This window comes from Gemmatimonadaceae bacterium, assembly GCA_016720905.1.
Classification (GTDB): domain Bacteria; phylum Gemmatimonadota; class Gemmatimonadetes; order Gemmatimonadales; family Gemmatimonadaceae; genus Gemmatimonas.
On record JADKJT010000001.1, the window covers coordinates 1 to 115343 of the forward strand.

Here is a 115343-nt window from a genome sequence, read left to right on the forward strand (position 1 = left end):
GCCGACGGTCGACTGTTGGCACTGCTTGCGGATGGGATGGGCGGATATCGCGGGGGTGCCTACGCCAGTCGCCGAACCACGGAAGTGGTCTCCCAACGACTGGCGGCCGGCGATTCCGTTGAATCAGCGATTCGCGCGGCGAATGACGCCATTGTGGAAGAAGCGCGCGTTCCGGAACGCGCCGGAATGGGGGACAACGTTGGTTGGCGTGATCGTCGATCGCGAGAGCTACCGTGTTCAACGTTGGCGACTCGCGAGCCTACCATATCACAGTGGACGGCGCCGAACAGGTTACCGAAGATCACTCGTTTGTCGCGGAAGCGGCGAAGCACGGACAAGCAGACGGCGTCGAGGCGGCTCGATCACGATGGAAGAATGCGCTGACACGCTCAGTAGGTAACGAAGGTCCACTGGAAGTTGACGTGTTTGGCCCTTTCACGACAGAAGAACCGCATGTCGTCGTACTCTGCAGTGATGGGGTGTACAAAGGCACACCGGATCACGTGATCTCGAGCGTGGTGCGGGCCGTTCCTGATGTGACCACTGCGGCACAAACGCTCATCGATGTGGCATTTCGACGCGGCAGCGACGACAATATGTCGGCCGTGCTGCTGGAGTTTGGCAGTCTGCCGAGGTCGACCGAGATCACGTTGCCCGTGCCGTTGATGGACGGAGGTGAGCAGATAGACGAGGACTTGTCCACGGTTCCTTCCATGCCATCTGTGGACACAAAAACGTTGAGTACCACCACGGTGACGCGCGACTGGCCCGCGAGTGCTACGCGAAAGAAACCTCAGTCTTCCAGACAACTGATTGCCATCGCAGTGTGCGCAGTTGGGTTGGCCGCGATGGCTGCCAGTTGGTGGTTCGGCCGGGATACCGACTACCAACCGCCGAACGCAAGCGCGATTGTGAAGAAGAAAGGATTGGATGCGGACACATCGCGGGATACGACGAAGTCGATGAACGGGGAGAATCAGGATACGGCGTCTCGGGATACCGCGACTCCGGATACAGCGACGTCGGGCTCGGCAGCGACTGTGCCGATGGCGGGCAACAGTCTTTCTCCGTCGCGCGGGTCGCAGACAAGAATGGATACAAAGGCTGCGGTTGAAACGCCGAAGCCACCAGCTGGAAAAGCCCCGCCTCTCAAAAAGTGAATCGCATCAGCGCATCGCAGTTCCTTCCATTTCCCCAGTGATGCACAGCACGCATGGATAACTAAACTCGTACGTGTAGCACTTGCGGACAGTCCATTCCTGAGGGCACGGCGGCATGCCAGACATGCGCGGCGTCTCAGACCGCAACCCTCGCGCCGCTGGCTTGGCCAGGCGAGGGCTCACGCAACCTTGTGTTCCCAGGCGAACCTGCGGCAGCGCCACCGCCTGCCGAGTCTCCGACGGTTCTGACTTGGGGTCAGGATCGCACACCGGTAGTCACGACTGGTGAATTCGAGTGGCACATTGAGCTGGCCTTCTTCGCGCAACCAGCCGTCGCCTCCAGTCCCGCGCGTCGAACCTATTGTCATTCCCCCGCCAAGACAAACGCCGCCGCCAAGACAAACGCCGCCGCCAATTCCACCGTCGCCACCTCCAACGCCACGCGTAGAATTCGATCGTGAAACTCGGGTGGTCGCCCCTGATCCGGTCGTTCAACAACCCAAACGTCCGCCCCCAATTCCGAACCCGCCACCCATTGACCGACCGGCGGCGCCACCCAATCGTCCTCGTTCGGTCCCGCCACCACTTCCGCGCGATCGCCAATTGCCGCGCGATCGACCGCCGTCCCTCCCCGCCACCGCAATCACGCGCAGCGATGGAGCGCTCGGCCGATTATCATCGTCCGTACGGAAGTGTCGGGCGCGGCCTCTCCTGGATGATTGGGCTTACAATGCTGCTTTTTTGGATGCCATTGCTTGGCCCGTTCCTCGCCGGCATTGTTGGAGGTCGCAAGTCAGGCGGGGTAATGAACGCCATCATGGCGGCAATGCTTCCGTCTATGCTGCTCGCACTTTTGTTGGTGAACATGGCCGGTCTGCTTTCTGGTATCCCTCTCCTTGGGTCGTTTGCCACGGCTCACCGCACTGGTCGTCGCCTTCGCTGGTTTTACGCCGCTTATTGTCGGTGCGATTCTTGGCGGCGTTCTCGCCGCCGGGAGAAGAGACGTCTGGCGTTGCTATGGTTGTCGTCCTTGGACTCAGCGCATTGATCGGGTTTCGCATCTTTACCCAGATCTCGGGCGACGCGAACACCGTCGCGCGGTGGCTATCCTAGCAATCCCACGCGAGTGAGCGATCCGAATGCAGACGCGGTTGGTGAACATGACCGACCGATAGAACGTGACGCGCCGCTGTCATTTACATTCTTCGGTGCGACCGTCCTACGCCGAGGTAGTGCGAATGATCCGCAGAAGCCGATATTTACGGCGGGCAAGCCTCTGGCTCTCCTTGCCTTTCTCGCCTGCTCGCCCGGCAATGGCGCGAGCCGTGAACAACTGATCGACCTGCTCTGGTCGGATGTAGAACCAGAGGCGGCGCGTCATACACTTCGACAAACGCTGTGGTATGTCCGTCGGAAACTGGGAGTGATCCATTCTCAGGCACGGGTGATTTGGTTCGCCTGACCGCGCGAATCCCTTCGGACCTCATCGCGTTCCTTCGCGCTCTCGACGATGACCAACCCGAAGCCGCTCTACAACACTATGCGGGGGACTTCTTTCCCGACTTTGCTTCCCCGGGCGGCGCAGCGTTCAAGCATTGGGCTGACATGGAGCGTTCACGACTCCGTGCGATGTTTGTGGGCGCGGCAACACGTGTGGTACGCGATCGCCTGGGGAAGGGTCGCGCGCGCGATGCGATCCTTGTTGCTCGGAGAGCGCACGAGCTTGCCCCTCGCCATCAAGCGGCGTGGCGGTTGCTCCTCGAGTCGCATGTAGCTGCAAGCGACGCGGTGGGTGCGGCGATCGAACTGGAACGGCTTGAACGGTGGTTGGCCGATGAGGAGCTGGAGCCCGATCCGGCGACTACGCAGGTCATCAAGTCGGTTCGTGCCGGGCGATCGATTCCGGCGAGCCTCCTTCTCTTGGCGAAGTGGAGTCCGGCAGCCCCTACGCCGAACTCGTCGGCCGCGAAGCAGAGTTCGCCGACCTGCTCACCGCCTTCGACGCCACCAAACGCGGCCAATCGCGCCACGTCCACATCGCCGCGCCCGCCGGCCTCGGAAAAACGCGACTCCTCGACGGCTTCGCCGCACGTCTGCGCTCAACGCGCGTGCGCGTCATCACGGTGCGCGCCACACCCGCCGAACGCTCGCTCCCATACGCCTTCGCCGCGCAGTTGGTCTCGGCGATGGTGCAGTTGCGCGGCGCGTCCGCGGTGTCTCCCGACACCGCGCGTACGCTCGTGGCCCTTGCCCCGACTTCGTCCAGCTATCTGAACGCGGAACCCGACCGCAGCACGGGCGACGAGGCGTTGCGCCGGCGATCGTTGGCCATCACGGAACTGGTCACCACCATCGCGCACGACGCACCGTTAGTGCTGTTGGTGGACGACGTACACTGGATGGACATGCAGTCGCGCACCCTGCTGGCGTCGCTCGCCACGCGCTTAGGCACCTCACCGGTGCTGCTGGTGACCACAGGCCGTTCGGCCGACCGGTTCAGCGAGAGCACCCCCGCTGCCCATCGGCTCTCGCTCAACCCGCTCACCGTGGAAGACGTGGGCGGACTGGTCATGAGCCTGGGCCAACTGCCTGCTGAACCATGGAGTGAAGCGTTTGTCAGCGGCCTCCATGAGACCAGCGCAGGCTCGCCACTGCTGGTGCTGGAAACACTGCAACTGGTGATGGAACTCGATCAGTTGCGCTTGAGCGATCACCTGTGGTCCACCCCCGACGCCGGCGCGCTCAGCGCGACACTGGGCGCGGGCCGCGCCATGCAGCGACGGCTGACGGCGTTGCCGCCGGCCGCGCGCGACGCCTTGCTGAGGCTGGCCGTGGCAGGCACCGCCGTCGATGAGCAGACACTCCCACAGCTGCTGTCACAAGATGGACGTGAGTCGTTGATTCTCCTGGAAACTCGCGGACTGGTAACCCGGGTTGACGATGTGGTGCGGGTGGCGCACGATGAAATCGCTGCACTCGCCATTGATATGGCCAGCGATTCGGACCGCATGCGCGCCAATGAAGTCATGGCGTCGCACCTCGAACGGATTGCGCGCAACGACGTATCGCTGTTGTTGCGCGCCGCCTGGCACCGGGCACGGTGCGCCGATACGACGGCACTGGACAACACGTTTGCGCGTGCGGTGCGAAGCGCACATCTGAGTGGCGAACACGCGGCCATTCGGGCGCTTGGACAGGAAGTGCTTGGCACCGACGCCGTAGCCCACGATGTGGATCGACTCGTGCGTCGCCTGCCGTGGCGCATGAGAACTCGGCGACGCTGGATGACCGGTGCGGTGCTGACGGCCGCCATCGGCGTGATGGCGTTTTCCCTGTGGCGCACCGTGGCCGTTCCAGGCGACGATATCACGGCGGTGATGATCGCCACCGATGCCGACGGGTCGGCGTTCTACACCCTGACGATTCCTCGCGGAGACCTGTCCAAGAGTGACCCCATTGAATTGACAGCCACGGGCGAGGCCTTCCCGATTTCCGTCCTCGATTCCGTCTCGATCATGGGCAAACTGCCCAGCGGCGCGTTTGTGGGTTCGTCCATGCTGGACAACGACCAACGAGACGCCCTCGACCTGGTTCAGGTCTCAATCGCCGGTAAAGTGGAACGGTTGCTGGCGTTGCGTAACGATCAGGACTCGCCGATACCATCACCGGATGGACGCCTGGTGGCGTTCACCAGCGGCCATTGGCATCCTGATCAGCGCTCGGATATCGGGGTTTATGAACCGTCAACCGCGCTCATCCGCAATCTCACCGACTCTTCTGATGCCAGCGAGTACAGTCCAGTCTGGAGCGCGAATGGGTCCCGCATTGCGTTCGTGCGCAGTCACGCCAGCGAACGGGCGGCGCAAGTGTGCTGGGTGGCGATTGACAAGTCGAGTGCCCCGTGCCGGGAGCTTGGCGGCGGCTACAACCCTATTCGCATCATCGCCTGGCGCTCAGACAGGTCGGTGCTGGTGGTTGCCGAACGACGACCCGGCAATACGCCGATGCTGCTGGACGTCGACATGGAGGGTGGCGCGCCGAAGGCCATCGATTCATCGGCTACGCGGTACGTCGCCGATCCGACGGGTCGGGTGGTTCACTGCCTGTGCAGCGTGGAAGGCCTGAGTGGCAAGGTGTTGGCGGTGTTCAGCCCGAACACCCCGGCCATCAAGCGTGTGGTGCGTCGGAACGGTCGACCAATTCGCTCGTACTATGCACCGTACGTACACTGGCAGAAGCCCAGCCGCGACCTGGCGTCAATTGCCATCGTCGGTCCGTCGCAGTCGTTTGTGGGCCAACGTATCCAGCTTGGCATCAGCGGGATCGATTCCACGGGGAACGAACGCGAGGTATCGTCGCCCGTATGGAAGTCGCTTGATACATCTACGGCCGTCATCGATGGGCTGGGCGTCGCGTCCATTCGCACCTTGGGCGTGGCGATGTTTCAGGCGTCAGCAGGCCGCATCATGTCGCCCGTGTTCTCAACCACCGCGCGTGCGCCTGAATTGCATGCGGAGTTTACCGAACACTGGACATCCCCGCTGAACGCACATTGGATCGACTATGGCACGCCGCCTCCGCGCGTCATCGCTCAGGGGGCACGCCGGTCGCTCTTCCTGAATGGTGATGGATATCTCACCAGCGGCGTAATCAGTCAGCGCACGATTGACGCATCCACCGGCGCCGGGGTTCGCGTGTGGTTTCGCGCGCCGATCAGGATTGCGCAGTGGCAGGCGCTTACCCTAACGCTCGATGCCGTCGCGTCGAACTCGGCGCTGGCCGAGTGGCGCGAGCGCAGCCGCATCGATGGGGCCCTGCCGTCATCGTGGAATGCATTCAGCGCCAATCGAGGATGCTGCGCTTCGCGCCCCACGTGCAGAGTTTGGCGAGAATCTTTCGCTGCTGAAATTGAACGCCTCTGCCGAGGACGTGCCGATTTCGGTCACGCCCCCACGCATCACCGACGGGCTTCCACACTCCATCGTGCTGCAGATACTGGGCGACGGGCGCTGTGGACTCGCCATCGACGACCAGGTCGTCGCGATTTCACCGAACGCCCTCAAAACTGATCGACCGCTTCGCGTGCAGCTCGACGGTCAGTCGGTGGGCACCGCCATTCTGGTGGACTCGCTGGAAGCGTGGAGTGGCATTCGCACATCTATCGATTGGAGCGGAGCGGCCTCGGCGGCAGGCCCAGTCAAGGGTGGGGTACCCCGCCGTTGAGAGCATTTGATCACGTCACGTGACGCAACTGTCGGCACCATTGTCTGATATACCAAATTGACACTTTCGTTTATCATGATAAACGAAAGCAATGACGCATCTGATCGGCGAGAATCGACTGCTCGTCTCAACAGCATTGCCTCATAATGGAAATGTGATTACTTTATATTTCTAAAGTGTACAACTACAAAGCGCATCCTCACCAGTGGGAGGGCCTGTGGCGGTTACGAACGAGAACCCGTTTCGCATCAGCGGCACCGTTCACGGACAGTTTTTCACGGATCGGGACGCCGAGCTGGCGAGAATCCGTGCCGCCTTGCTCGAACCGAGCCACAAGCTGTTGCTGTACGGACCTCGCCGAATCGGGAAGACGTCGACGCTCGCCAATGCCGTGGCCGCGATAAACAAGGGCAAAGGGTTCGCCTTCATGGCTGACTTGTCCACGGTCACGACGATAACAGACATGGCCAATAAGGTGATGACGGGGGCCTCCGTCATACTCGGCCGATCGGCGACCCGCTGGATTCGAGATCTCGCCGGGAAGCTGCAATTCGCCATCAAGATGACGCCCGATCCGATAACCGGCGCCATGGTGCCGAGCTTGGACGTGACGGCGCGTGACGCGGCGCGAGAGGACCAGCAGCGAGCCCTTGAGGGCGTGCTGGACAGCCTCGATGGTCTTGCCGCGCAACGAGGCGTCACGCTGGGCCTCGTCTTCGATGAGTTTCAGGAGATTGGACGACTCGGTGGAGAAAACGTCGAGTGGCATCTGCGGGGTGTCATGCAACGCCATCAGCATCTCAGCTATGTCGCGGCCGGATCAAAGCCAAGCCTGCTCAAGGCGATGGTTGGCAAGGGTCGGGCGTTCTACCAGCTTTTCACGCCGCTGCACTTTCGTCCGATAGAACGCCATCATTTGTCGGACTGGATTGACTCGCGAATGGACAGTTGTGGATTGGTTCCCATGGGAGCGGGGGCGACCTGTGTTGCCTGGGCTGGTCCGCGAACGCGGGACATCGTGCGCCTGGCGCGAAAATGCGTAGACCGCGCGCCAACCGGTAGCCACGTAGGAACAGATTCGGTCTTGGCCGCCTTTCTCGAAATTATTGATGAAGATGCAGATTTCTTTCAAACCAGTTGGGCGTCCCTCACCTCGCAGCAACAAAACCTGCTACGGGCAGTCGCCGGCGCCGAACAGGGACTCACCACGAAGGACGTGCGCGGGCGATTCGGCCTCGACGCCAGCGGGACCGTCACGAATGCGTTAACCGCGTTTGTCGGCCAGGATCGACTGGTGCGCACGGCATACGGCTCGACGTACGCGTTTGACAATCCGTATGAACGCGGGTGGGTGATCACGCGAACCTTGGCGGACATCGGCATGGTGCAGACGCCGACATTCATTGCGTCGCCAACCAGTGAATACGACGAGCCGTAGGGATGATGGCGCGAGTGTCGCGCACGCAGGGTACTCACGTCGAAAGCTGCTCGAACGCATGATTGCCGCGCAGTCGAACGGTCCGCGTAAGCGTGGAGCGGGATTCGCACGTCAATCGATTGGGGCGAGGCGGCATCTGCGGCAGGCCCAATCAAGGCTGGGGTACCATGCCGTTGAGTGCTGGGGAACCGAGATGGGTCACGCGGTGATTCCTCCACCGGTTCACCGCTACCGCCGCAACGCCACGGCCTCCACCACCCGCATCACGTCGCCCACCCGCGGATGCCGCCCGCACCACACGATGCGCTCGCCGCCCACATCGTTGAGCGCACTGGCCGCGTCGCCCACGGCCAACGCCTTTGCCACCACCAGCACCAACGGCACATCACCTGCCGCGCGCACTTTTGCGACCTTGGCCGTGAGGTACTCCGGCGTCCAGAATCCCACCAGTTCCACGGCGGCTTCCCGCCCGTCATCGTGTCGCAGCGTGAAGTCCGGTAGAAACACCGCACCACCCGCCGAGAGCGGCGAACGCTCACGCGACAACGTCCATCCAGACGACGTCGCCCACGACGACGCACGAAAGTCGCGGACGAAACGTCGCTCCCACGCCGAGTCGTAGCGCTCGCGGCGCGGTTCCCCGCCAACCGGTGCCGCGTGCGCGCCCGCTCGTGCGCGCCCCCGCAATTGCAGCGTGCACGGGTGTCCATCGCGCAACACGTTGGCGTCCACCCGCCAGCCGGGAGAACGGGCCAGCACCGGCAACACGCGCGCGAAGCGCACACCGTACCGCGCGGGGCGCACGAGAAATGCCGCGGCCGGTCCGGTGAGCACCAGTCGATAGCGCTTCCCCTCCCGGACGAGTTCGTGCATCAACCCCGCGGCCTTCACTGCGCGAAACACATCCCGCCATCCACCGCGAGTGTGCAGGACAACGCGCGTCGCGTCGCGCAGGACACCGCGTGCGAGCTCAAGATTGTAGCGCGCCAACAGGGCGCGACCGTCACCTTCCGGCACGCGACGCAAGCGTCGCGCGCCCGGTCGATCGTCGTACAGTGTACGCTGCAACGTGTCGGGGGCGATACCCAAGTTGGCCGCAGCGTCGGCATACGGAACCAGCGTGTCACCCGACACCGGCGGCCACAGCGCGCCGCGCGCCGCGAAGACCTGCCGACGGGCGTCTTCAAGCTGCGCGGCTCCTGGTGGCGCATCAAAATCACACCACTCAATCAGTGCCCGCGAAATCCCGGCCAACCGCGAGGCATCGCGCACACGTCGCTCCTGACGTCGGAGCGCCTCCGTCACCGTCTCAAGTGATCGCCCCTCCAGTCGCCGCACCAGCCGCAGCATGCGATCGAGAAACGGCACAATCCGCCCCCGCGGATCGGCGAGATAGTGTACGCGCAGCACGTCCCCATTCGCCTGCACGAATGGATCCACCTGCGCGCGGGTCAGCACGGCGGTGTCACAGTCCGAACCCAAGCTGCGAGTCGGCCACCTTGCGCACGGCGGCACCCCGCTTCTGCGATGCAAAGAACTCCCACGTGCCGGCGGCAACGAGTTCGAACAACGAGGCAACCTGATCGCCCTGTCGGCGCAACAACCGCCCGAGTCGTTGGGTATGCTGGCGGGCCCCGCCGCGCGTCGAATCGCCCAGTACAATGCCAAGCTTGGCGTTGGGCACATCCCAGCCCTCGTCAAGCACCTTCACCGAGGCTACGGCGCGCAGCGTGCCCTCGCGCATGGCGCCGAGGATGGCATGACGCTCGGAGGCCGGCGTGGAGGCACTGATGAGTGGGATCGCGAGCCGTCGCGACAGTTCCATGGCCACGTCGGTCCCCCCGCAGAACAGCACCGCCTGTTCATTGGGGAACAGGCGCAGCACGCGGGCACTCTCGTCGAACTTGGACTCGGCCATGCGCACAATGCGTTCGCGTTCACGAAAGGCACGCAGGGCGCGACGCGCATCCGGCGATCGACGCGCGCTGGCAGCGAACAGCTTCCAGGCGTCCTCCGGCAACTCGGCTCGTGCTCGCCATTGGGAACGCTCTGCATATCCCTCGAACCGCTCGGATTCGGCGTCATACCGGGCGCGTTCAGATGGCGTGAGATCGACATACCGGCGCTCGATGGCAAATCGGGCGAGTTCGGCGTCGGTCATCTCGCCAATCGTACGACGATAGACCACCGGCCCGAGTGCGCGCACCAGCCAACTGTCGTGACCGTCGGGATAGGTCGCGGTCAGGCCAAGCCGATGCGGCGCGGGCGCGATGATCAACGCGTCCAGTCGCGTGCGTGCCTCGCCCGTGGCACGGTCGGCCAGATGGTGCACCTCATCACACACCAGCAGCGCAAATCGCGCCCCATGACGCTCGAGGAGGGTGAAGGCGGAGTTGTACGTCGTGACCGTGAGTGCGCGCACTTCCTTCTCATCACCGTAAAACGCGCCCACGTGCTCGGCGCCAAACGCATCGGCCAGTTGGGTGAACCATTGCGACACAAGCGCCCGCGTGGGGACGATGATGCAGGCGTTCATGCCCGTACGGTGGATCGCCAGCAGCGCCACAAGCGTCTTGCCGGCGCCGGTGGGCAACACCACCGTGCCTCGTTGACCAGCCGCCATCCAACGCGACACCGCCTCCTGTTGGGCCTCGCGCGGTGTCCGTGGGTCGAGCAGCGGAGCCTCGAACACGCCAGACGCCGCCGACGCCTCGCGGATGTCGCGCGCCATCGCCCACTCGCGCAGTTCCGGATACCGGGCCCCAGCCGCCACCAGCGCGTCGAGTCGCGGGTCCTGCTGCATCCAGTCCGGCGCTTCGGCGGCAGGGACACCGCGAAGGATTGCGAGGCCGGCGCGAAAGGCGATGGAAGGCGGGACATGGGGCGGGAGCATGGTGAGAGTTACCCGGCGAGCCTCCCGGCGGCCACTGTCTCCGACTGGGATCATGCCCGCGGCTTCATGCCCAGCGCGACTCGTTGGATTCCCAGATCGCGTCGAGTCCACCAGCCAGCACTGGGTCGAGAAATGACCTCGCGGCCTGTTCCACCGCCTCAAGGGTTGGCCACGCGAGCCGGTCGTCACGCGCCATCGCTGCGTACGGAATCGCCCACGACACGGGAGGCTCCGGAAGCCTCGAGGGGAATGGATGCGTGTTTCGGAAGGCAAACGTCAACTCCAGTGCTGCGCGAAGACGTTGCGCCTCGAGACGCTGTATCGTGCCAAGAAGCGCGATATCCGGCAAATCCTTCACGCGCGAATTCGTGCGTGAACGTGGCATGGTGTACGCGTGGAGTTTTTCCGCGATATGTGTTTCGATCGGGTACAGACGAAGGGTTGGGGGCGCGATGCCAGCGAATGCCAGCGTGTCGTCGGCTTCCACGGTGTCCGGCTCGCCAAAGATCGGATCGCCAAACGCGACGTCAACGCCGAAACGCTGGCCATACAGTTTTCCCGCGATCTGGCACTCGACACGAAATCGCACGCCTTCGTATGGCATGCCCTCGTTCTGAATGAGATCGGCACCTTCGTCTGCGGCGACCTCGAAACGCATAAAGTCCCGCAGATCTCGGCGCCCGGCCTTCTGCAGCGCGGTCAGCACGCCACTCGCGGGCCCGGTCATTCTGAAATCAACGTCTTTCGTGGTGCGGGCGCGCTGCAACCTGAGTTCCAGCGCCAGCCCACCCTTGAGTATCGCGGCGTCACCAAACTCTTCCACCACGCGGCCCCCACAGCCGCTCAGGCGCTGCTTGAATGCCTCAGGTGATGCGTACGCGCGAACACTCATGTCGCCAACCCTCCGAACGGCGCAAGTGCCACATCAACGTCAGCCAACTCGGCTTTCGTCACGATGCCGCGCCGCAGCGCCTGCCGCGCCGCGTCACGCAACACGTCCGGCGACGTGCCCGCGCGCGCGCATTCGTTCATGGCACGGGCCGCACCGCTGATCGGTACCGCTCCGTACCACGTGCGCTCTTCCGCCACCAGATCCGCGAAGTGCAGCACGATACCCTGTGGCACTCTCAATCGCCGAGCGCGCCACGCCACGGGCAACGTGAGGTGCACAACGGCAGGCAGGATATCGGAGAGCCCGTGAAGCGCGAGTGCGGTCTGATGTGAAACGACACCGGCACGTTCGGACCAGAGCCATGCCCGCACCAGACTTTCATTGTCGCCCGCAGGGAAATGGACGAGACGATACAGGCCACGCCGAAGGCGGATAATGCGTCCCGCCCCGAGATGGTGGGCCAGGAGTTGGGGCGAATACCCCGCCGCCGCTGCCTGTGCCGTGGTGAAATTCCCCTCCTGCGCCGCTGCAATTTCAAAGAGGCGATCCCAGTTGGGCTGCGGCTCGTCGTGTTCGTCCATACACGAACATTAAGTATTCCTTTAGTTTCGCGCAATCCGAAACTCTCTGAATTCGCGGAGGGGAGCGCGGCTCCCCTGCCCGCGTCACCGCGCAGGCCGTGCCAGGGCAATCGGTGCACTGATCGGTACGTCCACCCCCGCCACCCACTCCTGTTCGTCACGCGCAAGCTCCTTGCATCCATCAGGAACCGGCACCTGCGCGGGTGCGACGACGCGCCCACCCGCGCGCACCACCCGCGGTGCGTCCGCCAGCAATGCCGCGTGCGCAAAATCGACCGCCAGACCATCTAGCGATGCGTTGGCGAGCGGCAGCGACGAGACATTGCCGATGACGAGCTGATCGAACCGCGTGTCCGCACCAACGACACTCGGCGCATTCACGACGATGCATTGTGCGCCGGTGGCGTCTTCGATGGCGCCGGCCGCCGCACCGTATGTCCCGCACAGTAGTGCACGCGCGCCGGGATCGCCAAGCGCAAGCAATGCGGCAACGCGCACGGGGTCGACGGATGCCGCTTGCGCGACCGGCAGAGCCGCGCCGCCCTCACCGGTCAGCCACGCCACACCATCCCGCACCGCATACTCGGCCCCGCACACCGAGCATCCCAATGTCGCCTCAATCAGCCGGTCACCGTCACGACGAATAGCCACAGTGACCAGCGGAGATGATGCGTGCGCCGCCGGACAGCGGAGCAGCGCAATCGTCTCAATGCGCACGCGCCTACGCCCCGGAGGTCACACCGCGAAGCAGTAGAACAGCCCCGCCCCGCCACTGCCCCGCAGGTTCTCCTGGCTGCACCCGCGCGACGGATGCGCGTTGTTCCACGACGTGGGGTTGGTGCCACCACCCTGACGATCATGATGGCCCAATGACGCCGCGCCGGCCGCGTTACTGGTCCAGTTGCGGCAGGTGCTGTCGGTGGTATCCGACGACACGCGGCCATCGAGCCCCGCACCCGTCATGATGTCGTGCGTGTTGGGCGTGTCGCCGCGACCGTTCACCACCGCGCCCTTCTCGGTGAGACTGTTCTCTTTCGACAACTTGTTGTTGTCGCTGTGCAGGTCGTCCACGCTGGTGGCCACCACCACGCCCTTCGCATTCACCCATGGACCCTTGCCAATGCGGTCACGCGCGTTGACCGCCTTGAGTGGACCCACAGCCTGCTGGCTCAAGTACGCGTGCCACGTCTTGCCGGTTACACCCGCCGCTTCAGCGAGGCGTTTGCAGTGCGCGTCAGCTCCGGCCAGTCCACCAAGATTGGCGCCATCACCGATGCCGACGCTGGTGATGAAGAAGCTCAGAGTGGCGGGCTGGTTTGCAGGGGACGCGGCCAGTGATGACAATGCGGTGACAAGGATCAGGCGGAACATGGAGCCTCCAGGGAATGGGTTGCTGTAGTCTAAGACGGGAGACTGGAGACGGGAGACGGGAGACGTCCAGTCGGCGGGATGTCTCCCGTCTGCCGTCTCCAGTCTCCCGTCTTCACCACTACGACCTCGAAATCCTCACCTCATCCACATTCACATGTGCCGGACGCGTGACCGCCCAGACCACCGCGTCCGCCACATCGGAGGGGCGCAGCATGTTCGCGCGCTTCGGAAATCCGGGGCTGTTGTCAGGATCGATCGCGTCCCAGATGGGCGTATCGGTTGCCGTTGGCGACACCAAGGTGCTGCGCACACCGGTGCCCGTGAGTTCCTGGCGCAGCACCTCCTGCATGGCGCGCTGGCCGTGCTTGCTGGCGGCATAGGCGCCGTTGCCGGCGAACACGGTGCGATCGGCCACCGAGCCGATGGTGACCACATGCCCAGTGCCATGGGCTTTCATGTCAGGCAGCAGCGCGCGCAACAAGTAGAACGGTGCCACCAGGTTTACACGCACCGCATGCTCGAACTCGGCAGGGTTCATCACGTCCAACGCCGCCAACGGGAACAGCCCCGCATTGTTCACCAGAATGTCTGGTGCCGCACCGGCGGCACGCAGCGCATCGCACACGGCCGCTACGGCGTTCGCGTCCGTGACATCGCACGGCACCACCTGCGCGCGCTCACCGATGGCCGCCGCGACTTCACGCAGCGTGTCGGCACCGCGCGCCACCAGCGTGACCTGGGCCCCCGCGCCCGCCAACGCTTCGGCGATGGCGCGCCCAATGCCGCGCGAGGCGCCTGTCACCAACGCGTGGCGACCGGCCAGCACGCTCAGAACGCCTCCGACCGGCTGTGCGCGAGCCCCAGAAACTCGCTGCGCGTTTTTGCGTCGTCGCGGAACAGCCCGCGCAACGACGACGTGATGGTGCGCGAGCTCTGCTTCTCCACGCCGCGCATCATCATGCACAAATGCACGGCATCGATGACCACGCCCACTCCCTTGGGCTGCAACACCTCTTCCAGCGCGTTGGCAATCTGCTCGCCCAGCCGTTCCTGCACCTGCAGCCGGCGCGCGAACACTTCCACCACCCGCGGCAACTTGGACAGCCCGACAATCCTGCCGTTGGGGATATAGGCAATGTGCACGCGTCCGAAAAACGGCAGCATGTGATGCTCGCACATCGAGTACATCTCGATATCGCGCACCATCACCATGTTTTCGTGCGACTCCTCGAACAGCGCGTCCCCAATCACTTCCCTGGGATCGAGCTCGTAGCCGCGCGTAAGCCAGCTCAGTGACTTCGCCACACGGCTGGGGGTCTTGAGCAGCCCGTCACGCGTGGGATCCTCACCAATCAGTTCGATCTGACGACGGATGATGTCCTCGAACTCGGTCATCCGCGCATCGTTGATGACGAGGTCGTCGGAGTCGACCGTGGACAGCGCTGCCGACCCGACGCCGGCGGGAATGGCACGCATCGAACGTTTCACGGGCGTATTAATCGCCTTCATATTCGGCATAGTTCTGATCGGTTTCCCAGAGACGCAAGCGCACGAGTTGCGCTGGCGCCACCGCAGGGGCTATCACCCGCCACATGGCGACCACAATATTCTCGGTGGTCGGAATGATCCCGTGCGTGTACTCAACGTCGATATTGAAATTGCGGTGATCGGTTTTCTCAATCACTTCCCGATCGACGATATCGCGCAAATACCCCAGGTCGATGACGTAACCGGTGCGCTCGTCAATCGATCCCTTGACCGCCACTTCCAACCGGTAATTGTGACCGTGCCAATTGGGATTGTTGCACTTGCCGAAGAGGCGGGCGTTCTCCTCGTCGGACAGCGCTGGATTGTGCACGCGGTGCGCGGCGTTGAAGCGCAGGACGCGGGTGACGGTGACGAGAGGCATAGGGAAGGATAGAACCGGTTTGGCGGACGGTTGGTTCCCTTTAAGACTGGAGACGGGAGAGGGAAGACGGGAGAGGGTCGGGGGGACGGGCTCCCGGAAGACTCGGGACTTGGGGCGCCGACTCGGGGCTGGGCGTTGGAACCGACGGCGAAGGGCGTACAGCATCCAGGTGAACTCCCGGAGTTCGGAGTGCCACCTCACAATCGACGTGGCAGGCAAGATCCCGACGCCGCGCAGAAACGCCAGATGGCTCTTGGACTCGGCCACCGAGGCCAGCGCATGGCCGATGTACCGAACGAATTGCGGGTCACTATTCTCTCCCGAGCCCTCGGCGATATTCGCGGGAATGGAGGCAATCGATCGCTCCAACTGCTCCAGCGTGGAAACCCGATCGCGAAACGGAACGCGCCGCACCGCGCGGTGACCTTGGCGCGTCGGCTAAGCGCTGTGGTTGTGTCCGGTCTTATCCACAAAGCCCGCCCTCACCCCCCCGCCCAAACATTCCCGTCCCAGTCCAGTCTCCCGTCTTATTAATGCAAAACCCCGCTTTCGCGGAGGCTCAGCATGTCGGAACGAAGAGGCGATCTTGAAGCCCAAAGAATACTGATGAAGCCCTCACCGCGCTTTCGCCTTCCCCGCACTGGGGCATGACGTTCACACAGTCTGTTGGACCTCTTCTAAGGACTTATCGGCTCAAGAAGTAATTCTCTCCGCCCCGAACACCAACCACACGATTATCTTACTCTTCGTGTAACACCAGACGCAATTGGTACTTTACCCTTCGTACCGAGATCCCGATATGGATCGCTACATCATTGCCGCACTTGTCATGCTCATCGTCTGGGCCGGTGTGACGTTCACCACCGAAGCACCGGGCGCGATTCATCTGCTGTTGACGGGCGGAGTCTTTCTGCTTATTTGGCGGATCGTCGCGCGCGGCACCCCAGCAAGCGGAACTAGTGGGAAAACGACGTGCCAGTAACCGACTAGACGGTAGACACCCAGCAAGCGGGACGTCTCCCGTCTCCATTCTCCCGTCTCCCGTCTTTCTTTTCAGATCTCCCAGTTCGACAACACCATCCCACTCCCCGGCGCCACTTCGCTCCAGCCGTACGCGCTCATCCGCAAATCCGTCCACCGCACGCGCGCGCCGAGTCCCACCAGCATGCGGTAGGCGTCGGGATAGTCGCCCTGCAATCGTATGGCGATGCGACGCGTGCCCACGCGACGGGCAAGGTCGGCCAGCGTTCCCACCAGCTTGGGCAAGTCGGTGCGACGTTCCAGCACCAGCTTGAGCACGCGCAGTTCGTCGCGCGTGCGCCCTTCCACCAGCGGCACCGTGTGGTACACGGCAAATCCCGTTGGCGCGGTGGCCGTTCCCAGCAGCACCGTGTCGCCCAGCGACATGCGGTCGGTCAGTTCCAGTTCTCGGGTGAAGTCGTAGCCCGGCATTACGCGTGAGGTGAGCAGTCGACACTGTTCAAGCGCGGTTTCCTTCTCCAGTCCGGCAAGGCGCGACAGTAGCAACGGCGTGTGATCGCCCAGTGCCGCGTCAAGCGTCAGCGTGACCGTCAGATGCGACGGCAGGAATCCCAACGCCGAGTAGAAGCCGATGTTGTCCATCGTGCGCGGCATCGTTTCCAACCCGATGACTTTGGCGCCTTCGCGACGCAGCAGGCTCATCCCGCTTTCCACGATGATCTTGCCCAGCCCCATCCCCTGCTGGTCGGGGCGCACGCACAGCGGCCCCATCCAACCTTCGGTTCCCGAGCGATGCACAATGTTGAAGGCCGCAATCTTGCCGCGTTCATCGCGCCAGCAGAGTGCGCCGTCACCGGCGTCGACGATGGCGTACCGCCAGATGGATGGATGGAGCGCCGGTACCCGTACGCCGGTCAGGCCATCGCGCCGATAGCGCTCCGTGAACGCTTCGGTGAACACCTCGTTCAGTCCGTCGATGTCATCAACGGTCGCCACCAAGGGGCAATCCATCGGGCGGGCGTTGCGGAACGATCGCGTCGTCAGCGTCGAGATCGAGCACCGCGTCAGCTGGTGTCGCCGTCCGCTAGTGACCGTCGCACCGGGCGTGACCGTACTGGCGCCGCGCTCCTCGTCGAAGCGCACCACCAGCACGCGATCCAGTCCTTCGCGGACCTGCTCGATATGCGTGATCACAATGACCTGTTCGAAACGATCGTTCAACCGACGCAGCATCTCGATGACGTTGCCCCGACGCGTGTCATCCAGCGACCCGAACACTTCATCGAGAATCAACAACGAGAACGCCTGCCCCGCCCGTTCCGCAATCATCTGCGAGATGGCCAGTCGCAACACGAGATTGCACAAATCCTCTTCGCCACCGGAAATAACCGGCTTGGGCAGTCCGTCCTCGAGCACAACGAGGGTGTAGTCCTCGTCGAACTCCAGTGCATTGTAGCGCCCGTCGGTGAGATCGGCGAGAAATCGGCTGGCAATGTCAGACAGCTCGGGGCGCAACTGGAAGTTGAGATCGGTTCGCAGGTCGGTCAGCGCGCGGTCCAGCTCGTCATGCATCCGCTTTTCGCGCTCCAGTTCCTCAAGTTTCTCCTGCAATCGCGCCAACTCACGACGGCCACGTTCGGCCGCTTCCATCTCGGCCCGCGCCCGATCGGCGTCGGCCAGCGCCGCCACCGACTCCAACTCGGCGCGGCGCGCTTCCACAGCCGCCCTCTCGTGTGCATCGCGCACGGCCGCGAATTCGGCGTCCGAGTGTCCGCGCTTCCTCGTTGCGCATCGAGCGCAACCACTCGCTGGCGCGCGACTTCCAGCGCGGACCCCACCCGCAGCCGCTCCGCTCGCGTGGCGCTTTCGCGCTCCACCAGCCCGCCCAGCCGCGCCGCGCGCGTCTCGACATCGGCCAGACGCGCCACCGAGGCGCGCAACACGCCATGCTGCCCGGCATCGTAACCCATGGGCAGCGACGCGAGCGCCAGACGTGTCTCCTCCAGTCGCGCCGACAACGCCGTGCGCTGCTCACGCAACGCGGCCAGCTCGGTGATCGCCGAGTGGATGCGAGTCAACCGGCGCTCACCGGCCGCCACTTCCAGCTGCGCCGCGCGGCGTTGTTCATCCAGCGCATCGATCGCCTCGGGGGCCTTGCTCAGCTGATCGACGCGCTGTCGATAGTAGTTACCGTCAATGCGCACCGTCTCGACCTGCTCCGACAGCAGGTCGAGCACCGTGCGGTAGGACGCGCCCAGTGGACGTCCACAGGTTGGGCACGGGCTTTCCTCGCCCAACCCTTCCAGGGTTTCGCGTTGCTGCACCAGCTCGCTGTACTGGGCGCGCAACGCCTCCAGCCGAGTCTCTGCTTCCTGCTTGTCGCGCACCCAGATGGTGCGTTCGTGCTCAAGCGTCTGTTCTGCTGTCAGCAACGTCGCGCGTGCCGCACTCAGTTGCTGGCTTGTTTCCACTTCCAGCGCCGGCGCCGACTCCAGCTTGCCGCCCCGTTCGTTGAGGCGTGCTTCTTCCTCCGCCGACCCTCTTAACCGCTCTAACAGCGCCTGTCGTCGCGCTTCGGCCGCGGCCAGTCCGTCCTGCACGGCCAACTGCGCGCGCAAATCAGCCATCGGCTGCATCTCGGCCACCAACGGCGCCAATTCACTCTGCGCCGTCGCAATCGCCGCCATGTCGCGATCCAACCGCTCGACATCTCGGGCCAACGCCAGCGCCTCGTTCTCGGCGACGCGCATTTCCCCCAGCATCTGTTGCGCGCGCTCACGTTCGGCCTGCGCACCGGCCCACTGCGGAGCGACCGCGGTCAGCCGTTCGGCGGTTGCCGCCCGCGCCACTTCCGATTCTGCCGCCCGCGTGCGCGCGACTGCCACACGCGCCTCCGCCTCCGCCAGCATGCGCCACACCGCGTCAGCATCGGGCATGCCCTGCTTGAGCCCATTCGTTTCGGCCAACAGCGCACGGCGACGTTCGCGCACCAACTCCTGTGCGCCGCTCAGGCGATCATACCCGAGTACGCGCGACAGAAAGCGGGCACGATCGGACGGGCCGAGTGTGGCCATGACATCCAGTTCTTTCTGACCCGTGAAATAGGTGTGAAAGAACTCCGACCGCGTCATGCCCAACCGGCGCTGCAGCAGTTCGGTGACGCCAGTGATCGTGCTCGCAATGGGCGAGTCGCCCCCATCCAGAAAACACTCGGCGGTGGTCAGTCCGCGCAGCACGCGATAGCGATGACCCGCCAGCGAGAAGTCCAGTTCCACGCGCACGGGCGCGCGCGAATCCGCTCGCGAATTCCGAATGCCGTCGCGCGTACCGCGGGCGGCCGAATTGCCGTACAACGCCCAGGCAATCGCTTCCAGGAGTGTCGACTTTCCCGATCCGTTTGGCCCGATAATCCCGGTAAGCCCGTCATCAAACGTGATGGTGGTGTCGACGTGTTGCCGGAAATTCTGCAGTCGCAGGGAGTGCAGGCGCATCAGTTGTCCGCGATGGGCAGCGCCGCAGTGGCCGCGTCTTCAGCCTGCTGCAGATAGCGAAGCCCAAGCGTCACCAGTGGTTCGCGCTCGATGCCGGGAGGCAGCACACGCTCCTGCAACCGCTCGGCGAGAATTTCGGGGAGCGTGGCGCGGCGTCCGGGCGCCCCTTCACCCGTGCGACGCCGGACCAGCGGTTCGGGGCGACGGGTATCGAGATGGAAATTCATGGCGCGCCTGCGGTATTCACGGAGCGACACATGATCGAGCTCGCGCACGACGTGACGCGGCACGTTGCGGATGCTGGCCCGTACCACGCGCTCATCGATGCCACCGGGCGCCGAGTCGACGCGTATGCGCAGCGCGGCATCCACTTCGGCGGCGCCCATCCCCGAGGCGTCGATGGGCTCAAGGTCCAGCAGCGGACGTGACGGCGTCACGGGGTGAAAGCGGTGCGCGCCGTTGACGAGGTTGTGCTCGATGAATCCCTTGCCGGGAACGCCCTGCTCGCGTTCCTCGCGCAATTCTCCCCACGGATTCGTACTGGTGTAGTCGATCGAGCCGCTGTAGTACGCGCGTGGCGCGACTTCGCGGTACACATGGTAGTGGCCGAGGGCGACGTAGCTCCAGGCGTCAGCGTGCAGCTCAGTCACGGGGATCTCGATCGCCGCACGATCCACCGGCGCGGCCGACGCCGGCAGCATGCCGGCGATTTCGCCGTGCATCACGAGGACACTGTGCTTGAATCCCTCGGGCGGTGTCAGCGGCGGACGATCGATTCCCGGCACGTCCGGCACGGCGAGGACAGCCAGGGCGCGCGAGGGAAACGTGAACAGTTCGGCCTTCGCGTCGGCCACATGGACGCCGATTTCGCGAAACAGCCGCAGGATGCACCCCGTTTCCGTGGTGCGCGGCGCGTCGTGATTGCCGGCCACCATGACGATGGGTGTTTCCGGCAAGGCGTCACGCAACGCCGAAAACGCGCGGAACGCGTGGAGAATGGCGGGATTGGAAGGCCGCACCGAGTGGAAGACATCGCCGCCCACCACAATGAGCTCTGGTGCCAGGGCGATAATCTGCGCCACGGCACGCTGCACGGTTCCCGCGACGTCCGCCTCGCGCTGATTGATCCCCGAGGGGGTCAGTCGCTGATACTGGCGGAACCCGAGATGGAGGTCGGAGAGGTGCACAAGGCGCATAGGGGGAATGGGGGCCCCGTCCCCGTCTTAAAGCACGTCCTGCCGCTGCACCGGCGCACTCACCCTGACCCGTTGCCGAATCCTCAGGTCCAGCATCACCGGCGCGGCGGCCGAGCCGGGGCCCGACGACACCTCTGACTGCACGTCCATCACCGTGCGCGCGTCGACAATCCAGGCCCGTTGCCGGTCGACCACCAACACGCCGTGCATGGTCCCCGCCGTGATCACGCGGGTGCCGGCCGGCAAGTCGCGCGACGTGCCATCGCGATGGAGAGAGCCTTCCATGGAAATCCATGCGTCGCGCCCGCCGCGCGTGAGCGAATCGAAGCGGAACCGCGCGCGCACGATACCGTCGGCACGGTAGCCGCTGACGGGGAGTGACGGCAGCACGATATCGCGTTCCCACCGATCACCGACACGAACCGTTTCCGCTGGCAGCATCCCCGGCATGGCGGCCAAAGTGGCACCCAGCTCCATCGCGCCCGGCGGCGGATCATTGACGCGCATCGCGCCATCGGGCGTCACGCGCACGCGCACCTGACGTCCGTCCATCGGCAGCGGCAGCAACTGCGGTTGTCGCGTGGCCGATGGCGTGCCAGCGCCCATGGCCATGGAGTCCGTGGTGGCCAATAGTGTGGTGACCGACAGGTCACTGGCTTCCACCAAGGAGTGTGCGTACAGCAACAAGCGCGTGATGCGCGTGCTGGCGCGCGCGCGGCGCGGTCCGTAGTCCGGCAACGGGGTGCGTGTTGGACGACTGGACACCTCGATGGTCTGCTCCATCTGCAACCACAGGGTGTCGCCAACCCGCGGGCGGACAATCAGCGACACACCGGCAGGCACGGATTCCGAGCGCCCCGCCGCAGTCTGGGCGTGCGCGTTGGAAAACGCCGACACCGCCAGCGTGCCGACGACCACGACCGCCCGCGTGCCGCGCGAACCCTTCACTGCCACGATGTACCTCGCTGCCCTCTATCCACCGTATTCATCCGGAGCGAATCCGCGCAATGTCCGTGGCTTCGGCGCGATGGCTTCCGCGTCGATGGCGCCGGGACGGGCGCGTCGCTGCAACTCGCGTGTAAATGTTGACTTGACGTCATCAGGACGCCGGCGCAGCACCGCGTTGCGCGCTGCCAGCACCTCGGGCTCTTCATACAGCAGAATCGCCTGCTGCACCCATCCCAGATCGATACCACGGTCGAGGCGCCGAAGATCCCGCGCCACGGCCGATGCCAACGACGGCTCGGGGGCCTGCGGAAAACGTTCCACGCCTTCCCGCCCCGTCATCACGGCCGGACGGGGAAAGCGCACAAACACCGGTTGGGCAAAGTGCGGATGTCGCACCATCAACTGACCCTTGTCGAGCGTGGCCAGACGCGCCTTCACAGCGGGAGAGAGGACCTGATACCCGGGAGTGGCCAATTCGTCCGCGTCCATTCGACCGTACATCGTGGTCCCCGCATTGCCCACCACCCGCCGGTGCACCTGCGAGCGGAATTGCTGTGCCCCAAACAGCACCAGACCCAGGTAGCGACCGCGTTCGGAGATGTCGAGCAGCATCTTCCGCACATAGGTGTCGGGCCCATCGCTCGGCGCGTACTTGTTGAGCTCGTCCACGAACACAATCACGTGGTCGACGCCCAGATCCCGTCGTTCCAGGTGCTCGCGCAGTTTCGAGACGACGCGCGCAAACACAAGGTCCTGCGCGTCTTCCTCGACGTTGGCAACATCGACCACGTACACGGCCCGATCATCAAAGGTCCCGAATGGCAGGTCGGACACGGCGCCATCATCGGTCACCAGTCCGGCGCAGCGCGTCGACAGGTTGGACAGGCGATTGCGCACTTTGCGGATCGTGGCCGCGTGATGCGTGCGCCACGTGTCGCCATTGGAATCCTCCACCTTGCGCAACACCTCCCGGAACCAGGCATCCAAATCGGCGAACGACTGCACGCGATGCGTGCGCGCAAAACCGGGCTCCTCGAAATCGCGACCGACGACCCGTTCCCGGATGAAGTCGATCAAGGCGTCCGCTTTCGCATCGACGTCGTCCTTGTTGAGCAACACCTCGGCGAATTGCAGCACTTCGCCAAGCCCCCAGGTGAGCGGATGCACGTCGTCGGCCAGCGACGGATGTGATCGCAGCGTGTTGAGCGCGAAGCCGCGCGCCGTATACGGGGCATAGTAGCGCACATCTTTGAACGGTTCGGCCGGCACCTGTAACAGGTCGTACAATTCGCGGTCGGCGTCGTCCAGTTTGCCGGGTTGATCGAGAAAGCAGAGATCGGGCCCCTTCACGTTGAAGCACACGGCCGCCACGCTGCCGCGCTGCGCGGGGAAATGCGCAAAGATGCTCTGCAGCAAAAACTCGATGGCGCTGGTCTTGGTGGCCAGACCGGAGACACCGCTGATGTTCAGATGCGCGGCTTCCGGACCCACCAGAAAGTCGGCATCCACGTAGATGGGCGAGAGCATGCCGCCGGCGCGATACACGCCGACGGGGATGGCCGTGCGCGACTCGGCACGCAGATAGCCATCCATGCGCAACGCCACGGCAACATCGGCATCCTCGGCAAGAAACACCTCACCCAGCGGAACCGGTTGCAGCGGCTCTTCGGGGATATGGCGCAGCACGTGCGCCGTATACAGGCGAATCTCCGTGCGCTCGGTGGCGGCCCGCAGACCGCCGGACGGCGATCCATCGTGGCCCAGCACATCGTGCAACGGCGACTGCAAATCGGAGTAGCTGAAGCCCTCCATCACCACGCCATACACGCGCGGCACATGCGCGCCCACGGTTACCGGGCTTTCCACGCGCACAATCGTCCCGATGCCAATAGGCGCGTCGACCGCCGTCCAGAAATGAAATTCGTGCGGCGTGTTCGGCTTGCGCTCCGTCGCCACCACGCGACCAATCACGTCGCCGCGCGGCGACTCCTGTCCATCGTCAACGGTCATGTTGGTCGGTCGCCTGCAAGAGAAGTCGTCATCAGCCAATCAGGGCCTTCAGGTACTGCTCGCACCCATACACGCCATACGTGAGAGTGTCCCAACGCGGATCGGGGAGTGCGATCGGCCCGCGCTCGGCGAGGATCCATCCGCTCACTTCGTCCGCACGCCGGGTGAGTATGCGTACGGCCGCCGGTTCCGGATGATCGCGTGCCACATCGGCCGCATGAAAGAGGGAAAGGGGCGGCGCGAGTTCCACCCGAACCAACCCGTGCAGCGGATCGCCGTCGTCCGAGGCGTGGACGCGCAGGTACCAACTGGCCACGCCGCGGCGACCGCGATGCTGGACCAGAAACAGTGGACTGCGTTCGCCAACGGCGAGACCGAGCGTTGCCCGCACGGCCGCCACGTCCCCGTACAGCGTGTTGTGCGACTTCACGACACCAAATGCCGGGGACGCGGCATCAACGGCGAGGTTGCCGGAGATCCCGCCATCAATCCACAGCCATCGCTGCTCGGTGCGGCACCATTCTGCCGCCAGCCGGCGCTCCAGTGTTTCTCGTTCCTGGGCCACGACGTCAAGCGCGCGCGCCCGAACGGCCAGCGGATGCAATGGCAGTTCGTCACGCCCGGATTCGGACACATCAATCGGATCGACGTTCGTTGCCAGCAGGGCGGCCCAGTGCGATTCGCCCAGATGCGTCCGCGAGGCCAGGACCAGATGACGCACGCGGGGCACGTCCCACGTGACCATGCGCCGGTCGATTCGCTGGCGAATGACCGCCGCGACGGTTGCGAAGAGGATAGGCGAGCCATCGAGATGCCCCAGAATCCGGCTCCGTTGGATGCCGTCCAGAAATGCGTCCACCCCAACAGCCGCCGCCACGTTGGCAACCCGCGCGCCGAATTCCTCCAGCATCGCGCAACTGGCCACTGCCGGTGGATCCCCGGCCATGGCAAATCGCTCCAGCGGCGCGGCGGAGCCCGCCGAGTCAATGGCCCGACTGCCCACCAACGGACGCAAGGCCCGCAACGCGGCACGAAGGCCGCCGTCAGGCCATATTCCGCCTGTGGCGCGGGCCTCCAGACTCGGACCAGAGTCGGCAAGGGAAATTCGACCCTGAACCGGAGAAGCGACTCGTTCGTCTTGCACGGAGCGGACGCTAGCGCCCCAGCCCCGCCGGGACAACGTGGGTATGCGGATCGGGCATCGTGCCTGACTTCCTCGTCTTCACGCTCCGGCCGACCATCGAAACTGTTGACGTGCCATCACGATTCATGATTCCGATCCGCCCGCGCGTCGCGACCAGGCAGTGCGGTGCCTGGCGGCTGCTCCTCATGACGCTGGTGCTGACCACCGGTTGCGATCGCCTCAAGAACGCAACCAGCGGGGGCGCATCGTCACTCAGTGCCGATCCGACATGGCTGGCAGACAGTGCGTTACTGGCCGGAAAGCCCCGTATCCTGTTCCGCACGTACGTGCATGAACAGGGTCGCGGCATCGCGCCAATCGCTACCATCGGGGCCATCGGATTTCGTCAGGTGATGATGGGCGGGCGAGGCTGGAAGGCCTTCGACGTCAACTACCTCCGGGACGGTAAGACGCTCACCGCCCTTCGCGATGGACGCGCCATCGGCGTGGCGAAAAGCAGCCGCGGTATGTGGGAGTCGAGCGGACAACTCGACAGCATTCCGCGCTGCAATCTGATTCCCACTGGTCTCACCGACGCCCCACCGTCCGTCACGTTGGCGTTGTCCGGTTCACCCCTGCCCGTCAAGCCAGTCACGCCGTTGTCCGACGGCGAATTACAGGATGCCCTCGCCAAGGTGCCGACGCTGATTGCGCCGTCGGCCGGGATCCCCATCAGTCTGCTCGCGCGCTACAAGCGCGAGGTGCACGTGATGTCCACCGGCGTCAGTTCGCGACCCTCGATCCTGCTGATCTTCAACGATCCGGAACAGGTTCCGGATACGTTGCAGCCCACCGCGCAACGACCCCGGCAGTTGGTCGTGGTGCTCGACAAGGGCGTGTACGGCTACCGACCCTCGTATCGTTATGCGACGCTGGGCAACGCACTTTCCACGCCCCGCCTCACGTTTCTCGACATCCTGGACGTCGACGGCGACGGTCACGCCGAAATATTTTTCGGTTCCAAGTACCGGCACATCGACCGGATGCTGGATGCGACACACGCCATGCGTTTCGAGAACGACGCATGGCGTGAGATCTTCAAGGAGTCGATGCGCTGTCCGTAAGCGCTCGCTCGGTCACTCGATCCCGATGTCCCACGCCTGTTCAAGATCGTTCCGACTGTAGGCACGAAACGCCGTGAGTGTCTGCGTGCGCACAATGCCCGGGACCTTGGCGAATTCCTCCGTCACCACGGTCGCAATGCGTTCCAGGTCCTCCACCCGCACTATCGCCACCAGATCCCAGGCACCGGACACCGAGTACACCTCGCTCACCCCGTCGATGCCAGCCAGCGCGGTGGCGCATTGCGGAATGCACTTGGGTTCGGCCTGGACGAGTACGATGGTGGTGATCATGGGGGAGTTGAGACGGGAGACGGGAGACGGGAGACGGGAGACTCCCGAGTGAACACTGCACTGTGAAAATGGTCCTCGGAAGACCGGACGGTCACCGCCGTTCAAGCGTCTCCCGTCTCCCGTCTCCTGTCTTCCGTCTCACCCCCCCACCGTCCGCGCAATGCGCGTGATCCCCTCCACCGCCAGCGCCTCGGTGGTCGCGTAGCTCATGCGAATCCAATCCGGCGTCAGGAACGCGCTGCCCGGCACAATGGCCACGTTTTCGCGCTCGAGCACGCGCTCGGCAAAGGTCGCCCCGGGGTCGGCGGCGCCCTCGAATCCCTCGACGTTCACGTACAGGTAGAACGCGCCCGCCGGATGCACATAGCGCACCTTCGGAAACGCTTTGAGCGCCTTCAGCACCGCGTCACGGCGGCGATGGAATTCCTGCACCATGTGCGAGACGGCGGCGTCCGCTTCATCCACACGCGAGAGCGCTGCCAGTGCGGCATGCTGCGAAACCGCGGCGGCATTGGACGTGGTGTGCGACTGGAACGCCGTCATCGCTTTCGTCACCGCCACCGGCGCAATCGACCAGCCGATGCGCCAGCCGGTCATCGCATACGCCTTCGCCACCCCGTTGATCACGATCAGATTGTCGCGCGTCGGGGCAATCGACAGCACCGATGCGGCGGGCCCGTCATACGCGATGCGCATGTAGATCTCGTCGGCAATCACCCACCAGCCCCGCTCGGCGGCCAGCGTCAGGATGGCCGATAGCTCCTCGCGCGAGTAGACGGCGCCCGTTGGATTGCTGGGCGAATTGAGCATCAGCCCCTTCGTCCGCGGCGTCGCCGATGCCGCCAACTGCTCCCGTGTCACCTTCAGCGCATTCGACGGGTCGCCAAACACCGGCACCGCCGTGGCACGCGCCAATTCGACCATCTCGTAGTAGCTCGTCCACGATGGCGTCGGCACCAAAACCTCGTCGCCCGGCCCAAAGCAGCAGACGCAGGCGTTGTACAGCGACTGCTTGGAGCCGTTCGAAACGACCACCTCGTTCGCGACCACGGCGGGCAATCCGTGCACGTACCGGTTGGCATCGTTCGCGATGGCCTCGCGCAGCGGAAGAATTCCCTCGGTGGCGGTGTAGCGGGTGGCCCCCTCCGCGAGGGCCTTGACGGCCGCCTCCCGAATGAAGGCCGGCGTGTCGAAGTCGGGTTCGCCGGCGCCGAGGTCGATAATCGACCGCCCCGCCGCCTTGAGCGCCCGCGCCTTGGCCGCCACGGCGAGCGTGGCCGACTCCTTCATTCGAGCGATGTTCGGGGACGGCTGGAAGACGAGAGACATGTCACGGGCGGCTGACGGTGGAGATCCCCCGCTGTTTCGACTACCTTGGAGGGACGGACGCTGGGCGTCCGCAAACTAAGCGCGCCCGCGAGTGGCGCGCCACGCGCCTGCCGTTTCAACCAAGGGCGCGTGATTCACTGGCCGTTGGGCGGCCAGGCTGACCGACAACTGACGGGGGTGGGACGTGGGCGAAGAAGAACGGGAAGGCGCGGCGCGCAGCCAGAATGTGGTGCTGCAGGGACCGGCCGATGCGCGGACCATGGCAGCCGCCATGCGTCCAGGGGTGGAACGCAGTCGCGACGTGGAGGGAAGCGCAGCACCGGCCTGCCTCGTTATCACACCCACCATCGAGCAGGCACTCACCGCCGCCGAACAAGCGCGCGTGCTGTTTGCCGACGACACCTCCCGAGTGGTCCCGGTCAGTCAGGTGGCCCGCGCACGGCGCGTGCTCGCCTCGGGGCCGGTGGCGCTGGTGACGGGCACCGCGTCCGATCTGCTCGCCCTGCGTCGCGAGTCGGCATTACGGGTCGACGCGCTGCGTGCCGCGATCATCATCGGGCTTGACGAGGTGCTTGCCGACGGAGAAGCCGAGGCCCTGCAAGCACTGCTCGGTGACATTCCGCCTGAAACGATGCGCGTCGCCACCATCGATAGCGAAACACCCGCCGTCGAAGCGTTCCTGGAAGCCCAGTTGCATCGCGCCCGGCGCATTGCACCACCGCCGGCCGGTGAAGCACCCTTGGCCGTGACGCCTTCGTATGTGTTGACCTCACGGGCCGGTCGGGCCGATGCGCTTCGCGCGGTGCTCGACGCCGTCGATCCGCCGTCGCTGGTCATCGTCGCCGCCAACGATCCTTCGGCCGACGACGCCCGCCGCGCGCTGGCCCGACTGGGACTCGTGGTGGACGGACTGCTGGTGCAAGTGGTCCGGCAGCCCACGTCACAGCACGTGAATCTGGTGGTGCTCTGGGATGCCCCGGCCTCCGCCGAGTCGCTGACCGAAGCGTTGGCAACCAAGCCGGTCGACGCCGTGGCGCTGCTGACGCCGGAGGAATTGCCGGCGTTTCGTCGCCTCACGCATGGATCGGCAGCCGCGTGGACGCCGCCGACACGCAAGTCGTCGGTCAGTTCGCGCGTCCAACGTCTGCGGGCTGCGGTGCGCAGCACCCTGCAGCATGGCGGTGGCGCGTCGGCCAGCGAACTGGCTCTGCTCACCCCATTGCTCGACACCTTCGACGCCGTGGAAATCGCCTCCGCCGCATTGCGTCTCTATGAATCGACGCTGCGCGACCTGGCGGCGCTGAAAGCGGAAGCCACGCAGCTTGCCGCGCGTCCAGCGGTCAGCGATGCGCGTGGCGATGCCCGGGGCGCGCGCGGCCTGTCCGTCATGCAGGGTGGTTCCACCGGCAGCAAGCAGCGCGTGTTCCTCGCGGTTGGCAAGCGCGACCAGGTGCGCGTTGGCGACATTGTCGGCGCGGTGGCCAACGAGGCGGGAATCGATGGGACGCGGATTGGCTCCGTGGAGATGTTCGAGTCGCATACCACGGTGGAACTGTCGGCTGAGGACGCGGCGCGCGCAGTGGCGGCGCTGGCCGATGTCTCATTGAAGGGCCGTCGCCTCAGTGCGAGAATCGACGAGCGCAGCAGCACCGAGCGCGGTGGTGAACGCGCCGAACGGCGTCCACCGCGGACGTTCGGCCCGCCGCGCACCGACCGGAACGAACGGCCCGAGCGTGGGGCACCGCGCGGTGGCCCCCGCCCCGACTCCCGCGGTCCCCGCAGTGAAGGTCGCAGTGATTCGCGTGGTGATTCGCGTGGCGATTCGCGTGGCGGTGGATCGCGCGGCGGCGCATCCGGGGCCAATTTCGGGACGTCCGGTGCGCGACGTGAATTTGGCGATCGTCCGGCGCGCGAGCGCACCGAGGGGACCAGCGAATGGTCGCAGCGCGGCGAACGCATGAAGCACGCCAAGCGGCCACCGACCGAAAGCGCCGAGTAACGCGACGAGGTTGATGCGATGAATGACGGATTTCAGGTGGCCGGTGGATGGATCGAAGTGGTGGCGGGCGTGATGTTCAGCGGCAAGTCGGAGGAGTTGATGCGCCGCGTGCGTCGCGCCACCATCGCCAGAAAACGGGTGCAGGTGTTCAAGTCGCACCTCGACGATCGCTACGCCGGCTTGCTGGCCATCTCCAGTCATGATCGTCGGACCGTCGAAGCGGTGCCGGTGGATTCGTCGGCGCAGATCATGCTGCGCCTCGATCCGATGGCGCAGGTCATTGCGATCGACGAGGCGCAGTTCCTTGATGCGGGCATCGTGCAGGTCGCGTCCGTGCTGGCCGATCGCGGTCGGCGCGTCATCCTCGCCGGCACGGATACCGATTTCCGGGGCGAACCGTTCGGGGCCATGCCGCAGCTGATGGCGGTGGCGGAAGTGGTCGACAAGCTGCACGCGATCTGCGTGATGTGCGGCTCGCCGGCCAGTCGCAATCAGCGACTGATCGAGGGCAAGCCGGCGTCGTACGATTCTCCGACCATCATGGTCGGTGCGGCGGACAGCTACGAAGCGCGGTGTCGGGCGTGTCACATCGTCCCCCGAAAGGATGAGGGGCAGCAGCAGCTGCTATGACAGGGCCAGCGCTCGCTTCAAGGCAAGCGCGATACCGTTGGCGTCAAATGGCTTGCCGAGGAAGGTCACCTGCCGCGCATCCAGCTCGCGTCGGGCAAACTCGTCCATCGAGAATCCGCTGATGGCCACGATCGGCAGCTGTGGGTAACGCTGCTGCACGGCCGCAATCAGTTCCATGCCGCCCATCCCCGGCATCGTCAAGTCGGTGACCAGGATCGAAAGGGCGTCGGCACTCGACTCGAGCAGCGCCAGGGCGTCGGAACCGGACGCCGCAGCCAGCACGCGGTGCCCCTGACGGTCGAGCATACGACGCGCGGATTCACGCAGCATCGCATCGTCATCGACCAGCAGAATGCTCAACGCGCCCTGCACCTCCGTACCGCGTGACGGCGTGGCGATCACCTCGGGTGCCGCGGCGAGCGGGAAACACAGTCGCATCGTGGTCCCCCGTCCAGGCATCGATTCGCACTCAATGAAGCCGTGACACTGCGTGACCATGCCATGCACGGACGCGAGTCCCATGCCCGCATTCGTACCGAAGGGTTGGGTCGAGAAGAAAGGCTCAAACAAACGGTTGCGCACGTCTTCGCTCATGCCGATGCCGGTGTCCGCCACTTCGAGCACCGCAAACGGTTGAGGCGACGGATGGTCAGCACCGGTCGGCGGTCGATCGATCCGGCGCACGGTCGTGGTCAGGGTGAGCGTTCCGCCATCGGGCATCGCGGCGCGCGCATTGTCGACGAGGGTGCGCACGGCATCCAGCGCCTGCTGACGATCAATGCGAACCAGCACAGGTTCGTCCCGCAACGACAGGCTGACACGAATGGTCGACGGCAACTCGTCGCGAATCGTGGCAAACCGGTTCTGAATCAGGGCGCTCAGATCGACCTCCTCCGTGCGGAGCCATTGCCGACGGCCAACCGCCAGCAGTTGGTTGGTCAGCGCCTCGGCGCGCGCCGTCGCGCCTTCAATGGCGCGCACGTCCACCAGGGACGGCGAGGCCTCGTCCAGCGATTCGTGCAGGAACCCCGTCGCGCCGCGAATGACCGTCAGAATATTGTTGAGGTCGTGGGCAATGCCGCCCGCCAGCTGTCCGATGGCTTCGAGCTTCTGCGCCTGCCGTAGCCGTTCCTCGGTCTGCCGCTGCGCGGTGACGTCGGAGAAGACCGCCACCGCGGCGTAGGGCAGTTGCTCGCCAGTACGAATGAGCGGATCGGCGGTCACCTGCAACCAGACATGGGCCGCGTCGCCACGACGAATCTCCATCAAAGTCCGCGGTTGCCGACGGCCCGATCGCAACGCGCGCATCGCGGGATGATCGGTGGGCAACCACACGGTTCCGTCCTCGTGCACGGCCTGCCAATCGTGCGCCACCGGCTGCAAGCCCACCAATTGCGCGCCGGTCAGCCCGAGAATGCGTTCCGCTTCCGGGTTGAACACGCGAATCGCGCCGGAGGCATCGTGCACCACGACGCCTTCGCTCATGTCGTTGATCACGGCGCGGAATCGGGCTTCCGACTCGCGCAGCTGTACTTCAGCCTGAATGCGGTCGGTGATGTCGTGCACGATCAGGTGACGCGCGTGGCGGCCGTCTATGACCACCGGACTCGCGGCGATCTCAACATCACGTCGCTCGCCGGTGGCAATGCGATGTCGGCAGATCGCCGGACGCTCCGAACGGCCGCGCGCATCGGAACCGTCGACGATCCAGTCCTCCAGTGATGTGCCATTGAAATCCATGATGCGCATGGTGCGCATGCTCTCGCGCGGCCAGCCATAGAACGCCTCCGCCGCCGGATTGACGTCAATCAACGACCCCGAATCAACGTCGACGATCATTTGGATCGCTGCGCTGGCCTCGAAGAGCTGCCGATGGCGCGCCTCGCTCGCCTCCAACGCCTCATGCTCGCGCTGCTGGGTCGTCACGTCGCGTGATGAGATGGCCACACCATCGCCCAGCGGAACGATCTGACGCTGCACCCAACGTCCCGGCATCTCCGGAACCGGGGCCGCTTGCGACATCGCGAACGGGACGCGCGAATGCACCACCTCGACGCACTGCTCCCACAGGCGGGTCGTCTTGCTGAGCGGAAATGCCTCCAGCAAGGGGCGCCCGACCAGCGCCGACACCGGCAATCCCACCAGTGCCGCCGCCCGGATGCTGGCGTCGACCACCAGAAAGTCGACCAGTTCACCCGCGCCATCACGCACCGCGTTGGCGATGACAAAGGCGTCCGATCCCGCGTCCAACGCCGCGCGAAACCTCGCCTCGGACTCACGCAGGGCGGCGAGCGTCTGGGTGTGGTCGGTCATGTCCGTGCCGACGACGTCGGCCGATTCTTTTCGATGGTGGGGATCCGGATCTATCACAAGGCTGGCACGAAGTGACACAGTGGTGGACATCGTCGTCCGCTGAATACTATCGGCTCCCTCGAACTGTGTCAGTGCAGTCACGGCGGGCAGCCCCAGCGGGTTGGCCGGGACTGTGACGCTTTCCCGGGACCCGGCGTCTACTGGCTGATGCTGGCTAAATGCTTCCCCCTATCTGAGCGGATCGTCGCATGGGTGTAATCGCGACGCTCCTCGCCCATGAGCCCCGGCTCGCGCGCCTTCGCAGTGCGGCGCGTGACCGGTATCGCTTCGTGCCGTGCGAGGACTGGACTTCGTTGACCCGTGCGTGCGAGCGCGGGCCAATCAACGTGGTGGTCTTCGACCTGTACGTTGACGGACGCGCCGATTTCGAGCGCGTGCGTCAGCTGCGGGTGCGCGTGCCGCGCGCGGCGCTCGTCGCCTACGTCGACGTCACACGGGAACGGGCGAAGGACATGTTTGATGCCGGCCGATGTGGCATCGATGTGCTGGTGGTGGCCGAAGAGACGGACACCCCTGCCGCGCTCGCCGCGCTGCTCGATCAGGCGGAAGCACGCAGCGTGTCCAGTCTGCTCAAGCCGCATCTCGCCGGCCTGCGCAGTGTCGTGCGTGACGCCGTGATGCTATCGGTGACCCGTGCCCACGAACGCCTCACGCCGGACAGCCTGGCCCGGCTCATCGCCGTCTCCCGTCGTCTGTTGTCCAAGCGACTCGAAGGCGCGCAGCTTCCGCCCCCGCATCAGATGCTCACCTGGGGCCGGCTGATCGTCGCCGCCAGCATGCTCGAGGACGGATCGCGGAGTGCCGACGGTGTGGCCAGCGCACTCGACTTTCCGTCGGGCAGCGCGTTCCGAAACACCTGCCAGCGCTACCTGGGCTGCACGCCGCATCAGATTCGACTGCGCGGCGGCGCCGGCTGGGTCATTCAGGAATTGCTCGTCAACCGCGAAAAGCGGCGCGAGATCGGCGCGCACGAAGACGACCTGTCGGAGAGCGCCGCCGCGTAGCGGGCAGTTGCTGTTCGAAGGTCGTCGGGGTTGTTTCCCAAAATGCCCGCGCCCCTGCACATCGGCCTGACCGGCAACATCGCCAGCGGCAAGAGCACCGTGGCGCGCCAACTGGCGGCCTGTGGCGCCACCATCATCGACGCGGATATCCTGGCGCGGGAAGCCGTGGCCGTCGGCACCCCGGGATTCAAGGCCGTGGTGGCGCACTTCGGCCCCGACGTCCTCACGGCCACCGGATCGCTCAATCGCGCCGCGCTGCGCACCAGAGTCTTTGGCGACGCGACCGCGCGGAACACCCTGAATGCCATCGTGCACCCGGCCGTGCAACAGCTACGCGACGCCCGCCTGCGCTCGGCCGCCGACCGCGGCGACCCCGTGGTGATTTCGGACATTCCACTGTTGTTCGAGGTGGGACTCGAACGTGGTTTCGATGGCATCGTGCTGGTGGATGCTCCGGCTGACATGCGCCGGGATCGGCTGGTGCGGGACCGTGGGCTGACAGCGGACGAGGCGCAAGCCATGATCGCGGCCCAATGGCCGAGCGACCGGAAACGCGCCAAGGCGACCTGGGTCATCGACAACGACGGTACACCAGAGCAACTTCAAGCACGTGTGGCCGAAGTTTGGCGCATCATTCTCGAATTGGCCGACCGGCGGCGCACGACGACGCCGGCTTCCTGACGTCCCGATTTCTCTTCGGAGTACACCGTGTCGAATATCCCAGGCGATCTGCGCTACACGAAGGAACATGAGTATGTCCGTTCAACCGACGACGCTGGCGTCGTGGCGATCGGCATCACCGATTTTGCGCAGGGCGAACTGGGCGACATCGTCTATGTGGAACTGCCCAAGGTCGGCACCGCCTATGGCTCACACGATGTCTTCGGCACGGTCGAAGCCGTGAAGGCGGTGTCCGAACTGTACATGCCGGTGGCTGGCGAAGTCGTGGAAGTGAACGGACGACTGGACGGCGAGCCGGCCCTGATCAACACCGATCCGTATGGCGATGGGTGGATGATCAAGGTGCGCGTGAGCGCCGGCGGAGACGCGGGGCTGATGACGGCGGCGGAGTACACGACGCAACTGGGCGAGTAGCCGACTGCCGCAACGCGAAGGCCTCGGACCCGCCAACGGGTCCGAGGCCTTCGCGTACCGGGCCACTACGCGGTCAATGCGCGGCCGCGTATTCCTCGATGGGCGGACACGCGCACACCAGGTTGCGATCCCCGAACGCACTCTCAATCCGGGCGACCGTTGGCCAGAACTTTCGCTCCCGCGTCCAGGCGGTCGGATACGCCGCCTGCTCCCGCGAGTACGGCCGGTCCCACGCATCGCTGGTCACATGCGCCGCAGTGTGCGGCGCGCGCTTGAGCACGTTGTTCTCCCGATCCGCCTCGCCGCGCTCGATCGCCGCGATCTCGTGGCGGATGCCGATCATCGCTTCAATGAACCGATCCAGCTCGGCCTTGGATTCGCTTTCAGTCGGCTCGACCATCATGGTGCCCGCGACCGGGAAGGACATGGTCGGCGCATGGAAGCCGTAGTCCATCAGTCGCTTTGCCATGTCTTCCACTTCGACGCCGGCGGCGCCCTTGACGGTGCGCGTATCGAGAATGCACTCGTGTGCCACCAGCCCGTTCTGGCCGCGATACAGCACCGGATAGTGCGCCTTGAGCTTCTTCGCGATGTAGTTGGCGTTGAGAATGGCCAGCTTCGTCGCGTGGGCCAATCCGTCGCCACCCATCAAGCGGATGTACACGAACGAGATCGGCAGAATGCTGGCGCTGCCCCACGGCGCCGCGGACACCGGTCCAATGGGTGAACTGCCTCCGGTCGAAATCACCGGGTGCGTGGGGAGGAACGGCACCAGTTGCGGCGCGACGCCGATCGGACCCATGCCCGGACCGCCCCCGCCGTGGGGAATGCAGAACGTCTTGTGCAGGTTGAGATGGCACACATCCGCACCCAGATCGCCCGGGCGCGAAATGCCCACCATCGCATTCATATTGGCGCCATCCATGTACACCTGGCCGCCATGCTGATGCACGATGGCCGTGATCTCCTTGATGCGCGCTTCAAACACGCCATGCGTGGACGGATACGTGACCATCAGCGCGCCCAGATTGGCGGCGTGCTGCTCGGCCTTGGCCTGCAGATCGCCGACATCGATGTTGCCGTCGGCATCCGTCTTCACCACCACCACGGAGAATCCGGCCATCACCGCGCTGGCCGGGTTGGTGCCGTGCGCCGACTGCGGGATGAGGCACACGGTCCGATGCTGGTCACCACGCGCGTGATGATACGCCCGAATGACCAGCAGACCCGCATACTCGCCCTGCGATCCGGCGTTGGGCTGCAACGACACACCCGCGAATCCCGTCACCTCGGCCAGGTCCTGCTCCAGTTCGCGGAACATCGCCGCATACCCTTCCGTCTGCGACGCAGGCGCGAACGGATGCAACTGGCCGAACTCCGGCCAGGTCACCGGAATCATCTCGGCGGTCGCGTTCAACTTCATGGTGCATGAACCCAGCGGAATCATGCCGTGCACCAGCGAGAAGTCCTTGGCCTGCAACGCGTAGAGATATCGCAGCATCTCCGTCTCACTCCGGTAGCGATGGAAGACCGGATGCGTGAGGTATGACGAGACCCGGCGGAAGCGTTCGTCAAATCGCGGATCGGTATCGCTCGCCACATCGTTGAACGCAAAATCCGGGACGTCACCGCCGTTGAACACCGTCCACAAATCCACGATATCGGCCGGCGTCGTGGTCTCGTCGAGCGCCACCGTCAGCGCGCCGGGAGCCAGCACGCGCAGGTTCATGTGATGGGCCTCGGCGGCGGTCAGGATGTCTTCCTGCCCGTGCGCTCCCACCTCGACGCGAATCGTGTCGAAGTAGTTCTCGTGCGTGATCGAGAACCCCAGCTTCTCGAGTCCGGACGCCAGGGCAACCGCGAGGCCGTGCGTACGCAGCGCGATGCGCGCCAGTCCTTCCGGTCCATGATACACGGCGTACATGCCCGCCATGACGGCCAACAACACCTGCGCGGTGCAGACGTTGCTGGTGGCCTTCTCGCGACGGATGTGTTGCTCACGCGTTTGCAGCGCCATGCGCAGCGCCGGATTGCCGTCGGCATCGCGCGAAACGCCGATGATGCGACCCGGCAACAGCCGCTTGAATTCATCCCGTGTGGCAAAGAACGCCGCGTGCGGTCCGCCAAATCCCATGGGCACGCCGAATCGCTGCGCACTACCCACCGCAATATCCGCCCCCCACTCACCGGGCGGCGACAACAGGCAAAGCGAGAGCAGATCGGTCGCCGCGATCACCATGGCGCCCTCGGCGTGTGCCTGCTCGCACAGTCCGCGATAGTCCACGATCGCGCCATCCGTCCCCGGATACTGCAACAGCACGCCGAACACCGTCTCATCGACGGTCAGCGTCGCAGCGTCGGCGACCACCACATGCACGCCGCGCGCTTCGGCGCGGGCGCGAACCACCTCGATGGTCTGCGGATGGCAGTCGGACGCGACCACAAACGTATTCCGTGCACCGTTGCCTTTTGAGGCCATCGCCAGCGCCATTGCTTCGGCCGCCGCCGTACCCTCGTCCAGCAGGGAGGCGTTGGCAATCTCCAGGCCCGTGAGATCGATGACCATCGTCTGGTAGTTGAGCAGCGCTTCCAGTCGTCCCTGGGCGATCTCGGCCTGATAGGGCGTATACGCCGTGTACCACGCCGGATTCTCCATCACATTGCGCAGGATCACGCCGGGGGTATGCGTCCCGTAGTACCCCATGCCCAGGTGCGAGCGATATACCTTGTTGCGTGACGCCATGCGCTTGAGCGCCGCCAGCACCTCGGGCTCGCTTCGCGCCGGACCGGTCGCCAACGTGCCACGAAACCGGATCGACTCCGGAACCACGGCGTCGATGAAGGCATCCAGTGAATCGTAGCCGAGTGACGCCAACATCTCCCGCTGCTCGGGATTATTGGGACCGATGTGGCGCGGGATGAATGAATCAGCCGCAAAGGACGACGACGATGCAGTACGCGTTGCCATGACCTTCCTCGAGAAACGAGCCGAAGCTCGGGGGCGCCGGAATCTGGAGATGAACACGGTAAACTTATCGCCATGGGCAACGAATCGTTGAACCGCGCGCCGTGGGGTACCGACCTGCCGGCCGAGTGGCGAACCGTCCGCAGCATGCCGGCGGGCGGTGCGCACAATATGGCGGTCGATACCGCCTTGCTGGCGTCGGCGCGAGACCGCGCATTCGCCGTGTGGCGTACGTATTCGTGGGAGCGTCCCACCATTTCGTTTGGACGCCATGAGGCCGTGCGTGATCGATTCGACCCGGATACACTGTCGGCGGCCGGACTGGATGCCGTGCGTCGGCCCACCGGAGGCCGCGCCCTGCTGCACGCCTCGGAGGTCACCTACAGCGTGACGCTGCCCCTGGCTGACCACGTGGCATGGACGACCGCGTACGCGGCGATCAACATCGTGCTGCTGCGTGCCCTCCGCCAACTCGGTGTTTCCGTCGAGTTGGCGTCGCGACCTGATGCGCCGCTGTTGCGTCCCGAGGGCCCGGTGTGCTTCGACCAGCCGGCACCAGGCGAATTGGTGGTGAACGGTGCGAAGCTGGTGGGAAGCGCCGTGTGGCGGGAACGTGGCGCATATCTGCAGCACGGCAGCATTCTGCTCACCGACTGCCAGTCCCTCCTGCAGTCGGCCATGCGCTCCCCGCAACCCGCGACCGCTCCGGCCGCATCCCTTGGTGCGTGCCTGTCAGACACGCCCACATGGGAACGCGTCACTGACGCACTCGAGGACGCGTTGCGCGAATGCCTGTCGACCCGTCACGGGGGTGGTGTCACATCGGCGTCCGTCTTGCTCAATGAAGCCGACGTGGCCCGTCACGAAGTGCGCTATCGTGACCCGACATGGCTCTGGCGCCGATAGCCGCCGTTCCGCATCCTACCGCACAGCGATTCTTCCCCCATCAGAACCCTCTCGCGATGCCCATCGTTCTCCGGCCCTCTCGTCAGCCACGAATCGCCACTCCGGTTGTTTCGCGTCGGCGTGCCCGGTCACTGCTGGCCGCCGCTGCGGGGCTGCTGACGGCGTGCTCGGGAGGTGACCCCGTCGTGACCGGCGAGACCGGTGGGACGATGGTGATTGTTCAGGCCGCCGAGCCGCAGACGCTGTTCCCACCGCGCGCAAACGGCACGCAGGAGATGGCCGTCGTCGCGTCCGTATTCGATCGCCTCGCGGAAATTGGCCCGGAGCTTGGCACCGTCGGCGACGTCGGGTTCGTTCCAAGACTGGCCAGCAGCTGGCATTGGGCACCCGATTCGCTCTCGATCGACTTCTCCCTCGATCCGCGAGCGCGCTGGCACGATGGCGCGCCAGTCCGCGCAGAAGACGTGAAATACACATTCCATGCATACACGTCCGACGCGGTCCTCAGCGAAGCCCGTTCATTGCTTGGCAACATCGACTCCGTATCCGTGCGGGACTCACTGACCGCGGTGGTATGGTTCAAGCGTCGCACGCCGCAACAGTTCATGGATGCGACATACAGCATGTTCATCCTTCCGTCACACCTGTTGGCGTCACTGCCCGATTCCGCGTTGCTCAACGCGCCCTTCGGTCGCCAGCCCGTGGGGACCGGCCGCTTCCGTTTCGCAAAGTGGGACGCGGGCACCCGGCTGGAGATTGTCGCCGACACGGCAAACCTGCGGGGCCGAGCGAAGCTTGACCGTGTCATCTGGACGTTCGTGTCGGACATGGGCGCTGCCACCGTGAAACTGCTGGCCGGCGAAGCCGATTTCCTGGAGAAAATCAAACCCGAGAATATTCCACAGGTTGCCAGCTCGCCCTCGCTCCGACTCGAAGACAACCGGCCGCTGGGATACGGGTTTCTCGGATTCAACCTGCAAGCGCGGCGGTCGGTGGCCAACGGTGCTCCGTTACCCCATCCGGTCTTCGGTGATCTGCGTGTACGCCGCGCACTGGCGATGGCGCTTGACCGATCCCGCATGATCCGGTCTGCACTTGACTCGCTCGGCATGGTGGGCTTGGCGCCGGCACCGCGTGTTCTGATTCCGGATACCTCGGCGCTGCGGGCGATTCCCTACGATATGGCTGCCGCGCGAGGGATGCTCGATAGTGCCGGATGGATGGACACCAACGGCGACGGGGTGCGCGAGCATGAGGGCCAGGCACTCGCCTTCGAGCTGCTTGTTCCGTCGTCCAGTCCAACACGCATGAAGCTCTCGGAACTCATACAAGCGGCGCTCAAGGAAGTCGGGGCGAAGGTGACGCTGCAACCACTCGACGGACCAACCGCACTTGGACCACGCCTTGAGGCGCGCGACTTCGACGCGTGGATGGGTGGATGGGCCCCGAATCCGGGCCTCCAGGGCATGCGTCAGACGTGGGCGTCACGAGGCGACGGGAACTATCAGAGTTACGTCAGTCCCGCGTTCGACGCGCTGATGGACAGTGCGCTCACGACCTTCGATGCCTCGCGCAGCCGTGGCTATTGGACCCGCGCCTTTCAGCAGGCCATCGACGATGTGCCGTCGGTGTGGTTGTACGAGGAACGCACATTCGTCGTGTTGCACCGGCGCATTCGCATTGCGCCGCTCCGCGCTGACGCCTGGTACGCCAACCTCGCCGACTGGTCGGTCGATCCCGCGCAACGCATCGATCGCGACCGGATCGGTGTCGGGACCGCGCGCTGAACTCCGCCGCCACGAGTGACGCGCGCGGCACACTGGCGCGACTGACTGGTCGCGCCCTCCAAAGCGTGCTGGTCGTGGTCGTCGCGGCCAGCGCCGCATTCGGGTTGCTGCATCTCGCGCCCGGCGATCCCGTCTCCGGCATCGCCGACATGAGCAACGTCTCGGCGGAGTTGCGGGCACAGTGGCGGGCACAAGGCGGCTATGACCAGCCCATCGCCGTGCAGTACGCTCGATGGATGGCCGACGTCGCGCGCGGACGTCTCGGCCGCTCCACTTCACAACAACGACCCGTCATCGACGTGATTGGCGATCGCCTACCCAATACACTGCTGCTGATGAGCCTCGCATTGGCCGCGAGTGTGTTGCTGGGTACGGCGCTCGGCGCATGGCAGGGCGCACGCGCTGGCTCCCGTCGCGACCGGGCGCTGACCTTTGCGTCCCTGCTGCTGTATTCCATTCCCGAGTTCTGGCTCGCGCTGGCGCTGCTGTACGTGTTTGCCTTCCGTGCCCACGTGCTGCCAGCCACCGGCATGATCGATGCCGCCATGTACGACAGCATGACACCATGGCAGCAGATGGTCGATCGCGCTCGTCACCTCGTACTGCCCTGGCTGTCGCTCACCCTGATCGGGACCGCCATCTTCGCGCGGTATCAACGCAGCACCATGCGCGATGTGCTTCGCGAGTCGTTCGTGCGCACCGCGCGCGCGAAAGGTCTCTCGGAATCGGCCGTGCGACGTCAGGCGAGGCGGGCCGCGATACTTCCCGTAGTCACCTTGTCTGGCCTGTTCTTCCCTGCGCTGCTCACCGGCGCGGTGTTTGTCGAACGAGTGTACGGATGGCCCGGCATGGGATCGGCTCTGCTGAAAGCGGTTGGCGACCGCGACTATGCGTTGGTCAGCGCCTGCGTGATCGTGGGCAGTGCCATGACCGCTCTGGGGAGCCTGCTGGCAGACGTCGTTCGCGTGATCCTCGATCCACGGTTGCGTGGCTCGTGATGCACGCCGACAACGCACCCGCGACCGTCAGTCGTGCGGTACCATGGCGGCTGCCATTGGCGTTCGTGTTGATGTTGGTCGCCATCGCGGTGTGCGCGCCGCTCATTGCGCCATTGCCGCCGGGAATTCCAGCCAATTACGATGCGCTCAAGTACTGGCCGCCATCCGGCGCGCATCCGTTCGGCACCGATGGCTTCGGACGTGATGTCTTGAGTCGCGTCATCCACGGCTCGCGTATCTCGTTGACCTTGGCCTTTGCGGCGGTATCGCTGGCGTTGGTCCTTGGTACCTGCTACGGCGCCGTGGCCGGACTGCTTGGCGGTGCGGTCGACCGATGGCTCATGCGCCTGCTCGATGTCGCCTTGTCCATTCCGCGGCTTTTGATGCTGTTGGCCGTGACCGCCTTCTGGGGCGCACTGCCCCTCCCGGCGCTGATCGTACTGTTGGGCACCACAGGCTGGTTCGACGTGGCCCGACTCGTCCGAGGCGAGGTGCAGGCGCTCGTTCAGCGGGACTTCATCCTGGCGGCGCACGCCAGCGGCGTACCACGCCTTCGCGTCCTTGGCCGGCACGTGCTGCCCCATCTTGTCCCCCTCCTCGTGGTCAGTGCCACGCTCAATGTCGCCAGCACCATCGCACTTGAGGCGGGACTGAGTTATCTCGGACTTGGCGTCCCGCCCGGCACCCCGAGCTGGGGCAACATCATCAACGAGGGCGCGGGCGTGATCGGCTCACAATGGTGGCTCACCCTGTTCCCGGGCCTGGCCATCGTCACCGCCGTTCTCGCCTGCCACGCGCTCGGCGACGCCTTGCGCGATCTCTTCGCCATGGATCAGGTTCCCGCGTGACCGATCCCGTAACCCTTCGCCCATCCGACACCGACCACCCCGGGAACCCGCCCAGCGGCAACGCGCTACTGAGCGTGCAGTCGCTGCGGGTCACCTTCCCCGGCGAGGACGGTCCGGCGCGAGCCGTCGATGGCGTCTCGTTCACGATTGCCGCCGGCGAGACGGTGTGTGTGGTCGGTGAATCCGGCTGCGGCAAATCGCTCACCGCGCTCTCGCTGCTCCGACTGGTCCCGCAACCCGGGCGCATTGAACCAGGCAGCGCGATCCGCTTTGACGGCGACGATGTCCTGACGCTCAGTGACGAGAAGCTGCGGGCCATTCGCGGTCGTCGGATGAGCATGATCTTTCAGGAGCCGATGACGGCGCTCAATCCCGTGCTCACCGTGGGCGATCAGATTGCCGAAGTGGTGCGGGTACACACCACGGCGTCTCGACGCGAGGCCTGGGACCGCGCGGTCGCGATGCTGCGCGAGGTCGGCATCGCCGACCCGGCCGAACGCGCCAAACAATATCCGCACGAACTCTCGGGCGGCATGCGGCAACGCGTGATGATCGCCATGGCCCTGGTCCTTGAGCCGCGTCTCGTCATTGCGGATGAACCCACCACCGCACTCGATGTCACCATTCAGGCGCAGATCCTCGATCTGTTGCGGGCACAGCGCGATCGCACGGGACTGGCCTTGCTGCTCATCACGCACGACCTTGGCATTGTGGCGGAGATGGCATCGCGCGTGCTGGTGATGTATGCCGGACAAGTAGTGGAGGAAGCACCGGTCGAGGCAATTTTCTCGAACGCCACGCATCCATATACCGAAGGGTTGCTCGCGGCCGTGCCGCGACTCGATCAGATCGGCGGCCGGCTGCGCACCATTCCCGGCACCGTGCCGGCACCGACGGCCTGGCCCACTGGTTGCCGCTTTCGGGAACGGTGCGCACACGCCTTCGACCGTTGCGCCACCGAATCGCCGGCACTCGTGCAGGTTGGCGCCGCGCACCGCGCGCGCTGTCATCTCGTACAGGAACCGGCACGTCGACGTGTGGAGCAACTGACGTGACCACCCCCTTGCTCCGCGTTCGCGGGCTGACCAAGCACTTCCCCATTCGCGGCGGCCTGCTGCAACGCACCACGGGCGCGGTGAAAGCGGTTGACGGGGTGTCATTCGATATCGCTCCCGGCGAAACACTGGCCCTGGTCGGCGAATCCGGTTGCGGCAAGACCACCACCGGTCGCGCGGTCCTCCGCCTGATCGAACCGTCGGCCGGCGAGATTCTCTTCGATGGCATCGATGTCCGGGCGCTGCGCGGCGAGGCGCTGCGCCGCCTGCGTCGACGCATGCAGATCGTGTTCCAGGATCCGTACGGCTCCCTCAATCCGCGCATGACCGTCGGCGCCGCGATCAAGGAAGGACTGATCGTGCACGACCTGGCGCACGGAGCGGACGCTGATCGACGCGTCGCGACCTTGCTCGATGAAGTCGGATTGCGTCCGGAATTTGCCGCGCGTTATCCGCACGAATTCTCCGGTGGCCAGCGTCAACGCATCGGGATCGCGCGTGCGCTGGCCGTGGAACCGTCATTCATTGTCTGCGACGAACCGGTCTCGGCGCTGGATGTGAGTGTGCAGGCGCAGGTCGTCAACCTGCTGCGCGATCTGCAGAAAGAACGCGGCCTCGCCTACCTGTTCATCGCGCACGATCTCGCGGTCGTCGCACACATGGCCGATCGGGTGGCGGTGATGTACCTCGGCCACATCGTCGAACTGGCGCCGCGCGCAACGTTGTTTGCGACGCCGCGCATGCCCTACACCAAGGCGTTACTCTCGGCCGTCCCGGTGCCTGACCCCGCGGCCTCGCGCCAGCGGCAGCTCCTGCCCGGAGAGCCGCCGTCACCGGCGCATCCGCCCGGTGGCTGCGTGTTTCATCCGCGGTGCCCGCATCCTGCCAAGGACGCCTCCTGCACACACATGGTACCGCCGCTTCAGGAAGTGGCGCCCGGTCATTTCGTTGCCTGTCTCAAAGAGTCGCCTTCCCACCCCTTGCCCACCGCCTCGTGACACCCACACAGAATCCCGCCGTCGGCGAGGATAGCGCCTTCTTCGGCCATCCCCGCGGGCTCGGCCTGTTGTTCCTGACCGAGATGTGGGAACGATTCTCGTACTACGGCATGCGCGCCCTGCTCGTGCTGTATCTGGTGAACAAACTGGAGTGGGACACGGCACGGGCCGCCGGTCTGTATGGCACCTACACGATGCTGGTGTATCTCACGCCAATGATCGGCGGATATCTCGCCGATCGGTTCATCGGGACACATCGCTCGCTGGTCATTGGCGGTTTCGTCATTGCCAGCGGCCATTTCGTGCTCGCGTTTCCGGGAATGACGGCGTTCTACACAGGCCTCGGACTGGTGATCATCGGCACCGGCTTCTTCAAGGCGAATGTGTCCACCATGGTGGGCCAACTGTACCACGAGGGCGACACGCGTCGCGACTCGGGCTTCACCTTGTTCTACATGGGCATCAACACGGGCGCGTTTCTCGGACCGCTCGTGTGCGGGTATCTCGCGCAGAGTGATCGGTTCGGCTGGCACTATGGTTTCGCGGCCGCTGGCGTGGGCATGGTGCTCGGGCTCATCGGATACATGCTCCTCAAGCGCAAGTACCTCGGCACGATCGGTGATGCACCACGTGGTGCGTCAAAAGCGGGCGCGGGCGTCCTCACCGACGACAGCCAGGACGTATCGACACGAAACGGCGTGATCGGAATTATCGGCGGCGGCGCGCTCGCGTGGCTCGTGTCCGGAAGTATCCTGGGCGTCCTGATGGGCTGTGTCATTGGCGCCGCGCTCAGCATCAGCGTGCTGGGAACCCACGGCGAGGAACGCAAGCGGGTGGTCGCCCTGTTCATCGTCGCATTCTTCGTGGTGTTTTTCTGGGCCGCGTACGAACAGGCCGGGTCCTCCATGAACCTCTTCGCCGACCGAAACACCAACCTGCAGGCCGGAAGCTTCACCATTCCGTCAACGTGGTTTCAATCGGTGAACGCGTTCTTCATCATCATCTTTGCACCGGTGTTTGCCGCGTTCTGGCTGGCGATGGGTCGTCGCGGCACGGAACCGAGCACCGCGCTCAAGATGTCCATCGGGCTGGCACTGGTCGGCGCGGGATTCCTGCTCCTCGCCATTGGCGGTGGCCGGGCCGACGCCGGCATCAAGGTGTCGCCCATGTGGCTGATCGGCGCCTACCTGCTCCATACGTTCGGTGAGTTGTGCCTTTCGCCGGTCGGCTTGTCGTACGTGACGAAGGTGGCACCAGTGAAGTTCGCGTCACTGCTCATGGGCGTCTGGTTCCTCGCCAACGCCGCGGCCAACAAGGTTGCCGGATTTGTCGCGGGCTACACTCCGCTGCCAGGTCAGGCGCCGTCGTCGCCGCAAACCGGAATCGGCGGCTACATCCAGCAGCTCAGCGGCACCAACAAAGGCTTCTTCACCATCTTTGTCATCAGCTCGTTCGCTGCCGCCATCGCCATGTTCCTCTGCGTGCCGTTGCTGAAGCGTTTGACGAAGTCCGTGAAGGCGTGAGCTGAGAACAGAGTACCGAGTACCAAGTACTAAGTACTCGGTACTCGGTACTCGGTACTCCGTACTACTTCACGGCCACGTAAACAAGCTGGCAGGTACCGTTCGCTCCCGTGCCGCCGCGACATCGCTCGGCTCGCGCCAGAACGTGCGCGTGCGATCTTCGTTCGTCACCCGCAGCTCGAACCGCTTGCGCGGATCGCTGCCCACGGGCAACGCGAAATCAAAACGCCACAAACGCCGCGATCTCGGCGGCACTGCCGCGAGGAGTGAGATGCCCACCGATCCGCGAACGGGGGTGGTGCTCGAATACGGCACGCTGTGCTCTCCCCACAGGCGGCCGGCTTCCGCGAAGCCGGCGACGCCGATGTCGGCCACGTTCAGACGCGACGGGATGACAAGACGCTGCTCCGCACGCAGCACCAGGCGCTGCGCGCCCGCGCTCCGTGAGTCGTGGTGGCCCAGCAGACCGCCAAGCCGATCGCCAAACGAGAGTTGGAACGGCGTGCGCATGTCGCGACCCATGCTCCATTCGGCCGAGACCACCGTTAGCTGACGAATCGCCGGTCGGAAATACCAGGCCATGCGACCGCTGACAATGTGGTTGTCCCACGAGCGCGTCCCCTGATCGTTGCGGGCCTCACCCAGCAGTTGCGTGCCAAGAAACGACTTCGCACCCCCCACACCCGCATAGAGTCCTGCCGCCATGAACCGGTCGCGATCGCGCGCCGCACCGATGGGGATGCCTTGACCGTAGACGGTGCCAAGTTGCAAGCCAATTCGCAGATCCTGGGTGCCCGTAAGCGCATCGAACCCTTGGGCAGGCGCAAATCGCAGCAGTCGAACGCCGTACAGCGCGTTGGCGCGCGCGACGTTCTGACGACGGAATGAAACCCCAAGGGGCGCCCCGATGTCGGGCTGGAACCCGGCCTTCTCGATCACGACGGTCGCCGAATCAATGGCTTCACGCGAGTGCGTGAGCGAGAATCCGGCCAGTTGGAGTCGGCGGATGGACCCGATGCGCTTGATGCCGCCCACCACCGCGCTCTGCCGCGTCACGTTCACGGAATTCCCGGGCCCGGTGGGCCGCCGGAAGTTGGCGTAGTCGCGATGACCGTCGACTGACGCCAAAAATGCGAAACGTTGCAGGTCGGTGTAGTACGGGCGGACAAAATCCACGCGCATCTCCTGACCACGCGGATGGCGAATGCCGTACGCCCGCAACTCGTTGCGACCGCCGCCGAACTGATAGTCGGTGAATCGGACGCCAAGCACATCGTGATAGGCCAGCCCGTCACGCCACTCCAGCGACATCAGTCGAGCCGTGCCGGCGATGTTGGATTCCCCCAGACGTACCGCGCGCAACACCGGGGCGACAGTGGTGAGGGCGGGCTCGAAAATCAGGCTGAATTCATCGCGCGTCTCGACCTCCAGTCGGACACCTCCATTCTCGTCATCAAATACGAGAATGCGGGCGTCCACCAGGAACGGTTGCGCGCGCAGAATGCGCTCCGATTCGGCGCGGCGGATCTGATTGCAGACGTCGCCCGGACGCAGCAGCAGGTAGCCGCGTACCACGTCGTCCCGTGTGTTGGAATGCACCGCACGGGCGGTCTTCCGCAGGAATTCCAGACGCTCAGGCAACCGCTCCGCATACGGCGGTTGCGTGATGATCACGACATCGCTGATACGTTGTCCGGCGCATCCAGTGACCGGCAGTCGGCCACGACTGGACACCGGTAAGCGGCGGGTGCTGTCGGGACGGGCGCTTTGCGCTGCCAGCGTGCAAACGGGCACGGCGAGGGCCGCCACCGCCGCCAGGCGCCAGCGCATCACTTGCCCATGCGGCGCTTGAGGTCCGCGAGACGGGATTCCGCGTTCGCTTCCTTTTCCGCCCGTGACCGACGCGGCGGCGGGGCGGCGGCTCCCGGTTCGGGCAGCGGCTCGTCCGCCAACAAGGCATCCACTTCGCGCTGCGCCGCCACCTCCGGTGACGCGCCGCCGGGCGCCAGGCCCGACATGGCCATGCGCAACTGCGTGGTCATCTCGTCGTATTCCCGCTCGACCATGGAAAGCTCTTGCTGCTGCACCTGCAGCTTGGCTTCCAGCACGGCCACCCGCTCCGCGTGCTGCGCGGCAAATCGCTCGGCAATGGCCACCGTCTCGGCGTCGTTGATCTGGGCGGCTAACCCCTGTCTACGACGCACGGTCTCCAGTTCCGCGCGCTCGGTCGCCACCCGCGCCTCAGTCGCGCGCGCCGCGTCACGCAGCTCGCCCAATGCCAGCTTGGCATGCACCAGCGCGTCACGCATCGACGACGTCACACGACGTCGTTCCTCAGGCGCCAAACGGTCAGACAGGCCGCGCAACGAGTCACGAAGTTGATCGAACATCCTGCAAACTCGCGGCAAGACAGGCCCGCGGCAAGAAGTACTGAGGTACTGAAGTACCAAGTACCAAGTAAGTACCAGTACTAGGTACTAGGTACTAGGTACTAGGTACTAGGTACTAAGTACTATCCCTCACCTGTCTCATCAATCGCTCCGGCGTATGCACGTGCGGAAACAGCAGCCGGTCGCTGACGCTATTGAGTGCCCGTCGCAGTCGTGGAAATCGGTCCGCCGCGGCGCCAAACAACGGCGCCAACCCATGCTCGACCGCCATCCGATGATCGGCCGCCAAGCGGAAGCCCCTCCTCCCCATCTCCTCGAAGTACCCCAGGTTCGGACCACCGCGGCGCCACCGACGCTGCTCGATGTGATCCGGGAACAGGCCGCTTAACCACAGGGCGTAGTTCCCCAGATGGGCCCTCGCGAGAAAGCTGCGTGAGGCGTCGCCGCTTTCCACTGCTTCTCCCAGCGACGTCAGCGTGTCGTAGGTCTCGTCGTCATGGTCGGCAATCCGGGACGCGCGCCGGCGGAGCCCGAAGTGCAGGAGAATGGAAGCCACATAGTCGGCCAGCGCCCGTTCCTCCTCGCCGGCGGCTCGCAGGGCGTGACGGACCACCACGTAGCTGAACAACGGCAGCGACGCGTGCGCCCCCTGCCGAGCGTGGAGCAGGCCTTCAAGAAGCTGCGGATTGTCCAACAACGGATCGAGGCCCTCGTCCACCAGCCTGGCCTCCGCCTCGTCTTGCGCGCGGCCCGACCCGTGGGCAAGCAGTCGAACGGCGAGTTGGGCATCCTCCCGACTGAGTCGGGCCCTGACGTTCGCGAGAATCATGAGCGCCTCTGATTCGTCCCGTGCACCGCCAGCCCCCCGACAATGCACCCGATGGGGCCTCCTCTCTGTTATTATCGGACGCATCACCCTGCGCCAGTGGATTTCCCGTCCCCGGCTTCGTCTCCCCCCGCCCGTCCCTGTGCTCTACCTCGCCATCCCCGCGCACAACGAGGTCGCCACCATCGGCGTCCTGCTCTGGCGCCTTCGCACGGTGCTCGCCGAGTTTCCGCGCGAATACGAGGTCGTCGTGTACGATGATGCCAGCACCGACGAAACGGCAGATGTGGCGGAGCAATACCTCCACGCCATGCCCGTCACTGTGCTGCGTGGCACCACGCCCATCGGATACGCCGGTGCCGTGAATGCACTGGTGCGCCACATTGCCGCGCACACGCGCTATCCGCGACGGGACGCGATGCTCCTGATGCAGGGTGACTTCACCGATCCGCCCGGCATCGTTCCAGAATTCGCCCGACGGTTTGAAGGCGGGGCGGATCTCGTCGTGGGCGAGCGGACGGCCGTCGTGGATGCGCCGCGACCGGTCCGGCGGTTGTTCACCGCCGCCGGTTGGGCGCTCAAGCCCTTTGTGCGCGTGGAGGGGGTGAGTGACCTCACGGGCACCATGCGCCTCATGCGCATTTCCGCATTGCGCGATTTGCTGCGCACCGTGGGCGACGATGCGGTCTGCGAAGGCGACTCCTGGACCGCGAACGCCGACTTGCTGCTGCGCCCTCGTGCCGCATGCGCGTCGATTGGAGACCGTGCCCCTGGAGCCCACCTACGGCGTGCGAACGCGCGAGACGCGTCGCGTCACCGTGCGCGACGCGTTGGCCGCGCTTCGGTGGGCATGGCGAGCCCGTGGGCGGCGCGCCGTGCCAACCTCTGCGCCAGAGCCTGTGGCGGACATGGCGGCGAAGCCTGCCCGTCCGGCACCATCGGGACGTCGACGCGACGAACCGGAAGTGACAGCCGATCGACTGCGCGAACGCTCGCGTGAACGCGACCGGCTGCGCGGGGACAGCGAACCACCCGTGCCACGCCGAGATGGTCGCCCGGGCCGCGAGCGCGATGGCGCGCGACCGACTCGCACCGAAGAGCAGAAGGCACAGAAACGACAGGAAACCCGCGACGATCCACGGTCACCGAAGCGCGAGCCGCGGCGGGAGCCAGTCGTGGTGGCACCCGAGACCTCGACGCTGAGAACGCCGCGTCCGCCGCGTCCCGAGCGACCGGCGCGGGGGAATCGACCGGCACCCGCCACTGCCGACGCCGAGTTGATCCTCGACGATCCGTTTGCCGCGCCCGCGTCGCGGTCGTCGGGTGCGCCCAGAGTGGTGGCGGCCGACGTGCCGGCCAGTGAACCCCACGCGCAACGCGATGCGGCCCACGACATCCCGGATCGTCCCTCGATGTCGTCGCGCGCGCCCGACGACATCGACCCCGGCACCGAGAACGGCGACGACGACGCTGCGGAATCCGCGAACAACGCGGGCGACAGCCCCGCCGTGGACGAGCCGCAGGACGCGGAAGGACAGGAGCGCAAACGTCGGCGCAATCGTCGTTCGCGTCGGAGAAAGTCCCGCACTCGGGGCGAATCCGGCGAGACCAGCGTGGGCGAAGACGACGCGACCGCCACGGATGCCCCACGCGAAGAGTCGCGACGCTCGGCTAGCCCGTATGCCGGCGAGCCCGATGCCGAGGATGGGACCGACCCCGGCGACGATACCCTCAACGACGGTGTCGAAGGCGACGCCTCCGACGAGGCGCCGGAAGACGGTGGTGGCAGTGCGAACGAATCGCGATCAAGACGGCGTGGCCGACGCGGCCGTCGTGGCGGTTCGCGACGCTCGCGCGGACGCGGACGCGACAGTGCCGCTGGCACCGATGCCGCCGCGCCGAGCAACGCCGAGCCACCGTCTCCACCACCGCCAGGGAGTGCACCGAGTGAGTGAGGACGCATCGGAGTCGGCGGGACAGGCCATGCGGTATCGCGAGGTCGATCTCGCGAATGTGCGCACGATTCCGGTGCAGACGCGACCCAACAAAGTGCGCGCCGAAGAGTTCGCGGTGCCGCCCGGCAACGATGCCACGTCGCGTACGATGCGCGCGTTTCTCGAGTCGCTGCCCGACATTTTGGTGGCGCGCGATTTTCTGGCCGTGGTCGATGCCATCGTCGCCGCGCGACAACAGAATCGCGGCGTCCTGCTCATGTTGGGCGGGCACGTGGTCAAGACGGGACTGGCCAAGGTCCTCGTCGACCTCGTGGCGCGGGGCGTGATCACTCACGTCGCCATGAATGGGTCGGCCGCCATCCACGACTACGAAATTGCGCGATTTGGCGGGACCTCCGAAGACGTCGCCGCCGGATTGCGCGACGGCAGCTTTGGCATGGCGGAAGAAACCGGTCGTGGACTCAACGGCGCGTTCGTGGCCGGCATGGCCAACGGCTGGGGCATGGGCGAAGCGGTCGCCCGTGACCTGGCCCAACACGAGCCGTTGCTGCATCCGCAGCTGTCACTGACCTATCAATGCTGGCGGCATCGCGTCCCGGCCACGATTCACGCCGCGCTCGGCGCCGAGATCATCCACCAGCATCCCGCCGCCAACGGCGCGGCTATCGGTGACACCAGCCATCGCGATTTTCGTCGGCTGGCAGCGTCTATCGACACGCTGCATGATGGGGGCGTGGTGCTTAACGTGGGAAGCGCCGTGATCATGCCCGAAGTGTTCCTCAAAGCCCTCACGGTGGCTCGCAACGTCGGCGCCGGTCGACCCACCAACTTCGTGACCTGCGACCTGGACATGCAGCGCCACTACCGGCCGCGGATGAATGTCGTCCGACGCCCCACGCAGGACAGCGGAAAGGGCTACGAAATCACCGGACACCACGAGATCATGGTGCCGCTGTTGGCGTGGGCGATTGTCGAGCGAATGAAAGGCTGAGTCGCGGCGGCGCCGAACGCCGACCCAGCTACCGTCGGAATCCGGCCGTGATCCGCTTGGCCGTATCCGGGCTCACGATCCGCACCACGCCGTAGACCACCGCGCCGACCAGCGCCAGCTTGATCGCCAGACCGGCCAGCCACAAGAGCAGGCTCACCAGCGGCCCCAGCAGGCCGAATACAACCTTGAGAGCCACCAGGCCAACGAGGGCGATCAGGCCGATGGTGAAGAGATTCTTGAGCATGGAGTCGTCCTCGGGCAGGTAATCGTGCTTTCTGACCCGTACGATAGCCCGCGCAGCGAGTTTCGGCATCGGGAACAGTACGGTTGTCTCCCGTCTCCCGTCTTTCGTCTCCCGTCTAAACCCCGTTGACCGGTTAGCTCCTGTGGCCACCGTCCGCCCACCTAGCTAGCTTCCTCCGTACCCCGGAAACCGGGGTGCTTTTGTCCCCTTTCGTTCGGATCATGGCCGAGCAGTTCTATCAAATCATGGGCCGCCATCGCCGCGAGCCGCTGCCGGAGCGGAAGCCGCAGTGGCTCAAGGTCAAGGCGCCGGGTGGCGAGAATTACCTTCGCCTCAAACACATGATGCGGGATCTCAACCTGCATACCGTGTGTCAGGAGGCGCATTGCCCCAACATCGGGGAATGCTGGGAGCATGGAACGGCCACGTTCATGATCCTGGGTGACGTCTGTACGCGGAATTGCGCCTACTGCGCCGTGTCCCACGGGCGCCCACCGGCCTACGACGTGGAAGAACCGTCGCGCGTGGCCCAGGCCATCGCTGAGCTCAACCTGCGGCACGCGGTCATCACCTCGGTCGATCGCGACGACCTGCCGGACTTCGGCTCGTACATCTTCGCCGAAACGATCCGCCAGATCCGCCAGCGATTGCCCCAGTGCTCAATCGAAGTGCTGGTGCCGGACTTTCAGGGCGACGAGTCCGCCATACGTGCCGTGCTCGACGCGCGCCCGGACATCTACAATCACAACACCGAGACGGTGCCGCGCCTCTACAAGAAGGCCCGTCCGGGCGGTCGCTATGAGCGGCTGCTGGAAATCTTTCGCATCACCAAGCGCTATGCCCCGGACATCCCTACCAAGACCGGCATCATTCTCGGACTCGGTGAGACCAACGAGGAAGTGGTCGAGGTCATGAAGGACCTGCGCGCGGTAAACGTAGACATCCTCACCCTCGGCCAGTACCTGCGGCCATCCGATGGACACATCGCGCTCGACCGGTATGTCACCCCCGAAGAATTCCGCGAGCTCTACCACGCCGGCATGGCGCTCGGTTTCAAACACGTCGAGAGCGGCCCCTTGGTGCGCTCCAGCTATCACGCGTGGGAGCAAGTGCAAGCAGCTGCACTCAGTACTTAGTACCTAGAACTTAGTACTTAGTACTTAGTACTTAGTACTTGGTACTTAGTACTTGGTACTTAGTTCTCTCTCCTCCCTACTCTTCTCCCGTGCCTCCAGCGAAGTCCAAGAAGAAAGACGACTCGGCCGCCGCGCAACATGCGCTCGATCGCGAGTTGCTGTATTCCATGCTCCTCCAGCGGCGATTTGAGGAGCGGTGCGCGGAGATGTATGCTATCGGACGGATCGGTGGATTCTGTCACCTGTATATCGGGCAGGAAGCCGTCTCCACCGGCATCATCTCGCAGCTGCGTCCGGATGACTATGTCATCACCACCTATCGCGACCACGGGCAGGCACTGGCCCGCGGCATGACGCCGCGTGCGGTCATGGCGGAACTGTTCGGACGTCAGGACGGATGCGCGCGGGGCAAGGGCGGGTCGATGCACATGTTCGACAAGCAGCTCGGCTTTCTCGGCGGACACGGTATCGTGGGTGGTCACATCCCCATTGCCGCCGGTGTGGGGTTTGCCATCAAGTATCGCGGTGGCGACCAGGTGATCGTGTGCTTCATGGGGGAAGCGGCCGTGAACAACGGCGCGTTCCATGAGGCGCTCAACATGGCCGCCCTCTGGAAACTGCCGTGCCTGTTTGTCATCGAGAACAACCGCTATGGCATGGGCACCGCCGTCGAGCGCGCGTCGGCCATCAATGACATCTACCGGCGCGGTGCATCGTACGACATGCCGCGTGGCGTCGTGGACGGACAGGACGTGCACGCCGTGCGCATCGCCGCGGCCGAAGCCATCGAGCGCGCGCGGAAGGAAAGCATGTCGACCCTCCTCGAAATCCGCACGTACCGCTTCATGGGCCATTCGATGTCCGACGCGGTCAGCGGGACCTATCGCACCAAGGAGGAGCTTGAGCAGTATCTCAAGCGCGATCCCATCGTGCTGCACCGGCAACGTATGGAAGGGGCCGGAGAGATCACGGCGGCCGAAGTGGCGGCGATGGACGACGAGATCAAGAAGATCGTCCAGGAGAGCATTGACTTCGCGGAACAGAGTCCGGAGCTGCCGGTGGAAGCGCTCATGGAAGACGTCCTCGTCGAAACCACAAGCTGAGAGCGCATTCCCAATGGCCGTAATCACGTACCGCGACGCGCTCAACATGGCGCTACGCGAAGAGATGCAGCGCGACGATCGCGTCTTCCTCATGGGCGAGGAAGTCGCCGTGTATCAGGGCGCCTACAAGGTGTCGAAAGGGCTGTTGCAGGAGTTCGGCGAGATGCGCGTCGTCGACACGCCGATCACCGAGCTCGGATTCGCCGGCGTCGGCGTGGGCGCGGCGATGGTCGGGCTTCGCCCCATCATCGAGTTCATGACCTGGAACTTCGCGCTCCTCGCGATCGACCAGGTCGTCAACGCCGCCGCCAAGATGCTCTACATGTCGGGCGGGCAATTCCCGATGCCCATCGTATTTCGTGGCCCCAACGGGTCCGCGCTGCAACTGGGCGCGCAGCATTCGCAGGCGTGGGAATCGTGGCTGGCCCACATCCCCGGACTCAAGGTGGTGACTCCCGCCACGCCGTACGACGCCAAAGGGCTGCTCAAGGCCGCCATCCGCGACGACAACCCAGTGTGTTTTCTGGAAGGCGAGATGTTGTACAACACCAAGGGCGAAGTCCCCGACGACGACTACGTCATCCCCCTCGGCAAGGCGGAGCTCAAGCGCGAAGGCGAACACTGCACACTCATCTCGCACGGGAAGATGGTGCTGGTGGCGCTGCAGGCCGCCGATCAGATGGCCAAGGAAGGCATTCATTGCGATGTGGTGGATTTGCGCACCATCCGGCCAATGGACGTCGACACCATTGCCGCATCCGTGCGCAAGACCAACCGCGCTGTGGTGGTGGAGGAAGGGTGGGAAATGTGCGGCGTTGGCGCGCAGGTGGTCGACTACGTGCAGCGCTACTGCTTCGATTATCTCGATGCGCCGGTGCTGCGCGTGCATCAGGCGGATGCCCCCATGCCGTACGCCAAGAGTCTCGAGAAAGCCGCGAAGCCCGACGTCCCGAAGACGATCGCGGCCATCAAGCAAGTCCTGTACATCGACTGACCGACCATGGCGACGAAAGTGATGATGGAGGCGCTCTCTCCCACGATGGAAGAGGGGCGGCTCGTGAAGTGGCTCAAGCAGGTGGGTGATCCGGTCAAGAGCGGCGAGACCATTGCCGAAGTGGAGACCGACAAGGCCATCATGGAGCTCGTGGCGCGCGGCGAAGGGATCTTGCGCGCGCGATTGGTGGACGAAGACACGACCAGTCCCATCGGCGCCGTCATCGGCGTGATCGGCACGGCCAACGAGGACATCACCGCGTTGGTCGGCGGTGCCGCGATCATCGCACCACCATCCGCGGCCGTCGCCGTGGTCGCACCGGCCATCACCACACCGCTGGAAACCGCTCCGGGTGCCGCGCATGACGCGCCAGTGGCAGAGAGGCGCTCGTCGCCACTTGCCCGTCGTCTCGCCGCCGAGCGTGGAATTGCACTGCGGGAAATCCAAGGCAGTGGACCCAACGGGCGCGTTATTCGTCGTGACATCGAAGCCGCAGCCGCCGCGCCCGCGACCCAGTCCAGCGCGACTGCGGCGCTGCCATCGTCGCTACCAGCGGCCAAGTCAGCCCCCGTCGTGCCGACCGCCGTCACCAGTACCGCCATGCGGATCGACGGGGAGTTCAAGGACGTGGCCCTGACCCAGATCCGCAAGACGATCGCGCGGCGACTGGGCGAATCGATTGGTCCCATTCCGACGTTCTATCTCACGTCGGAAATCGACATGACGCGCGTGGTGCAGTTGCGCGAGCAGATGGTGGCCGCCGGCGATCAGTTCAAGGTGTCGGTCAACGACATCGTCATCAAAGCCGTCGCCATTGCCCTCACGCGACATCCCGAATGCAACGCGCACTGGCTGGGCGATGCCATTCGCTACTTCGCGGCAGCGCACATCGGAATGGCCGTGGCCACCGATGACGGGCTCATTGTCCCCGTCATTCGAGATGCGCACACCAAAGGCCTGGGACAGATCGGCAAGGAATCGCGTGAGCTGGCCAAGAAGGCCCGCGAACGCAAACTCGCGCCGGCCGAATACAGCGGCGGCACGTTCTCCGTGTCCAATCTCGGCATGTTCGGCATCGATCAGTTCACGGCCATCATCAATCCGCCCGAGGCCGCTATTCTGGCTGTTGGTGCCACGGAAACCAAGCCCGTCTGGGCAGACGGCGCGTTCGTTCCCAGACAGCGCATGCGGGTCACACTCAGCTGCGATCATCGGGTCATCGATGGCGCCATCGGGGCAAAATTTCTCCAGACGATTCGCCAGCTCCTGGAAGCGCCGATGATGATGCTGTTCTAGACGGACGTGCCGGCCGTCACCAATCCGGAACAGGGTATTCCGGCGTGCGGGGTGTAGCAGGGGAATCCGTTTCATTCCCGCGACGATGGTCGTCTAGGTCTGACGGTATGTTCCCTCGCACACCCTGCTGGAGCGCCTCCCTGTGATGCGATCGCTGCCCCGCCCGTTCGCTCTCCTGGCCCGAGGCGTCTCACGACATCTCGCGGATGTCTTGCGCGGCGTGCGGCCATTCCTGCTGCTGGGCGGCCTCTTGGCCGCCACGGCCTGTCAGGACACCACCGCGCCTGTTCAACAGGGCAGCATCGCGCTCGAATTCGACGGGCTGCCTGCCGGGACCTCCGGCCAGGTACGCCTGTCACGAGGGGCCAGCTCGCGCACCGCCACGGGCACCTCAACCATCGAGGGGCTCGATGCCGGTGACTGGGTGCTCAGCGCGTCCAGCGTGACCATCGACGGGGTTGTGTACGAACCGCAGCCGGCAACCGTTACCGTCAATGTGCCCGCGCGCTCGGTAGGCTCGGCGCGCGTGGTGTGGACTCCGACCTCGGGTAGCCTCCAACTCGCCGTCCTCGGACTTCCGTCCGGTACCGCCGGCGACGTACTCGTGACCGGACAGAACTTCTCCCGGGTGGTGACGGCATCTTCCGTTCTCACCGCGCTCCGACCGGGGCTCTACACAATCGCCGTGCGCGACGTCCGATCGAGTGCCGGCACGTTGCGCGCGGACGTGCAGAACCTGTCCATCGGCATCAGCGCTTCCGCCGTGGCCGCCAGCGCTTCGGTCACCTACGCGTTGGCGCCGGCTGCGGTGGACGTGACCGTTAGCGGTCTGCCGGGCGGCACTTCGTCGGCCATCTCGTTGACCTCACCCACTGGCACCGTGATTCCGGTTGGCGGGACGACCCGTCTGGTTCCCGTATTGGCCGGACGTTGGCGTCTCACCGCGTCGAACGTGTCGGCCAATGGCTTCACCTTCATACCGACACCGGCTGCCCGTGACACCACCGTGAGCGCCGGCGACACGCTCCGCTTACCCGTGGCCTACGCGCAATCGACGGGGGCGTTGGCGGTGGCCGTCACCGGCCTGCCACAGGGCGCCACTGGCAGCGTGACGGTAACCGGTCCAGCCGGATTTTCGCGTGCCCTGACTGCCACCACCACGCTCACCGATCTCGCGCCCGGCACGTATACCGTCAGCGCCGACTCGGTGGTGCGCAGCGGATTCGCATGGCGTCCGGCGACGGCATCACAGCAGGTCACGGTTTCTCCGTCCGTCACCGCCGCGCCAGCCACGGTCGCCTACTCCGCCGTCACCGGTACACTGGTGGTGTCGCTGACGGGCGTGCCCGGAGGCTCCACCGGATCGGTACGCGTCACGGGTCCCTACGGGTTCGATAGAACGATTGCCGCCACCACGGTCTTTTCCGCGACAGCCGCCGGACCTTATGTGGTCACGGCCGCGTCATTCGTGTCGGTTCCGCTCACCTACAGCGTGACGCCAGCGACAGTCAATCGCGCCGTCGCCATTGGTGGTCGCGACTCGGTGGACATGCACTACGTGAGCCAGTCGGGCAGCCTGCAGGTAACCGTCGCGGGACTTCCCGGAGGGGCCAATGCAGCGCTGACGCTTACCGGACCGCAAACGGTCAGTATCACCGGCAGCACAACCCTCGCCACGCTGGCATCAGGCAGCTACACACTGGCTGCCGCCGTCGTGAATGTCTCGGGCACCAACTACGCCCCGTCGCCGTCCAGCCAGAACATCACCATCACCACCGGTGGGCAGAGCAATGCCACCGTCACCTATGCGGCCGTGGTGACGTCCGGCAGTCTGCAGGTGACGGTGTCCGGGTTACCGGGCGGGACAAACGCCGCGGTGACCCTCACCGGACCGCAAACCGTCAACATCACCGGCAGCACCACCATCGCCGTGCTGGCCGTTGGCAGCTACACGTTGACCGCTGCCAACGTCAGCGCCAGCGGCACCACCTATGCGCCGCTCCCCGCGTCGCAGAACATCACCATCACCAATGGCGTGCAAAGCACAGCCACCGTCGCGTACACGGCGGTGGCCAGTGCCGGCAGTCTGCAGGTGACGGTGTCCGGGTTGCCCGGCGGGACGAACGCCGCGGTGACACTCACCGGGCCGCAAACCGTCAACATCACCGGCAGCACGACATTGGCCGGCCTCGCCGTCGGCAACTACACACTCACTGCGGCCAATGTCAGCGCCAGCGGCACCACGTATACGCCGGCGCCCACCACGCAGAACGTCACCATCAGCAACGGCGTGCAGAGCAGTGCGACCGTGGCGTACACGGCCGTGTCGGCGTTTATCGACCTGGTGCTCGATCAGGCCTACCTCACCCAGGCCACGCAGAAACCCGATGGCAGTGTGGCGATGGTCGCCGGGCGTGATGCGTTGCTGCGCGTGTTCGCGCACGCCGATCGGGCCAATGTGCTCACACCCACGGTGCGCGCGCGCGTGTACGACGGCGCCGCGCTGCTGCAGACACTCACGCTCACCGGCCCGGCGTCGGGCGTGCCGGAATCGCTGGCGGAAGGCACGCTCACCTCCACCTGGAACGTGGTCATTGCCGGGGCGAATGTGCGCGCGGCAACGCGCGTGCTGGTGGACATCGATCCGACCAACGCCGTCGTCGAAGCCGACGAAACCAACAACATCTGGCCGCGCAACGGCACGCCGCAGACGCTCACCGTCAACACGGTGCCGACCTTCAACGTGCGCTTCGTGCCGGTCACCGTGGGCAGCAAAACCGGCAACGTCACCGTCGGGAACATGAATTCGTTCCTCACCACGACGCGACTCATCTGGCCCATCCTGGATGTCAGCGCCGACGTGCGCGCGCCGTTCACCTCCAGCGCCGACACCCTCGTGTCGGACGATTCCAATGGCAAGTGGCTCACCGTGCTCAGTGAGATGAACACCTTGCGGTCGGTGGACGGAGCGCCGGCGACCACGCACTACTACGGTGTGGTGAAGGTCGGATACAACAGCGGCGTGGCCGGCTACGGCTATGTGCCGGGCCGTGCCGCCATGGGATGGGACTACCTCCCCAGCGGAGATGGCGTCGCCGCGCACGAGTGGGGTCACAACTTCAATCGACCGCACGCCCCATGCGGCGGCGCGGCGGGGCCGGATGCGTCCTATCCATACGCTGGCGGTGAGATCGGCGTGTTCGGGTGGAACAGCACGACGAATGCGCTGATCACCACCACCACCAAGGACATCATGGGGTACTGCAATCCGAAGTGGGTTTCGGATTACAACTGGACCAAGGTGATGACCTATCGGCAAGCGTCCGGGCTTGAGGCGTCGGCCAACACGAACGGTGACGGACTGCTCGTCTGGGGCCGCGTCGTGAACGGAAAGGTCCTCCTGGAACCGGCGTTCCGCGTGACCGCGCCGCGCACCTCAGCAGTCGCGCGCCCCACGCACTTCGTGGAAGCGCTGGACGCCGACGGAAACATCCTGATGGACCTGCCCATCACGGCCGAGAAGGTCGACCACGTGACGGATCATGACGAACGGCAGTTCTCGGTGATCCTTCCGTGGAGTGCGTCGCTGGAGCAGGCGCTATCGCAACTGCGGGTACGCGACGTGCGCACGCCGTTGCTGACCGCCTCGCGCGCCAGTGCCAGCGCCGTCTCCGCCAAGCTCTCACGCAACGCGCGTGCCGCACAGGCGCTGGTCATGCCCGATCCGCAGTCGGTCGTCGACGCGGCGCCCGCCGGCCGGATGCGCGTGCGGTGGAATGCCGCGCAATATCCCATGGCCATGGTGCGCGACGCCGCCACGGGTCAGGTGATGGGGTATCTGCGACGCTCCGGCGATGCCGTGGTGAGCGGAGGGCGGAGGTTGGAGCTGGTGTACTCCGACGGGGTGCGGTCCGTCATTCGGTAGTACCCTGGCCTCGAGCCGTTGAGCCGGGAGAGACCCGAGGGCCAAGCAACTGAAGGTAGTGAGCGCTAGAGGGGCCAGCCGGCGAGGGTAGAACCCAGTCCTGCCCTCACCGGCTCACCCCTCAACGCTCAACGCTTCTGGTGCTCACCCCTCCGGCCCCTCACCGCTCAAACCCTTCACCGCTCCAGCCATTCGGGCAGCTCTCGCGGTTGTACCACGTGGTAGCTTTCACACTCCGCGACTGATTCACGATCTGCCCTCATCGCTCCATGGCTGCTTTCGACGTCATCATCCTTGGCGGTGGACCCGCCGGCTACGTCTGCGCGCTCCGCTGCGCCCAACTTGGCCTCCAGACCGCCGTCATTGAACGCGAAGCGCTGGGCGGCACCTGCGTCCTTTGGGGCTGCATACCTGCAAAAGCGCTGCTGGAAAGCGCCAGCCTCGCCACCAAGCTCTCGCACGCCAGTGAGCACGGCATCGCCATCGAGGGTATGACCCTCGACTTTGGCCGCGCCATGAAGCGTTCTCGCGCCATCAGCGGCCAGAACTCCAAGGGTGTCGAGTTCCTGTTCAAGAAGAACAAGGTCACCTGGATTCGCGGCGAAGGCGTGCTGGAAAAGGGCAAGAAAGTCACCGTCACCGCTGCCGACGGCAAAAAGGAAACCCACGAAGCCAAAAAGGCCGTGGTCATTTCCACTGGCTCACGCGTGCGCGGGCTGCCACAGGCCGGCCTGGAACTCGACAAATCGGTGGTATTGTCCAGCGACGAGGTCCTGGTCGCCGAATCGGCGCCCAAGAGCATGGTAGTCGTGGGCGGTGGCGCCGTGGGCTGTGAATTCGCCGATGTGTTCAACGCCTTCGGTACCAAGGTCACCATCATCGAAGTGCTGCCTACCATTCTGCCCATCGAGGACGCCGACTGCAGCGCCGAATTGACCAAGGCGTTCAAGAAGAGAAAGATCGATATCCTCACCGGTGCCAGAATCACCAGCGTCAAGGTCACCAAGACCGGCGCCACGCTGGTGGTCGAGTCCGGCGGTGCGACGCAAACGCTTGAAGTGGAAAAGGTGCTCGTGGCCGCTGGTCGCGCGCCCAACGTGGAGAAGATTGGATTGGAGGCGCTGGGGATTGCCAAGAGCGATCGCGGATTCGTGAAGATCAACGAGAAGTTCGAGACCAACGTGCCCGGCTACTATGCCATCGGTGACGTGGCGGGCAACCAGATGCTGGCGCACAAGGGCTCGCGCGAGGGGCACGTACTGGCCGACATGCTGGGGGGACAGCCCACGCATCCGGTCAATTACGGCAACATCCCCAGCTGCACCTACTGCCATCCGGAAGTGGCATCGGTTGGCCTTACCGAACAGCAGTGCAAGGAAAAGAAGCTCGACTACAAAGTGGGCAAGTTCCCTTTCTCGGCCAACGGCCGTGCCCGCACGTCAGGCGAAACCGATGGCTTCGTGAAGATCATCCGCGACGCCAAATTCGGCGAAATACTCGGCGCGCATATCGTAGGCGCCCACGCCACGGAAATCATCCATGAGTTGGTGGTCGCCCGCGAAAACGAGTTCACCGTCGAGGAAATTGATCTGGCCATCCACGCGCACCCGACGCTGTCCGAAGCGATCGGCGAGGCGGTACTGGATTCGATGGGCAAGATGCTGCATGCGTAAGGAGAGTACCAAGTACTTAGTACCAAGTACTTAGTACTGAGTACTTGGTACTTGGTACTGAGTTCGATGCTCCTTCAAGTCCGCGACCTCGGCCTGGTCGACTACGACGTCGCGTGGGCGCTGCAGAAACAGGCCGCTGCCGATCGCATCAGCGGTGCGCTGGCGCACGACACGCTCTTTCTTGTGCAGCATCCGCCGGTGGTGACGCTGGGACGCAGCAGCAACCCGCACCACCTGCTGACAGCGCCGGACATGCTGACATCGCTTGGCATCCAGTTGCGCGACGTGGAACGGGGCGGAGACGTGACCGTGCACGAACCCGGTCAATTGGTGGCGTATCCCGTCTTTGACCTCAAACAGCACACCAAAGACCTGCATTGGTACCTGCGTCAGGTTGAAGCGGCCATCATGCATGCGCTCGCGTCAGTGGGGCTGGAGGCGGGTCGACAGACAGGCCAGACCGGGGTTTGGCGCGAAGGCCGCAAGCTCGCCTCCATCGGCGTGCATGCGCGCGACTGGGTCACCTGGCATGGTGTGGCACTCAATGTCGAGAATGACCTGAAGACCTTCAATCACATCGTGCCGTGCGGCATTGATCAGGTGACCATGACCAGCGTCAAACGCGAGTGCGAGATGCTCGGCGCGCCGTATCCGGGGTTGGACGTCGTGCGCGACGCCGTGATTGCCGGATTTGCATCGGTGTTTTCCTTTGCCACGGTGCGGCCGGCCGGATAGCCGGGGCGCGCACTATGTCAATGGAAAAACGGAGGCGAATCGTCAAGCGATTCGCCCCCGTTCTGTGCTGATCAAGTGCGACGGTCAGCTTTTCGGCTGCTGCGCCCGATAGATCGAATCCAGCCGCTCCTTGTCCTTGCTGGGATTGGGGAGTTTATGGGCCGCGGAGTACTTGTCGTAGAACTTCCACCCCCAGCCGGCGACGGTGTCATTCACGATCACGACCGGCGTATCCGAAGTACGTCCAATCGGGCTTTCCATCGTGCCGGTGCTGTCGCGGTACCACAGTACTTCATGGGTCATGCCGTCGGCCATGTACTTGGACACACGGTAGCCCGAAACAATGCGCAACGAATCGGCCGGTTGAACGGGCTTGATCTGGCCTTCGCCAATAGTGGAGAGTACCTCGGCACGCGCGGTGCCGCCCTTGAGACTCTTCAGGCGGGCTGCACCAACATCGTCGGAACCGCAGGCACCGAGCACAAGCGCCAGGGTGAGGGACGCCAGCGCCAGACAGGGCACACGAGGTACAGAACGAACAAAGGAACTGAGCATATCGTTTTGGGAGAAGTGAACGGGTAAAGGCAATGGCTACGCGCCGAAATCTAGTACCCGACGACTCGGCATTGGTGTTCCCAGTGTGAGTCTCTGAAATGCGAATCGGGCCCCGCCGCTGGAAGCGGCGGGGCCCGTTTGACTGCAACCTGCTATCCGTGCCTTACGGCAGGACGTAGGTCAAGGTCGAGATCGCGTTACCAGCCGCGTCGGTACCAATCACGCGCATGATATCGCCCGTCGCGATTGCCGCTTCGGTGTTGGTCGGATGGTTGTTGGCCGTTCCGAAGCCCGCGAACGTGAAGCGGAAGCGCCAGAAGCGCGTCACACCCTGGTCCTGGATGATCGGGTTGGTCGGGACGTTGGCAACCACTGAGCCGAGGTAGACCCACTGACCGGCGGTCGGCACGTTGTCAGCGACGGTCAAGCCGGCGTTGGCAGTGGCCTTCCAGCGGTAGTAGTCAGCGCGCGTGAACGGCGAGTTAACGACGTCCGTACGCGTTTCGGCGCGGCACTCCAGCGTGCTGCTGGCGAAGCTGAAGCAGTACCAGCTCCACAGGTTCTGCGTGCCACTGGTGATCGGATCGATGTCGATCGTGCCCCAGTAGTTGACCGCAGTCGGCTGCGTGATGTTGGCAGCGAACAGGTTTTCGGTGTAGGCGGACTCGCCGGCCGGAACCTGATTGCTGGACATACCGCGGTTCGGGAAGTTCACCGCCGTGGAGGCGTTGAAACCGACCGCGCGCAGATCGAACGCATAGACACCAAGCAAGTTCGCCTTGAACTGGTTGAGCGTCGTGAGCGTCGCATGGCTGGCAATCGCAGCAAGGTCAGGCTGTGACGGCATGCGCACCTGCAGCGGACGACCATGCGGACCCTGGTTTTCGTTGGCCACGGCCACCTGCACCACTTCCAAACGCTGGTAGAAGCCAACCGGCAACTGGAGGCCATTGCTGGACAGTGCCGCGCCCGGGCCGAACGGCGTCGAGAGCAGACCATCCGAGTTCGTCACAATGACGTTCCGCGAAGCACCCGCCCACGCCGCATGCCAATCCGCGAAGTGGTTACGACGGTAGCGCAAACGGCCGTTCACGTTGGCCGGCGTTGAGCGGATCAACGACACCGTCACCACCGTTGGCCATCGTCGGATACTGCAGGAACAGATCGCCGTCAAGCGCTTCCAGGTCGTCCGAACCCGTCGGGTTGAACGTGAGCTGCGAACCACCCTGGAGCACGGCCGGGATCGTCACACCAGTCACCTGCGGTGACGTGATGTCGATCGCTGCCGTACGGTTGACCGAGCTGAAGTTACCAGCGCGATCGATGACGGTGATGTTGTAGAAGTAGTAGCCCGGCGTCGCCGCAGCGCCACCGTTGTTGCCGAAGATGGCGATCGAATCGCGACGGAACGTCGGATCGAAGGCATCAACCACCGACTCCTGATTGCCCGCGACGCCGTCATAATTGAGCGTGCGCGTGCCCGACGTGATCTGCTGCGAAGACACCGACACGTTGCTCAGCAGCGGTGAAGCCGCCGGGGCCCAACGGGTCAGGCCACGCGTACCATGATTGTCCGTACGGAAGCCGGCGCGCTCATCGCGGTACCGGGCGCCGAACAGCGCGTTCGTCGAGTTGATCGCCGTCGCCGCAGCCAAGCTGGGGGTCGCAGCAACTGTCGAGAACGTCGTGGTCGCGTTATCAAAGATGGAATCGGCATTGACGCGAACCGCCGCCGTCATGCGGGAACCAGCAGCCGCACCCAGCGCGCCGAGCGTCTGCTCGTCGGCCAGCGTGAGTTCCGGGTTCCGCTTGTCGACGCCGAAGCGCGGCGAGGTGCCGCTTCCGATGTTGCCAAGCACGTCAGGCTGGAAGGCTGTGACCCTGTACGGGCCGTTGGCCAAGAGTCCGCCCAGGAAGTCATTGGAGCACTCGGGGATTTCGCCCGCAGCGCCCAGCGCCTTCACGAGACCGTCGAACGCGACGTTCGTGCCACCGTTGCCCGTGGTGCAACCCGTCCAAGTGTACGTCTGGCCAAGCGGCGTCGGCAGACCAACACCGGCGTCGGACTCGGCGGTCGACGTCACGAAGCTGTACAGGCCGTTGGCCCAGCTGACTTCGGCGCCGTTGACCTGCGGGTTCGTGTTCACCGCAACGCTCGTGACCTGGTAATCCAGGCGGAGCGGCGCCGGCTGCACGACCGAGGCGGACGTGCGGTAGCCGGCAAGGCGACGCATGAACGGACCCGGGTTGTTGTTGTTGTCGATCACGTTGTACAGCGTCGGCAGGTCACGCATGTCGAGCAAGCCGTTGACTGACGGGTTCTGCTCGTAGCCCAAGCAGTTCACGTTGTTCGTCGGCAGGTTCGTGTAGCCATACGTGGTGTTCCACGGCAGCGTGCTCGCGTTCGTGTACGTCTTGGTACCGCAAATCGCGAAGATGCTGGCGTTGCCGTTCATGTTGTTCAGGAGGCCTGAACCGTTGTCACCGATCTGCGACATTTCGGTCGTGACGGTCTTGACCGTACGGCCAGGCGTGTAGAAGACAGGCGCGATGGTCCAGTTGCCCTGGCCCGCAACGTCCGGGCCGCCCCACCAGTTCAGGTTGCTGTTGGAACCCGCGCCGCCCTGCGCAACACGCGACGGAGCGATGTAACGCGCCGCCCAGCTGTCCAGGTTGTTGAAGTTCAGGTTCGCGCGATTGTTGGCCGCGTTCTGAATTTCCGACACGACGCCCGTCGGGCCAGTCGTCCACACGGAGGCGGACATGATGCGCAGGCCGTTCGGATACAGCACGTCCACCGCACCGGTCGCCCAGTTGACAGTGAAATCGGCCGTGTTGATGGAGAACTCGATGTCGCTGGTGTTCGCGTTGCCGTTCGTGAACTGCTGACGAGCGGCCGAGCGGCGGTTGAGGCCGTTCGCGTCGGCGATGTAGGCCACCACCGAGTCAACGCGCTGACCATTGGTCTGCAGGTTGATCGTGACCTGGATCTGGTCACGCGTGTTGGCGATGTCGACCGGCTGGTTGACCTGCGCGTTGTTCGAGACAATCAGGCCTTCCTGATTGATCGAGTTGTCATACGACGTCACCGTCGGGCCCTGACGGACGTTGGCGATCGTCAGGTTGGCGATCGGCGAAACGTTTACCGTCACGAGCTGCGTGAGCGTGGTCGCGGCGAGCGTCGCCGTGCCAGCCGACGTGGCCGTCACCGTGATCTGCGCGTTACCCGGCGCCACCGCCGTCACCAAGCCAGCCGCCGAAACGCCAGCGACCGCCGTGTTGTTCGACGAATACGTCGGGGTCGGCGCCGTGATGCCGGCCGCGGCCGAAACCACCGTCGAAATCTGGCGCGTCGAACCGACGGCCATATCGATGTTGGTCGGCTGAACCGTCATGCCCGTCAACGCCGGCGGAGCCGCCGTGACCGTCACCGTAACGCCCGCCGTGAGGGCGGCCGTCGTGAAGCCCGTGCCTGAACCGTTTGCCGTGACCGTGATGGTCGCGGTACCCGGCGCTACTGCCGACACCGCACCCGTCGTCGCATTCACCGTCGCGATGGCCGAGTTGCTGGTGGCGTAGCCGTACGTCACAACCACCGACGCGGCAGCCTTGCTCACGTTCGGAACGATCGTGAGGGTCTGGCCAACGCTGATGCTCGCCGTGGTCGGCGAGGTCGTGAGGTTGCTGATTGCTGCGGCGGCCGGAGCAACCGTCACCGACGCCGCGGCCTGGCCGCCCGTCGATGCCGTCGCCGTAATCGTCACGTTGCCCGAGGCAACGGCGGCTACGCTGCACGCACCTGTCTGCACAGCGGCCGTCGCAACGGCGTTGTTCGAAGACGAGCAACCCGTCAACGTCGGCGGGGTCGTCTTGCTACCACCGGTGATCTGAACCGCAAAGTTCAGCGCCTCACCAATGTTCATCGTCGCGTTCGGAGGCGTGATGGAAATAACCACCTGCGCATCCGGCGCTACGGGCACCGTGACGTCATCGCCGCAAGCACCCAGCGCGGTCAACGCGCCGAGGCTCAGTACGAGCGCCTTTTTCCGAGAAAAGAGTTGCATTAATCCCCCTCTTACGAGGTCGTGTAGGTAACTGCTTGCGTCGGGACGGGTCATCCATCGCAAACAAACCGCTAGTGAAAAAACCGCGTCAAGTGGACACGATCTTCATCAAACGTCTCACTGTGGACTGAACGCGTTCCGGGGAGCGGCCGGTTGGCATTCACACCGTAGTGAGGGCTCGATGCCCGCACTGCCGTACAACACCATCAGGTCCTGCACCAACATCCCTGCACCATGCGTCCTAAAGACGACACAGCCGCCCGAGTCCCACGGACACACGTCCGCACGGAACTCAGGCTGGAATACCAAGACGCAAAGCTAGGGCGGATTCCCCGGCTGGTCAAGCAGGAAATTCCACCCAACGCTTCTCGACTCCATCACAGACCTGTAACCTCGACATCGCCACCCCTGCCTGTCCTCACCGGAGGACGAATTCCCCTTGAAAAACGATGGGTCACACCTTGGACGGGGGGGGCAGCACAAACGTCACAGGGCGGGCACCGCGGCCGTTTCCGAAACACACCGAACATTCCCCGATTACCTTCAAGGAATGGCTGACCTCACCCGCATCCACCTCCCCACCCACCGGGAAATCCCCGCGCCTTCGGGTGAGGCGCTCGGTCCGGCGCTCAACGCCGCCCAGGCCCTGGCTGCCAGCCATGGCGATTCCCCTCTCCTTATTGTGGCCGGCGCCGGATCAGGAAAGACCCGCACCCTCATCCATCGCGTCGCCCACCTCATTAATAGAGGCGTCCCGGCCAGCCGCATCCTCCTGCTCACCTTCACTCGTCGAGCGTCCCAGGAGATGCTGGACCGGTGCCAGCGGCTGGTCGGCACGGCCTCGCTCCAGGTCCAGGGCGGCACCTTTCACGGAATCGCCCACCGCTTGCTCCGCCGTTTCGGTCCAGCCGCCGGACTGCCGGCCGATTTCACCATCCTCGATCAGGGCGACGCCGCCGATCTCATGGGACTCGCCCGCGCCGCCCTCGGCTACGCCGACTCGTCCAAGGCGCCGCGCTCGGCCCCCCGCTTCCCGCGCGCCGAAACGCTGCTGTCCATGTATTCGCGGCAGGTCAACACCGATCGCCCCATCGCCGATCTGATCGGCGAGCAATGGCCGCATTTCCTGGCCTGGGTGGGCGACATCGAGCCGCTGTTTGCCGACTATGTGCGCCGCAAAGCCGAGCGGAATCTGCTGGACTATGACGATCTGCTGCTGTCGTGGGCGCTGCTGCTGGAACAGGCACCGGCCATCGCCGAGCAGATTCGCGCCCAGTACGACCACGTGCTGGTGGACGAGTACCAGGACACCAATCCGCTGCAGTCACGCATCCTGCGCGCGCTCTGCACGAATGGCCGTATCACGGTGGTCGGCGACGACGCCCAGAGCATCTACGCGTTTCGCGGCGCCACCATCCGCAATATCCTCGATTTCCCGCATCAGTTCCCCGACACGCACATCGTCACGCTCGAGCGCAACTATCGCTCGGTGCCCGGGATTCTCGACACCACCAACGCGCTCATCTCGCGCAGTCGGGAACGCTACTCCAAACAGCTGTGGACCGAGCGCACCGGCGGTGAGCCCCCCTGGCTGGTCACGGTGCGCGATGAACACGAGCAGACCCGCTTCGTCGTCGATCGCATTCTTGAGTTGCATGACGAAGGGATGCCGCTGCGCGAAATGGCGGTCCTCTTTCGCGCCGGGTATCTGTCGGCTGACCTCGAAATCGAACTGTCCAATCGACGCATTCCCTACGAGAAGTGGGGCGGACTGAAGTTTCTCGAAGCGGCGCATGTCAAGGACATCCTGGCGTTCCTGCGCGTCCTGGAGAATCCCCTCGACGAAGTGAGCTGGTATCGCCTGCTCAGACTGTTGCCCGGCGTTGGTGATGCCACCGCGCGCGCCGCCGTCGATCTGCTGGCCCAGCACGGATGGGCACCAATGGCCATCGGCGCCGTCCGCGCGCCGTCACGCGCACGACCGGGATTGCAAGCGCTGTCGGCCCTGCTGGACGGCATGCGCCGCGTGAACGTGCAGGCGCCCGCCGAAGCCATTCGCCTGGTCCGTCAACTGTACGATCCCATTCTCAGGGCCACGTACGACGACGCCCCTCCCCGACTGGCCGACCTGGATCAACTGGAAGTCATCGCCGCCGGTTACCCCGATCGCGCAACGTTTCTGGCCGCGCTGGCCCTCGAGCCGCCGGCCAATACGCAGGACCTCGCCGTGGGTGGTGACGACGAATCCGACGCGCTCATTCTGTCCACCGCCCACTCGGCGAAAGGCAAGGAATGGGATGCGGTGTTCGTGATCTGGGCGGCTGACGGGATCTTTCCCATGGCGCGCACCGCCGACAAGGAAGACGAGGTGGATGAAGAGCGCCGACTGTTATACGTGGCGATGACCCGCGCGCGCGACCAACTGTACGTCACCTATCCGCTGCACAGCTATCCGTCACGCACCGGTGCCGACTTTGCCTTTGGGCAGATGTCGCGTTTTCTCGATCCCGGCGTGCGCAGCACCATGCAGCGCGTGACGCTGGGAACCGACATGCCGCCCGAGCTCCCGGCGCTGCGCGGTGAACCGGTTATCGACTTGCGATCGTTGCTGCGCGGACGGTTTGGCGGGAGCGGGAAACTGCCGGAGGGTTGACGGTCCTCATCCCCTCTACCCTCTCACCGGCCTCTAGTGCGCGCCAGGGCACTCGCACATCGTTCAGCATTACGCTACACGGCAGTTCCCGCTCGACCTTCACCCTTGAGCTCTCATCACAATGCGCTTCGCCCTTGTCCTTGCCGCCTCGCTGGCCGTTGCGCCGCTTCATGCGCAAAGTCCGACGCGCGCCGCTGCGCCGAAAACGCCGACTGACTCCTTTCGGCTGGCCGCGCGACTGCCGGTTGATCCTGCGGTGCGCGTCGGCACACTGTCCAATGGCCTGAAATACTATGTGCGACGCAATGCGAAACCCGAGCAACGCGCCGAGCTGCGTCTGGTGGTGAACGCGGGCTCCATTCTCGAGGACAACGATCAGCGCGGTCTCGCGCACTTTCTCGAGCACATGGCGTTCAATGGCACGAAGAGCTTCGCCAAGAACGACATCGTCAAGTATCTCGAGTCCATCGGCGTCCGCTTCGGCGCGGACCTGAACGCCGAGACCGGCTTTGACGAAACCATCTTCATTCTCCCCGTACCGACCGACAGCGCCGGCATTCTCGAAAAGAGTTTCCGGTTTCTTGGCGATGTCGCCACCGGCATTTTGTTTGATTCGCTGGATGTCGTCGCCGAACGCGGGGTCGTACTGTCCGAGTGGCGCAGTGGGCTGGGCGCCGGTGAACGCATTCGCGATCTGCAGTTCCCCGTCATCTTTCGCGGCTCGCGCTATGCGCAACGTCTGCCCATTGGCTTGCCGGAGGTCATCGAAAAGGCCAATCCCGCGCCCATCAAACGGTTCTGGCGTGACTGGTATCGTCCCGACCTCATGGCGGTGATCGCGGTAGGCGATGTCGACCCGGCGCGTCTGGAAGCGCTGATCCGGCAGACCTTCGGGGCCATTCCGCGACGCACCGCCGCACGCCCACGCACAGTGGCGACGGTGCCGAAACACGACTCCACGCTGGTGTCGATTGCCACCGACGCCGAGTTGACCTCGTCATCCGTTGGCGTGTTGTGGAAGCTGCCACCTACCGGGACACGCACCGTGGGCGAGTACCGTCAGATGATGATGCGTCGCCTGTACAACAGCATGCTCAATCAGCGCTTCAGCGAGTTGTCGCAGAAGCCTGACGCGCCGTTTATCGGGGCTGGCGCCGGCGGTGGCAACTTCGTGCGCGGCAGCGACTACTACTCGCTTGATGCGGGCGCCAAGGAAGGCAAGCTGCTGGCCTCGCTGCAGGTGGTGCTCACGGAAGCCGAACGCGTGCAGCGGCACGGCTTTCTGCAGAGCGAGCTGGATCGGGGTCGCACGAATCTGCTGCGTTCACTGGAGCGGGCGTACACCGAACGTGACAAGACACCATCCGCGTCGTTCGTAGGCGAGTACATCGACAACTATCTGTCGGGAGACGGCATTCCCGGCGTCGCCTTCGAGTTTTCGGCCGCCAAGGCGCTGTTACCCAAGGTGACGCTCGCGGAAGTCAATGCGTTGGGGAACGAGCGCAGCGGCGCCGCCAACCGCGTGGTCACGGTCACGTTACCCAAGAAGGACGGATTGCCGGTGCCAACGGAGACCGAAATCCGAAAGATTTTTGCCACGGTTGCCTCATCGACCATCGCACCATGGACGGAGACGGTAGCGGAAGGGGCGCTGGTGCGGGTCGCGCCCACGCCGGGACGGGTGGTGGCCGAGAAGCGATACGACAGTATCGGACTCACCGAGTGGACTCTGTCGAACGGTGTTCACGTGTACGTGAAGTCCACCGATTTCAATGCCGATCAGGTGTTGATGACCGCGTGGAGTCCGGGCGGCGCCAGTCTCCTGCCGGACAGCTCTGTATTTCGCGGGGCGTTCACCACGACCGCGCTGGAGCGCGGCGGCGTGGGAGAATTCTCGCTTATTGACCTCAACAAGAAGCTCACCGGCAAGGTCGCTGCCGTCTCACCATTCATCGGCGATCTCAATGAAGGGCTGAACGGGCGGGCGTCACCGAAGGATTTGGAAACGCTCATGCAGCTGATCTGGTTGCGCATGACGGCGCCGCGCGCGGACTCTATTGCCATGCAGGCACTGGTCCAGCAGTTCGACGCCGTGCTGCGCAACAAGGACGCCAACCCGGCGGCGGTGTTCAGCGACACGGTGCAGGTCACGCTGGCAGGGGGGCACCCGCGCGTGCGGCCGCTGTCGGTGGATATGCTGAAGGAACTCGATCTTGCGCAGATGCTGGCGATCTACAAGGATCGCTTCAGTGATGCGAGCGATTTTTCGTTCCTGTTTGTCGGCAATGTCGATCTGGCTACGCTGAAGCCCTTGGTCGAACAGTGGCTGGCCGCCCTGCCGTCCACCGGCCGCAAGGAAACGTACCGCGACGTGGGACCGAAGCTGTTCAGCGGACGGATCGACAAGACCGTCCGCAAGGGGGTCGCGCCACAAAGCCAGACCGCCGTGTTGCTGGCCGGTGCCGATGCGTGGAGTCGGGAGCAGGCGTACATCCTGTCGTCAGTCGGCGAAGTACTGGAGATGCGATTGAATGATCGGCTGCGCGAGGCGCTGGGCGGCACGTATTCGGTGGGCATCAACACGGCGTTCTCGCGTCGTCCTCGCGCTGAGTGGCAGGTGGTCATCAATTACGGGTCGGCGCCGGAGAAGGCCGACACGATGTTCGCGGCGGTGCGCCAGGAGCTGGATTCGTTGCGGCGCGTGCCGCCGACGGCGGCCGAATTGGAGCGCGTGCGTGAACAACAGCGGCGGGAACTGGAAGTGGCGCGCAAGCAGAACAACTGGTGGGTCAGCATGCTGCAGGGGCGACTCGACAACGGCGACGATGTCACAACCGTGTTTGCCGACGACGCGTTGATTGCGGGACTGACGGTGGAGAAATTGGCGGCGGGCGCGAAGAAGTTTCTGGACGAGAGCAATCGGGCGCGGTTTGTGCTGCTGCCGGAGGCGAAGAAGCCTTGAACGGCGACACGGCGGAGGCGTGAGCGGTGAGGGACTTGAGGGGTGAGCAACTGAAGCGTTGAGCGTTGAGGGGTGAGCCGGCGAGGGCAGGACTGGGTTCTGCCCTCGCTGGCTGGCCCCTCTCGCGCTCGACGCTTCCGTTGCTCACGGCTCAGGCCCCTCGCTGCTCAACGCCCTCACCGCTCCGTCCGCTCCATCCGCTCCGCAACAGTGCGAGATACGGCGCGCGAAATTGGTTGTGTATTCTGCTCGCGGACTCCGCAGTTTGCGGCATGCGCAATCCTCAAAATCTCGCCGTGCTGCCGCGCGCCAATGCCTTGGTGCTCTCGCTCCACCGCTCTCCGCTTCGGGTTCGTGGTCGACGCGCGCCCGGACTCAGTGCGCAACTGCTACGATCAGCCAGCTCGATTCCCTGGAACATCGCTGAAGGCGCCGCGCACGACGATCCGGCTTTCGTGCGATACCTGACCACCGCAATCGCATCGGCCAACGAAGCGGAACAGCAACTCCAGTTGGCCCATGCGCTCGACTTGCTGGGCGACGACGGCGACTGGCACCTGACCGAGATCGTTGAACTCCGGAAGATGATGATCGGGTTGCGCAAATCGGTGCTTCGAAAGAAACCGAGGAAACCGTAGGGTAGAGCGGTGAGGGCTTTAGGGGTGAGCAACGGAAGCGTTGAGCGCCAGAGGGGCCAGCCGGCGAGGGCAGGACTGAGTTCTACCCTCGCCGGCTCACCCCTCTAGCGCTCAACGCTTCCGTTGCTCACCCCTAGAGCCCTCACCGCTCACTCCCCCTCACCGCCTCTCCCGCGCCACAATCCGCTGCACCGCGCGCTTCAAATCTCTCCCCTCCGCCACAAACACAGAATCGAACCCGTCCAACCCCTCCGCATACACCCGGCGCGACAGCAGCACGGCGTTATTGAGCGGCACCTTGGCGGCCCAGCCGGGCGGATAGCCCCGCAGACGCGGGCCGATGCTGTCCACCAACCGCGCGCGCGCCGCGCCATACACCGCCTCGCGCGCGGCAAGCCGCGCCGTGCGCGCGCTGTCGGGCAGCGAGGCAAACACCGAGTCGATTTCATTCGCCACGCGGGCCCAGAACGCGCCCAGCACCAGATCGTCCTGCCAGTCGGCTTCCGCCCGGCGCAACGACGCCGTATCACCGCGCGCGCGGAAGAACGCTTCCGCCCCGCGACCGCCGACAAACGACGCGAATGACTCATTGAACGCCACTCGGCCCTTGGCGAAGAACGTGTTGTGCAGCAATTCGTGCAGGACCGTGTTCACCAGCGTAATCGAGTCGGCCTTGATGGTCGTGCTCACCAGCGGATCGTTGAACCATCCCAGCGTGCTGAATGCCGACGACGGGCCCAGCGTCACGTCGAATCCGTCGCGCGACAACTGATCCCTGGTGCGCTTCGCTTCATCGAAATCGAAGAATCCCTTGTACGGAAACGTGCCGACGACCGGGAACCACCAGGTTTTTCGCTCCAGGCGGTCGCGATAGGCCGCCGACAGCACCAGTACCAGCGTGTCGCGGTCGAGGCGGCTGAATTGCGTGAAGCTGTCGCCGGCCTTGAGCGCCAGCGCCGTCACGGCGAAGGCGCGCGCCTCCGACACCAGTTGCAGCTTGGCCAGGGTTGCCGCATCCAATGCCGGCGTGGAGGTCGCGGTGACGGACGCTGATCGCGATCGACCGGAGTCGACCAGCAAGCGCTCGATCGGCTGCCGGCGCGACAGGATCCGCGCCTCTTCGTACGCCGCGCGCGACAAATAGCAACCCGTCGGCGTCAACGCCAGTGCGGCCACCAACAGCGCCGTCGCCGCGCCGGTGACTCGACGCAACATTCGCCATGAGGCTATCTTTCCCGGTCCATGTCGTTCGTCCATCTGCATTGCCACTCCGAGTATTCGCTCCTTGACGGCGCGAATCGTATCGATGATCTGATCAAGCGCGCGCAGCTGTACGAACAGCCCGCGCTGGCGATTACGGATCACGGTAACATGCACGCCGCCTGGGATTTCCAGGAAAAGGCGCGCAAGGCCGGCCTCAAGCCGATTCTGGGGATGGAAGCCTACGTGGCCCCGGCAGATCGGCGCACCCGCGGTCGCCCGGCCCCCGGGGTGAAACCGTACTACCACCTTGTGCTGCTGGCCCGCGACCTGCAGGGCTACCGCAATCTGGTCAAGCTCTCCTCGTTAGGGTACACCGAAGGCTTCTATACGAAGCCGCGCATCGACCGCGAACTGCTCGCCCAGTACAGCGAAGGCATCATCGTGTCGTCGGCGTGTCTGGCCGGCGAGGTGGCCACCCACCTCATGGACGACTGCGTCGCGGAGGCCCGTGAAGCCGCCGCGTGGTACGCGGAGCTGTTCAAGGACCGCTACTACCTGGAAGTGCAGGCCCACACCAGCCAGGGCCAGGCCACGCTCAACGCCAAGGTGCTGTCGCTGGCCGACGATCTGGGACTGCCCGTGATCGCCACCAACGATACGCACTTCCTGCGTCACGAAGATCACGATGCCCACGACGTGCTGTTGTGCATCGGACTCGGCAAGGATCGCAATGATCGCGATCGGATGCGCTATGACGACGGGTTGTACTTCAAGTCGGCTGACGAGGTCCGTCCGTTCTTTCCCGGGCGCGACGATGTCCTCACGAACACCCTCGCCATCGCCGAGTCGGTGGACGTGCAGTTCGAGAAGAAGTATTACGTGCCGTCCTTCCCGCTGCCGGAGGGCGTGAGTACCGAGAACGACCTGCTGGTGCAGTTGGCGACCGACGGCGCGAAAGTGCGCTACGGCGACCCGTTCCGCGACGAGGTGAAGGAGCGACTCGACTACGAGCTCGGTGTCATCACCAAGACCGGCTATGCGGGTTACTTCCTGATCGTCGCGGACTTCATCAAGGCCGCCCGTGATCGCGGTATTCCCGTGGGACCGGGGCGTGGCTCGGCGGCTGGTTCTCTGGTGGCGTACGCGTTGCGCATCACCGATGTCTGCCCGCTCGAGTTCGATCTGCTGTTCGAGCGCTTCCTGAATCCGGAGCGCGTGTCGATGCCGGACGTCGACGTCGACTTCTGTTTCGAGCGGCGCGGCGAGGTGATCGAATATGTGCGCCAGAAGTACGGCAAGGATTCTGTCGGACAGATCGTCACGTTCGGGACACTGAAATCCCGCGCGGCCATCAAGGACGTGGGCCGGACGCTCGGCTTCACGCCGGCGGAAACCGATGCGCTGGCCAAGCTGATTCCGAACGCGCCGAATTTCTCGCTGACCGTCAAACAGGCCATCGAGCAAGTCCCGGAAGTCAAGAAGTTTTATCACGACGATCCGCGCTACCGACAGCTACTCGATTTCGCGATCTCGCTGGAAGGGCTGTCGCGTCATACCGGCGTGCACGCGGCGGGCGTAGTGATCGCGCCGGGCCCGCTCAACGAATTCGTTCCCATCTGCACACAGGCCTCCAAGGGCTCCGGCAGTGGCGAGGACGAACGCGTCATCGTGACGCAGTACGACATGACGGCGCTTGAGCATGCGGGCATGCTCAAGATGGACTTCCTCGGGCTGACGACGCTCACGGTCATCAGCGACACGCTGGCGCTGATCAAGGAGCGACACGGTCGGGACGTGGTGTTGGAAGAACGCGGTTTTGCCGACGCCGACACCTATCGCATGCTGCGCGCCGGACGCACCGCAGGCGTCTTCCAGTTCGAATCGCCGTTGGCGACCGACGTGCTCAAGCGCATGCGCTGCGACCGCTTTGACGATCTGGTGGCGTCCAACGCACTGTTGCGTCCGGGTCCGTTGGACGCGGGCATGCACAATGTGTACATCCGACGCAAGCGCGGCGACGAGCCCACCGCCTACGCGCTGCCGGAGCTCGAACCGATCCTGTCCAACACCTACGGCGTCATCACCTATCAGGAACAGGTGATGCGCATTGCGCAGGTGCTGGCGGGCATCTCGCTGGCCGAAGCCGACGTCTTGCGAAAGGCCGTCGGCAAGAAGGACTCCGAGTTGATCAAGAAGGAACTCGGGAAGTTTGTCACCAAGGCCGTGGCGCTGGGTCACGATCCGGCCGTCATCGACGAATTGTCAGGACAGATCGAGACGTTCGGGCGATACGGGTTCAACAAGTCGCACTCAGTCGCCTATTCCGTTGTCGCCTATCACACGGCGTGGCTCAAAACGCACTATCCGGCCGAGTTCATGGCCGCGCTCCTGTCGTCGAACATCGGCAAGACGGAAGAAGTCATCAAGTACATCGCGGAAGCGCGCGAAATGGGCATCGAGGTTCTGCCGCCCGACGTGAATGAATCGGGTTGGCGATTCACGGTGGTCGCTGACAAGCGCATTCGGTTCGGCCTCGGAGCCATCCGCAACGTGGGTCGTGGCGCCATCGATTCACTGCTTGGCGCGCGTGCGGACGGATCGTTTTCGTCGTTGTACGATTTGTGCTCGCGGGTGGACCTCCGCATGTGCAACAAGCGGGTGTTTGAGGCGCTCGTGGCCGCCGGAGCCTCCGATGGCCTTGGCGGTCATCGGGCCCAGCTGCTGGCCGCGCTCGACCATGCCATCAGTGAGGCGTCCCTGCGACAGGAAGAAGCGGAGCGGGGACAAGTCTCCCTGTTCGGCGACTTTGGCGATACCAGCAGCTCGGCGTCGGTCAGTGGAGCCCCCGCCAGCCCCCCGCCGCTTCCGGCAACGCCCCCCTGGAGCGAAAGTGAGCGGCTGCAGCGGGAAAAGGAGCTGATCGGGTTCTACATCTCGGGGCATCCCCTGGAGCCGTTCCGGACCGAATGTGAGCTGTTTGCCTCCCACACGGTGGCACAACTGGGGCGATGGACCCCGGAAGGGGTTACCATCGGTGTGGTGGTCACGGCCATCAAGCGGCAGGTTTCCAAACGGTCCGGGGCCGAGTTCGCGAGGTTGACAGTCGAGGATTTTTCCGGATCTTCCGAAGTGTTGGTCTTTCCGGAGGCGTGGGCGGTGATCGCCGAACGTGTCCGGCCAGACGTGCCGCTGCTGATCAAGGGCGGCTATTCACGGAAAGATCAGGAGGTTGAGAACCCGACGTTTATCGTTGAGGCCGTCACGCGTTTCGCTGAGGTGCGGGCGAGCGGCGATCTGGCGGTGGCGATCGATCTGAACAACGGTGCCGATCTGGCACCGTCGGTGATGGATGATGTGCGGGTTGCGATCGAGTCGCATCAAGGCTCGGCGCCGCTCGAACTGCGTTGGCAGGACGGCGACGACTCGCCGGTCCGATTCCGGTCGCGATCGCTGACGGTCGCCGCGTCACCGGCCGTCCTGTCCGATCTTCGCGCGCTGCTTGGCGCTGATCGTGTGCGCCTTGTGCGCGCCGACGGCTGACGAGCTGGCGCGTCCCTCTTTCCCCGGACTGTCATGGCTGTTGCCCCGATACTCGAATTCGAGCGTCCGCTGGCCGACCTCGAGAAGCAAATCGAGGAGATGAAGAAGCTGGCCGGTGATCAGGCACTCGATGTGGTTGCGGAGCTCGCACCGCTTGAGGCGAAGCTGGCCGAACTGCGTGTGCAGATCTATAGAAACCTCACCCCGCTTCAGCGGGTGCAGGTGGCGCGTATCGCGCGGCGTCCGTTCACCGCCGACTACATCCGGCTCGCGCTCACCGACTTCATCGAGATTCACGGGGATCGTCTGTTTCGCGACGACGCCGCGATCATTGGTGGTTGGGCGCGGCTCGATGGCGAGACCGTGATGGTGATTGGCCATCAGCGTGGCCGTGACACGAAGGAGAATCTCAAGCGCAACTTCGGGATGCCGCACCCCGAGGGATACCGCAAGGCACTCCGGCTGATGAAGCTGGCCGAGAAGTTCCAGGTCCCGGTGCTGACCTTTATCGACACACCGGGTGCGTGGGCCGGTCTGGGCGCGGAGGAGCGCGGACAGAGCGAGGCCATTGCGCGCAACCTGCTGGAGATGAGCCAGCTGCAGGTGCCGATCATTGCCACGGTCATCGGCGAGGGCGGCTCGGGTGGCGCGCTGGCGTTGGGTGTGGCCGATCGCGTGCTGATGTTCGAGAACGCCGTGTACTCGGTGATTACCGTCGAGGGATGTGCCGCTATCCTGTGGAAGGACGGCAAGAGTCCCGCCATGCGCGAGAAAGCAGCGACGGCGCTTCGCATTACCGCCGCCGATCTGGTCGAGTTGCGCGTGATTGACGAGATCATACCGGAACCCATCGGTGGCGCGCACTCCGATCACGATGTGACGGCGGCCAACCTCAAGGAGGCGCTGGTGCGAAACCTCGAGGAACTGCGCCGACTCAAGCCGGACCGTCTGGTGCGCAAGCGGCGGGAAAAATTCCTCCGCATGGGGCAGTTTGCCGAGTAATCAGCCAAGGCGGACGACGTGGCGCACCTGATCGAAGTGGCGTTTCGGGGCAATCGAAAGGAGTTCTACCAGTGGGAAGCGGAGACCGCACCGGCGTTGCGTGCCGGAGTGATTGTCGAAGCAGATCGCGGTGAGGACTTCGGTCGCGTGCATTCCACCGGTGAACTGGCCGAGGTGCGCTGCCGCGGATGCGCGCACGGATGCGGCACCACGCCGCCGCCGCGTTTGGCCATGCGACTGGCGAACGCCGACGAGATGGCCCGTGACCACGCGCTGACGGCCGACAACGAGAGTGCCCGCCGACGCGCGATGGAACGCGTGAAAGCCAACCACCTCGTGATGAAAGTGACCGACGCCGAGTGGCAGTGGGACCGTCGCAAGCTCACGTTCTACTTCACGGCCGAGCGTCGCGTGGATTTTCGCACGCTGGTGCGCGATCTGGCCGCGATGTTCCGCGCGCGCATTGAACTCAAGCAGATCGGTGTGCGCGACGAAGCCAAGCGACTCTCGGGCATCGGTCGATGCGGTCGCGAATACTGTTCGGCGTCATGGCTGCCCGATTTGCGTCCGGTCAACCTGGGCGTGGCCAAGGAGCAGAAGCTCTCGCTCAACCCGCAGCAGATTTCCGGCGCCTGCGGCCGTCTGATGTGCTGCCTGCGCTATGAGCATGAATTCTATGTGCAGAGCCGGCGGCGCTTTCCAAAGGAAGGACGCATTCTCGTCACCCGCATTGGTGAGGAGAAGGTGATCAGTTTCGACATCTTCAATGATCGGGTGACCTTGCGCTCGGCCGAGGGGGATACGCGCGTCGTCCCGTTGGCCGAGTTGCGCGAGGATGTCGGCGGCTTTGGCGATTCGATCAGCGCAGACCGGATGGTGTTGGTGGCAGACCACGAGGACGAGCATGGCGACACGGTGCTCGATCATTCGGATGCGCCAATCACGGAGGATCGCGGGCCTGACGACCACTCGACGACCGACGACGAGGCGGCCGTTGATGCGGCGGGTGCCGAACCCGCCAGCGATCCGGCCACGACAGACACCGACAGTGAAGCGCGTCGGAAACGTCGCCGCGGGCGTCGCGGCGGACGCCGGTTGCGCGCCGCCGAACAACGTCGCCTGGATAGCGACACCGAGACCGACGACGGGATCGCCGATACCGCGCCCACCGACTCTCCACCGAGTACCTGACGTGGCCCGTTTCTTCCTGACCACCGCCATCGACTATGCCAATGGCGATCCGCACATCGGACATGCGCTTGAGAAGATCGGTGCCGATGTCATCGCGCGCTATCATCGATTGCGCGGTGACGAGGTGCATCTGCTCATTGGCATGGATGAACACGGCCAAAAGGTGCAGCAGACCGCGGCGGCGCAAGGCGTCGACCCGCAGGCGTTTGCCGACGACATCGCCAGGCGATTTCAGGCGATGTGGGCGCGTCTCAACGTGCAGTATGATCAGTTCATTCGCACCACCGATGCGCATCACAAGGCGGGAGTCCAGGCGCTGATCCGGCGCATCGCGGAGCGGAGTCCGGACGACTTTTACGAGCGTTCGTATCGCGGCCTGTACTGCGTGGGCTGTGAAGCGTTCAAACAGGATGCGGACATCGTCGACGGGAAATGCGCTGTACATCCCACCCGCACCCTGGAAGAGGTGGAGGAGCACAACTGGTTCTTTCGCCTGTCTCGGTATCAGCCGTTCCTGCAACAGCTGATCGCCGACCACCGTCCTTCATCGAACCGGAAAGTCGTCGGAACGAAATTTTGGGGCTGCTGACACAGGGGTTGGACGACGTGTCAGCGTCGCGCGCACGCTTGGATTGGGCGGTGCCGTTCCCGCTGCCGCTTTCGAATGGCGAAACGCAAGGCACGTACGTGTGGTTCGATGCGCTGCCCAACTACCTGACGGCCACCGGATTCCCGGCCCCCGGCTTCGAACAGCAGTGGCCCGCCGACCTGCATGTCATCGGTAAGGACATCACGCGGTTTCACGCGGTCATCTGGCCGGCCATGCTGGAGGCGGCGGGGCTCCCGCTGCCCAAGCAGGTGTGGGCACACGGATTCGTGCAACTGGGTGGTGAACGATTCTCCAAGAGTGCCGGCGTCAAGCTCGATCTCGGCGAAGCCATTGATCGCTTCGGCGTCGACGCGTTCCGGTACGTGTTGCTGCGTGAAGTGCCGTTTGATGGCGATGGCAATTTTTCGTGGGAACGTTTCGAAGAGCGCTACACCAGCGACCTCGCCAATGCATTGGGGAACCTGGCCAGCCGCGCGATGGCGATGGTGGAGAAATACTGCGGGGCGGTTGTGCCGGTGGCGGCCGTGCCGGATGCCGAAGGCGACGACTGGACTGATGTCGCAGCGTATCACGCCGCCATGGACGGTTCGCGGGGTTGGCTGTTGCACGATGGACTGTCCGCCGTGGCGCGCATGACAGCGCGCGCGAACGAGTTCACACAGGCCATGGCCCCTTGGCAGTTGGCCAAGGACCCGTCGCGGCGTGCTGAGCTGGAGCAGGTGCTGGCATCCCTCATTCGACGTCTGGCGCGACAGGCCGTACTGCTGTCTCCCTTCATGCCCGGCAAGTCGCAGGCACTGTGGGAACAACTGGGGGCCGCCGGTCACGTACACACCCAACGATTCGGTGACCTGGCCCGTCTGGACGCGTCCGGGTGGACGGTGCACAAGGGCGAAGGACTGTTTCCGCGGCCCGTTGCCGCCGTCGAACCGCCGACGCCGGCGTAGCTGGCGCGTCACACCGCAGGCACGAACATCACCGTGACGCGCCCAAGCGTCACACGGACTACGCGAGTCGTTTCGTTGTTGCATCCGATGCCTGTGGCGCGAGTGACGTAACGCACCCGCTATCAGTAGTTCTCCTGCCAGACGAATCACCGGCACGGGGGAACTCGCCATGCAAGAAGAGCAGACGGTGGACACCGCAGCAGCAGGTCGGACTCCGCGAAAAGGCTTCGCGCTCGAGACGGTCCTGCTGTTGCTCATCATGTTTTCGATCATCATCCTCGCCGGGCTGTCGGCGGTGACGACGCTCGCGCGCACCTCCAATGCGGACTACCGCGGCGCACGCGCCTCGTACGCCGCCGAGGGCGGTGCCGACGACGTCATGTCACAGCTTGATGCCGCCATGCAGGATGGCATCATCAACGGCGAAGACATCGCGTCCCTGCAGACCCCGCAGCTGACCGGCTATCGCATGACGCAGTCCACCCAGACCATGGGTATTCCGGTGTCGCGGACGATTACCTCGGGCCCGTTCTCCGGACTCTATTCGCTCAATCAGCCCATCGACATCACGGTCTCGGCGCGCGACACCTCAGGCAACAAGGCCACCGCGGTGTTGTCGGTGAACGCCCAGACCATTCCGCTGTTCCAGTTCGGCGTATTCTACGAGAACGACCTGGAGATCCTGAACGGTCCGGCCATGACGTTCGCGGGGTGGGTGCATACCAACGGCAACCTGTACATGTCGTCGGCGAGTACCACGTACCAGAGCAACATCACCACACCCGACAGCGTCTTCTGGAACCGCAAGGACAGCAATCAGCGACTGGGCGGCGTGGCGATCAACAATGCAGCGGGTAGTGCGGTGCTGCTGGACTTCGATTCGCGGAGTCTCTCCGGGCCCGCCTTCAAGACACGCAGCACCACGCGATTCAATGGTCGGCTGATGTCGAGCGCTTTTGGTGTCCGGTCGCTGAAACTGCCACTGCCCACGAACATGGCGCCGGTGACGTTGGTGATGCCCAAGGACAACGCCGACGCGGCCATGGTGCAGGATGTGAAGATGGCATGGAAGTCGGACTGGTACATCACGGTGAAGACCGGGGTGTTCCAGATTGCCGACACCAACACCATGAAGACGCAGTTCTGCGATTCGCTGGTGGTCGAGCGGTCGGCGGGATTGACCGTCCCTTCGGTGGGCGCCTGCCGTCGCATCTTCAAGCCGCGCGTCAATGCGTTCTATGAGGGCCGCGAGGACAAGCGCCCCGATCTGGTGGACGTGTACCTGGACTCGCTGCGCATCTGGGCCGACAGCGCGCCGACGACTCGCGCGCCGCGCATTCTGTACTTTGAGTTCGCCAACCCGGCGGTCAGTAACGCCAATAACGACTACCTCTCGGTGCGTCTGCGGGGCGGAGCCAAGCTGCCGCTGTCCCGCGTGCCAGCCGACACCGGTGGCCTGACCATCGTCACGGAACGACCGATGTACGTGCTGGGCGACTACAACACGACGGTATGGCGCCCGTCGGCACTGATGGCCGACGCCATTACCTTCCCTCAGCAATCCGCCCAATCCGTCGATGCTGAATGCGGCGCCGCCACGGCCGCGACCCGCTGCTCGGCCGCCGTCGGATGGTGCGATGTCCTGCAACAGAATATGGCGCAGCGCACCGCGAAGACGTCAACCGTCAACGCGGCCATCCTCGCCGGCCATTCGCCGACACCGTGCGACTACGCGCGTGCCGGGTGTGCGTCGCCGGCCTATGGCGGCGGACTGGAGAACTTCCCGCGGTTCTTGGAGAACTGGAACGGCGTGATCTTCCGCTACACGGGCTCGCTCGTGTCGCTGTATACCAACCGCTTCTCCACAGGACTCTGGGGCAACACGGCGAATGTCGGGTTCGCGGCGGCGGGCTATTACACGCCACCGACGCGTCAGTGGAGCTTCGACGTGAATTTCCGATTCCCCGAGCGGTTGCCTCCTGGAACACCGTCTGTCGGCACGGTGCTGCAGACGGCCTATCGTCCGCTGTACTGAGCGCCTGATGACACACCAGTCAACGCATCGCGCCACACGGCGCCGATCGCCGCCCGGGTTCACGCTCATCGAGCTGCTGATGGTGGTGGCCGTCGTGGGCATCATGATGGCCGTGCTTGTGCCCCGATTCCGGATCTCCCCGGAAACCGAGGTGCAACTGGCGGCGATGCAGATGGCACAGGACATCGACCTGGCACGCACGCGCGCGCTGTCCACACGAAGCACGGTCCGCGTGAAGTTCGTGTCGGGATCGCGCAATTACACCGGCTTCCTGGACGACGACAACAACAGCACGATCGGCGAAACCCAGGCGGAGCGTGATGCCTTGCGTGGTTTCGCCACGCGCACGCTTCCGGCACGCATCGACTTCAACCGCGGGAGCGCCAGTGCGGTACCTGATGATGGCGGCTCGGGAGCCATCACCTTTGCCGGCAGCAAGGTGGAGTTCGATTCACGCGGCCTGACGCTGCCCATGGGTGTCGGCGGCGTGGTGTATCTCAAGCAGCAGACCAGCGCGACCGCCGTGGCGGCCGTGGCGGTTTCACCGTCCGGCCAGGTACGTCTCTGGACCTGGCACAATGGAGCCTGGCAATGACACCAACCCTTCGCAACCGTCGTTCCCGCCGAGGCGTTCGGCGGCGCCTGGGCTTCACCATGGTCTCGATGCTGATGGCGATCATCTTGCTGGCCGTGGGGCTGATGGCGCTCGCGGGCGCCAACGCGCAAACGGTCACCATGCAAACGCTCTCGCAGAACCGCACCAGCGCGATTGCCATTGCGCGCGCGTACATGGAGCAGGTCCGCACCCGTGACCCGTGGTCGATCGTGTCGGAAAGCGCCGTCGCCCTCAACAACGAGGGCCTGGCGTCCGGCGGCGGCGCGTTCATCCGCACCCTCACCGTCACGACGGTGCGCCAGAATCTCATCAAGATCGTGGTGGACGTCAGGTATCCGCGCGGTACGCAGCCGGTGCAGCTCACCACGTCGTATTTCCGCGGCAACGGACTCTCGGGGGCCCAATGATGACACGCAAACGGAGCGGCTTCACGCTGGTGGAACTGCTGATCTCGATGACGATCGCGCTGGTGGTCATCACGGGCGCGACCTCGTTTTCCACCAGCAGTTGGAAGGCCCGTCGCGGCTGGACCGTGCGGGAGGGCATCGACCGCGGCGCGCGGTTCGTGGGATTGTCACTCGCGCGTGACTTGCAGGAAGCAGGTATCTCCATTGAGAGTACGCCAACGTTCGCCAGCCTTGGCACCTTCGGCGACACGGTCTCCGTGCTGTCGGTGCCGTACGAGCCAGCCGAAGCCCCGGTGTACGCCATCTACAACGACGGCGACACGCTGCCGACCTATCCCCCGGGCGGCAATTGCGGCTCCACCTGCATCGAATTCCTGATCCCGAGCGGCGCGCTGGGACTGTCGTCCGGCAACCTGGCCGTGTTGCAGGTGGGATCAACACGGCGGCTGCTGTTGCTGCAGTCGGTGGCCAATCAGGGCAACGGGCATTTTCGCGTGCAATTCCTCGACACGCCGAAATTGCTCGGTCGCGATTCCGGACTGGATAGCCTGCTGCTCTCGCGCTCCGGCACCACCATCCAGAAGTTGAACGCGGTGGTGTACTGGAGAGATCCGTCGGCCAAAAAACTGTACCGCGCCACGTCGCTCAGCAGCAGCGGGACACCGATCGGTCAGGTCATGGCCACCAATGTCGAGAATTTCGAGGCGCGATTGCTGTTCATCAACAATTCGGTGGCCGCGTCGTACAATGGCATTGACTCTGATACGCTGAACGACGGCAACGATATCATCGGCGCCAAGATCCGCGCGCAGATGAAGAGCGATCGGAGCGACCCGGCAGTAAACGGTGGCCAGCCCATTCTGCGATGGTACGAATGGAAAGTGGCGCCACGCAACTTGCTGTACGAGAAGAACCGCACGAACTAGGGGGTCCGTCGCCACCCGCACCTGCGGGTGGCGACGGCGACCCCGGGTGTTACTTGGGCTTGCTGAAATCGACCGTTGGCACCGCGCGGGACGCGGCGTCGGTCACTTCGAAGTACGTGCGCGGCTTCGCACCCGTCGCCTTAGCCGTGAGTACTGCGGGAAACTTGCGGATGTACTCGTTGTAGGTGCGGACGGCGCCGTTGTAGTCGGTGCGCGCCACGGCAATGCGATTCTCGGTTCCGGTCAGCTCGTCCTGCAATTTCAGGAAACCCTGATCGGACTTGAGCTGCGGATACGCCTCGATCACGATGTTCATGCGCCCCAGCGCCGACGTCAGCGCCTGGTTGGCGTTGGCCAACTCCGCCGGGTCCGAGCCGCCGGTTTTCTGCAACGCGCCCGTCAGGCCGGCCCGGGCCTTGGTGATGCCGATGAGCACATCGCTCTCCTGCTGCGCGAATCCTTTCACGGTCGCCACCAGGTTCCCGATCAGGTCCGCGCGACGCTGCAACTGCGCGTCGATGTTCTGCTTGGCTTGCGCCGCCTGTTCGTCGTACGACTGGATCGAGTTGTAGCCGCAGGCGCCAAGCAACAGCGGCAAGGCCAGCGCCAGTCGCGCTGAGAAGGATCGCGCGCGCCGCGGCGTACGCAAAGACTGCAGGGTCATCATAGGTCGTCCTCGCAAGAGTTCAGGAGTGAAAGGCCCGGCAGGTACACTTGAAGCCGCACGGGGCCACATGCGGCGCATCACGACGCGGTCCCGCCGGCATCCGGGGATGGCGCATAGCGATCCAGATACGTCACCAACACGTCGGCACCGCCGACGTACGCGGCCAGCACCGGCTCGACATCCCGGTCGGCAACGGTCCCGCCGCGACGCAGCTGCTCCACCGTCAGGAACGGCGCGGCGTCAAACCCGCACTGCGCAGCGGCGCGTGATGACGCCAGCCGAATCACGCGGCGGTTGTTCGCCGTGCAAACGCAGTACGCTGCGGAAGATCACCAGCATGGCGCTCAGGCTGGCTTGCAAGAGTTCACGCTGTCGCGTGACGTCCGTGCCGGCCATCATCGCTGCGCGGCGAAGTCGCAGGAGCTTGCCCAGCGCTTCCTGCTCCACCTGCAGCCGCAGGTCGGCCGTCGCCACCGTGAGCCCGTCCAGTGGCAGCGTGCCTGCCAGCACGCGGTGTCGCTCGAGGATATCCGCGTACTCCATCGGGAAGACGTCCGATGAGCCCACCCACTCCCGACGCGTCAGCAGCAGAGGCGGCGGATTGCCGGCCTCCTGCCACGCCCGCGCCGTCTGGCCAAGCGCGCGCAGCGCGGCCATGTCGAGCGATTCCACGATCACCAGCACGTTGAGATCCGAGCGACCGGCCACTTGCTCGTCGCCTGCGGCCGAGCCGTACAGCACCACGCCCACCAATGACGGACCGTGCACCTGCGTGAGCTGCGTGACCAGATCGTCAAGCTGCATCGTGGACTTCGCGTTACCAGTCTGAGCCACCGCCACCTCCGCTGAAGCCACCGCCCCCTCCGAACCCACCGAATCCTCCACCTCCACCACCGCCGCCGAAACCGCCACCAAAGCCGCCCCCACTAAATCCGCCAAATCCCCCGGGACCCGGGAGCGGAATCGGCAGACAGCCCACGCAGCCACGCCGCCGCCGACTCATCATCGGGAGCACCACGAACACCAGGATGATGATCAGCAGCGGGAGCAACTGCGAATTGCCCCCATCGCGAGGCGCCGAGCGACGGACTTCGCGCGGCTGGCCATCCAGGGTGACGCCGAAGGCGGCCGAATAGCGGTCAGCGATGGACGCGGCGAGATACTCGATGGCGCCACCATAGTCACGTGCCTGGAACTGCGCAGTCGCATCACGACACAGCGACCCGCTCGTGGCGTCGGTAATGAACCCTTCAGCCCCTTGCCCCACCTCGATGCGGCATCGACCGCGCCTGTCCGACGCGCTTTCCTTGGGGACAATCAGAATCACGATGCCGGCGTTGCGCGCCTGATCGCCAATCGCCGCGTCGGCACCGACTTTCCACTCCCGGCCCAGCCGAAGGGAGACTTCTTCAACCGGTCGGCCACCGAGATCGGGCAGCGTCACCACTACCATATCGCCACGGGTGGCGGCATTCAGGCGCTTGGCAAGATCCTCCAGACGCGCTTTCGCGTCGTCTGGAATGACCCCGGCGAAGTCGTTGACGTAACCCACCGGAGACGGCAGGGCGGGCGGCTGCGCGCCGAGTCCCGCTGGAACGGCAACAGCGGCAGTCGCCGTCAGTAACAAGGCGATGACGCCGACAATTCGAGGCATGAGAACGGTTCGCACGTTGGTCACAGTATACCCCCTCCTACGGCAAGGTGCCGCTGGAGTGTCAATCCGCCACACGATGAGCCAAGGTGACCGGAGTCGCCTGTTCCCCCGCGCAATCGGTCCCACTACCGTTCACCAAGCCGATTTGCCCTGCACGGCTCTCCCTCGGGCACCCCCAACCGACATGCGCCGCTTCCGACTTCCCCAGGTTCTTCTTGTCTGCAGCGCACTGGCAGTTGTCGTCGACAGGCTGCCGACAAGCTGATGCCGCCGCCGAGTCCAAACCGGTGCTGCCGGTTGCCGTTGCCGCCCCCGCGCCCGCCGCTGATACGTTGAGCGACTCGCTCCTGATTGCCCGTGCAGACCGCGGACGACTCATGGGTCGGGATTCCGGTGCGATCTGGGTGGTGATGATCAGCGATTTCCAGTGTCCGTACTGCAAGCAGTGGCACGATGCCTCGATGGCCAACCTGCAACGCGACTACGTCACCACGGGGCAGATACGTCTGGCCTATCTCAACCTGCCGTTGCCGCAACACAAGCACGCGCGTACCGAAGCGTTGGCGGCGTTGTGCGCCGGCGTGCAGGACCGTTTCTGGCCATTCGCCGAGCAGCTCTTCGCGCGGCAGGAGGAGGTCGAGCGCGCGATGACGGTGCAACCGCTGATCGACACCATCGCGCGCGGGCTGTCGCTGGACATGGATGCCTTTGGGCGCTGCCAGCAGCGGCAGGCCATTCGCGCGTTGATGGAATCGGACGTGCAGCAGGCGAACAAGACCGGCGTGCGATCGACACCGTCGTTTCTGGTGGGTGAGTTCCTGGTGGAAGGCGCGGTTCCCTACCCTGATTTCCGCAAGGCCATCGACACGGCGCTGGTGCTCGCGCGAAGCGCCAAGAGGACGCGCTGAACACTGCGGTGCGTGCGGCATATGCCACGGCCGTAAACCTCGCGCGCGCCGCCGCGCGGCTGGCACCGTCTGGCGAAGGCAAGCTGGCGCGCGCCTTGCGAGCCCGACGTGGGATCGTGGCGCGTGTGTCTGCAAACGCCCGGTTGGCTCGCGACGTCGCTCGTCCACTGGTGTGGATGCATGCGCCATCGGTGGGAGAAGGGCTACAGGCGCGACCGGTTGCCCAGGCGCTGAAAGCCCGTCATCCCGAGTGGCAACTTGCGTACACGTTTTTTTCGCCAAGCGCCGAGTCATTTGCGACGTCGGTCGGGGCGGACATCACCGACTACCTGCCGTTTGATCACGCGGCCGACATCGATGCGCTGCTGGATGCGCTGCAGCCGTCGATTCTCGTGTTTGCCAAGCTGGATGTGTGGCCGGTGTTGGTCGAACGGGCAACGGCGAGGGGGATTCCGGTGGCGCTGATCAGCGGCACCCTGGCCGCGACCTCAAGTCGTCGAGGATGGTGGTCACGCCACATCGTGCATGATGCGTACACCAACCTCACGGCAGTCGGAGCCATCGATATCGAACACGCCGAACGCCTGGCGGGATTGGGCGTGCAGCCAGCGGCGCTCAGCGTAACGGGCGACACCCGATTCGATCAGGTGTGGGCGCGGGCCCAATCGGTGGATCGGGCGTCGACATTGCTCGCACCGCTGGTCTCGGCCCGACCCACGCTGGTTGCGGGAAGCACCTGGCCGGCCGACGAGGCCGCGCTACTGGCGACCTGGCCACCACCGCTGGATTCGTCATCGGACGCCCTGTTGGCGGCGCCTCGCTTGATCATTGCGCCGCATGAACCGACGGCCGCTCACTGTGCGTCCATCGAGGAGTGGGCGCGGGGCGCCTCGCTGCGATTGATGCGGCTGTCTGCCATCACCGGACGGCCCAGTGCCGACGATGCCGACGTCATTCTGGTCGATCGCGTCGGCGTCCTCGGCGACTTGTATGCCTTGGCGGATATGGCGTTCGTGGGCGGCGGGTTTCACGCGGCCGGCCTGCATTCCGTCATTGAGCCGGCGGCTTTCGGTGTTCCGGTGCTGTTCGGACCGCGCTACGACAACAGTCGCGAGGCGGAGTTGTTGATCGCTGCCGGCGGCGCACATGCCGTATCCGATTCGGATCACCTTGGCGCGCAGTTGCATCGCTGGCTGGCCGATCCCGCGCAGCGGCAAGGTGAAGGTGCGGCCGCGCGCGCCGTGGTGGAACGGGAACGCGGCGCCACCGCGCGCTCAGTCGCGCTGATCGAGCAGGCCATGCGGCGCACGTCCGTCACAGAGACTACCCGATCGCACGCCCCATCACCGGGATGACCATCGTCACCAGTCCGACGGTCAGCAGCACCAGCGCAGAGACCAGGGCCCATTTGAGCGTGTAGCGTTGATGGTCGTCGAAATCGACACCCGCCAGTCCGACCAGCAGAAAGGTCGAGGGCACCAAAGGGCTGAGCAGATGAACGGGCTGCCCGATCAGTGAGGCGCGGGCCATTTCCGCCGCCGAAATGCCGTAGGCTTCGCCCGCCTTGGCGAGAATCGGCAGCACGCCAAAGTAGAACGCGTCATTGGAAATGAGAAACGTGAACGGGATGCTGAGCACGCCGGTCACAATGGCGAGGTACGGGCCGAGTGCGGTCGGCACCAGTCGAATGACACTGTCCGCCATGGCGTCCACCATCTTCGTGCCCGACAGGATGCCCGTGAACACACCCGCCGCGAAGATGAGGCCCACCACGGCCAGCACGTTGCCGGCGTGTCGTGACAACAGGGCCTTCTGCTGGTCGATGGTGGGATAGTTGAGCAGGACCGCAATCGCAAAGCCAATCATGAACAGCACCGGTAGTGGCAGCACGGCCGCAATGAGTGCCGCCAGCAGCACCACGGTGAGCCCGGCGTTGATCACCAGTCGGTCGGGACGCCGGTGCGCAGTGTCCGGTTGGTAGTCGGGATTGGCCAGCTCCTCTTCCAGCACGTGCGCCACGGCCGCCGCGTCAGCGCCTGCGGCGGCGAGACGCCCACGTTCACCCATGCCCAGTCGATAGGCCACGTACAGCACCCACACGATGCCGACCACCATGGCCGGAATCATCGGCACGAATACCGTGCCGACATCGATGGTCAATGCGCTGGCCGCACGCGCGGTCGGTCCGCCCCACGGCAGGATATTCATGACGCCGGAGGACAGCATCGTCACGCAGGCCAGAATCAGCGGACGCATCTGCAGGCGTCGATACAGCGGCAGCATGGCGGCCGTCGTGATCATGTACGTCGTCGATCCATCCCCGTCGAGCGAGACCAATAGCGCGAGCGCGGCCGTGCCCACCACCACTTTCATCGGATCGCCGTGCACGAGTCGCACCAATCGCTGGACGAATGGCTCGAACAGCCCGGCATCGATCATGACCGCGAAATACAGGATGGCGAACATCAGCATCACGCCGGTCGGTGCCAGCTTGGTGATGCCGGCCACCATCATTTCACCCAGCGTGGACGCGAAGCCGCCCGTCAGCCCGAACGCGATGGGGATCAGAATGAGCGCCGTCAACGGCGACAGGCGTTTTGTCATGATGAGCGTCATGAAGACGATCACCATGCCGTAGGCGAGCAGGGTGAGTGTCATGAGCGCATCACGGCCGCGCCGGCGCCAGCGGCAACACAATGTGCGAGGGATACGTCGCGCTGTGCTGCACGGAAATATCCGTGGTGATCATCCGGCGATTCTTCCCCAGTGGTTCCCCGGTATTCGGGTTGACGTCAAACCGCGGAAAATTGCTGCTGGAGATATCCACGCGAATGCGGTGTCCTTTCTTGAACACATTCGCCGTGGGAAACGGCTCGATGGTAAACGGGTACACGCGACCCGGTTGCAACAGCACCTGGTGGTCGCGGGTGGCGCGATACCGGCCCCGCACGATCGCATCGGTCAGGTTCATGTCAAACCCGCCGGGCCAATCGACGCTGGAGGGATAGACATCCACCAACTTGGCCGTGAAGTCGGCGTCGACGGTTGATGCCGACGCATGCAACACCACCTTGATCGGACCGATGACGGTCAGGTCTTCGGTCAATGGTTCGGTTTGAAATACCACCACGTCGGCGCGCGACCGGAGCGGCAACCAGGGCGCCTGCGACGGCGGAAAGCGCGGGTCTTCGCGTTGATTGTACGCGCCGTCCTTCAGGCGCGCCGATGAGCCGCCGCCGATGGTGGGCACCGGGTGTCGCGGATCGAAGGTATAGGTGGTTTGCGAGCGCGTTGCCGTGGGTTTCACGGGGCGCAAGGAGCCGTCGGCGTGGAAGTAGTACGGCACGAAGCGAGTGCCCGCGAGCGGCCACTCGGTGGCGCTGCGCCAGTAGCCGCCATGATACAGGCGTCCGTTCGCGTCCTTGTGCCCGTCACCCGTTCCCATCACAAAGACGCGAACCGGCGCGTCCTTCTCGGCCCCGTTGGCGCGACCCTTAAGCTGATGGTCGAACCAGCGGACATGAAAATCCGCGAGAAAATCCATGATGGCGGCGCTGTCGCCAAAGGCCACATCGCCCGCATACGGCAGGTTGTTGCCACCATGTTTCCACGGGCCCACCATCACCGACTGGGGCGCCTTCTTGAGACGGCGCAACTCCGAATAGTTCTTGAATGTGCCGGCCAGGAAGATGTCGTACCAGCCACCCACGTGCAGCATGGGGATGTCGGACGTCTCCGCATAGTGCTCATCCCACGCCAGCATCGGATCCTTCCAGAAGGCGTCGTAGTCGGCGTGTTCGAAGAAGTCGAAATACCAGCCCTCATATTGCGGCGCCACCGACAGCGGATTGAGTCCGCGTCGCATGGGCTGCACATTGTACCAGTCTTCGACCTTCTCTTTCGTGAGCAGCGCTTTCACATCGTCCGAGCGCGCGTCGGCCAGCAGCTGACTCCATGCCCACGTGAGCTGGCGGCCCATTTCGTAGGTCCCGCGGTATCGCACGCCGTGGTCCCATCCGTTGGACATGCCGCCCATGTTGATGAGCAGCGCCTTGAGCGACGACGGATGGTACTGCGCCGCACCGGCCTGCATGTGCGCGGCGAAGGACGTTCCCCACATGCCGACCTTGCCGTTGCTGTACGACTGCTTCGCCAGCCACTCGATCACGTCGTATCCGTCGGTGGCGTCAATCGGCTGCACTTTCGAGAACTCGCCTTCGGACTTGTAGCGACCTCGCGTGTCCTGCAGCGCCACCACGTAGCCGCGTTCGGCGTAGAACACCGCCTGTTCCGCCAGCGATGTCTTGTTGTATGGCGTGCGATTGAGCAGCACGGGGAGTCGCTCGGTGACGGGCGTGCCATTGCGTCCCGGCCGATAGATATCGGTGGCCATGCGTTTGCCGTCTCGCGTCGGGATCATGAGATCCGACGCGACCTTGATGGCGTCGTACTGACGCGGGGACGACGGCCACCCCGGGGGGGGCATGCGGGACGGGTCGGTGGCGGGTGGTGTCTGCGAGGCAGCCAGCGCCGGCACGAACATCAGTGCGAACAGCGTGTGCCGGACACGACCGGACAGTCTGACGCGGAATAGTGACATAGGCGGCATTGCCTAACTTGCCGCATTGCGCCGTACAGCGCCAACCATGGGCACGGCGAAGGATGGCGTGGTCTGGACGTCGCCGACGCGTGATGGCAGCTTTCAGTGGACGCGCCCACCGGAGGTTTATTCTGCGCTTGTTGACCCGTTTCGATCGGTGGCTCGCACTGCCCATCGCCTGTGCGTTGCTGGCGCCCATGGCCCACGCGGACGCGCAGAACGCGGTGCCGGCCTCCCGTCGACAGCTGGTGGGCGTCGTGCGCGATGCGGCGGGCGCCGCGCTGGAAGGCGTGAGTGTGGCGATCCCGGGCAGCACGGTCCGAACGGATCTCCGTGGTGCGTTCGAGTTGTTCACCGCAGACATCGACACCGTGACCATCTCGCTTCGGCGCGTGGGCTACGAGCCGGTGGATGCGCTCCTCACGGCTCGCAACCGGATGTGGGATACGGTGCTGGTGCAGATGGAGCAAACCGCGCAGCGACTGGGCAACGTCAAGGTCACTGAGAATCGCACGCGCGGCGCGTTGGGGATTCGGGACTTCGAGGAACGGCGCGCTCGCGGCATCGGCACGTTCATCACCCGGGCCGATATCCTGGAACGGGGCGCCTCGCGACTGAGCGACATGCTGCGCACCAAGCGCGGCGTGAATGTCGTTCGGGGCAAGGTGCGGTTCGTGGCGAATACGGCCGGTTCGCGCCAGACGTCGTGTCAGCCCGACATCTGGCTGGACGGTACGCGTTCGCGTGGCATGGAAGTGGACGAAATTCTCCCCAGCACGGTGGAAGCGATGGAGTTGTATCCGTACTTCTCGACCACGCCGGTGGAATTCCAGCCGATCGGTGCCAACACCACCCCGTGCGGCACGATTGTCATCTGGACGCGGATTCCTGGTGGAAAGGCCAAGTAGAAGCGGCCGGATAGCACGGATGACCGTGATCGGCATGGCAGTGGTGGCGTGTCATGGCGGCGGTCCGGCCGCACGTCCAGGCACCGCATCGCGCCCGGCTTCGGCATCCCGAATCGCAGTCTCCGGCGCGCGTTCGGCGACACCATCGGCGGCGGTGTCCGCATCCTGACGCTGGATCGCGAAAACGAAACAGCTGGCATCACGGCGCGCAACACGAAAAATCTCATTGTGCTGGCCGTGGTGCCCGGCCGCGAGATCGAAGTGATCATGCCGGGAGGATTACCCCTTCGCCGTGATCGGCAGGCGGGACATTATTTCGTCGATATGCGTCGGGTCGATGACAACATTCGTCCAATGAACGCCGACGAGGACGCCGCCGCCAGACTGGCCTACGATCGCTGCATGGCGCAAGCGGCCGCCACCGAGCGCCGACTGGCGCAACAGAAACGCACCGTCAAGCGCGACAGCACTGGCAAGGTGATCGATGACGGCGGTCGCGGCGAAGCCATCAGCGTCGATCAACAGCGCGCGCTGCAGGCGTCCTGTGATCGACTCGCCGACACGGAAAAGAAGAGGCATGCGACCGCGTTCCTTCGGCGCGACCGCCGGCCGACCGCTATCTGGTCGCGTTGACCTCGTCGTCGCCGATACCTCTGTCGCAACTCTACGAACGACTGGCCACCCTCACTGCCGTCGCGCCCGACGTCGCCACCACCATTGAAGCGATTGCCGCCGGATTGTTCGTTGGCGTGAAGGGCACGTGGGGCGGGTACTTCGTCGCGTGGTAGGCTGACACCGCGTGAGCGCGCGAATGCCGTGTCTTCAAAACGTCCTGACACGTTTCGCTGAGCGGTGGGAGCGGTGAGGGGCCGGAGGGGTGAGCAACGGAAGCGTCGAGCGTTCGAGGGGTCAGCCGGCGAGGGGAGAACCCAGTCCTGCCATCACCGGCTCGCCCCTCTGACGCTCGACGCTTCCGTTGCTCACCCCTCCGGCCCCTCATGCCTCCCCACCTCAGGCAGAATCCGGTCGCGGCGCAACGATTGACGAAAGGAATTACCGCGACACTCCTTTAGCGCGTCACCACCACTTCGCGAGCGCCTGGAGGCACCGGCATACGAGTCTCCGTGCCACCAGGCCACCGTACCCACAGCGCAGTGGGCGTGCCCGACAGGCCCATCACCTGCACCGCCCCGTTCTGCGACCAGTAGCCCGCGCTGGTCTGGACTTCGCGCACCGGTCCCATCGTCGTCCCATACACCACGCGCAGTTGGGTGCCGACACCATCGGGATTCGTGGCCGGGCCTTTCACGCGCACCCGTAGCCCCGGCGTCGCGCCGCGATTCTCGAACAACCGGGTGGCGTCGCCATTCTGCGACACGGCAAGGTCCAACCGACCGTCCCCGTTGAAATCGGCATAGGCCGCGCCGCGCTGATCGCCGTACACCATCAGTCCACTGCGCTGGCCGGCTAGGGGCGCAAGGCCGCCTTTGCCGTCACCCTGCAACAGCAGGCTGCGCCCCTGATCGTAGCGTGGACTGCCGATCACGCTGGGAAAGAAGTTCTGCGACAGGAAGACATCTTCAGCGCCATCCCCATCAAAATCGGCGATAGCCGAGGTGAAGGCCGGTGACCACTGCGACTCAGCCGGCAACGGCGCAGCCTCGAAGTGGTCCCCGCGATTGATGAACAGCAGGTGATCGAGCGTGCGCACCCGCAGCTGTTGCGTGGTCGACAGCGCCGAGCCAAGCACGGTCTCCACTGAGGCGTCGGCGTAGGCGGCGAAATTGTTCACGCGCCCGAGAATTCCCGCCACCGCCATGCGCACACGCGGAAAACTGTTGACGGGAGACAGGCCGTTCACGCGCGCGTCCGGCTGACCAAGGAGCATTTCCACTTCGCCGCCCGCACCGAACGCCCCGTAGGTGACCACCAGTGGATGCGCGCTGTCAACGACACTGCCCGTGTTGCGTCCCCAGCTGGTCGCCACGAGATCCATCTTGCCGTCGCCGTTGAGATCACCGGCGGCGACGCCATTCCACTGGCTGGTCCATGCTGCCAGCGCCCAGGAATCCGGTGCGGGCAGCAGTTTGCCGTGTCCGTCGTTGAACAGCAGCACCAACGCGCCCCAGTCACGAGACAGCACCAGATCGGCATGCCCATCGCCATTCATGTCGGCGAACATGGCCGACGTGACCATGCCGATGTTGCGCAGCACTGCCAGATTCGCGGTGTCAATCACGAACGATCCGTTCACATTGCGAAACAGCCCCGACGACGCCGGCATCGGATAACGCAAGGGCATGGCGCGTGAGCCCACGAACAGATCCAACGCGCCATCCCCGTCGTAGTCACCCAGGGCCAGCGGTCCCGTGGACGACTCGTGCGAACCCACCGCCGGTTGCGGTGTCGCGGCCAAGACGCCCCGTGACGCGCCAATACGCACGGCCGCCGGCTGCGCGATCATGTCCTTTTCGCTGCGAAACTCCCACGTGGCCACACCGGCCAACAGACTGGTCGCGCCATTCGACGTCATGCCCAGCACGGCCGTGAAATCTGCCGCGGCCACCGGCCCAGCGGTCGGTTGCGCCACCAGCCGACCCGCCACGCTGCGGAAGACGGCCAATCGTCCGCCCTTCCCGGTGCCCACAATGAGATCTTCGGCGCCATCACGATCGATGTCGTACCACGACACGCCCGGTCCCGATCGCGAAAGTGCATTCGGCAGCAGGAACTGACGATCCCAATCATCGAACTCGTTTTCGACGTGGGTATGCCCGTTGAGCTGCGACGTCGCGTCCACGAACAGCGTGGCACCCGCGGCAGTGCCCGGCGTAGGCGGTGTCGTTGGCGACGACGCGGACTGCTGCGTGATGTCATACAGGCGATTGGCCCGCACGGGCATGGTGGTGCGCCTGCCATCGCGCCAATCCACCACCAACTCGGCGGAATCCGCCGCGCCCATCGCGAACGACACGGCATAGTCGCTGTGGGAGAGATACAACCCACCGACGACGATTTCGCGCACCTGCACGGGAATCGCGCCGCCGTGCAACGTGAGGCGCGCGCCCACCGCCTGTGTATTGGGCGCCTCCCCGCGCAGTCGCACCGCAATGCGCGCTGCCGTCGCATCGTTGCGCAACACCAGGGCCGGCGCACCGAGTCGGTTGATGACCACGTCGAGATCGCCATCGCCATCGAGATCGGCCGATGCGATGCCGTGCGACACGTCCTCTTCAATGCCGAAACGCCAGGCGCTGCTGGCGTCCTCGAACGTGAGATCGCCGCGATTTCGGAACGCGACATTCCGGAGCTTGAGCGCGGGGAACTCCCAACGCTGTCGACGCCACGGCACGTCGTTGAGGCGATTCTGGAGCCCCTCCTGCACATCGGCATCCATGATGTCCCACAGGTGCCCGTTGGCCACCAGGATGTCCTGCCACCCATCGAGATCGACGTCCATGAAGATCGATCCCCATGACCACCCGCTGGCCTGTACGCCAGCGGCATTGGAGACCTCGGCAAACGTGCCATCCCCGCGATTGATGAACAACGCATTGCGCTGGAACTGCAACTGCAGTTCCTGCTCGCCGATCTTCTTGGGTAACGACGTGTGCGTCGGCATCTGCGTCTTGAGCCGCCGCGGATCGTTGCTCAACATGTCGGTCTCGAACAGGTCCGGGCGCCCGTCGCCATTCACATCGGCCACATCGATGCCCATGGCCGAGTTGCTCATCTGCCGCTGCGATCGCCAATCGGCCAGGCGGAAGTTCCCTTTCCCGTCGTTATACCACAGCTGATCGGTGTCTTCGAAATCGTTGGCCACGTACAAGTCGGGGGCGCCGTCGCCATTGAGGTCGACAAACTTGGCGCTCAGTCCAAACGATTCAAACTCCTCCGCGAGTTTCGCACCGTTGGCGTCGCGAAAACGTTCCGATGTCATGGGCACGCGCGTGAAGTGCCCGCGCCCGTCGTTCGCGTAGAACTCATCGGGTTCGGCGCGTTGCGTCATGCGCATGCCACCCATATCCGGACGCATGACCAGCTTGTAGTCGCGACGATGATCGGGGAGAATTTCGTATTGCGTAGGGCCCGTCTGTCGCACCATTTGATTGAACGCGCGCTGCTGCGGCGGAATCGTGTCGTCGACGCTGTACGGCTTGTAGTTGGCGATGAACAGCGCCAGATGGCCGCTGCCATCGACATCGGCCATGGTCACCGTGGTCGCCCCTCGACCCACCGTGTCGAGGCCGAGATCGCGGTGCTCGCTGAAATGCCCATTCCCGTCGTTCAGGTAGATGGTGTTGGGCCCGGTGGTGGCCAGCAGTATCAAGTCGAGATCGGTGTCACCGTCGACATCGGCCAACGCCGATCCGGTGGAGCGGCGATCGCACGCGCCCACGCCGGCGCGCGTGGTGATGTCCTCGAATTGCCAGTTGCCGGCGTTGCGATAGAGTGCGCTGCAGCCTTCGGTGCGGGCCAGAAACACGTCCGGGAGTCCGTCTCCATCCACGTCCCCCATCGACACACCGCCACCCTGCGCGAACATGCGATTGCCCAGCAGAATCTTCTCGCTGGCGGCATTCTGAAAACGGATCCCGGTCTGGCGTCCGTCCATGCGCGTGAACCCCGGCGTGCCCTTGGCCACGGTCAACTCGCGCCAACGAACCCCCGCGGACTCGTGCCAGCGTGGCGTGTCGGCTGTGCCGCACGCGTTCAGTGCGAGCATCAAGGCAATGCCCACGCCGACGCGTGTGGCAGGGGTCGTGAACGGGATCATGGCTTCGCCACTCCGGTCGACGAACCAACGCCGAACGCGGTCGCGACCTTCTCGCCAATGCAGCGACCGAGCGTCAAACCGCTTTCATTGCCCGACGGATAGTGAATCCCCCCGTATATCCGCGACATCCCCGCTTCTTCACTGGCCGCCTGGAACGACGGAAACTGCCGCACTGCGTGGCCAATGGAGATGCTGGTGCTGTCAGAGAACGGTGACGCGCCAATGAGGGCCGTGATGATGGCCGCCGCCGCCGACGATTGCGTCGAGTGTCCCGCGGGATGCTCGGGAAACGGTGGGGTCGGAATGAGCGGCTCCCAGGTGGAATCGATGACGCGCCGAATGTACGTGCGCGGTCGCAGCAGATTGTACTGATACTTGTATCCCCACGCGGCAATGAACGCGTCGGCCTGCGCCACAGCCGTGGCGAGCACCAACCGCGCCGCGGCATCGGCATCGAGATGGCGTTCGCTGATCATCTGACTGGCAATGGACAGCCAATGCCCCACCGGCGTTCCCGACTCACCGGCGTTATCGGCCCAGTAATAGGCGATGGTGCGTTGTTCCGGGGTGAGCATCCGCTTGGCATCGACCACGGCTCGCGCATTCCTGTACAGCGCCGACGCACTATCGGTGGCATACGCCGCCGCGTCAGGAATAGGACAGGCATTCCACGCCGTCAACACAAATGGGCGCACCTCGCGCCAATAGGGTTCGGTCGCCCCCGCCATATTCGCCGCGGGAAGCGTCTTGGCACTCGCCGGCTTGGGACGACTCATGATCAGTCCGCGATCACTCACGTTTCCGGCACGCTGCTGATTGGCGGGATTATCGAGGGCGACAAACTCGCTGGCGCCCGACAGGTTCTGCGTGGAGTACACGGTGGCCGGTGAATCGTTGTACCACAGTCCGTCGCCAACCGGCGGTGCGTATGCGCGGCCGCGCGTGGCGGTAAAACCATCGGTGTTCGACCACGCGACAATGGCCAGACCAATGCGACGCCCCAACGAGTCGGAACGCGACTGCACGTCAGCGGCGACACCGTCGGCCACACGCGCGGCTTCCAGCGAATCCGCCAGACGGGTCAACTGCGCACGCGTCGTGGCCAGCCCTTCGCGCAACAGCGAGTCCAGCACCACTCGCTCGGCCGCAACGGCCACCACGGTTGCGTCGACCTCTGCCGTTCGCTTGGCACGCGGCAACGCCGGCATGCCGTGGAGCACACTGTCGAGCGGTGACATCCCGGAGTGCGACGCGGCGAAACCGCCGTACAGCGCCGCCGCCGCGTACGCGGTCAGGCGTGACGCGACCGGAGGGGAGAGCCGCTCCACACGAATGGCGCCATACAGCGCGTGTACCCAGGTGGACACGACACGGGGATCCGTGTCGCGCGGTCGTGTGCAGCCGCCCAGCGCGCCCAGCGCCCAGGCGGTGACGATCAACGGGAGTGACCGAGGGAAGCGACGTGGAATCAAGGGAGGCATGCGTGGAATGATCGTCGCACAATCGCAGCCGCACAACGCGCGATGCACCGAACCTCCGGTGACACGGGCTCCGGCTGGCCCGACCTGCACGGCCGTCATAGCTTTACAGGTCCGGACGCCACCCCTCCCTCCCGGTAGCGACCCACCCATGATGATCACCAGAGTGTTCGTGCGCGCGGCAGCGGTTGTCATGGCGATCGCGCTGTTCGGATCCGCGCCGGCGCACGCTCAGGCGGGCGAGGTCCGCGGGATTGTGCGCGACAGCAGCTCCGGCCGTCCCGTGGCCGGCGCCGTGGTGTTGGCGCTCGACGCGCTCGGCGCGACGCTCGGCCGGACCATTTCCGGTGAGCGAGGCCAGTATCGCCTGACCCGTCCTGAGGCGACCATGCTGGTGCGCGCCGTGCGACTGGGCTTTCGCCCAACCACCGAGCGGTTGCCGCTGGTGCGCGCCGAAGTGATGACGGTCGATCTCACCCTGGTGAACGTACCGCGAACGTTGGAGGCGATGGACGTGACGGCGGCGCGCGGCTGCCCCTCTCGCGCCGATCGCACCGACGCGTACGCCTTGCTGGATCAGGCCCGCGCCGGCCTGCTGGCCACGATTGTCGCCCGTGAACGACAGCCGGCCAAGCTGCACGTGCTGCGGTACGAGCGGTATCTCGATCTGGATGGTATCGAGGTCGAGCGGCAAATCGTGCGGATGGATTCATCACGCAATGCCACCACGTCGTTCAACGCCGTGCATGATGCGATCGATTTCGTCGATCGTGGCTTCCGGGCCGGGACGCCGGGGCAATACACCTATTTTGGCCCCGACGCCGACGTGCTGCTCGACGAGCGATTCCAGCGCGGATATTGCTTCAGCCTCGCCGCGGCCGATACCGCGCGCGCGACGCAAGTCGGTCTGCGTTTCACCGCCGCCAATCGCCGCGACGGACGCGTGGACATCGATGGCACACTGTGGATTGATACCGCCGCCCGGTCGCTGCGCGACATCGACTTCCGGTATGTCGGCGTTGAGGCACTGGCCGAAGCGTTCAATGCCGGTGGTCGAGTGGGATTTCGCACGTTGAACAACGGCGTGCCGTTCATCGACCAGTGGTCGTTGCGACTGGTGGGCGCCCCGGACACCATGGTCACCGATGCCGGGGTCTCGTCGCAGATTTACGCCGTGCGTGAGATTGGCGGTGAACTGGCGCGCGCGCAGTGGCCCGAAGGGGCCACGTGGAACGGTCCGCTCAGCGCGCTGCATGTCACGGCGGTCACCCGCAGCGGCGAGCCCGCAGCCGGTGCAACACTCAATTTGCTGGGGACCGACTATCGCGTGACCACCGACAAGACCGGTCGTGCGACCTTCGAGTACATCCTGCCGGGGCCCTACACCGTGGTGGTGGACGACCCGCGACTGACGACGCTCGCCCTCCAGATTCCCACCGGTCGAACGCTGACCGCTCGTCGCGCATCTTCGGCACTGGTGCGGGTCGAAGTGCCCACCGCCGAGGATTTCGTAGGGGCCATGTGCGACCGGGATGCACCCAAACCCGATGAGGCATGGCTGTTGTCCCGGGTGGTGGCCAGCGATGGGCGACCCGTGACGGGCGCCAGATGGCGCGTGAGCGAAGCGGACGGTTCACGGTGGCGCGTGGTGTCAGACAACGGACTGACGGGCTCCAACGGCCTTGTGGCCGTCTGTCGGGGTCTGGCACGGGGCACCTCCGCCGAAGTCGCCTCGTGGCGCGATCCCAAGGAGGCCGTACGGGTCCAACGGATGCTTGAGGACCCGCTGACCGTGGTGCGCGTGGCCCTGCCGACGCACGCGCCGGTTGTCGCGGCCATCAGGCGACCGGTCGCCTCAGGACCCACGGTCACGGTGGCTGGCTCAGTCAAGGACTCGGTGACCGGCGCGCTCGTTCCCGATGCTCGCGTCACGTTCCTGGGCACACCGTTTGAGGGGGCGACCGATTCATCCGGGACGTTTGTGGTGGGTGGCGTGGCGCGTGGCGAATACACCGTGGAGGTCAGCACGCCGTGGCTCGACTCCATCGGCGCGGTGTCGCGCGCCAGCGTGACGGTGTCGGAGAAGCCGTCGCCGCTGGTGTTGTTCGTGCCATCGTTGGCGGCGATTCTGTCCGCCACCTGCGGATCGCCTGATGTTTCGGCGTTTATCATTGGCCGTGTCAGTGCCAAAGGCACCGCATTGCCCGCCGGGCTTCGCGTGGTCGCCGAATGGTCAGACATCGCCGACTCCACTCGTGTGCCGCCGGATTCGCGTGCCCCGCGCGTCGCCTGGATGCAAACGCCACTCGAGGCCAACGGCACGTTCCGACTGTGCGGCGTGCCTGCGGGCATGCGGCTGGCCCTTCGCACCGAATCCGACAGCATCAGTGCATGGGCCTCACAGCCATCGACGGTGCAATTATCCGCCGAGCGCCGATTTGCCAGAGCCGACCTCCAGCTCGACTCCACCGTCGTCGCGTACGCGTCTTTCAGCGGCACGGTCATTTCCGATACCACCGGCGTGCCCATCGAGAATGCCGAAGTTACCATCACCGACATTGGTCGAACGGTACTCACCAACCGGCGCGGTGGATTTCGCGTGAGCGATATTCCGCTGGGCGCCCATGTGGTGAGTGTCAAGCGCGTCGGGTATGCACCGATGATGACGACCATCGATTTCGCCGTCAATCGCGCGGTCGATCAGCGTGTGCTGCTCACTCGCGCGACCACGCTGGCCACGTTCACCGTTGGGGCCGACGGTATTCCGGCCGCCTTCGAGGAGCGCCGCAAAGCGGGCATCGGACGGTATCTGGGGCGCGAGGAACTCGACAAACAGCGTGGTCGGCGATTGGGCGATGTGCTCACCCAGGTTTCCGGCTTCGGGGCGGCGTCACAGGCCGCCGGACACGCGTGGGTGGTGGGGAAACGCGCGCCAACGCATCTGCTGCCAAACTCCCAAACGTCAACCGGACCCAATGCCAAGTCGATCGGCTGCGGCTCGGCCACGGCGGCCACCAAGGACCTTCTTGGCGCGCCGCCGCCGTGCACCTTCAGCATGGACGATTTGCGCAATCAGGGGTACTACTGCCCGACGCCATCCGACCAGGCCCAGGGCATCAGGGCCTGTGCCTGCTTCGCCCAGGTGTACCTGGACGACCGGCTCCTCAACACCTCGCGGCCCACCGAACCCTTCGACGCCAACAGTATTCCGGTGGAAGACATCGCCGGTGTCGAGTTCTATGCTTCGGCGGCCTCAACCCCCGGTCGCTACAGTTCGCCCAACGCCGTGTGCGGCGTGATGCTGGTCTGGACGCGGCGACGATAGATCGCCTGCTTTCCATCATCCCTTCATTGGAGTTTCCCCATGCGTTGTGTCCTGCTGCTGTCGCTGGCTCTGTTGCCGGCGTGCGCCTCATCCTCCGGCGGCAGTGCGAGCGCCCCCAGCAGCCGACCGGCGACGCAAACCATGGGTTCGGCCGATGTCGGATCGCTGACCGTGTCGGCCACATCAACGGCCGATGTCACCCATCTGCCCAACACCGTTGACGCCGTGTGGCGCATCCTGCCGTCGGTATTCGATTCCGTCGGCATTCCGGTCACCACCATCGATCAGGCCCGCAAGTCCATCGGCAACGCGGGGTACAAGACTCGGGCCCGACTCGGCAAGGCGCCGCTCAGTCGCTATCTGGACTGCGGCAACACACAGATCGGACCCAACGCCGATTCGTATGATGTGTTCATGAGCGTCATCACGACGGTCAGCCCCGAAGGGGCTTCGGGTGCCATGCTCACTACTATTGTCGACGCCCAATCGCGGCCGGTCACCTACAACCAGGCGTATTCACGATGCTCGTCGAAAGGCGGTATCGAGATTCGCATTGCCGATCTCGTGAAGGCGAGGCTCGCGCGCTGATGCATCGTGTGGCGTCATCCCTGCTGGCATTGAGCATCGCGCTGGGCTCGGCAGGTGCACAAGCCGCGTCAACCACTCGCGTGACCGTCAACGGCCTCGCGTTCGACAGCCTGCGCGGCGCACCGCTGGCCAATGCGTTCGTGATGATTGAAGGACGTTCGCGCAGCACCACCAGCGACGCCAAGGGACGCTTCAGCTTCGATACGCTGCCGCCGGGGACGTACACCTTTGCCATGCAGCACGCGGTGTTCGACAGTCTGGGGTTGTCCGGTGCGACCACGCGCGCGGTGGTGACTGATGGCAAGGCCCTGGTGACACTCGCGGTGCCGTCGTTCGCCACACTGTGGCGCGCGGTGTGCGGTGGCGTGCCGGTGCCGGTCAGCGACAGCGGACTGGTATATGGGAACATCCGCGATGCGAAGCAGCAGCGTCCGGTGGCGCAAGCCTCGGTAGAAGTGTCGTGGCTGGATCTGGTGAATCTGGGGACCAAACAGTCCAGCAATGTCACACAGCGCCGCTGGAAGAGTGAAGCGCAGGCCGATGCGCAGGGTGGCTACGCGGTGTGCGGGGTGCCGCTGCAAACGCAGCTGCGCATCCGCGCCAACTACCTGATGAATCGCACAGGGCTCATCGATCTTCCCCCCAGCAGCGATCGCGTGCGGCGGCGGGACCTCATGCTGGCCGGCACGGCACTGACCGACTCCCTGTTGCGCGGTGCGGTTGGCGGCGTCGTCACCGACGCCGACGGCAAGCCGGTGCCGGGCGCCCGCGTGATCCTTGACGACGTCAGCGAAGCGCGCACCGATGCGGACGGTCGCTTCACACTGCGCGACGCGCCCACCGGCAGTCGTCAGGTTGATGTGGCGGCCATCGGCATGTCGCCGATATCAAGTGTGGTGGATATCGCGGCCGGTGACACGGCCTTCTTTGCGGCGACGCTGCGCACAATTACACACCTTGAAGCCCTGAATATTACGGCATCAACGACCCGTCGTCGTGCCGCCGTACTGTTCGACGAACGGCGGAAACTGGGTTTGGGTTCATTCCTCGACTCCAGCACGATCGGCCGCCGCGGCACGCTAGGGGCGGCGTTTGCCGCTGTGAAGGGCGTGACGGTGCAGACGATGTCAGGCAACGGACGACGATTCAACATCTACTTGCCTTCCACCGGCCTTGACCCGTGTCTGGCGATGTTGCTCCTGGATGGGGCGCAGCAGTTCGATCACGAGATCCTGGGGACCCTGTCCCCGGCGGACATAGCCGCTATTGAGGTGTACCCTCAGCGGCTGACGGTACCGGTCGAACTGATGAACAAGGAGATCCGATGCGGCGTGGTCGCGGTGTGGACCAAGCGCGCCTTTCGCTGACCCCCTGCATCAGGGCTCGACAACCTCCATACGCGTCCCCGATACGATTGGACCGGAAATACGCTGGCGCTTGCCGCTGGGCCACCTTACCTCAAGCGACGCCGCTGCATCGGCCGCGCCGAGCCCGAAGTACAAGGGGAGATCGCTGTGTGACAGGTAGCCAGACTGCCCGTCGTTCACCTTGAGAATCCGGCGGCCATCCCGGAGAACGATGGTCACCTGAGCCCCTACGCTCTGTCGGTTCGACGTAGTGCCGCGAAGGCGCACAGTCAGCCAGTGAGCCGCATGCTTGGCAGAAAGATTACTGAGCAGCACTTGTGGTGGCGCATTGAATTCATTGGTGATGATATCAAGATCGCCGTCCCCATCCACGTCGAAGATGACCGCCGAACGTGTGCCGCGCGTTGCCGTCATGGTGGCCCTCCCATTCGCATCCATCCGACACCCGGACTCGGCCGCGTTTGGCTGCGCACACGACTGACACGCCTTGCTGTGGCGGTCGGCGCCATTCGGACCACACTCCGCAGTAAACCACTCCTGTTCGGTTGCACCGTTGCGTCGTGGCTCCACACCCAGCGTGAATGCCGCCGGCAGGAAACTCCGCCCGGCCTCGTTGAGGAACAAGTCGTTGGTCGCGTACGGATACGGGAAGTTCATACTGTTGACCACGAAGATGTCGTCCCAGCCGTCCGCATTCACGTCGTCGACACTCGGTCCCCACGGCCAGTACGTCTCCACTCCCAGCGAGTCGGACACCTCGGCGAATGAGGTCCCAGTGCCACGATTGGCGAAGAGCGCATTGCCGAACATCAGTTTTGCGCGACCGGTCGGCAGCATGCCGTCCATGACGTGGGTGGGATCGGACTTGCGCGCCTTGCCAATCCAATCCATCGGGTCGATCATGTCGATCATGTCGGAATGCATGTCGGTCACATACAGATCGAGCCGACCGTCTCCGTTGAAATCGAATGCCTTGACGCCCATCGCACCAAACGGTGTCTGCGGGAACCACTGCGCTGTAGCGTCGCGAAATCGCAGGCCCCCTACATTGTGCCACAGGTGGTTCTCACCTTGCATATTGGGCGCGTACAGGTCCGGGCGGCCGTCATCGTCGACGTCGATGATGGTGGCATCGCCGCTCCAGCTCAGGTCCACCAGCCCGGTGCTTCTCGATACATCTTCGAAATGCATGCCGCCGCGATTGCGGTACAGGATACTCGCCTCCGCGCGATCGGGGTGCAGGTGACCCATGAAGGCATCATCGACGCCGATATGGTATCCCCCACTGCCGGTATCCTTGCTGGTATAGCGCCCAACGTTGGTCACGAACAGGTCCAGCAATCCGTCACCGTCGTAGTCGAAGAATAGCGCCCCTGAGGAATGTCCGGAGTATCCTACTCCCGCTTTGGTGGTGACATTGGTAAACGTTCCGCTGCCACTGTTGTGGTACAGTCGGTTCCCGTGACGGACCGTCGTGACAAACAAATCCGGATGTCCGTCGTTGTCGATGTCACCGAATGCACAGCCAACGCCGATTTGATCCATGCTGGACAGGCCGGCTGTCGTCGTGATGTTCGAAAACCTGCCGCGGCCTTCGTTCCTCCAGAGTTCACTCGAACCACGCTGCGACACAAAGAACACGTCGGTTCGATCGTCTCCATCCACGTCGGCGGCGCACACGGCTGTGCCGTGATCATAGTGCACCGCCTTGTAGGCCTTTCCCGCATCATCCACAATTCGATTTACGAACGTGATGCCGCTCGCTTCCCGTTCGTCCCTGAACCGGAAGTCATGCCGCGTGGCCGAGCCAGATGCCATGGCGCGTTCCTGATCAGCTCGAGTTAACAACCAGGACGGTGTGCTATCCGAAACCGGCGTCGCGAACGACATGGCCGAATCAACTGTCGATTCAGCCTGGCGTTCTGATGGGCGACACGCGGTCACCATTAGCATCGCGCATAACGCGAACTGACCGGAAGTAGTCACGCCCGACTAGCGCGGAGGCCGACCGCGCCCGCCTGGCGCGCCTCCGCCACCTCGTCCCCCGAGCTTCTCACGAAGCATGGACTGCATTTCCTGCTGATATTTCTCCATCAGTGCCACAGCCGACTTCTGCTGCGCGTCGTCGAGCACCGGCAGGGCCGCCTTTGCCGCATCGTCGTAGGTCGTCCGGATATCGCGCGCCACCGCACTGAGCGCTTCACTGGCGATCACCATGCGTACCTCGTCTTCCGGCGATGGAGTGCCAGACGTGCGAGGCTTAGCGTCCTTTTTGAGTGAGTCCAGCAACTTGAAACGATCGGCGTTGACTTCTTTCAATTTCGCGTCCGACTCCTTGAAGGTCGCCAGCTGCGCTTCGGTAAGCTTGAGATCCTTCTTCCGATCGATAAGAAGTTTGAAGATGCTGGCGTTGCCGAAATCTTTGGGTGAGATCGTCGGGCCTCCGGGGCCGGACTTGGTCGCCACGGCATTCCAATCGGCTTCCTTTGAACCACCCATCTTGCCGCCTCTGGACTGTGCGACAGAGGTACCCGGAACAAGCAGCAGTGCCGCGAGCGCGGCCAGAGCGGTGCGGTGTTGAGTCATGATCGGAACCTCGCACGGGGCGAATGATGTTGGCTGTAGCGTTTGGCGGTACCCTGAATGGTGGCTCAAGGTCATTCAAGATTCGACCAACCACGGCGTCGACGCAATGGCGACATCGCCGGAAAGGAAATTGGGCCACCGGTTGAACCGGTGGCCCAAGATCATACAGGGTAACGTCGAGTTAGAATCCGATGGGTGGACGTCGATCCCACACGAACGCCCCAGCCGGTACCAGGAACGCCGCAGTCTGGGGCGTTCTCGCTCCAACCGTCGATGCAGGGAACACGATCAGGCTAACGGCCGATCCTGCGACATCTGTTCCGGGGATTGACGAGATATCGAGCTTGCCGCCGGCACCCAGGCTGGACGTCGCCAACGCTCCGCGAAGTGCAGTCATATCCGGAAACAGATCCGTTGTGCCACCTGCGGCACGAACCTTTAACCTGATAAGTGACGCTGTGGTACTCGGGTCCACTAGCGCATAGCTTGACGCGCTGAAAGGCGCAATGTTTGCCCATGTGGGCGTCGCTGGGGCCGTACCGACGCTTGCATACTGCGAAGCGTCGATCGCCGCACCCGTGGCGTTGATCACGCGCACTGCCACCTTGGCACCCGGGTCAGTCAGCGTCTCTTCGATGACCTTGACCTTCATTTGGCCTGCGCGACCTGCCCCCCACATGATGACCGTGTAGTTTTTCCCGGCCTCAAGTGTTAGCGTCGAATCCTTCAGTTTCGTCGAGGCGATCGCCTGAATGGTGTCGTCCAGAAACACCACGAAGCGGCGACTGCCGGCCCGCGCATTCTTGTACTGCGTCAGCGTCGCGGCGGTTATGCCACCAGCCGTCGTCGGATTGTTCCGAAAGGTGACTCGGAACTGTGCGTTGCTCTCAACAAGATCTACGAAGCGGAAATCGAGACCAAATGCTCCCGAGCTGTCAGGTACGGCATTGATGAACCGTACACCAGCCGTCGGAATATTCTCCGTCTGGATAACCTCTTCTGGTTTGCACGCGCTCATGGTGCTGCCAACTACGAGGCCAATCACCGTGAGCCGAAGAATGCGTCGCATGAAATACTCCATGGATGGAAAAACGAGTTGTGCCTGCATCAGGGACGAATGATTCGGATCTTATCTGAGGAATCTGGAGGTATCGTCGTGTCGCCCTCGCGCCCGGCGCCAAGCAGCGATTGACGAGCCACCAGCAGAAGTGCTCCTACGACAGCGGCGGAAATGATGGCGGTTCGACTCTTCGAAAATCTGCGCTCCTGTACGGCAACCACAAATTCCGTTCGGACACGAATCTTCTCGCCGGACCAAGCCTGGTCGCCGCCACGAATTAGATGCACCATCGAAACGGCAACCTGAAATTCCGAGCTGTCTTTCTGGACCAGCCGTCCTTCTATCTGGGCAATCTCTGGTCCCATGCTGCCGCCCAGAGCCGCGCGTCCCGCATCGTTTATCACCAGCGAAAGCTGCGAGCCAACTGGAAGTGGATTTCCGGTTACGGGCACCAACTTGTAGCAGCCCATAACCAGAGTCCACAGCAGTCCAATTCCGATTAGTGATCTCACGCCTTTCAGTTCGTTACCACCCGTACACGCTCGGCCCAGCGGTCCCATTGGGCGCGTTGCCGGCTCCTGTACCGACTCCGTAGATGTTCCCAAGCGCATACCCTCGCGCCTGCAATTCCTGGAACGGAACCGCCCAGAAGAGCGGCGTATCCTTCGGGAGGTCACCCCATCCGCGGCCGTCAAGGAACCACGGCGCATACGACGTATATGCCGTTTCGATGCGCTTCTCATACTTGAGCGCTTCCCAGAGATTTCCACATGCTACCACGTTGTACGGAGCAACGGGCACTTTCGGCACACAGTTCGTGGTCCCACCGGGCACCGGCGACGTTGCATCGAACGCGGTGATTGCGGGCAAACCGTTCCTCACTCGGGTCACGTTTACCAGCGCTGCGGCTCCGGCAAAGTTGCCCTGCCGGTAGAGTCCCTCTGCCTGGAGCATATCGAGCTCTGACTTGACAAATGAATCTGTCTTGCCGGTGCGCGCCGTTCCCGCGTCTCCACGGGAATTCCACGACTGGTACCGGACGTGATCGTAGTTGGAGAATCCGAAGCTGGCACCGGAGTACTCGTCGGCGCCGTTGGCGCGGTTCACGAAATAGCGCTTGCAAAGCGTCGCCGCGACCGTGCACTGCGCAACGGCGAAATCCGCTTGCTGCGCAGAGCGGGTAGCCCCCTGCGGAAAGCGCAAGTCGGGCGTCACCATGAAGAAACCGTTGTTACCGGCTCCGCGTTCGCTCACCGACTGGGCAATCCATGAGGCATAGGAACCAGATACATCCGCCATCCCGATGAAGAACGGCGGCATCTGATGCCAGTTCCGGTACGTGAAGTACTGAGCACGCCACGAATTTCCCGCAATGTTGCCCGTGCCGGTGATGACCTGATGATCGACCGTGATGCCGTTTTGTGCGTCGGCCACCACAGCTGCCCAATCCACGGCGGCCCGCTCCGCTGGCGTCCGTGCCATGTTGGCGCGAATCCGAGCCCGATATGAGCGAACCAACCGGACAAACTCCGCACTCGTGAATACGGTTGGCGATGGAATCCACGTGGAAGGCAGCGGGAATCCTTCCGCACCTGCCGCAGCGGCACTGGCGAGATCGATCGCCCGCTGGAGAGAGGCATAGGCCGAATCGGCCGCGCCTTTGTACCCGATCAACGTGCCGAAGTCTTCCGATCCCTGCTTGGCCGTGACGACTGCAGCTGAGTCGTGCATCAATGCCACGTACCCGAGTGCAATTCCGCGAAGGAAATTCGCGTACGCTTTGGCGCGATTGTCACGTGCTGGCGTACCCAGGGTCATGCCATCCGTGAAGCGGTCGAGAACGCTGTTTGTTACGCGATCGATCTCCGCCATGAATTGGAAAAGACGGACCTGTTCGTTTTGACAGGTGTTGCCCGGTGCGTTGGCGTTACCCGCACCGCTGAACGGCGTACGTGCGTTCTGGCAGTTATTCGCCAGACTGGAGTAGTTCATCAGGGACTGCACATTGGCCATCCCTTCCAGATTGGTCGTGCTGCCGTATACCCCGACGTGCCAGCGCTTGAAGTACGAAGCCAGCAGCGCTTCCGCATCAAGTGGCGTTCCCAGGACTCGGGATGTTTCGCCCGAGTTTGGATTGGTAACGACCAGCTCCTCATCGCACGCAGAGAGGCCGCCGATCAGGGCCACTGCGACGGCGGCCCATCGAATCATGTGTCGTGTCATATAGGCGGGACTCTAGAAGCGAGTGGAGATGGAGAACGTAAAGGTACGCAACGTTGGGAAGTCAAAGGCGTCAACCTGATTCACGAATCCAGACCCACCTTGTCCGCCCGAAACACCTACTTCTGGATCGTACCCGCCGTAATTCGTGAATGTGAATAAGTTGCGGCCGATGAGCGAAACGGTCCAGTCGCCCACTCCGCGCACCCTGCCAACTTGGTAGGTCAGGCTCACTTCGCGAAGCTTCGCGTAGGAACCATCCTCTACATTGTAGTTGTTCGGGCCAAGGAGGTCATAGAAACCTCCCGTACCAACCCCTTCACTCCCACCCACGCGCCAGGTATATCCGACCGGCTTGGCGGTTTCGACTGTGGTCCCAGCCATATCGAAATTACTGGAGGCGTAGTCGAAGATGCCCCAGCCTTCACCCTGATTATTGATACGATGGCCCATGGTGCCATCCAGCAGTCCATACAGCGACAGCTTCTTGTACGTGATGGTGTTGTTGAAGGCAAAGCGGAAGTTCGGGAGCGAGTTGCCCAGAATCTGCGTGCGGCCCTGACCCTCACCCTTCTCTCCCTTGAGCGGGCGGTCTACAATCGGATGACCGAACTGCAACGGGTAGTTCCACGGCGACAGAGCCGCCGGGAGTTTTGATTGCCACAGGTTCTTGGTGATTCCATCCTTCCAGCTGTTTCCTTCACCCGCCCACACCAACCAACCACGATCGTTCACCTGATAGGCCTTGCCCTCGCCGCACTGCGACTGCACCGACGCCGGCAAGTCACTGCATGCCTTGTAGAACTTGCGCCCATAGATGTTGCCGTACCGGTTGGCTGCGTAGCCGTTCTCCACATTTCGACGTGCCGTCATCAGGAAGAATGACCCGACACCGTTGCCGAGATTTGCCGAGGCGAAGTACTCGGGTACATCCAACTGGGTGATGAGCGTGCGCGTACGATCGAACGTGCCGCGCATGTTCCACTGCAGGTCCTTCTTGCTGATCACCGGCAGATTGAGCGCCAGTTCCCACGTCTTGTTCGACAGCGTACCGGCGTTCTGCCACTTGTTGGTGAAGCCGAGCGCGGCCGGTGTCGTCGGGAACAGGATCTGATCCTTCGTATCTGATGCCGCGTATGTCAGTTCAACACCGAGGCGGTTGAACAGCGTCGCATCGAGGCCGAGTTCAGTCTCCGTAGTCGTCTCCGGTTTGAGCTTCGAGTTACCAGCCTGTCCCAACGAGCAGGCACCGCCGGTGCAGGAGTACGTTTCGTACTGGGCGTCAAATCGCGGAGTGTTGCCTGCCGATCCACGCGATGCACGGACGCGGAAGTCAGACAGCTGCGAAAGATTCCAGAAGCCCTCTTCCGAAACGCGCCATACTGCCGAAACGCGGCCAAAAGGCGCCCAACGGTTGCCAGCGCCAAAGAGCGAACTGCCGTCGTAGCGATACGTCCCATCCAGGATATATCGACCCTTGTAGTCCACATTGGCACCGGCAATAACACCCATGTTCTTGATGAGCTGAGAGCTCGATCCCACGCCGAAGCTGGTCTGGTTCTGCAAATTGCTCAACTGGAACACATCCTTCACCGTGTATGTGTTTCCACCAGAGTTGTTGGCTGACTGGAAATCGCGATCCATGAGACCGCGGAAATTGAGCTTGCCGTTCAGGTCACTGGTCAACTGCTTGCGAAAGGTCGCCGAAACCTGCGCATTGCTGGATTCGCGGCGAAGGTTGCTAACCGTTTGACTGCCGAAATTGGTAGCGGCGGAGAATGCCTGCGTGCGATATCCCTTGACGAACCAACCGTCGTTCACGCGCTGCCGATTGTCATAGCTGTACAACACGTCGAAGCTCGCCCACTCGGCCGGCGCATACGTAGCCGAAATGCTGGCCAGATACCGGCTCGCCTGCTGCACGCTGACGTTGTTGTTGTTCTGCATGTCGTACAGGAACGTTCCGGCCCCGTTACCCGAACCACGCAAGCCGCCGCCGCCGCCCTTGACGATGGCGCGACCAAGTGTATCGATCGCCGAATAGTCCGTGCCCGCTGGGGCACCGCGTAACAACTGACCAAAAATGCCGCCGTTAGACGAGCCACCACTGCGGTTGTCCGTGCGCGAACGGTCGAACAAGGTACTGACCGACACCGTGAGATTTGACCGCACGTCGTAGTCCAGATTGACGCGCGCACGGCGCTGTTGCTGCCCCTCGAGGCCTTTGATGCCACCCTCATCGGAGGTATATGCGCCACTGACGAAGTAGCGCACGTTGCCGGCGCGGCCACTGGCATCCAGCGAATTGAGCGTCACCGGATTGGCCTTCGACACCTGCGCGAACCCATTGTATCGCTGACCTGGCCAGACTTGAGACTGGAAGACGTTCAGCAGGTCGGCGCCACCCGGCACCGCCCACTGCATCGTCTGCGGTGTACGCACCGAAT

Annotated in this window: 88 protein-coding genes (1 of these 88 running past the window's edge); 48 read left to right on the plus strand and 40 right to left on the minus strand. The window is 64.4% G+C overall.

Features of this window, described 5'->3' with window-relative positions; all coding sequences use genetic code 11:
- Nucleotides 1-233 precede the first annotated feature (233 nt).
- The 4 genes from IPP90_00005 to IPP90_00020 all read left to right on the plus strand — a co-directional run bounded on the left by IPP90_00005 (nucleotide 234) and on the right by IPP90_00020 (nucleotide 7821).
- Nucleotides 234-1160, plus strand: a complete 927-nt coding sequence (locus IPP90_00005; protein MBL0169098.1) for a serine/threonine-protein phosphatase — start codon at nucleotides 234-236, stop codon at nucleotides 1158-1160.
- Between the two features lie 1126 nt (nucleotides 1161-2286).
- Nucleotides 2287-2622, plus strand: a complete 336-nt coding sequence (locus IPP90_00010) for a winged helix-turn-helix domain-containing protein (GenBank protein ID MBL0169099.1) — start codon at nucleotides 2287-2289, stop codon at nucleotides 2620-2622.
- 466 nt (nucleotides 2623-3088) lie between these two features.
- Nucleotides 3089-6229 carry an AAA family ATPase gene (locus IPP90_00015; protein ID MBL0169100.1) on the plus strand — a complete coding sequence of 1047 codons (3141 nt, stop codon included), beginning with the start codon at nucleotides 3089-3091 and terminating at the stop codon, nucleotides 6227-6229.
- A gap of 371 nt (nucleotides 6230-6600) precedes the next feature.
- Entirely contained in the window at nucleotides 6601-7821 is a 1221-nt protein-coding gene (locus IPP90_00020; GenBank protein ID MBL0169101.1) for an ATP-binding protein, read from the plus strand.
- A gap of 228 nt (nucleotides 7822-8049) precedes the next feature.
- Here IPP90_00020 and IPP90_00025 read toward each other — a convergent pair whose 3' ends face one another.
- The 9 genes from IPP90_00025 to IPP90_00065 all read right to left on the minus strand — a co-directional run bounded on the left by IPP90_00025 (nucleotide 8050) and on the right by IPP90_00065 (nucleotide 15881).
- Nucleotides 8050-9279: a DUF790 family protein gene (locus tag IPP90_00025; protein ID MBL0169102.1), complete on the minus strand. Its 1230-nt coding sequence runs from the start codon at nucleotides 9277-9279 to the stop codon at nucleotides 8050-8052.
- A 7-nt stretch (nucleotides 9280-9286) separates the two neighbouring features.
- The gene (locus IPP90_00030; GenBank protein MBL0169103.1) at nucleotides 9287-10714 is read right to left on the minus strand and encodes a DEAD/DEAH box helicase; all 1428 of its coding nucleotides are present in this window, start codon (nucleotides 10712-10714) and stop codon (nucleotides 9287-9289) included.
- Between the two features lie 64 nt (nucleotides 10715-10778).
- Complete coding sequence (locus tag IPP90_00035) at nucleotides 10779-11606, minus strand: nucleotidyl transferase AbiEii/AbiGii toxin family protein (GenBank protein MBL0169104.1); 828 nt, start codon at nucleotides 11604-11606, stop codon at nucleotides 10779-10781.
- The gene (locus tag IPP90_00040) at nucleotides 11603-12187 is read right to left on the minus strand and encodes a type IV toxin-antitoxin system AbiEi family antitoxin domain-containing protein (protein ID MBL0169105.1); all 585 of its coding nucleotides are present in this window, start codon (nucleotides 12185-12187) and stop codon (nucleotides 11603-11605) included. The genes IPP90_00035 and IPP90_00040 overlap by 4 nt, the downstream gene beginning before the upstream one ends.
- Before the next feature lie 84 nt (nucleotides 12188-12271).
- Nucleotides 12272-12904: a hypothetical protein gene (locus tag IPP90_00045; protein MBL0169106.1), complete on the minus strand. Its 633-nt coding sequence runs from the start codon at nucleotides 12902-12904 to the stop codon at nucleotides 12272-12274.
- 18 nt (nucleotides 12905-12922) lie between these two features.
- Nucleotides 12923-13558, minus strand: coding sequence for a hypothetical protein (locus tag IPP90_00050; protein MBL0169107.1), 636 nt, complete (start codon nucleotides 13556-13558; stop codon nucleotides 12923-12925).
- A 118-nt stretch (nucleotides 13559-13676) separates the two neighbouring features.
- Nucleotides 13677-14384 carry an SDR family oxidoreductase gene (locus tag IPP90_00055; GenBank protein ID MBL0169108.1) on the minus strand — a complete coding sequence of 236 codons (708 nt, stop codon included), beginning with the start codon at nucleotides 14382-14384 and terminating at the stop codon, nucleotides 13677-13679.
- Nucleotides 14385-14386: 2 nt separating this feature from the next.
- Nucleotides 14387-14953 carry a GTP cyclohydrolase I FolE gene (gene folE / locus IPP90_00060; protein MBL0169109.1) on the minus strand — a complete coding sequence of 189 codons (567 nt, stop codon included), beginning with the start codon at nucleotides 14951-14953 and terminating at the stop codon, nucleotides 14387-14389.
- Nucleotides 14954-15053: 100 nt separating this feature from the next.
- Nucleotides 15054-15881: a four helix bundle protein gene (locus tag IPP90_00065; GenBank protein MBL0169110.1), complete on the minus strand. Its 828-nt coding sequence runs from the start codon at nucleotides 15879-15881 to the stop codon at nucleotides 15054-15056.
- Between the two features lie 385 nt (nucleotides 15882-16266).
- Between IPP90_00065 and IPP90_00070 the strand changes: the two genes are divergently transcribed.
- On the plus strand, nucleotides 16267-16449 hold the full coding sequence (locus IPP90_00070) for a hypothetical protein (GenBank protein MBL0169111.1): 183 nt from the start codon (nucleotides 16267-16269) through the stop codon (nucleotides 16447-16449).
- Nucleotides 16450-16520: 71 nt separating this feature from the next.
- Here IPP90_00070 and IPP90_00075 read toward each other — a convergent pair whose 3' ends face one another.
- The 5 genes from IPP90_00075 to IPP90_00095 all read right to left on the minus strand — a co-directional run bounded on the left by IPP90_00075 (nucleotide 16521) and on the right by IPP90_00095 (nucleotide 25237).
- Nucleotides 16521-18167, minus strand: a complete 1647-nt coding sequence (locus tag IPP90_00075) for a GNAT family N-acetyltransferase (GenBank protein ID MBL0169112.1) — start codon at nucleotides 18165-18167, stop codon at nucleotides 16521-16523.
- A 1771-nt stretch (nucleotides 18168-19938) separates the two neighbouring features.
- Nucleotides 19939-21135, minus strand: a complete 1197-nt coding sequence (locus IPP90_00080) for a DNA repair exonuclease (GenBank protein MBL0169113.1) — start codon at nucleotides 21133-21135, stop codon at nucleotides 19939-19941.
- A gap of 27 nt (nucleotides 21136-21162) precedes the next feature.
- The gene (locus IPP90_00085) at nucleotides 21163-22083 is read right to left on the minus strand and encodes a hypothetical protein (GenBank protein MBL0169114.1); all 921 of its coding nucleotides are present in this window, start codon (nucleotides 22081-22083) and stop codon (nucleotides 21163-21165) included.
- Nucleotides 22084-22107: 24 nt separating this feature from the next.
- Complete coding sequence (locus IPP90_00090) at nucleotides 22108-24093, minus strand: ATP-binding protein (protein ID MBL0169115.1); 1986 nt, start codon at nucleotides 24091-24093, stop codon at nucleotides 22108-22110.
- 31 nt (nucleotides 24094-24124) lie between these two features.
- The gene (locus IPP90_00095) at nucleotides 24125-25237 is read right to left on the minus strand and encodes a hypothetical protein (protein ID MBL0169116.1); all 1113 of its coding nucleotides are present in this window, start codon (nucleotides 25235-25237) and stop codon (nucleotides 24125-24127) included.
- Nucleotides 25238-25296: 59 nt separating this feature from the next.
- Here IPP90_00095 and IPP90_00100 point away from each other — a divergent pair, with 59 nt between their 5' ends.
- Nucleotides 25297-26340: a hypothetical protein gene (locus IPP90_00100; GenBank protein ID MBL0169117.1), complete on the plus strand. Its 1044-nt coding sequence runs from the start codon at nucleotides 25297-25299 to the stop codon at nucleotides 26338-26340.
- 12 nt (nucleotides 26341-26352) lie between these two features.
- Here the strand turns inward: IPP90_00100 and IPP90_00105 are convergent, their stop codons facing one another.
- Both IPP90_00105 and IPP90_00110 read right to left on the minus strand, forming a co-directional pair.
- The gene (locus IPP90_00105) at nucleotides 26353-26631 is read right to left on the minus strand and encodes an Lrp/AsnC ligand binding domain-containing protein (GenBank protein MBL0169118.1); all 279 of its coding nucleotides are present in this window, start codon (nucleotides 26629-26631) and stop codon (nucleotides 26353-26355) included.
- A gap of 138 nt (nucleotides 26632-26769) precedes the next feature.
- On the minus strand, nucleotides 26770-27921 hold the full coding sequence (locus tag IPP90_00110) for a pyridoxal phosphate-dependent aminotransferase (protein MBL0169119.1): 1152 nt from the start codon (nucleotides 27919-27921) through the stop codon (nucleotides 26770-26772).
- Nucleotides 27922-28144: 223 nt separating this feature from the next.
- On the opposite strand from IPP90_00110, the gene IPP90_00115 reads away from it, so the two are divergent.
- Entirely contained in the window at nucleotides 28145-29959 is a 1815-nt protein-coding gene (locus IPP90_00115; protein MBL0169120.1) for a DbpA RNA binding domain-containing protein, read from the plus strand.
- 18 nt (nucleotides 29960-29977) lie between these two features.
- The gene (locus tag IPP90_00120; GenBank protein ID MBL0169121.1) at nucleotides 29978-30589 is read left to right on the plus strand and encodes a thymidine kinase; all 612 of its coding nucleotides are present in this window, start codon (nucleotides 29978-29980) and stop codon (nucleotides 30587-30589) included.
- Here IPP90_00120 and IPP90_00125 read toward each other — a convergent pair.
- Nucleotides 30584-32902 carry a PAS domain S-box protein gene (locus tag IPP90_00125; protein MBL0169122.1) on the minus strand — a complete coding sequence of 773 codons (2319 nt, stop codon included), beginning with the start codon at nucleotides 32900-32902 and terminating at the stop codon, nucleotides 30584-30586. The two genes, IPP90_00120 and IPP90_00125, sit on opposite strands and share 6 nt — an antisense overlap.
- Before the next feature lie 248 nt (nucleotides 32903-33150).
- Here IPP90_00125 and IPP90_00130 point away from each other — a divergent pair, with 248 nt between their 5' ends.
- From IPP90_00130 to gcvH, 3 genes are read left to right on the plus strand one after another with little or no spacing between them, the layout of a single operon-like run.
- Entirely contained in the window at nucleotides 33151-33966 is an 816-nt protein-coding gene (locus IPP90_00130; protein MBL0169123.1) for a helix-turn-helix domain-containing protein, read from the plus strand.
- A gap of 42 nt (nucleotides 33967-34008) precedes the next feature.
- Nucleotides 34009-34647, plus strand: coding sequence for a dephospho-CoA kinase (locus IPP90_00135; GenBank protein MBL0169124.1), 639 nt, complete (start codon nucleotides 34009-34011; stop codon nucleotides 34645-34647).
- A 27-nt stretch (nucleotides 34648-34674) separates the two neighbouring features.
- Complete coding sequence (gene gcvH / locus IPP90_00140) at nucleotides 34675-35061, plus strand: glycine cleavage system protein GcvH (protein MBL0169125.1); 387 nt, start codon at nucleotides 34675-34677, stop codon at nucleotides 35059-35061.
- Between the two features lie 73 nt (nucleotides 35062-35134).
- Here the strand turns inward: gcvH and gcvP are convergent, their stop codons facing one another.
- Nucleotides 35135-38029 (minus strand): aminomethyl-transferring glycine dehydrogenase, encoded by a 2895-nt coding sequence (gcvP, locus tag IPP90_00145; protein ID MBL0169126.1) that lies wholly within the window; start codon nucleotides 38027-38029, stop codon nucleotides 35135-35137.
- A gap of 72 nt (nucleotides 38030-38101) precedes the next feature.
- On the opposite strand from gcvP, the gene IPP90_00150 reads away from it, so the two are divergent.
- From IPP90_00150 to IPP90_00180, 7 genes are all read left to right on the plus strand, one after another.
- The gene (locus IPP90_00150; GenBank protein MBL0169127.1) at nucleotides 38102-38932 is read left to right on the plus strand and encodes a hypothetical protein; all 831 of its coding nucleotides are present in this window, start codon (nucleotides 38102-38104) and stop codon (nucleotides 38930-38932) included.
- 56 nt (nucleotides 38933-38988) lie between these two features.
- Nucleotides 38989-40719 (plus strand): peptide ABC transporter substrate-binding protein, encoded by a 1731-nt coding sequence (locus IPP90_00155; protein MBL0169128.1) that lies wholly within the window; start codon nucleotides 38989-38991, stop codon nucleotides 40717-40719.
- A gap of 65 nt (nucleotides 40720-40784) precedes the next feature.
- Complete coding sequence (locus IPP90_00160) at nucleotides 40785-41717, plus strand: ABC transporter permease (protein MBL0169129.1); 933 nt, start codon at nucleotides 40785-40787, stop codon at nucleotides 41715-41717.
- Nucleotides 41717-42565 carry an ABC transporter permease gene (locus IPP90_00165; GenBank protein MBL0169130.1) on the plus strand — a complete coding sequence of 283 codons (849 nt, stop codon included), beginning with the start codon at nucleotides 41717-41719 and terminating at the stop codon, nucleotides 42563-42565. Before IPP90_00160 ends, IPP90_00165 begins: the two co-directional genes overlap by 1 nt.
- Complete coding sequence (locus IPP90_00170) at nucleotides 42454-43620, plus strand: ABC transporter ATP-binding protein (GenBank protein ID MBL0169131.1); 1167 nt, start codon at nucleotides 42454-42456, stop codon at nucleotides 43618-43620. The genes IPP90_00165 and IPP90_00170 overlap by 112 nt, the downstream gene beginning before the upstream one ends.
- The gene (locus tag IPP90_00175) at nucleotides 43617-44618 is read left to right on the plus strand and encodes an ABC transporter ATP-binding protein (GenBank protein MBL0169132.1); all 1002 of its coding nucleotides are present in this window, start codon (nucleotides 43617-43619) and stop codon (nucleotides 44616-44618) included. Before IPP90_00170 ends, IPP90_00175 begins: the two co-directional genes overlap by 4 nt.
- Nucleotides 44615-46141: a peptide MFS transporter gene (locus tag IPP90_00180; GenBank protein ID MBL0169133.1), complete on the plus strand. Its 1527-nt coding sequence runs from the start codon at nucleotides 44615-44617 to the stop codon at nucleotides 46139-46141. Before IPP90_00175 ends, IPP90_00180 begins: the two co-directional genes overlap by 4 nt.
- A 69-nt stretch (nucleotides 46142-46210) precedes the next feature.
- Here IPP90_00180 and IPP90_00185 read toward each other — a convergent pair whose 3' ends face one another.
- From IPP90_00185 to IPP90_00195, 3 genes are all read right to left on the minus strand, one after another.
- Nucleotides 46211-47971: a hypothetical protein gene (locus tag IPP90_00185; protein ID MBL0169134.1), complete on the minus strand. Its 1761-nt coding sequence runs from the start codon at nucleotides 47969-47971 to the stop codon at nucleotides 46211-46213.
- Nucleotides 47971-48531, minus strand: coding sequence for a hypothetical protein (locus tag IPP90_00190; protein MBL0169135.1), 561 nt, complete (start codon nucleotides 48529-48531; stop codon nucleotides 47971-47973). The genes IPP90_00185 and IPP90_00190 overlap by 1 nt, the downstream gene beginning before the upstream one ends.
- A gap of 115 nt (nucleotides 48532-48646) precedes the next feature.
- A complete protein-coding gene (locus tag IPP90_00195; GenBank protein MBL0169136.1) occupies nucleotides 48647-49360 on the minus strand; it encodes a hypothetical protein in 714 nt (237 codons plus the stop codon).
- Between the two features lie 139 nt (nucleotides 49361-49499).
- Here IPP90_00195 and IPP90_00200 point away from each other — a divergent pair, with 139 nt between their 5' ends.
- The 3 genes from IPP90_00200 to IPP90_00210 are packed head-to-tail and all read left to right on the plus strand — an operon-like array spanning nucleotide 49500 to nucleotide 52303.
- Complete coding sequence (locus IPP90_00200; GenBank protein MBL0169137.1) at nucleotides 49500-50357, plus strand: glycosyltransferase family 2 protein; 858 nt, start codon at nucleotides 49500-49502, stop codon at nucleotides 50355-50357.
- Nucleotides 50323-51312 carry a hypothetical protein gene (locus IPP90_00205; GenBank protein MBL0169138.1) on the plus strand — a complete coding sequence of 330 codons (990 nt, stop codon included), beginning with the start codon at nucleotides 50323-50325 and terminating at the stop codon, nucleotides 51310-51312. Before IPP90_00200 ends, IPP90_00205 begins: the two co-directional genes overlap by 35 nt.
- A 28-nt stretch (nucleotides 51313-51340) precedes the next feature.
- The gene (locus IPP90_00210; GenBank protein ID MBL0169139.1) at nucleotides 51341-52303 is read left to right on the plus strand and encodes a hypothetical protein; all 963 of its coding nucleotides are present in this window, start codon (nucleotides 51341-51343) and stop codon (nucleotides 52301-52303) included.
- Between the two features lie 28 nt (nucleotides 52304-52331).
- Here the strand turns inward: IPP90_00210 and IPP90_00215 are convergent, their stop codons facing one another.
- Nucleotides 52332-52616 (minus strand): hypothetical protein, encoded by a 285-nt coding sequence (locus IPP90_00215; GenBank protein MBL0169140.1) that lies wholly within the window; start codon nucleotides 52614-52616, stop codon nucleotides 52332-52334.
- 176 nt (nucleotides 52617-52792) lie between these two features.
- On the opposite strand from IPP90_00215, the gene lipA reads away from it, so the two are divergent.
- From lipA to lipB, 7 genes are all read left to right on the plus strand, one after another.
- Nucleotides 52793-53683 carry a lipoyl synthase gene (lipA, locus tag IPP90_00220; protein MBL0169141.1) on the plus strand — a complete coding sequence of 297 codons (891 nt, stop codon included), beginning with the start codon at nucleotides 52793-52795 and terminating at the stop codon, nucleotides 53681-53683.
- Nucleotides 53684-53850: 167 nt separating this feature from the next.
- Nucleotides 53851-54786 carry a pyruvate dehydrogenase (acetyl-transferring) E1 component subunit alpha gene (gene pdhA / locus IPP90_00225; protein MBL0169142.1) on the plus strand — a complete coding sequence of 312 codons (936 nt, stop codon included), beginning with the start codon at nucleotides 53851-53853 and terminating at the stop codon, nucleotides 54784-54786.
- Nucleotides 54710-55780 carry a pyruvate dehydrogenase complex E1 component subunit beta gene (locus IPP90_00230; GenBank protein ID MBL0169143.1) on the plus strand — a complete coding sequence of 357 codons (1071 nt, stop codon included), beginning with the start codon at nucleotides 54710-54712 and terminating at the stop codon, nucleotides 55778-55780. Before pdhA ends, IPP90_00230 begins: the two co-directional genes overlap by 77 nt.
- Before the next feature lie 6 nt (nucleotides 55781-55786).
- Nucleotides 55787-57076 (plus strand): 2-oxo acid dehydrogenase subunit E2, encoded by a 1290-nt coding sequence (locus IPP90_00235; protein ID MBL0169144.1) that lies wholly within the window; start codon nucleotides 55787-55789, stop codon nucleotides 57074-57076.
- A gap of 145 nt (nucleotides 57077-57221) precedes the next feature.
- Nucleotides 57222-61001 (plus strand): hypothetical protein, encoded by a 3780-nt coding sequence (locus IPP90_00240; protein ID MBL0169145.1) that lies wholly within the window; start codon nucleotides 57222-57224, stop codon nucleotides 60999-61001.
- Nucleotides 61002-61270: 269 nt separating this feature from the next.
- On the plus strand, nucleotides 61271-62674 hold the full coding sequence (gene lpdA / locus IPP90_00245; GenBank protein ID MBL0169146.1) for a dihydrolipoyl dehydrogenase: 1404 nt from the start codon (nucleotides 61271-61273) through the stop codon (nucleotides 62672-62674).
- A gap of 66 nt (nucleotides 62675-62740) precedes the next feature.
- Complete coding sequence (gene lipB, locus IPP90_00250; GenBank protein MBL0169147.1) at nucleotides 62741-63409, plus strand: lipoyl(octanoyl) transferase LipB; 669 nt, start codon at nucleotides 62741-62743, stop codon at nucleotides 63407-63409.
- 84 nt (nucleotides 63410-63493) lie between these two features.
- Here lipB and IPP90_00255 read toward each other — a convergent pair whose 3' ends face one another.
- The 3 genes from IPP90_00255 to IPP90_00265 form a co-directional block, all read right to left on the minus strand.
- A complete protein-coding gene (locus IPP90_00255; GenBank protein ID MBL0169148.1) occupies nucleotides 63494-63964 on the minus strand; it encodes a hypothetical protein in 471 nt (156 codons plus the stop codon).
- 163 nt (nucleotides 63965-64127) lie between these two features.
- The gene (locus IPP90_00260; protein ID MBL0169149.1) at nucleotides 64128-65087 is read right to left on the minus strand and encodes a hypothetical protein; all 960 of its coding nucleotides are present in this window, start codon (nucleotides 65085-65087) and stop codon (nucleotides 64128-64130) included.
- Nucleotides 65029-68028, minus strand: a complete 3000-nt coding sequence (locus tag IPP90_00265; GenBank protein ID MBL0169150.1) for an Ig-like domain-containing protein — start codon at nucleotides 68026-68028, stop codon at nucleotides 65029-65031. The genes IPP90_00260 and IPP90_00265 overlap by 59 nt, the downstream gene beginning before the upstream one ends.
- Before the next feature lie 550 nt (nucleotides 68029-68578).
- Here IPP90_00265 and IPP90_00270 point away from each other — a divergent pair.
- The 3 genes from IPP90_00270 (at nucleotide 68579) to IPP90_00280 (ending at nucleotide 74281) form a co-directional block, all read left to right on the plus strand.
- On the plus strand, nucleotides 68579-70681 hold the full coding sequence (locus IPP90_00270) for an ATP-dependent helicase (protein ID MBL0169151.1): 2103 nt from the start codon (nucleotides 68579-68581) through the stop codon (nucleotides 70679-70681).
- Nucleotides 70682-70802: 121 nt separating this feature from the next.
- The gene (locus IPP90_00275; protein ID MBL0169152.1) at nucleotides 70803-73643 is read left to right on the plus strand and encodes an insulinase family protein; all 2841 of its coding nucleotides are present in this window, start codon (nucleotides 70803-70805) and stop codon (nucleotides 73641-73643) included.
- A 272-nt stretch (nucleotides 73644-73915) separates the two neighbouring features.
- Nucleotides 73916-74281 (plus strand): four helix bundle protein, encoded by a 366-nt coding sequence (locus tag IPP90_00280; GenBank protein MBL0169153.1) that lies wholly within the window; start codon nucleotides 73916-73918, stop codon nucleotides 74279-74281.
- 159 nt (nucleotides 74282-74440) lie between these two features.
- Here the strand turns inward: IPP90_00280 and IPP90_00285 are convergent, their stop codons facing one another.
- Entirely contained in the window at nucleotides 74441-75496 is a 1056-nt protein-coding gene (locus IPP90_00285) for an aminopeptidase (protein ID MBL0169154.1), read from the minus strand.
- Nucleotides 75497-75523: 27 nt separating this feature from the next.
- On the opposite strand from IPP90_00285, the gene dnaE reads away from it, so the two are divergent.
- The 9 genes from dnaE (at nucleotide 75524) to IPP90_00330 (ending at nucleotide 86758) form a co-directional block, all read left to right on the plus strand.
- A complete protein-coding gene (gene dnaE, locus IPP90_00290) occupies nucleotides 75524-79024 on the plus strand; it encodes a DNA polymerase III subunit alpha (GenBank protein ID MBL0169155.1) in 3501 nt (1166 codons plus the stop codon).
- 33 nt (nucleotides 79025-79057) lie between these two features.
- The gene (locus IPP90_00295; GenBank protein ID MBL0169156.1) at nucleotides 79058-80026 is read left to right on the plus strand and encodes an acetyl-CoA carboxylase carboxyltransferase subunit alpha; all 969 of its coding nucleotides are present in this window, start codon (nucleotides 79058-79060) and stop codon (nucleotides 80024-80026) included.
- 18 nt (nucleotides 80027-80044) lie between these two features.
- Nucleotides 80045-81217 carry a stage 0 sporulation protein gene (locus IPP90_00300; GenBank protein ID MBL0169157.1) on the plus strand — a complete coding sequence of 391 codons (1173 nt, stop codon included), beginning with the start codon at nucleotides 80045-80047 and terminating at the stop codon, nucleotides 81215-81217.
- A 1-nt stretch (nucleotide 81218) separates the two neighbouring features.
- Nucleotides 81219-81806: a class I tRNA ligase family protein gene (locus tag IPP90_00305; GenBank protein MBL0169158.1), complete on the plus strand. Its 588-nt coding sequence runs from the start codon at nucleotides 81219-81221 to the stop codon at nucleotides 81804-81806.
- Nucleotides 81794-82774, plus strand: coding sequence for a methionine--tRNA ligase (locus IPP90_00310; GenBank protein ID MBL0169159.1), 981 nt, complete (start codon nucleotides 81794-81796; stop codon nucleotides 82772-82774). The genes IPP90_00305 and IPP90_00310 overlap by 13 nt, the downstream gene beginning before the upstream one ends.
- Before the next feature lie 169 nt (nucleotides 82775-82943).
- Nucleotides 82944-84809, plus strand: a complete 1866-nt coding sequence (locus IPP90_00315; protein ID MBL0169160.1) for a hypothetical protein — start codon at nucleotides 82944-82946, stop codon at nucleotides 84807-84809.
- A 7-nt stretch (nucleotides 84810-84816) separates the two neighbouring features.
- Nucleotides 84817-85404 (plus strand): GspH/FimT family pseudopilin, encoded by a 588-nt coding sequence (locus IPP90_00320; protein MBL0169161.1) that lies wholly within the window; start codon nucleotides 84817-84819, stop codon nucleotides 85402-85404.
- The gene (locus tag IPP90_00325; GenBank protein MBL0169162.1) at nucleotides 85401-85832 is read left to right on the plus strand and encodes a hypothetical protein; all 432 of its coding nucleotides are present in this window, start codon (nucleotides 85401-85403) and stop codon (nucleotides 85830-85832) included. The genes IPP90_00320 and IPP90_00325 overlap by 4 nt, the downstream gene beginning before the upstream one ends.
- A complete protein-coding gene (locus tag IPP90_00330) occupies nucleotides 85832-86758 on the plus strand; it encodes a prepilin-type N-terminal cleavage/methylation domain-containing protein (GenBank protein ID MBL0169163.1) in 927 nt (308 codons plus the stop codon). The genes IPP90_00325 and IPP90_00330 overlap by 1 nt, the downstream gene beginning before the upstream one ends.
- Nucleotides 86759-86807: 49 nt before the next feature.
- On the opposite strand, the gene IPP90_00335 is transcribed toward IPP90_00330, so the two are convergent.
- The 4 genes from IPP90_00335 to IPP90_00350 form a co-directional block, all read right to left on the minus strand.
- Nucleotides 86808-87422 (minus strand): LemA family protein, encoded by a 615-nt coding sequence (locus IPP90_00335; protein MBL0169164.1) that lies wholly within the window; start codon nucleotides 87420-87422, stop codon nucleotides 86808-86810.
- 80 nt (nucleotides 87423-87502) lie between these two features.
- On the minus strand, nucleotides 87503-87712 hold the full coding sequence (locus tag IPP90_00340) for a hypothetical protein (protein ID MBL0169165.1): 210 nt from the start codon (nucleotides 87710-87712) through the stop codon (nucleotides 87503-87505).
- On the minus strand, nucleotides 87666-88259 hold the full coding sequence (locus IPP90_00345; GenBank protein MBL0169166.1) for a hypothetical protein: 594 nt from the start codon (nucleotides 88257-88259) through the stop codon (nucleotides 87666-87668). Before IPP90_00345 ends, IPP90_00340 begins: the two co-directional genes overlap by 47 nt.
- Nucleotides 88243-89079, minus strand: coding sequence for a TPM domain-containing protein (locus tag IPP90_00350; protein MBL0169167.1), 837 nt, complete (start codon nucleotides 89077-89079; stop codon nucleotides 88243-88245). Before IPP90_00350 ends, IPP90_00345 begins: the two co-directional genes overlap by 17 nt.
- 215 nt (nucleotides 89080-89294) lie before the next feature.
- Between IPP90_00350 and IPP90_00355 the strand changes: the two genes are divergently transcribed.
- Together IPP90_00355 and IPP90_00360 are read left to right on the plus strand one after the other, a co-directional pair.
- Nucleotides 89295-89987 carry a thioredoxin domain-containing protein gene (locus IPP90_00355; GenBank protein ID MBL0169168.1) on the plus strand — a complete coding sequence of 231 codons (693 nt, stop codon included), beginning with the start codon at nucleotides 89295-89297 and terminating at the stop codon, nucleotides 89985-89987.
- Between the two features lie 8 nt (nucleotides 89988-89995).
- On the plus strand, nucleotides 89996-91342 hold the full coding sequence (locus tag IPP90_00360; GenBank protein MBL0169169.1) for a hypothetical protein: 1347 nt from the start codon (nucleotides 89996-89998) through the stop codon (nucleotides 91340-91342).
- Here the strand turns inward: IPP90_00360 and IPP90_00365 are convergent.
- Both IPP90_00365 and IPP90_00370 read right to left on the minus strand, forming a co-directional pair.
- Nucleotides 91311-92645 (minus strand): CitMHS family transporter, encoded by a 1335-nt coding sequence (locus IPP90_00365; protein MBL0169170.1) that lies wholly within the window; start codon nucleotides 92643-92645, stop codon nucleotides 91311-91313. The genes IPP90_00360 and IPP90_00365 overlap by 32 nt on opposite strands.
- Nucleotides 92646-92652: 7 nt before the next feature.
- Nucleotides 92653-94587, minus strand: coding sequence for a CocE/NonD family hydrolase (locus tag IPP90_00370; GenBank protein MBL0169171.1), 1935 nt, complete (start codon nucleotides 94585-94587; stop codon nucleotides 92653-92655).
- 137 nt (nucleotides 94588-94724) lie between these two features.
- Here IPP90_00370 and IPP90_00375 point away from each other — a divergent pair, with 137 nt between their 5' ends.
- Genes IPP90_00375 through IPP90_00385 form a run of 3 tightly spaced genes read left to right on the plus strand, consistent with a single transcriptional unit; the run spans nucleotide 94725 to nucleotide 96283 of the window.
- Complete coding sequence (locus IPP90_00375) at nucleotides 94725-95495, plus strand: hypothetical protein (GenBank protein MBL0169172.1); 771 nt, start codon at nucleotides 94725-94727, stop codon at nucleotides 95493-95495.
- A 48-nt stretch (nucleotides 95496-95543) separates the two neighbouring features.
- Nucleotides 95544-96128 (plus strand): hypothetical protein, encoded by a 585-nt coding sequence (locus IPP90_00380; protein ID MBL0169173.1) that lies wholly within the window; start codon nucleotides 95544-95546, stop codon nucleotides 96126-96128.
- Nucleotides 96125-96283 carry a hypothetical protein gene (locus IPP90_00385; GenBank protein ID MBL0169174.1) on the plus strand — a complete coding sequence of 53 codons (159 nt, stop codon included), beginning with the start codon at nucleotides 96125-96127 and terminating at the stop codon, nucleotides 96281-96283. The genes IPP90_00380 and IPP90_00385 overlap by 4 nt, the downstream gene beginning before the upstream one ends.
- Before the next feature lie 281 nt (nucleotides 96284-96564).
- On the opposite strand, the gene IPP90_00390 is transcribed toward IPP90_00385, so the two are convergent.
- Together IPP90_00390 and IPP90_00395 are read right to left on the minus strand one after the other, a co-directional pair.
- Nucleotides 96565-100272 (minus strand): VCBS repeat-containing protein, encoded by a 3708-nt coding sequence (locus IPP90_00390; protein MBL0169175.1) that lies wholly within the window; start codon nucleotides 100270-100272, stop codon nucleotides 96565-96567.
- Nucleotides 100269-101711 (minus strand): vanadium-dependent haloperoxidase, encoded by a 1443-nt coding sequence (locus IPP90_00395; GenBank protein ID MBL0169176.1) that lies wholly within the window; start codon nucleotides 101709-101711, stop codon nucleotides 100269-100271. The genes IPP90_00390 and IPP90_00395 overlap by 4 nt, the downstream gene beginning before the upstream one ends.
- Nucleotides 101712-101901: 190 nt before the next feature.
- Here IPP90_00395 and IPP90_00400 point away from each other — a divergent pair, with 190 nt between their 5' ends.
- The 3 genes from IPP90_00400 to IPP90_00410 are packed head-to-tail and all read left to right on the plus strand — an operon-like array spanning nucleotide 101902 to nucleotide 107030.
- Nucleotides 101902-105075 carry a carboxypeptidase regulatory-like domain-containing protein gene (locus IPP90_00400; GenBank protein ID MBL0169177.1) on the plus strand — a complete coding sequence of 1058 codons (3174 nt, stop codon included), beginning with the start codon at nucleotides 101902-101904 and terminating at the stop codon, nucleotides 105073-105075.
- 39 nt (nucleotides 105076-105114) lie between these two features.
- Complete coding sequence (locus IPP90_00405) at nucleotides 105115-105663, plus strand: hypothetical protein (GenBank protein ID MBL0169178.1); 549 nt, start codon at nucleotides 105115-105117, stop codon at nucleotides 105661-105663.
- Complete coding sequence (locus IPP90_00410) at nucleotides 105663-107030, plus strand: carboxypeptidase regulatory-like domain-containing protein (GenBank protein ID MBL0169179.1); 1368 nt, start codon at nucleotides 105663-105665, stop codon at nucleotides 107028-107030. The genes IPP90_00405 and IPP90_00410 overlap by 1 nt, the downstream gene beginning before the upstream one ends.
- A 9-nt stretch (nucleotides 107031-107039) precedes the next feature.
- On the opposite strand, the gene IPP90_00415 is transcribed toward IPP90_00410, so the two are convergent.
- From IPP90_00415 to IPP90_00440, 6 genes are all read right to left on the minus strand, one after another.
- Complete coding sequence (locus tag IPP90_00415; protein ID MBL0169180.1) at nucleotides 107040-108920, minus strand: CRTAC1 family protein; 1881 nt, start codon at nucleotides 108918-108920, stop codon at nucleotides 107040-107042.
- 102 nt (nucleotides 108921-109022) lie between these two features.
- On the minus strand, nucleotides 109023-109616 hold the full coding sequence (locus IPP90_00420; GenBank protein MBL0169181.1) for a hypothetical protein: 594 nt from the start codon (nucleotides 109614-109616) through the stop codon (nucleotides 109023-109025).
- A 181-nt stretch (nucleotides 109617-109797) separates the two neighbouring features.
- The gene (locus tag IPP90_00425; protein MBL0169182.1) at nucleotides 109798-110724 is read right to left on the minus strand and encodes a DUF4397 domain-containing protein; all 927 of its coding nucleotides are present in this window, start codon (nucleotides 110722-110724) and stop codon (nucleotides 109798-109800) included.
- A complete protein-coding gene (locus tag IPP90_00430) occupies nucleotides 110724-111146 on the minus strand; it encodes a hypothetical protein (GenBank protein MBL0169183.1) in 423 nt (140 codons plus the stop codon). Before IPP90_00430 ends, IPP90_00425 begins: the two co-directional genes overlap by 1 nt.
- A 55-nt stretch (nucleotides 111147-111201) precedes the next feature.
- A complete protein-coding gene (locus IPP90_00435) occupies nucleotides 111202-112899 on the minus strand; it encodes a hypothetical protein (GenBank protein ID MBL0169184.1) in 1698 nt (565 codons plus the stop codon).
- 12 nt (nucleotides 112900-112911) lie between these two features.
- A protein-coding gene (locus tag IPP90_00440) for a SusC/RagA family TonB-linked outer membrane protein (GenBank protein ID MBL0169185.1) crosses the window boundary here: on the minus strand, nucleotides 112912-115343 show its 3' portion. It continues 955 nt past the right edge of the window; the window shows 2432 of its 3387 coding nt (coding positions 956-3387); its start codon lies off the right edge, out of view — the gene reads right to left on this strand; the stop codon is at nucleotides 112912-112914.

What these genes read in the sequence shown, in the direction of transcription:
- IPP90_00040 (MBL0169105.1), bottom strand. Translation starts at nt 12,187, where the DNA reads ATGGACGAACACGACGAGCCGCAGCCCAACTGGGATCGCCTCTTTGAA.
- IPP90_00405 (MBL0169178.1), top strand. Translation starts at nt 105,115, where the DNA reads ATGCGTTGTGTCCTGCTGCTGTCGCTGGCTCTGTTGCCGGCGTGCGCC.
- IPP90_00420 (MBL0169181.1), bottom strand. Translation starts at nt 109,616, where the DNA reads ATGACTCAACACCGCACCGCTCTGGCCGCGCTCGCGGCACTGCTGCTT.
- IPP90_00390 (MBL0169175.1), bottom strand. Translation starts at nt 100,272, where the DNA reads ATGATCCCGTTCACGACCCCTGCCACACGCGTCGGCGTGGGCATTGCC.
- IPP90_00330 (MBL0169163.1), top strand. Translation starts at nt 85,832, where the DNA reads ATGACACGCAAACGGAGCGGCTTCACGCTGGTGGAACTGCTGATCTCG.
- IPP90_00130 (MBL0169123.1), top strand. Translation starts at nt 33,151, where the DNA reads ATGGGTGTAATCGCGACGCTCCTCGCCCATGAGCCCCGGCTCGCGCGC.
- IPP90_00080 (MBL0169113.1), bottom strand. Translation starts at nt 21,135, where the DNA reads ATGCGCCTTGTGCACCTCTCCGACCTCCATCTCGGGTTCCGCCAGTAT.
- IPP90_00240 (MBL0169145.1), top strand. Translation starts at nt 57,222, where the DNA reads ATGCGATCGCTGCCCCGCCCGTTCGCTCTCCTGGCCCGAGGCGTCTCA.
- IPP90_00170 (MBL0169131.1), top strand. Translation starts at nt 42,454, where the DNA reads ATGGTGGCTCACCCTGTTCCCGGGCCTGGCCATCGTCACCGCCGTTCT.
- IPP90_00210 (MBL0169139.1), top strand. Translation starts at nt 51,341, where the DNA reads ATGCGGTATCGCGAGGTCGATCTCGCGAATGTGCGCACGATTCCGGTG.
- IPP90_00425 (MBL0169182.1), bottom strand. Translation starts at nt 110,724, where the DNA reads ATGCAGGCACAACTCGTTTTTCCATCCATGGAGTATTTCATGCGACGC.
- IPP90_00090 (MBL0169115.1), bottom strand. Translation starts at nt 24,093, where the DNA reads ATGACCGTTGACGATGGACAGGAGTCGCCGCGCGGCGACGTGATTGGT.
- folE (MBL0169109.1), bottom strand. Translation starts at nt 14,953, where the DNA reads ATGACCGAGTTCGAGGACATCATCCGTCGTCAGATCGAACTGATTGGT.
- IPP90_00285 (MBL0169154.1), bottom strand. Translation starts at nt 75,496, where the DNA reads ATGTTGCGTCGAGTCACCGGCGCGGCGACGGCGCTGTTGGTGGCCGCA.
- IPP90_00185 (MBL0169134.1), bottom strand. Translation starts at nt 47,971, where the DNA reads ATGCGCTGGCGCCTGGCGGCGGTGGCGGCCCTCGCCGTGCCCGTTTGC.
- lpdA (MBL0169146.1), top strand. Translation starts at nt 61,271, where the DNA reads ATGGCTGCTTTCGACGTCATCATCCTTGGCGGTGGACCCGCCGGCTAC.
- IPP90_00105 (MBL0169118.1), bottom strand. Translation starts at nt 26,631, where the DNA reads ATGATCACCACCATCGTACTCGTCCAGGCCGAACCCAAGTGCATTCCG.
- IPP90_00195 (MBL0169136.1), bottom strand. Translation starts at nt 49,360, where the DNA reads ATGATTCTCGCGAACGTCAGGGCCCGACTCAGTCGGGAGGATGCCCAA.
- IPP90_00155 (MBL0169128.1), top strand. Translation starts at nt 38,989, where the DNA reads ATGCCCATCGTTCTCCGGCCCTCTCGTCAGCCACGAATCGCCACTCCG.
- IPP90_00415 (MBL0169180.1), bottom strand. Translation starts at nt 108,920, where the DNA reads ATGTCGTTCGCGACGCCGGTTTCGGATAGCACACCGTCCTGGTTGTTA.
- IPP90_00315 (MBL0169160.1), top strand. Translation starts at nt 82,944, where the DNA reads ATGCAAGAAGAGCAGACGGTGGACACCGCAGCAGCAGGTCGGACTCCG.
- IPP90_00400 (MBL0169177.1), top strand. Translation starts at nt 101,902, where the DNA reads ATGATGATCACCAGAGTGTTCGTGCGCGCGGCAGCGGTTGTCATGGCG.
- IPP90_00150 (MBL0169127.1), top strand. Translation starts at nt 38,102, where the DNA reads ATGGGCAACGAATCGTTGAACCGCGCGCCGTGGGGTACCGACCTGCCG.
- IPP90_00215 (MBL0169140.1), bottom strand. Translation starts at nt 52,616, where the DNA reads ATGCCGAAACTCGCTGCGCGGGCTATCGTACGGGTCAGAAAGCACGAT.
- IPP90_00050 (MBL0169107.1), bottom strand. Translation starts at nt 13,558, where the DNA reads ATGTTCCGCCTGATCCTTGTCACCGCATTGTCATCACTGGCCGCGTCC.
- lipB (MBL0169147.1), top strand. Translation starts at nt 62,741, where the DNA reads ATGCTCCTTCAAGTCCGCGACCTCGGCCTGGTCGACTACGACGTCGCG.
- IPP90_00410 (MBL0169179.1), top strand. Translation starts at nt 105,663, where the DNA reads ATGCATCGTGTGGCGTCATCCCTGCTGGCATTGAGCATCGCGCTGGGC.
- IPP90_00120 (MBL0169121.1), top strand. Translation starts at nt 29,978, where the DNA reads ATGAATGACGGATTTCAGGTGGCCGGTGGATGGATCGAAGTGGTGGCG.
- IPP90_00435 (MBL0169184.1), bottom strand. Translation starts at nt 112,899, where the DNA reads ATGACACGACACATGATTCGATGGGCCGCCGTCGCAGTGGCCCTGATC.
- IPP90_00295 (MBL0169156.1), top strand. Translation starts at nt 79,058, where the DNA reads ATGGCTGTTGCCCCGATACTCGAATTCGAGCGTCCGCTGGCCGACCTC.
- IPP90_00325 (MBL0169162.1), top strand. Translation starts at nt 85,401, where the DNA reads ATGACACCAACCCTTCGCAACCGTCGTTCCCGCCGAGGCGTTCGGCGG.
- IPP90_00280 (MBL0169153.1), top strand. Translation starts at nt 73,916, where the DNA reads ATGCGCAATCCTCAAAATCTCGCCGTGCTGCCGCGCGCCAATGCCTTG.
- IPP90_00035 (MBL0169104.1), bottom strand. Translation starts at nt 11,606, where the DNA reads ATGAGTGTTCGCGCGTACGCATCACCTGAGGCATTCAAGCAGCGCCTG.
- IPP90_00235 (MBL0169144.1), top strand. Translation starts at nt 55,787, where the DNA reads ATGGCGACGAAAGTGATGATGGAGGCGCTCTCTCCCACGATGGAAGAG.
- IPP90_00265 (MBL0169150.1), bottom strand. Translation starts at nt 68,028, where the DNA reads ATGCAACTCTTTTCTCGGAAAAAGGCGCTCGTACTGAGCCTCGGCGCG.
- IPP90_00275 (MBL0169152.1), top strand. Translation starts at nt 70,803, where the DNA reads ATGCGCTTCGCCCTTGTCCTTGCCGCCTCGCTGGCCGTTGCGCCGCTT.
- IPP90_00320 (MBL0169161.1), top strand. Translation starts at nt 84,817, where the DNA reads ATGACACACCAGTCAACGCATCGCGCCACACGGCGCCGATCGCCGCCC.
- lipA (MBL0169141.1), top strand. Translation starts at nt 52,793, where the DNA reads ATGGGCCGCCATCGCCGCGAGCCGCTGCCGGAGCGGAAGCCGCAGTGG.
- dnaE (MBL0169155.1), top strand. Translation starts at nt 75,524, where the DNA reads ATGTCGTTCGTCCATCTGCATTGCCACTCCGAGTATTCGCTCCTTGAC.
- IPP90_00125 (MBL0169122.1), bottom strand. Translation starts at nt 32,902, where the DNA reads ATGACCGACCACACCCAGACGCTCGCCGCCCTGCGTGAGTCCGAGGCG.
- IPP90_00110 (MBL0169119.1), bottom strand. Translation starts at nt 27,921, where the DNA reads ATGAAGGAGTCGGCCACGCTCGCCGTGGCGGCCAAGGCGCGGGCGCTC.
- IPP90_00270 (MBL0169151.1), top strand. Translation starts at nt 68,579, where the DNA reads ATGGCTGACCTCACCCGCATCCACCTCCCCACCCACCGGGAAATCCCC.
- IPP90_00070 (MBL0169111.1), top strand. Translation starts at nt 16,267, where the DNA reads ATGGATCGCTACATCATTGCCGCACTTGTCATGCTCATCGTCTGGGCC.
- IPP90_00190 (MBL0169135.1), bottom strand. Translation starts at nt 48,531, where the DNA reads ATGTTCGATCAACTTCGTGACTCGTTGCGCGGCCTGTCTGACCGTTTG.
- IPP90_00135 (MBL0169124.1), top strand. Translation starts at nt 34,009, where the DNA reads ATGCCCGCGCCCCTGCACATCGGCCTGACCGGCAACATCGCCAGCGGC.
- IPP90_00255 (MBL0169148.1), bottom strand. Translation starts at nt 63,964, where the DNA reads ATGCTCAGTTCCTTTGTTCGTTCTGTACCTCGTGTGCCCTGTCTGGCG.
- gcvP (MBL0169126.1), bottom strand. Translation starts at nt 38,029, where the DNA reads ATGGCAACGCGTACTGCATCGTCGTCGTCCTTTGCGGCTGATTCATTC.
- IPP90_00370 (MBL0169171.1), bottom strand. Translation starts at nt 94,587, where the DNA reads ATGTCACTATTCCGCGTCAGACTGTCCGGTCGTGTCCGGCACACGCTG.
- IPP90_00350 (MBL0169167.1), bottom strand. Translation starts at nt 89,079, where the DNA reads ATGCCTCGAATTGTCGGCGTCATCGCCTTGTTACTGACGGCGACTGCC.
- IPP90_00335 (MBL0169164.1), bottom strand. Translation starts at nt 87,422, where the DNA reads ATGACCCTGCAGTCTTTGCGTACGCCGCGGCGCGCGCGATCCTTCTCA.
- pdhA (MBL0169142.1), top strand. Translation starts at nt 53,851, where the DNA reads ATGCTCCTCCAGCGGCGATTTGAGGAGCGGTGCGCGGAGATGTATGCT.
- IPP90_00365 (MBL0169170.1), bottom strand. Translation starts at nt 92,645, where the DNA reads ATGACACTCACCCTGCTCGCCTACGGCATGGTGATCGTCTTCATGACG.
- IPP90_00030 (MBL0169103.1), bottom strand. Translation starts at nt 10,714, where the DNA reads ATGCTCCCGCCCCATGTCCCGCCTTCCATCGCCTTTCGCGCCGGCCTC.
- IPP90_00165 (MBL0169130.1), top strand. Translation starts at nt 41,717, where the DNA reads ATGCACGCCGACAACGCACCCGCGACCGTCAGTCGTGCGGTACCATGG.
- IPP90_00430 (MBL0169183.1), bottom strand. Translation starts at nt 111,146, where the DNA reads ATGGGCTGCTACAAGTTGGTGCCCGTAACCGGAAATCCACTTCCAGTT.